The sequence below is a fragment of the Pseudoduganella sp. OTU4001 genome (genome assembly GCF_038440195.1).
Lineage (GTDB): Bacteria > Pseudomonadota > Gammaproteobacteria > Burkholderiales > Burkholderiaceae_D > Rugamonas.
In genome coordinates this window covers 56,946-140,405 of sequence record NZ_JASATG010000012.1, presented here as the reverse complement: position 1 = coordinate 140,405, position 83,460 = coordinate 56,946, and the positions used below count along the sequence as shown (strand labels likewise).

Here is an 83,460-nt window from a genome sequence, read left to right as displayed (position 1 = left end):
GCGGCGCGACCACCAGCGCGGCAATCACCAGCAAGGCCGCCAGCGGCAGCGACGGGCGTACCGACTGCAAGCCCGCCACGGCGAGCCCCCACGCCGCCAGCGCCAGCGTCATGGCGCCGGCCACATGCCAGCGGCCGGAAGCCCAGGCATAGGTCAGGCTGAAGACAATAATCGCCAGCACCGCCATCAGCGTGCCTTCGGCAGCGGTGGCGGCGAAAGCGGCGCCCTGCTCCAGCGATATCGCCAGCAGGATCGGCCCGGCCACGACCGGGAAGGCCGACAGCCAGCCCGCAACCGCAGGCCCCCAGCGGCGGCCTGCCAGCGTCACGCCATAAATCAGGGAAGGAACGAGGAAAAGTTTGAGTGCGAGGACGGAATTCATGGGGCGCGAGTCTACCACGCCCCTGCGCAACGCTTAGGAAGAAGACAACACAAACTGGTTCCCGTCCGGATCCTTCATGATCGCAAACTCGCCCCAGGGCTGCTTCTGCGGCTCGGACACAAACTCCACGCCGCGCCCCTTGAGCTGGCGGTAGGTCGCCTGCACGTCATCGCAGGCCAGCGAGCCGTTGAAGAAGCCGCCGATGCGGTCCTCCTGCCCATCCGGCGTGAACAGCACAAAGCGCGTATCGGAGGAACCGACACGCATCTCGATCCAGCGCTGCTTGTCGTCGAAGGGCTGGTCGGTGATGACGCGGAAGCCCAGCTTCTCGGTATAAAAAGCCAGGGCCGCATCCTGGTCGCGGGTTGGAATACTGACAAATTTGATGTGGGTGATCATGGCAAAGCTCCGTCAAAAGTGATGCCCGGATTGTGGCACGCCGTAGCGCCCTGCTACACTCTCTATGACTATACTCTTTATGACAATATGGACTTCGACCCGTATTTTGTGGACGTCCTGATGCCCGACCTAGTCGGCCACGAACGATCGCCGGCCGCCTACATCGTCTACCTTTACCTGTGGCGCAGCGCCGGCAAGCGCCCGCTGCAGGCCAGCTATGCCACCATCGCGCTCGAAACAGGCTTGTCAAAAATTACAGCCCAACGCGCCATCGCCCTGCTGCTGCGGCGCCACTTACTGAGCGTGGAACGCGCCTCCGCCACGGCGGTGCCGAAATACACCGTGCAGCGCCCCTGGCTGGGCCGCCTGCCGCGTGCCTGAACGCTTTGTAACAGGCAGGTAACAGTGCGTTGACAGGGGCCGCGCAATTCCGCACCATCGTCGTTTCCATTGACTCCACGAAGCCAGTGCAATGATTGCAACTACCCTTCCCAAGCTCACTTCCCTGCTGATCCTGAGCGTCAGCGCCAGCCTGGCCCAGGCGGCCGCGGTTGAACCGGCCAAGCACGCCATCACCCACGAAGACGTGTGGCTGATGAAGCGCGTCGGCGCGCCGCAGCCAAGTCCGGACGGCAAGTGGGCCGTATTCTCGGTGACCGACCCTGCCTATGACAGCAAGGAGCAATGGTCCGATATCTGGATCAAGTCCCTGGCCGACGACAGCGCCCCGCGCCGCCTGACTTTCAGCAAGGGCGGCGAATCGGCCCACGCCTGGTCGCCGGACAGCCGCTTCCTGCTGTTCGTGGCCAAGCGTGAAGGCGACGACGCGCCGCAGATCTATCGCCTGGACGTGGCCAACGGCGGCGAGGCGCAGCGCATGACCAGCCTGACGCTGGGCGCACGCGTGCCGAAGTGGAGCCCGGACGGCAAGCAGATCCTGTTCGTCAGCGAAATCTACCCAGGCAACACCGACGAGGAAGGCGTAAAGAAAGCCGCCAAGGAACGCAAGGACCGCAAGTACAGCGCGCGCGCCTACGAGTCCTTCCCACCGCGCTTCTTCGACAAATGGCTGGACGACAAAAAGGTGCGCCTGTTCGTGATGGACGCGCAGCCTGAGGCCAAGCCGCGCGACATCCTGGCCGGCAGCAAGCTGGCCGAGCTGCCTGGCTTTGGCGGCAGCCAGGGCGACGAAGGCCAATCGCTGAACGCCGTCTGGACGCCGGATGGCAAGGGCGTGGTATTCGCCGTATCGACCAACCGCCACGAAGCCGCGCGCGCATCGACCTTCACCCAGATCTACAGCGTGCCGGCCAGCGGCGGCGAACCGGCCCAGCTGACCCGGGACGTACGCAGCTACCACGACCTGCGCTTTGCGCCGGACGGCAAGACCCTGTTCGCACTGACCGAAGAGGAAGCGCCGAACAAGGTGTACGACGTGACCCGCGTCGCCAGCTTTGCCTGGCCGTTCACCAGCGCACAACCCAAGATCCTGACCCAGGACCTGGACCGCTCGATCTCGCGCATCGCCACCCCAGCCGACGGCAAGCGCGTGTTCTATTCCTTCGAGCACGCAGGCCTGGAGAAGATCTACTCGATGAACTACGCCGGCGGCGACAAGCGCGAAGAGCCTTCGCTGCCGAACGGCTCCATCAATTCGCTGAACTCCGGCGGCAAGGCGCTGGTAGGCGTGTGGGAATCGGCCATCAATCCGCCGGAGATCTATTCCTTCAACGGCACACCGAAGCGGCTGACCAGCTTCAACGTCGACAAGGCCGCCGCCATCGACTGGCAGGCGCCTGAGCACTTCTGGTACAAGACCCCGGACGGCCGCCAGATCCACAATATGATCGTCAAGCCGGCCGGCTTCGACCCGAACAAGAAGTATCCGCTGTTCGCGGTGATCCACGGCGGCGCAGCCAATATGTGGCGCGACCAGTTCGTACTGCGCTGGAACTACCACCTTCTCGCCAAGCCTGGCTACGTGGTGCTGCTGACCGACTACAAAGGCTCCACCGGCTACGGCGAAGAATTCGCCCGCTCGATCCAGCACGACCCGCTGAAAGGCCCAGGCGATGAAATCAACTGGGCGGTGGATGAAGCGATCAAAAAGTACCCATTCATCGACGGCAGCAAACTGGCAGCAGGCGGCGCCAGCTACGGCGGCCACCTGGCCAACTGGCTGCAGGCCACCACCACCCGCTACAAGGCCATCGTGTCGCACGCCGGCGAGATGGACCTGGTCATGCAGTGGGGTACCAGCGACAGCATCTACGGCCGTGAAGTGAACGGCGGCGGCCCGGTGTGGAGCGACTTGCCGGTATGGCGCGAGCAAAGCCCGATCATGCAAGGCGGGAACCACGCCAAAGGCACCGGCTTCAAGACGCCGATCCTGATTACCGTGGGCGAGCTGGATTACCGTGTGCCGGTCAACAACGCATTGATGAACTTCGCGGCCCAGCAGCGTTTGAATACGCCAAGCAAACTGGTAGTATTCCCGGACGAAAACCACTGGGTACTGAAAGGTGAGAACAGCCGCTACTTCTACAACGAGGTGCATGGCTGGCTCGCCAAATACCTCAAATAAAAGGAGATGATCTAGATGACGCTTGCAAACTGGTGCATCGCAGCAGCCTGCATTCTGCCAATGGCGGTAGCACTGATGCCGAAAGTGGCTTCGTTCAAGGGCAAAGACCACTACGACAATGCCAGCCCGCGCGAATGGGCTGGCCGCCAGGCTGGCTGGGCCAAGCGCGCAATCGCCGCTCACCAGAACGGCTTTGAAGCACTGCCGCTGTTCATTGCAGCCGTCATCCTCGCGCAGCAGGCGCACGCGAACCAGGACCGTATCGACATTCTTGCGATGGTGTTTGTCCTGATTCGCGTGATCTACAGCGCGATCTACATCAGCAACCTGGCCACGCTGCGCACGCTGGTGTGGTTCGCCGGCATCGGCGTCAGCCTGGCCATCCTCTCCATGGCTTAATTACTGCCTTCCAGGCAGGCCTGGCAAGCGGCATCGGTGTAGCGTTTCTGGCACCAGCGCTTGCCCGGTTCCTTCTTCTCGATTTCCCTGAACCCGCCGCACGTTGCCGGCGACAGCGCCGCAATCGCCGGCTGCTGGAACTTCACGCCGTCCTTGTCGGTCATCGTCATGCGCGAGCCGTTTGCGTCGGCGCGTAAGTCGAGCATGCTGTCCTTGGTGATCAGCGACATCGCGCTGGTCTGGCTCGCGTCCGGGCCTGCCACCAGGATGGCTGCCATGCGGTACTTGGAATCGAGCGTGATCATGGCGTTGCTTTCCGTGTCGGTGGTGACGTAGCCGCCGCGCTCAATGCCTTCCGAATCGTAAATGATCATGCCGGCAGCCTTGTCGCCGCGCTTGGAGACGCGGCCGCCCGCCATGACGGCATCCGGCACGTCGCCGCCGATACGCGCGCGCACCGTGCCCTTGGCATCGACCACGACCACTTCCCTGGCCTTGATGCTGTTGAAGACCGCGTCCTTCACTGCCACGCCGGCCACCGCCACGCCGCCCACCAGGGCCAGCACGCTGAATAGCCATGCCGCGTTCTGGCGCGTGATGCGTTTGCGCAGGCTCGCGTTTTCCTGTTCAAGCGTTGCCAGGCGTTCTTCGATCGACTTCGTCACTGCTGCCCTCCTCCTTAGTTAGTAGAAGGGCAAGCATACCACTCAGGCCGCGCTGGCGGCTGCCGGCGCCGCTGCGGCGGCCGGGCGCAGGCGGATCGCCAGCACCATCAACGCCGCCACCAGGCAGGCGGCGCCTGCCGCGAACAGGGCCGGGTTATACGTCAGCAGCAGCGTGCGCACCTGGCCGGCGCCGAAGGCCGCGACTGCGGCGCCCAGCTGGTGTGCCGCGAACACCCAGCCGAATACCATGCCGGCTTTCTCCTTGCCGAAGGTGGTGGCGGCCAGGCGCACGGTCGGCGGCACGGTGGCGATCCAGTCCAGGCCATAAAACATCGCGAAGACGGACAGGCCATACAGCGTGAATTCGGAATACGGAAGCCACAGCAGCGACAGGCCGCGCAGGCTGTAGTACCAGAACAGCAGTTTGCGGTTGTCATAACGGTCCGACAGCCAGCCGGACAGGATAGTGCCAACCAGGTCGAAGGCCCCCATCATCGCCAGCACCGACGCCGCCGGCACCGGGCCGAGGCCCGCATCGCCGCACAGGGAAATGAAGTGGGTCTGGATCAGGCCATTCGTACTCAGGCCGCAGATGAAGAAGCTGCCCGCCAACAGCCAGAACACAGGGCTGCCGGATGCCTCGCGCAGCACCCGGAACGGCGTCGCGAAGCCAAGCTTTGTCGCCGGCTGCGCCGCAGCGGTGGCGGCCTGCGCGGCGTCGGACGCCCCGAACGGCGCGAGCCCCACATCCGCCGGCCGGTTGCGCATCAGCGCGAACACGGCCACCGCGACCAGCGCGCAAGCGACCAGCACCGGCAGCACCGCCATGCGCCAACCGAAGTTCTCAACCAGCCAGGCGCCAACCGGCAGAAAGATCAACTGCCCCGTTGCCGAACTCGCAGTGAGCACGCCCACCACCAGCCCTCTACGGGTTTCAAACCACCGCGTGGAAACCACCGCGCTAAGCACCAGCGCCGTCATGCCCGAGCCAACGCCCAGCATCACACCCCACAGCAGCACCAGCTGCCAGAACTGCGTCATCCCCAGCGCCAGCAGCGAGCCGGCGGTGATCAGCCCCAGCGCCGTCACCATCACATTGCGCAAGCCGAAGCGCTCCATCAGGATCGCCGCAAAAGGCCCCATCAGCCCGAACAAAGCAAAGCGCACCGCCAGCGCGGACGAAATCTGGTCGACGCCCCAGCCGAACTCTTTGGAGAGCGGCTGCAGCAGCGCCCCCGGCAAACCGAGGGCCGCCGACGACGTCAGCGCCGTGAGGAAGGTCAAGGCAACGATGACCCACGCGTAGTGGATGCCGCGGCGTTGCAACCGCTGGGAGAAAGTGTCGGCTATCATGTAAGCCAATATAAATGATGATCATCATAAAAGCAAGAAAAAGAAAAGCCGGCACAAAGGCCGGCCCTCCATCGGCGCCAAAGCGCCGCTTATTTCTTGATCTGGATAGAAGATTTCACTTCCTGCACGCCCTCCACCTTGCGTGCCAGTTCGACAGCCTTGTCAGCCTCCGCCTTCGAAGGCACAAAGCCGCTCAGCATCACGATGCCCTTCTGGGTTTCCACGTGGACGTCCATCGCCTTGACCAGCGGATCGGCCGCCATTTCAGCCTTCACCTTGGTGGTGATCATGGTGTCCGACATAGCGGTGCGGGTATCGGAAGTCTTGTCGCGCGCTGTATCGGCCAGGTCCCGGCCAGCTTCGCGCGTATTCTGCGCAGCATTGGCGGTGGCGTCGCGCGTATTCTGCGCTGCTGCAGCCACGGTGCCGGTCGCGGTGGTGCCGCGATTCGCCAGCGCGGTCTTATGCGCCGACTTGGCGTCGCTCTTGCAGGCCGACTTGGCGGAACCACTCATATCGTCGCAACGTTCTTTGGCCAGGTCGTACTCGGCATCGGCCAGCTTGCGGCGCGCTTTATCAACATCCTTAGCCGTGTTCTGGTGCATTGTGGTCGCATCCAAAATAGCGCGCGCTTCCGCTACCTTGGCTTCTTCCTTGCAGACGTCCTCGGCGTTGCCCTTCAAGCTCTTGCAAGCATCTTTCGCCGCTTTGTAGTCCGATTCAGCTTTGTCTTTCGCAGCCTTATAGGCGTCATTATCGGCGGCAGCAAATGCCATCGACGAACTGAACAGGGCAGCCAGCGAAATACACAGGATTTTCTTCATGGTTAGTCCCCTTTAGGATGGTTGGCATTGGCGATTAAACGCCCTGCCGGGACTAACTTCTGTGCGCGACCGAACACAGTCGGGCTATTGATCGTCTTTCCGCAAGCCCTTGCCCCACAGCAGGTGCGCCTGCTCGAAGGGGTTATGTTCGCTATCGAACACAGCGCCATTGCTGGCCAGTTGCAGCCAGGCACGCGTGTTGTGCGAACCGTGCGCCACCGGCTGGCGCACTTGCATCAGCCAGGCGTGCACCTGGCCGTATTGCGCCGCGTTGGCACGCTGGGTCCAGGCCAGCGCCACCAGGTCGGAGAAAGCTTCCTCGCGGCGCGTATCGCGCATCTGCTTCGACAATTCCTGCAACTCCGGACTGGCCAGCTGCTCTTGCGGGGCATCGACAAAGCCCGCCGGCAAGGCATGCCAGCTGCCCTGCGCCTGGCGCCAGCAGTGGCCGACCTCGTGCGCGGTCATCGCCTCGATCAGGACTTTCTGTTGCGCGGCCGGTACGCCGGCCAGCACCTCTTCCGCCTGCGGATTGCCGCGCATGGAAAATACCAGCTTGCAACGGCCATCGGCAAAGCCCATGGCCAGCGGCACGTCATTCGGACCGGCCTGCGGCTGGACCACAATATCGATCGGGAGTTTGAGTTCCTGCTTGGCGTATGCCAGCACGGGAGAGCCGGCCTGCAGCCAGCGGGTTTCGGTTTCGGTCAGCTGTGCGGCGCCTGCCGAGGCGGCTACAAAGGACAGCAGGAAAGGCAGGCTCAGCTTCATGACGAACTCCGGTAACGAGCTTCAACTATACATGCCTTACGGCAAGCTGTTACCGGAGTTTCGCGGCTGTTACAAAATATTGGCTGAGCTAGTTTTCAACTTTATTTTGCCAGCAAGGAGTTGGCAGTCGGGAAAGAAGGGCGGATGTCGTTCGGTACTTTCTTCATCTTGTCCAAGGCCTTCTGCACGTCAGGGCGGATGACGACGTACTTCGCCATCATGTCCTTGGCGCGCGCGTAGTCGCCGGTCGCTTCAATGGTGAGGAACTCGCGGTCCAGATCCATCACCGCCTGTTTGATCTTCTTGAAATCCACCGAGAAGGTGCCGTCGCCGTGCGACACGAAACCGCCTTTATCCAGCAGGTAGTTGACCTGGATCGCCATGCCGCGCGCGTGCGAATCGGTCAGGCCGAAGTGCAGCGTACGGAAGGCCGATGCCAGGAAGGTGGTGTGCAGCTTGCGCTCCGCCGCCTCGCCCTGGCCCAGGGTGTCTTTCAGCTGGCCCTTCTCCATCATATACATCAGCGCCCACAGGCCGGTCACGTCGGCCTTGGCTTCTTCGATAGTGGAATAGGCTTCCTTCAATTCCTGGCGCGGGGTGGACTCGCCCTTCACCGTGTGCGGACCGAGGCCGTGCGTGATCTCGTGCGCCAGGATGTGGGTGAAGAAGGAGTTGAAGTCCAGGTCCTTCTGGTCGGCCGGGCGCAGCACCAGCTTGGCGATCGGCGTCAGCGTGGCCTTGAACTTTTCTTCCTGCACGTTCTTCAGCATCACGCGCTTGGAGCCGCGCTGGCTGATGATGCGCTCATCGTTCGGCAAGTTGTAGGCAGCGGTTTGCACGCCCATATTGCCGTCGCCCGCGCCGTATACCTGGTTCACCACCACCATCGGCGCCACCGCGCCCACCTTCGGGTTGCGGTACTGCGCGTCGAGCGGCAGGTTGTCTTCCAGCTCCTGCATATGCTTGGCGAAGAAATCCAGCTTGCGGGTTTCCTTCTCGTCGCGGATGTTGACGTAAGCTTCAAAGGCGGCTTTGTAGCCAAACAGTTCGTCGTTATAGGTTTCGTACGGGCCGATGGTGATATCGACCGGCGAGTCCAGGTCCATCCAGGCGAAATCGGACGGCAGGTAATCGTTGGACAGGAAAGCGTCCGCGCGCAGGTCGAGGAACTTCTTCAGCGAAGCGTTGCTGGTGGCGGCAGCGGCCTCCTTCAGCAGCTTGGACAGCTTCTCCAGCTCCGGCTTGTATTCATCCGAGTATTTGACGATCTTGAACTTGCCATCGTCGCCCTTGCGGATGGTGGTGAAGAACCACTGCGCTTCCTGCTTCTGCGCCGCTGGCAGGCTGTTGATCCACGCCTCCAGCTGCTCCTTGGTCGCACCTTCCGGATAGAAGTTCGACGCCGCCGGCTTGTGGTCCGGCACCTTGATGCCCGCCACTTCAGCCGGCAGGAAGGACTTGTGCTCGTCGAGGATCGACCAAGGGCCCTTATTGAGCCAGAAGTATTCAGCGCGCGCCTTGCCCAGTGGCGACTGGTCCTTCAGCAGCGCGGCATGCAGCGCCTCATTGCCGGACCAGCGCTGGCGCAGCTGCAAGGTGTCGACGATCTTCGCCGCTTCGATCAGCTTCTTGATGGCGAGGCGGTCGCCGGCCGACAACTTGGACGTATCGGCTTTCAGCTGCACCGGCGCGTAACGCTTGGTCATTTTTTGCAGCTCGGCGACATCGGCCGGAGCGGCGCAGGCGGTGGCGCTTGCGATGGCAAGCACCAGCGGGGTCAGGAAGTTCTTCATGTGGCCTTTTCTCTACAGTTAAAAGGAAGGCCACATTGTATGCCTGCGCTTACCAGACGCGGTAAGTTTTTCCGCTTTCCGCACCTTCCACGCAACGGCTGTAGGCACGCGCCACACGCGCCGACGACACCGGCTCGAAGCCATGGAACAGCGCCTCGAACCTGGCCGCCGACTCCTCCAGCAGCGAAGGATTGACGACGTTGATGCGCAGGCCGCGCGGCAGTTCGATGGCAGCACCGCGTGCGAAGCCCTCGATGCCGTTGTTGACGGTGACCGTGTTGGCGCAGCCGCGCAACGGGTTGTGCGCATCCACGCCGCTGGTCAGCGTGATCGAACCACCATCGCTCAGGACGTGCTGCGCCACCAGCGCCACGTTCACCTGCCCCATCAGCTTCGAATCAAGGCCGATGCGGAACTGCTCCTCAGTCATTTCCTTGAGCGGGCCGACGTGGAGCGCGCCGCATGCCACCACCACATCGTCCACCCTGCCCGTCTCGTCGAACAGCGCACGCAGCGAGGCAATGTCTTCAATCGCCACGCGGAAGTCGCCGCTGCTGCGCCCCGCCGTCAGCACGCGATGCCGCGCGCCCAGCTCTTTCGCCACGGCGGCGCCGATGGTACCGGTGCCGCCGATTACCAGGACCGTCCGCATTACCACACGCGGTAGGTCTTGCCGTTTTCCGCACCTTCCACACTGCGGCTGTAGGCCAGCGCGGCGCGTTTAACGGGCACGGTTTCCATGCCGTAGAAGTATGGGCCGTAGACATCCACCGATTCGTCAACCAGGGTCGGGCTGATGGCATTGATACGCAGACCGCGCGGCAGCTCGATGGCCGCGCCGAGTACGAAACCCTCCACCGCAGCATTGACAGTGCTGGCGTTGGCGCCAAAACGGATTGGATTCTCCGACAAGCTGCCGCTGGTCAGCGTGATCGAGCCGCCATCGTTCAAATGCTTTTGCGCCGCCAGCGCCACGTTCACCTGGCCCATCAACTTGGAATCCAGGCCGGACTTGAACTGCTCCGCAGTCATTTCCCCCAGCGGACCGAAATGCACATCACCCGCAGCGACCACCACGCCGTCCACCTTGCCAACTTGCTGGAACAAGGCCTCGACCGAAGCCGGGTCCTCGATCTTCACCTGGAACTGGCCGCTGCTGCGGCCGACGGTAATGACTTCATGACGCAAGCCCAATTGCTCCACGATGGCCTTGCCGATGGTGCCGGATGCGCCGATAACGATGATCTTTTTCATGTTGAATCTCCTGTTGGGTTTCGAAGTGAAGCCAGTATGCGCTCCGTCGCCACAGGAATAAATGAGCTATTATTTAATTAATTACAAACTCAAACTTAGCAATGGACAAGCTACGCAGCATGGAAGTGTTTGTGGCCGCCGTCGATACCGGCAGCTTCACCGCAGCCGCCGAACGCTTCGGCATCTCCGCCGTCATGGTCGGCAAGCACGTACGCGAACTGGAGCAGCGGCTCGGCGCCGCCCTGCTCACCCGCACCACGCGGCGGCAATCGCTAACGGAAATCGGCCGCCAATACGCCGACCAATGCCGCGCCATCCTGGCGCAGATCGAAGCCGCCGAACGCGGCGCCGAATCCCTGCGCGCCGCACCGCGCGGCGTGCTGAAGGTGACTTGCGCCGTATCGTTCGGCATGGAGTGGCTAAGCCCACTGATCCCCGACTACCTGAACACGCACCCCGAAGTCAGCGTGGACCTGCACCTGAACGACCGCATGGTCGACATCGTGGAAGAAGGATTCGACGTCGGCATCCGCATCGGCGCCCTGGAAGATTCGACGCTGGTAGCGCGGCCCCTGCGGCCCTATGGCGTCGTGATTTGCGGCTCGCCCGGCTACCTGGCCCGGCGCGGCACACCGCGCGTACCCGCCGACCTCGCGCAACACGAATGCCTGGAATTCACCGGCTGGGTCCCGCAAGCGCGCTGGCGCCTGAACGGCGAAAAGGATGCCCGCCACGTACCCCTGAGCCGCATGCGCGCCAACAACAGCTACGCCCTGAAACAAGCCGCCCTGAAAGGTTTCGGCCTGATCATGCAAGCTGAGACGGTCCTGAAAGAAGACATCGCCGCCGGCCGTCTGATCCGCGTGCTGGACGACTACCTCCCCACCCCACGCCCCATGCACCTGCTCTACCCCCGCAACCGCCAGCCCACACCCAAGCTGACCAGCTTCCTCGACTTCATGCTGCAAAACTTCGCCCCCACCCACAGCTGACCCCGTGTCCCACCCTGGGGTCACACCCCAAGTGGGACACAAGCCCATCTGTTTGATACAGATCATCAGCCGAGTCATTCCGGCATGCTAAGTTTTCAGCATGAGCCGAGCCCCTCGAATTCTTTTTCCCGGTGCGATTTACCACGTTACAGCCCGTGGGAATAGACGCGCCGCAATTTTCCTCGACCACCGCGATCACATGATCTGGCTCGATAAGCTGGCCAAGGCAGCGGAAAAGCACAATCTCAGGATTCATGCGTATTGCTTGATGCCGAACCATTACCACCTGTTGGTGGAAACCCCTTTGGCGAATCTACCTGATGGCATGCATACGGTGAATGCTGACTACTGTCAGCACTTCAACAACCGGCATGGATTAACGGGGCATGTCATACAAGGGCGATTCCATGCGGGGATGGTCGAGAAGAACAGCCAGCTGTTGGCCGTGGCGCGTTATATCAGTCTTAATCCGGTACGGGCCAAACTTGTCGCTGATGCTGCCGATTGGCAGTGGAGCAGCCACCGGCACTACCTTGAGCCGGAGTTTGCACCTGATTGGCTTGAGACGGAATGGCTACTTTCCCACTTCGGAAATGGTTCGCTTGAAGAAAAGGTTGCGGCCTACCGGAAATTCGTCAACGCGGGAGTTGGAATGCCAGATCCGCTAGCCTTGCATAAGGAATGGCCAGATGCCAAGCGCGAACAGGCACAGTCGCTTTACACCTATTCGACAAACTACGCAGATCGCAACGAGGCCATGTCGCGTGCGTATCAAACGAATACATACACCCGGCAGGAAATTGCCGATCATTTCGGTGTATCGATTAAGACCGTATCCCGCGCAATCCGCGACTTCCCGGATGAGAATGCTTGAGCCCGTGTCCCACTTGGGGTGTGACCCCATGGTGGGACACGGGCTGAGCCGTGGACTTACTGGGCTTGCCAGCCGCCGCCGAGGGCGCGGGCGACGCTGACTGTTGCCAGCAGGCGCTGGGTGTTGATTTGGGCGGCGGCACGGTCGGCGGCCAGGGCGCTGCGCTGGGCGTCCGTCACATCGAGGTAGGTGCTGATGCCGCGCTCGTAGCGGGCGCGGGCGACGTCGTAGGCGCGGGTGGCGGCCTGGCGGGAGGTCAGTTGCACCTTGCTTTGCTGCGTGCGCTGCTGGACGTCGGACAGGGCGTCTTCCACTTCGCGCAGTGCGGTCAGCAGGCGGCCTTCGTGGTTGGCGACGGCTTCTTCGTAGCGGGCTTTGGCGGCAGTCAGGTTGGACTGGTTGCGGCCACCGTCAAAGATTGGCAGCGACAGGGCCAGCGGGCCGAAACTGAATACGCGCGAGCCGCCTTTGCTGATGTCGCCCAGGCTTTCGGAGGCGTAGCCGAAATTGCCGGTCAGGCTGACCGATGGGTAGAAAGCGCCTTCCGCCACGCCGACGTTGGCATTGCTTGCGCGAAGCGTGGCGACGCTGGCTGCCAGGTCGGGACGGTGCGACAGCAACTGTGCAGGCAGGCCAGCCGGAATCACCGGCGGCGCCGGCAGTTCCGCGACACCGGCAGCAGGCAATTGCATGCTCGAAGGCGAGGCACCGACCAGAACCGCCAACGCGTGTTCCAGCGTATTGCGCTGGCGTTGCACTTCTTCCAGGTCGGCTTCGGCATTGGCGCGTTCGATGCGGGCGCGCGAGGTGTCCAGCTCATTCGACAAGCCGGCGTTGAAGCGGGCGTTCACCAGTTCTTCGGTTTCCTTGCGGGTCGCCAGGGCGCCGCGCAGGATTGCCATCTCGGCATCCAGCCCGCGCAGCTGCCAGTAGGTTGTGGCGATCTGCGAAGACAACAGCAGCAGCACGCCGTCGCGGTCATGACGCGCAGCCAGTGCTTGCGCATCGGCCGATTCAACAGCACGGCGCACGCGGCCGAACAGGTCCAGCTCGTACGAGAAGCCCGCCGCGACCGAGTAGTTATTACCGTGGATGGAGCGGTGACCCAGCGCGATACCCTGCGATGTATTGGCCGAAGTGCGCGAGTTCGACACACCGGTACTGACCGTCACGTTAGGCAGCTGGTTGGCACGCACCAGACCCAGTTGCGCTTCGGCCTGGAACAGGCGCTGCGCCGCCGCCTTCACGGTCGGGCTGTCGCGCAAGGCCTGGTGCTCAAGCCGGTTCAGCGTGTCATCGCCGAACACGGTCCACCACTGCGCTGGCAGTTGCGCTTCAGCGCTCGCGGCGCCGGGGGCGGCGTGGCGGAAGGCTTGCTCCTTCGCCTCGGCCGGCGCTTTGAAGTCGCTGCCCACGGTGCCGCAACCAGCCAGTACGGCCGCTGCGCTTACTGCCATTGCAATCATCTTGATGTTCATATTCGTTCTCTCTTTCAGTGCGCACCAGCGCCGCCGCCCGAAGGCGATTTCACTTTGTCGGACAGCCACAGAATCAGGATGCAGGACAGCAGGATGCCGCCCACAATCAGGAAGCCGTCGTTGTAAGCCATCACATACGATTCGCGCCGCACGATGCTGTCCACCGCTTTCAGCGCCTTGTCCGATGCGGTGAGCGGGTCGAAGCCCTTGCTGATAAAGTTCTGCGTCATCTGGTCCAGCCGCAGCTGGGTCGCGGCGGAGAAGCTGTTCACCGCTTCGCCCAGGCGGGCCGAGTGATAGTGTTCACGCTGCGTCAGCTGGGTCGCCAGCAGGGCGATGCCGATCGAGCCGCCCAGGTTGCGGATCATGTTGAACAGGCTGGAAGCGGAAGGCGTATCCTTCGGCGCAATGCCGTTCATGGCGAAGTTCGACAGCGTCAGCATCACAAACGGCTGGCCCATTGCGCGCACCACCTGCGACAGCAGCAGCTGGTCGTAGCCGGTGGTCGCATCCATATAACCGTTCATGATGCAGGACACGCCAAACAAGCCCAGGCCGATCGAGCACAGGATGCGGTTATCGATCTTCATCGACAGCTTGGCCGCAAACGGCATGATGAACAGCTGCGGCAGGCCAGCCCACATGATCACTTCACCAATCTGCATCGGCGAATAGCCGGCGATCTGGCCCAGGTACAGCGGCAGCAAGAAGGACGAGCCGTACAGGCCCATGCCCATCACCGCTGCCAGCGCGGAAGCGACCAGGAAATTACGCTGCGCAAACAATCCCAGGTTGACGAAAGGCTGCGGGCGCATCGCGCTTGTCACCACCCATCCCAGCAAACCCACCAGCGCCAAACCGGCGAAGGCGATGATGAAGCCGGACTCGAACCAGTCCTTGCTATTGCCCTCTTCCAGGAAAATGGTCAGGCAGCCCAGGCCCAGCGCCATGAAAGCGATGCCCAGCCAGTCGGCGTTCAGCAGTTCCTTCAGCTTGCGCTCATCCGGATCGAGGCCGTACGCCACGCCGGCAATCAGCAGCAGGCCCGGCACCCAGTTGATATAGAAGATCGACGGCCAGCCATACAGCTCGCTCAGGTAGCCGCCCAGGGTCGGGCCCATGGATGGCGCCAGTGTCGCAGTCAGGCCGAAGATCGCCATGCCGATCGCGCGCTTGGAGGCAGGCAGCTTGGCCATCACCAGCGTCATCGCCATCGGGATCAGCGCGCCGCCGGTAAAGCCCTGCATCATGCGGAACAGGATCATGCTTTCCAGGTTCCAGGCCGCGCCGCACAAGGTGGAGAACAGCAGGAACAGGCCGGTGGTACCCATCATGTAGCCGCGCATGCCGAAGGTGCGCGTCAGCAGCGCCGTCAGCGGGATTACGATGATCTCGGCCACCAGGTAGGCGGTCGAAATCCAGGAGCCCTCTTCCTGCGTGGCGTTCAGCGCGCCGAGGATGTCGCGCAGCGAGGAGTTGGTGATCTGGATGTCCAGCACCGCCATGAAGGCGCCCAGCATGCCCGCCGCCACTGCGATCCAGGTGCGGCCGGATACCGGACCTTCCGGCACCATCATCGGGGCGCTCATTTTGCTTTGGCGGAGATGCTGACTTCAGCGATAGCAGACATGCCCGGCACCAGGCGGCCGTCCAGGGCCTTCAAGTCTTCCGGCTTGAAGGTGATCTTGACCGGCACGCGCTGCACGATCTTGGTGAAGTTGCCGGTGGCGTTATCGGCCGGCAGCAGCGCGAACTGCGCGCCGGAGGCTGGCGAGAAGGAGTCCACGCGGCCTACCAGTTCCTTGCCCGGCAGCGCATCGATGGTCAGGTTCACTTCCTGGCCCACGCGCATATCGGCGAGCTGGGTTTCCTTGAAGTTGGCGGTGACCCAGACGTTTTCCTGCACCAGCGCCACCAGCTGCTGGCCGGGCTGCACGCGCTGGCCTACTTCCAGATTGCGCTTGCCGACGCGGCCATCGACCGGCGCGACGATGCGGTTATATGCGACTTGCTGCTGCGCGTCCTTCAACTGCACCTGCAGCACCTTGACTTGCGCCTTCAGCACTTCACGCGAGGCGGTTGCTGCGCCGATCTGCGCCTTGGCGGCGACGGCGCTGTCCTTGCGCGCGGCCACATCGGCGGTGGCGCTGGCGCGGGCCGCGTTGGCGGCATCCAGTTCGGCTTTCGATACGGCCTTCATCTGGCTGGTGTACAGCTGGCCGTAACGCTCCGCATCCTGCGACGCGCGCACCAGGTTGGCCTGCGATTGCGCCACTTGCGCAGCGGCGGCGCTGGCCTGGGCGTTGACTTGCGCGACTTGCGCGTCGGCCTGCAGGATCTGCTGCTGCACGCTGGCGATCTGCGCCTGGATCTGCTCCACCTTCACCTGCTGGTCGAAGGGGTCCAATTCGGCGATCACGTCACCCGCCTTCACCAGCTGGTTATCGTCCACCAGAACCTTGGTCACCACGCCGGCAATGCGCGCCGACACCGGATGCACGTGGCCGGCCACATAGGCATTCTCGGTTTCCACGTAGTGATGGCTGCGGTACCACATGCGGCCGCCGGCGGCCAGGGCGGCCAGGGCAATCAGGCCGGCGATCACCAGCACACGACGGTTAGGGGGCGTGGCGGCCGGTGCAGCTTCTGGCACGGCGCTGAGCACTTTTTGTTCGGCTTGGTTGTGCTGGGACATGGAGGTAACTCCCTAGAAATGAAATGAGTTCATTGCATTATTCTTCAACTACTGAACAAAGTCAAGAAATGAAACGATTGCATTTCATTTTGAATTGGAATAAAGTGACCGTATCTGATAGCCTTCGGGCATTACGTACGGTTTTCAATCATGTCTGTCGAACAACTCCCTGAGCCAGTCAAAGCCGGCCGCCCCAAGGCCGCCGAGGCCGAAGCGCGCCTGAATGACCTGATGGATACGGCCGGCCGCCTGATCCTGGAAAAGGGTTACAGCAAGGTCAGCCTGGAAGCCATCGCCCGCGAAGCACGGGTGGCCGTGCGCACCATCTACGTGAAATTCGGCGGCAAGGCCGGCCTGCTCAAGGCCATCCTGCTGCGCTACCGCGCCAACACCTTCGACCCGCTCACGCTGGACGCGCCGAACCGCCCTATCCGCGACACCCTGCTGGAATTCGGCCTGCGCTTCCACAGCATGGTCAGCACGCCTGCTGCCACCGCCCTGTACCAGATCGTGGTGGCCGAAGCCCACGCCAACCCGGACCTGGCGGAAGCCTTCTGGGATGCCGGCCCGCGCCAGACGCGCGAGCAACTGGCGCGCTACTTCGCGCGCCCTGAAATCAGCGCGCAATTCGAGACCGACGCGCCGCCGGACCGGCTGGCGATCTACTTCACCAACTGCCTGATGGGCGACCAGCTGCGCCGCTTCCTGTTTGAATCGCGCTGCGGCGTCGCCACCACTCCGCAAGAGATCGAGCAAGGCATTGACCTGTTCCTGCGCGGCGTCATGAAGCGCTAAGCGTGCGCGGCAGCGTATGTGCGGCAGCGCACCGAGTGCCGCTGGCTAGCTGCCGGATACTGACCTCCTCAGAACCAAAATGAATGTGGGAGGACGTATGAGCAAGGTCGATCGGCTCGAATGGAGCAGGAAAATCGCCACGATCAACGAGCGCATTAAGGGATTCCAGGAAAACCCCAATCCGGAACACCTGGAAGCCGCGATCAATGAACTCAAGGCCTATGCGGAAGCCGCCAGCAGCGGCGGGATCGAGATCCCGGAGCGCTTCATAGCGAGCTAACAACAACAAACCGGGCCGCCAGCCCGGTTTTTTATTGCGGCAAAGCGCCGCATATGTCACGATGCCCACCCCTAATTACATTTTTTGGTAGTAGAACATGAGCGACCAACAGCAAAACCAGCAGCAAGAAGACGACAAGAAGTTCTTCGAATACACCGACACCTTCATCGACCTGGCCAACAAGCACGAATCGAGCAACCAAGGCGCCCCGCAACTGGTCGGCGCCAGCCTGATGTTCGCCGCCGCCCGCTACAACGCCTTCCTGGTCGCCCGCACCCACGAAGAGAAAGCCGGCTTCGAGTCCAAGAAAGAAGAAGCAATCGCCTACTTCAGCGAACAGTTCACCAAAATGCTGACCGACAACTGGGCCGACTACTGCAACTACTTCGACCAGTACCGTAACAACCAGAAATAATTGTCCGCTTTGGGGTCAGGAACGAATTAGGACATTTTTTTCCTGGTCCCAAGTAGTGAGTCTGATTTAGATCAATTCGCAGCATTATCACGGTGCTATCGTCGCTCAATGAGCCGACCACTACGCACCCAATTCCCAGGCGCCCTGTACCACGTCACTGCACGCGGCAATCGCAAGGCACTGATATTCCTCGACGATTTGGATTACCTCAACTGGCTCAGCCTGATGGCGCGCGCGGCTGAGCGATTCGGATTCATCTGTCATGCTTATTGCCAGATGCCGAACCATTTCCACCTCTTGCTGCAAACCCCTGTCACCAACTTGTCGGAACTAATGCACTTCCTCAATTGCGTATATTCGCTGCAGTTCAACGTTCGGCATGGCTTGACGGGGCATGTGTTCCAAGGGCGCTTTCACTCCGTTTTGCTGGAGCGGGATGAACATTTTCTAGAACTGACGCGTTACATCACACTGAACCCAGTGCGTGCGGGACTGGTAGAGAGCGCAGCCGAATGGCGATGGAGTAATTACCGCGCGACGGCGGGACTTGTGGCGCCACCAGAATGGCTGGAAACGGAAACCACGCTTGATCGCTTCCAAGGAGCGACAGGCGAAGAACGAATCTCCCGCTACCGCGACTTTGTAGCGGCTGGGGTTGGCGTGCCGGATCCGCTGACGCCACCGTCACTGCCTTCGACATGGGGCAAACAAGCCACGCAAGCTGCGATCGCAGAAGCGCTGCGCGCGGGCCACTACAGCCCCGCGCAAATTGCCGAGCATTTCAAAGTGTCGACCAGGACCGTACAAAGAATTCGCGCAGCCGAAGCTGCGCGATAATCAAACGAAATTTTTGTCCACTTTTGTTCCTGACCCCAGGATGGACAAAAGTTGCTTTAGCGTTTGCGTGGGGGCGGGAGGTCGGTGCAGACGCCTTCGTAGGCTTCGGCGGCCATGCCGATCGATTCGCCCAGCGTTGGGTGCGGGTGGATCGTCTTGCCGATGTCGATGCCGTCGGCGCCCATTTCGATTGCCAAGGCGATCTCGCCAATCATGTCGCCGGCGTGGGTGCCGACGATCGTGCCGCCGATAATGCGGTGGGTCTCTGCGTCGAACAGCAGCTTGGTGAAGCCTTCGTCACGGCCGTTCGCAACGGCGCGTCCGCTGGCGGCCCATGGGAAGTGGCCTTTCTCGACCTTGATGCCCTTGGCTTTCGCTTCGTCTTCGGTGATGCCGGCCCATGCCACTTCCGGATCGGTGTAGGCAACCGATGGAATGATCTTGGCGTCGAAGTGGGCTTTCTCGCCATGGGCTGCTTCGGCGGCTACGTGCGCTTCGTGCACGGCTTTGTGCGCGAGCATCGGTTGGCCGACGATGTCGCCGATGGCGAAGATGTGCGGGACATTCGTGCGCATCTGGCTGTCGACATTGATGAAGCCGCGGTCGGTGACGATCACGCCAGCTTTGTCGGCGGCGAGCTTCTTGCCGTTCGGGCTGCGGCCGACTGCTACCAGGACCATGTCGTAGATCTGTGGCTCTGGTGCGGTGGCGCCGGCTTCGGCGGCTTCGAAGGTGACCTTGATCCCTTCCGGCAGCGCTTCCACGCCGACGGTCTTGGTCTTGGTCATGATGCGGTCGAAGCGCTTTTCGTTGTACTTCTGCCAGACCTTGACGGCTTCGCGGTCGGCGCCTTGCATCAGGCCGTCCATCATTTCGACCACGTCGATGCGTGCGCCGAAAGTGCTGTACACGGTGGCCATTTCCAGGCCGATGATGCCGCCGCCGATCACCAGCATCTTCTTCGGCATGAAGCGCAGTTCGAGCGCGCCGGTCGAGTCGACGATGCGGTTGTCTTCAGGGACGAATGGCAGCTTCACCACGCTGGAACCAGCGGCGATGATGGCTTGCTTGAACTGGACTACTTTCTTGCTGCCGTCTGCTGCGGTGACTTCGATGTGGTTCGGGCTGAGGAACTGGCCTACACCCTGCACTACATTCACCTTGCGCATCTTGGCCATGCCGGACAGGCCGGTGGTCATCTTCTTGATGACGCCTTCCTTGTAGCTGCTCACCTGGTCGATGTCGATCGTCGGCTTGGCGAAGGTGACGCCGTTCTTGGCCATGTGGCTGGTCTCGTCCACCACAGCTGCCAGGTGCAGCAGGGCTTTCGATGGGATGCAGCCGACGTTCAGGCAGACGCCGCCGAGGGTCGAGTATTTCTCGATCAGGACGGTGTTCATGCCCAGGTCTGCGGAGCGGAACGCGGCGGAGTAGCCGCCAGGACCGCCACCCAGGACCATCATGTCGCAGGTGATGTCGACCTGGCCGGCGTAGCCGCCGGCAGCCGGCGCGACCGCTGGAGCGGCCGGCGCAGCGGCGGGCGCTGGGGCGGCAGCCGGTGCGGCTGCGGCAGGTGCCGGGGCAGCAGCGCCAGCGCCCTCTTCCAGCATCAGCAGCGCGGAGCCTTCATTGACCTTGTCGCCGACCTTGATCTTGAGTTCCTTGATCACGCCCGCGTGGGTCGATGGAATTTCCATCGAGGCTTTGTCGGATTCGACGGTGGCCAGCGACTGGTCGACCTTGACGGTGTCGCCAATCTTGACCAGCAGTTCGATCACTTCAACATCCTTGAAGTCGCCGATGTTCGGTACTTTAACTTCGATCATCGCGGCCTCCTTACAGCAGGATCTTGCGCATATCGGCCAGCACTTCGGCCAGGTATGCAGCGAAGCGTGCGCCGGACGCGCCGTCGACCACGCGGTGGTCGTAGGACAGCGACAGCGGCAGCATCAGGCGCGGCACGAACTGCTTGCCGTCCCATACTGGCTTCATGGAGGACTTGGACAGGCCGAGGATCGCCACTTCCGGTGCGTTCACGATCGGGGTGAAGGCAGTACCGCCAATGCCACCCAGCGAGGAGATGGTGAAGCAGGCGCCCTGCATGTCGGTAGGCTTCAGCTTGCCTTCGCGTGCGGCCAGGGACAGTTCGCCCATTTCCTTGGCGATCTGGGTCACGGACTTCTGGTCGGCGTTCTTCACAACCGGCACCACCAGGCCTTGCGGGGTGTCGGCGGCGAAGCCGATGTTGTAGTACTTCTTCAGGATCAGGTTCTCGCCCTTCTCGTCCAGCGACGAATTGAAGGTCGGGAACTTCTTCAGCGCGGTCACGGAGGCCTTGATCACGAACGCCAGCATGGTGAGCTTGACGGCGTCCTTGTTCTTGGCGTTGGCGTTGTTGCTGTCGACGCGGAACTGCTCCAGGTCGGTGATGTCGGCATCTTCGAACTGCGTGACGTGCGGGATCATCACCCAGTTGCGGTGCAGGTTCGGGCCGGAGATCTTCTTGATGCGCGGCAGCGGGGACAGTTCGGTTTCGCCGAACTTGCTGAAGTCCAGCGATGGCCATGGCAGCAGGTTCAGGCCTGCACCGCCGCCAGCGGCTGCTGGTGCGGCGTTCGGCGCGGCTGCGGCGCCGGACATGATGCCCTTCACGTAGTTCTGCACGTCCAGCTGGGTCACGCGGCCTTTCGGGCCGGTGCCGCCGACGCGGGTCACATCCACGCCGAGTTCGCGGGCGAACTTGCGGACGGATGGGGAGGCGTGGGCCAGCTTGCCGTTCACGGCAGGGGCAGCTGGCGCGGACGATGCTGCAGGCGCTGCGGCAGCAGCACTTGCGACCGGCGCGGCAACAGGCGCTGCGGCCGGGGCGGCTGGAGCGGCGCTCGCCGCATGCGGCTCGCCGCCGCCGACGGCGTCGACGATCAGCACCAGCGAGCCTTCAGCGACCTTGTCGCCGACCTTGACCTTCAGTTCTTTCACCACGCCGGCGTGCGACGATGGGATTTCCATGGAGGCTTTGTCGGATTCGACGGTGATCAGGGACTGATCCTTGGCGACGGTGTCGCCAACCTTGACCAGCAGCTCGATCACTTCCACTTCCTTGAAATCGCCGATGTCCGGCACTTTTACTTCGACCGGGCCGGCGGAGGCTGCGGCCGGCGCAGGCGCGGCGGCAGCGGCTGGCGCGGCGGCGGCCGGAGCGGCTGCAGGAGCAGCGGCGGCCGGGGCGGCAGCGGGCGCGGAGGCGGCAGCGCCGTCGGCTTCAACGATCAGCAGCAGCGAACCCTCAGCGACCTTGTCGCCGACCTTCACTTTGATTTCCTTGATGACGCCAGCCTGCGACGATGGAATCTCCATCGACGCCTTGTCCGATTCAACGGTCACCAGCGACTGGTCGACCTTGATCGTGTCGCCCACCTTGACCATCAGCTCGATGACTTCAACTTCCTTGAAGTCGCCGATATCCGGGACTTTCACTTCAACCATGCTCATAGTGTTTGCTCCGTCTTCTAATTATTGGGTCACCGGATTTGGCTTGTTCGGGTCGATGCCGTACTTCTTGATGGCGTCTTCCACCACCGACATTGCGATCTTGCCTTCGTCCGCCAGGGAACGCAGGGCAGCCACGGTGATGTAGTAGCGGTTCACCTCGAAGAACTCACGCAGCTTGGCGCGGCTGTCGGAACGGCCGAAGCCGTCGGTGCCCAGCACCTTGTAGGTGCGGCCGGCTGGCATGTATGGACGGATCTGGTCGGCAAATGCACGCATGTAGTCGGTGGTTGCGATGATCGGGCCGGTGGTGTCCTTCAGCAGGCCGGTCACGTAAGGCACGCGCTGTTCCTTGGTCGGGTTGACCATGTTCCAGCGTTCGCAGTCGATACCGTCGCGCGCCACCAGGGTCAGCGAAGGAGCGGACCACACGTCGGCAGCGATGTTCCAGTCGTTCTTCAGCAGGTCTGCGGCGAAGATGGATTCGCGCAGGATGGTGCCCGAGCCGATCAGCTGCACGCGCTGTTTGGCGGCTTTATCGCCTTCCTGCAGCAGGTACATGCCCTTCAGGATGCCCTCTTCCTGGCCAGGTTTCAGGCCTGGGTGGGCATAGTTCTCGTTCATGATGGTGATGTAGTAGAACACGTCTTCCTGCTCACCCACCATGCGGCGCAGGCCGTCCTGCACGATCACAGCCAGTTCGTGGCTGAAGGTCGGGTCGTACGGTACGCAGTTCGGGATGGTTGCCGCGATCACGTGGCTGTGGCCATCTTCGTGCTGCAGGCCTTCGCCGTTCAGGGTGGTACGGCCGGCGGTGCCGCCCATCAGGAAGCCGCGTGCACGCATATCGCCCGCCGCCCATGCCAGGTCGCCAACGCGCTGCAGGCCGAACATCGAGTAGTAGGTGAAGAACGGGATCATCACGCGATTGTTGGTCGAGTACGAGGTCGCCGCAGCGATCCACGAGCTCATACCACCGGCTTCGTTGATACCCTCTTGCAGGATCTGGCCGGCCTTGTCTTCGCGGTAGTACATCACCTGGTCTTTGTCGACCGGCTCGTACAACTGGCCTTGCTGGTTGAAGATACCGATCTGACGGAACAGGCCTTCCATACCGAAGGTACGGGACTCGTCAACCAGGATTGGAACGATACGCTGGCCCAGCGACTGGTCGCGCAGCAGCGCGGTGATGATACGTACGAAGGCCTGGGTGGTCGAAATTTCGCGGCCTTCCGGGGTCGCGTCGGTCACGGCCTTGAAAGCGTCCAGGCCTGGCACTACCAGCTGTTCGTCGGCCTTCATGCGGCGCGATGGCAGGTAGCCGCCCAGTGCCTTGCGGCGCTCGTGCAGGTACTTGATTTCCGGCGCGTCATCGGATGGCTTGAAGAACGGGATGTCTTTCAGCTTGTCGTCCGGGATCGGGATGTTGAAGCGGTCGCGCATTTCGCGGATAGCCTCGTCGTCCAGCTTCTTGGTCTGGTGCGCGGTGTTGCGCGCTTCGCCGGACTTGCCCATGCCGAAGCCCTTGACGGTCTTCACCAGCAGCACGGTTGGCTTGCCGACGGATTCGTTGGCCTGCTTGAATGCGGCGTAGATCTTGTGCGGATCATGGCCGCCGCGGGTCAGGCGCCAGATGTCGTCGTCCGACATATTGGCCACCATTTCCAGCAGCTTTGGATGCTTGCCGAAGAAGTGCTTACGTACGTAGGCGCCGTCTTTGGCCTTGTAGTTCTGGTACTCGCCGTCCACGGTTTCCATCATTACGCGCTGCAGGATGCCGTCCTTGTCCTGTGCCAGCAGGTTGTCCCAACCCGGGCCCCAGATGACCTTGATGACGTTCCAGCCGGCGCCGCGGAAGTCCGCTTCCAGCTCTTGAATGATCTTGCCGTTGCCGCGCACCGGACCGTCCAGGCGCTGCAGGTTACAGTTGACGACGATGTTCAGGTTGTCCAGCTGTTCGCGGGCAGCCATGCCGATCGCGCCCATCGATTCCGGTTCGTCCATCTCGCCGTCGCCGCAGAAGGCCCAGACCTTACGGCCTTCGGTGTTGGCGATGCCGCGTGCGTGCAGGTACTTCAGGAAGCGTGCCTGGTAGATCGCCATCAGCGGGCCCAGGCCCATCGACACGGTCGGGAACTGCCAGAAGTCCGGCATCAGTTTCGGGTGCGGGTAGGAGGACAGGCCCTTGCCGTCCACTTCGCGGCGGAAGTTCAGCAGCTGTTCTTCGGTCAGGCGGCCTTCCAGGAAGGCGCGCGCGTAGACGCCAGGGGACGAGTGGCCCTGGATGTACAGCAGGTCGCCGCCGTGGGTTTCGCTCTCGGCTTTCCAGAAGTGGTTGAAGCCGATGCCCAGCATGTTCGCCAGCGAGGCGAAGGAGGACAGGTGGCCGCCCAGGTCGCCGTCGGCGCGGTTGGCCTTCACGACCATCGCCATGGCGTTCCAGCGCATCCACGAGCGCAGGCGCTCTTCGTATTCCAGGTTGCCCGGGCAGTGCACTTCCTTGTGCGCAGGAATGGTGTTGACGTAGGCGGTGTTGGCGGAGAACGGGATATCGGCGCCACGACGACGGGCCAGGTCAACCAGGCGCTCCATCAGGTAGTGGGCACGTTCAGGGCCTTCGGCCTCCAGGACGGCTTCCAGCGCCTCCAGCCATTCTTTGGTTTCCTGTGCATCAGGATCGTTGGCGGTTTGTGCCGTGACCTGGTCAAGTTGAGCTGACATGTAACTAGTCTCCTATCTGTTGAAGGCGCCCCACCCTTTTATGTCTCCGGACGGTGCAGGTGATGATTTACTAATACTTTGGCTAATTCTGAAGGATTCTATCAGCGAATTCTTTGTTTTTCAAATTGCGGAAAAACATTCCATATTATGAAATTTGAAGAGGATTGACTCTAATCAACTGCACTGCTGGGCTTGGTTGACCCCCAAATCGAGCGGCCTACGCTCAAGGTTCGGAGGTGCCATCATGAAAATCACGAATTTGAATGTAGATCTACCAACTGAATTGGCTGATTTTTTGTTCGAGCAAGCTGCTCGCGAGCACATTTCACCCGGCAAATTGCTATCTCGGGCAATACGGCTTGAAGAGTTTGTTGTCAAACACGAAAGAGCGAATCACAAACTATTGATTGAAACTCCGGGCCCCAAGTTCCTGCTCGTCACAAAGCGCTAGCAAGCAAGATGACGCTCAGAAACCGCATCCGACACCGCTATTACGGGACTAAATCGCGCGACGGGGAGTAGCGGCTTACTTGGCGGGGCAGAAGCCGTGTCGCGGGTTGAAGGGGTCGAGCCAGAGGTCTTTGCGGGCCAGCATGGCCTGGTCGATGTCGGGATTCGGCAGCTCGATGCGGCGGCGGTTGCATAGTTTGGCGCGCTGCAGGAAAGTGCGGTGGTGTTCAAGCACGAAGCGCTCCAGCGTGCCGTCTTTCAGCAGCATTTCCATGCCGGTCTGAATGCGCTTATGCAGGCGCGGATTACGCGGCGAGACAAAAAACAGCGACGGAATATTATCGTGCAGGACGATGCTATCTTCGATCGCCAGATGCAGGAAAGCCGCGCGGCGCTGGTCGAACTCCTGGAAGATCTCATTGACCCCACGTGGGAAGTAGTCGAAACGCCCCGCCATCAGCATGTCGAACAGGCCGGCGTAATTGCTGCCAGTGACGTAGCGGAAGCCATTCCCCTGCAGCGAAGCGCGCGTGACCCAGGCCGTACCGACACCGGCCACTAACTCCTTCAGGCCATCCGGCAGCGCGAGCGACCGCATGCGCTTCTGCTTTCCGGCGTCGATCAGCGCGATGCGCCAGCTTTGCAAGCCCATATCTGTCGGCACCGGAACCGACAACAGCGACCTAAGCCACTTGGCATCGGCCGGATAGGCGGTGACGTTGACCAGCCTCCCTTCTTTCAGCGCCGCCAGCAGGCGTGGCCGCTCCATATGGGCGTCGGCATATTCGATCGAATAAGCACCGAAAGTTGGAACCGTGCGCTCCATCACTTTCATGAGCAGCGCCTTTGAGTACTCGCGGCGGAAGTCCGCCGGCGAAGCGGCGCGGTCGAAAATGACGGCGTCCACCGCCTGCGCATTGAACGCAAGGCACGCCAGCGCCAGCGTAGCCAGGCGCGCTATTGTCCCTTTTATAGTCATCCTCTTATCATAGCGCGATATGACCAACGATTACATTCATCCAAAAGAAGGTCTGGCAGGCCGTCTGCTCGCCAAACTTGCCAATTCCCGGCGCATCGCCGCCACCCGCCGCGCAATCCTTTCGCGCCTGCCGTTCATGACGTTGGAAAGCGATGTGCGCGATGTGGTTTACCTGACCTGGATGGTCGATGCGGCCACGGCGCAGGCCATGGTGCCGCCCGGCCTCAAGCTGTGGCAGCGCAACGGCCTGACGCCATTCAGCATACTGACCTACCGCCACGGCGGCTTTGGGCCTACCCTCGCCGGCCCGGCGCGCAAGCTGCTGCCTTCGCCCTTGCAAAGCAACTGGCGCCTCTACCTGGAAGAACCAGGCAAGGTCTATTTCGTACGTAACGTCATGGATAGCGCGCTGCACGCACTGGGGACTCGGATGTTCAGCGATATCCTGCCGACGCATTTGCCGGCGCGCTTCTCGCACGAGCATGACGGCGCCCGCTACACCACCATCATCGAGCCTGGCGCCGGCAGCGCACCGCAGCTAGCGGCAGAGGCCAGCGTCACGACGGAGCGCACGTTGCCGCCGGCGCTGGCGCAGGCTTTCGACAGCTGGGACGAGGCGGTCGCCTTCCTCGCCTGCCAGCATGAGGCCATGATCAAAATTCCGGCACTGGGCCGCATGGCGGTGTCGGAAATCAGCCTGCCGATTCCGCTCGATGAAGTCTTGCCTCTAGCACCAGGACGGGTCGACTGCCCGATGATCGGCCCGCGCGCCGGCTCACCGTTCTGCTTCGCCGTACCGAGCGTGCACTTCAAGGTGCTTTCCGAGCAGGTTGAAATACCCTTATAGCAACTTAGGTACAGACTATTTTCAATGGCAGCTTATGGCTATAAGAGACAGTGCATTCTGTCGGTTCACCATCGACTTTTTTCGATAGTGTGACCTGTCCACCTTTGCCATATGCGCATCGCAGCCAAACTTCGTCGCCATCAAACTTCCACCGCTCGAACTCCAGGCCTCTTTTTTTACTTATTTGAATCGGCACAAGTTCGATCATCAACTCCGGCGCGCCGCCGGTGAAGGCCGCTGAATGCAGCACTAACTTGCTTCGATTAAACAGGAGCCATCCCGGCAAAGTAGCTGCGCTTTGCATCGATCCAGCCTCAATCGAAGCGGGACAATAAAGTACTTGCTCCCTAGCTTCCAGCCCTTCTGACCACACCAACGAAGCGATGGCGAAAGCGACCGATTTTTTCATGACAGCTCACCTTTCAATTACCGAAAATGCATCGGCATTATTGCTAGGGTCTTTGTAACTACCGTCAGCATTCTTACCTTTCGATTTTATGAACCTTTGGCCAACTTCGATCTTATCTTTGCTCTTCCATTGATCGATGACATAGATTCCACCTAGTGCTTCCCGGACAAAAAATGCCGCGTGATTGCCATGCGGTCGGCTTAGGTATCGCCCATGGACAAAAGTTGCGATTGCTGTCCCCTCCTTTAACGTGCTGTTCCCAACAACTGCAGCGCCCTCTCTCCATCCAACCGTTGTTCCGACATTTACGTACTTCTTCACCAGTTCAACACAATGCCCGTTGCCGACGACCTTTTTTCCAGCCAGTTTGGTCGCCTCGCTGTAAACGTAAGCCATGAAATCCTCCATACAGAATAGTGTGGAGTTCACTATTGCATCAGCGTTGAAATGCCGTATTGATCGCCGACAAGGCTATCTCCCTTAGAGCTTCAAAAGCTCCTTGAGCATGCGGCGCGGGCTGGACATGAAGTCGTGCATGACCTGGTAATGCTCGGTGTCTTCGTATGCACGCTGCACGATGCCAGTCGGGGTGCAGACGTAGATCGAGGCTTCGGGATAGGCCATCAGGATCGGCGAGTGGGTAGCGATTACGAATTGCGAGCCAGCCTGCACCAGCTGGTCGAGGCGCCGCAAGGCGGCCAGCTGGCGTTGCGGCGAGAGCGCGGCCTCCGGTTCGTCAAGGATGTACAGGCCGTTACCGCCGAAGCGCTTTTCGAGCAGCGCCATGAAGGACTCGCCGTGCGATTGATCGTGCAAATAGCGCCCGCCGTAGGAATCGATGACGGGCGGACCGCCGGGACCCTGGTCAAGCTTTTCGATCTCGGTGGCGACATTGAAAAAGCTTTCGGCACGCAGGAAATAGCCGTCGCGCGGCTTGCGCACGCCGCGCGCCACCCGCAGGTATTCGTGCAGGCATGAATGCGACTCGCGCGTGCCGAAATTGAAACTCTTGCTGCCGCCTTCCGCATTAAACCCCAACGACACAGCCAGCGCCTCCAGCAAAGTCGACTTGCCCGAGCCGTTTTCGCCGACGATGAACGTCACCGCCGGGTCAAATTCCAGCTTGCCGAGATGGCGCACGGCGGGCAGGCAGAAGGGGTAGGCCGAGAAGTCAGGCGACTTGTCCAGGCGCAGCTGGATGTCGAGCAGATACTGGTAAGAGATCATTTGTTATCGATATTACAATCGCACGGACAGCGGGGCAAGCCGTCACCCTTTATAATGGCGACTTTCCATCCCACCAATCCAAGTAACCATGTCTGCACAACTGATCGACGGAGTAGCGCTCTCCCAAAAACTGCGCGCCGAAATCGCTTCCCGCGCCGCCGCACTGACCGCCAAGGGCAAACAGCCTGGCCTGGCTGTGATCCTGGTCGGCGACGACCCGGCCAGCCACGTCTACGTCCGCAACAAGGTCAAGGCCTGCGAAGATTCCGGCATCCGTTCCGTCAAAGAGCAATACCCGGCAGACATGACCGAAGCCGCCCTGCTGGAGCGCATCGCCACCCTGAATGCCGATCCATCGATCCACGGCATCCTGGTGCAAATGCCGCTGCCTAAGCATATCGACCCGCACAAGGTGATCGAAGCCATCGCCACTTCGAAAGACGTGGACGGCTACTCGGTACTGAGCGCCGGCGAACTGATGACCGGCCTGGAAGGCTTCCTGCCATGCACTCCGTACGGCTGCATGAAGCTGATTGAATCGACCGGCGTCAACCTGAAGGGCAAGCACGCTGTCGTGATCGGCCGTTCCAACACCGTCGGCAAGCCAATGGGCCTGCTGCTCTTGCAAGCCAATGCAACCGTCACCATCTGCCATAGCGGAACTGCGGACCTGGGCTACCACACCCGCCAGGCGGATATCGTGGTGGCTGCAACTGGCCGCCGCAATACCCTGACTGCTGATATGGTGAAGCCGGGCGCCATCGTAATCGACGTAGGTATCAACCGCGACGAAAACGGTAAGCTGTGCGGCGACGTGGACTTTGCGGGTATTAAGGAAGTGGCTTCGCATATTACCCCTGTGCCGGGTGGTGTGGGGCCGATGACCATTACCATGCTGTTGATGAACACTATTGAATCGGCGGAACGCGCTTAAAACCGGTAAACCTGGGTCTGACCCAAGGGTCAGACCCGATTGGCGGCCGTCGCGTAGCGGGTCTGACGGGGACGCCGAGTCCCTTGGGTCAGACCCAGATTTCAGGTTTGGAGAAAAAATGACCGACAACCCATTGCTGGACTTTAGCGGCTTGCCGCGCTTCGATGCGATCAAGCCGGAACACGTCACCCCTGCCATCGAGCAGCTGCTGGAGCAGAACCGCGCGGCGGTAGCCCAGCTGGAAGCCCCGGGGGGCGAGGTTAGCTGGGACAACTTCGTCACCCCGCTGGAAAACTCCACCGAGCTGCTGGGCCGGGCCTGGGGGATCGTCAGTCACCTGAACAACGTGGTGGATACGCCCGAGCTGCGCGCCACCTACAACGAGAACCTGCCGAAAGTGACCGAATTCTGGACCGCCCTGGCCCAGAACGAAGCACTGTTCGCCAAATACAAAGCCCTGCGCGCCAGCGCGGAATTCGCCACCCTGTCGCCGGCGCGCCAGCGCATCATCGACAACGCGATCCGCGACTTCCGCATGGGCGGCGCCGAACTACCGGCCGATAAGAAGGAACGCTTCGCCGCCATCCAGGAAGAACACGCCGCCACCAGCACCCGCTTCAGCGAGAACGTGCTGGACGCGACCAACGACTGGAAACTGCTGGTGGAAGACGAAGCCGAGCTGCGCGGCCTGCCGGACGATTCCAAGGCCGCCGCCAAGGCGCTGGCCGAGAAGGAAGGCAAGCAAGGCTGGATGTTCACCCTGCATTTCCCTTCCTACTACCCGATCCTGCAGTTCGCCGACAACCGCGCGCTGCGCGAAAAGGTCTACCGTGCCAACGCCACCAAGGCGTCGGAGCTGGGCGAAGCGTTCAGCAAGCGCGAAGACTGGGACAACACCGCCAACATCGCCACCCTGCTGAAACTGCGAGCCGAAGAAGCCAACCTGCTCGGCTACAAGAACTTCGCCGAAGTTTCGCTGGTGCCGAAAATGGCCAAGTCGCCGGAACAGGTCATCGAATTCCTGGAAGACCTGGCCAAGCGCGCCCGCCCGTTCGCGGAGAAGGACCTGGCCGAGCTGCAAGCCTATGCCAGCAAGGAACTGGGCATCAACGACCTGCAGTCATGGGACCTGCCTTACGCTTCCGAAAAGCTGCAGCAGCACCTGTATTCTTTCTCGGCGCAGGAAGTGAAGCAGTACTTCCCCGAGCACAAAGTTGTCGACGGCCTGTTCAAGCTGGTGCAAACCCTGTTCGGCGTGACCATCAAGCCAGATAGCGCGCCGGTATGGCACAAGGACGTGCGCTTCTACTGCATCGAGCGCGACGGCGTGCTGGTAGGCCAGTTCTACCTTGACCTGTACGCCCGCGAAGGCAAGAGCGGCGGCGCCTGGATGGACGATGCGCGCGGCCGCCGCCTGAAGAACGGCAAGTTGCAAACCCCGGTCGCCTACCTGACCTGCAACTTCACCGAACCGCTGGTGGTGGACGGCGTGCCGCAGCCATCGCTGTTCACCCACGATGAAGTGATCACCCTGTTCCACGAATTCGGCCACGGCCTGCACCACATGCTGACCCAGGTGGAAGAGCTGGCGGTATCCGGCATTTCCGGCGTGGAGTGGGATGCGGTGGAACTGCCGTCGCAATTCATGGAAAACTTCTGCTGGGAGTGGGATGTGCTAAGCCACATGAGCGCCCACGTGAAGAGCGGCCTGCCGCTGCCGCGCGCCCTGTACGACCGCATGCTGGCGGCCAAGAACTTCCAGTCCGGCCTGCAGACCCTGCGCCAGGTGGAATTCGCCCTGCTCGACATGCTGCTGCATTACGACTTCCAGCCGGGCGGCGCCAAAGCCGTGCAGGACGTGATCGACGAGGTGCGCCGCAAGTTCGCGGTCATCATCCCGCCCGCCTTCAACCGCTTCCAGCACTCGTTCGGCCATATTTTTGCCGGCGGCTACGCGGCAGGCTACTATAGCTATAAGTGGGCGGAAGTGCTGTCCGCCGACGCCTACGCGGCCTTCGAGGAAGCGGCGGCGCTGGGCGGCGGCAAGCTATCCACCGACACCGGCAAACGCTTCCAGCAGGAGATCCTGGCCGTCGGCGGCTCGCGCCCTGCCCTGGAATCGTTCACCGCCTTCCGCGGCCGTGAGCCGACTATCGACGCACTGCTGCGCCACAGCGGCATGGCGGCATAACAGAGCCGATTGGAGATACGATGAAACGCGCTGCCTTGCTTTTGCTGCTGCTGACTGCCAGCGCGGCGCACGCCCAGATGTACAAGTGGAAGGACGACAAAGGCGTCACCCACTTCACCGATACGCCGCCGCCCGCCTCCGCCAAGAAGGCGGAAGTGAAGAGCTACAGCGGCGGCGGCACCGGCAGCGTCGAGCTGCCGTCGGAGCTGGCCGAGATCGCGCGCGCCCGCCCGGTGGTGCTTTACACCACCGCCAGCTGCGCGCCCTGCGACCAGGCGCGCCAGCTGCTGCTCACGCGCGGCATCCCTTACCGTGAAAAGACCGTCGCCAGCCAGGAAGACCATGAGGCGCTGCGCAAGGCCGGCAGCAACGGCGAACTGCCGATGATGCTGGTGGGCCGCGCGCGCCAGGTCGGCTTTGAACCCGGAACCTGGGACAGCGCCCTGACCGACGCCGGCTACCCGACCGTGAAGGCGCTGCCAGCCGGCTATTCGAATCCGCCGCCAAGCCCGGCCGCCCCGCCGCGTCCACCTAGCGCCAGCGAAGCCGCGCGCGCCAAGGCGGAAGCCGCCAACGCCGCCGCCGAAGCGGAACGGGAACGCCGCGAGCGCGAGACGCCGCAAAACGCCCCATCGAATTTCCGTTTCTGAACATGACGCAAATTGACTTCCACAGCGGCGTGCCGGACAAGGTCGCCTACGCCTGCCGCCTGCTGCGCAAAGCCTGGGCCAGCACGCCACGCATCGTGGTCATGACCGAGGACGCCGCCCAGCTGGCGGAGCTGGACAGGGCCCTGTGGACCTTTTCCGCCACCGACTTCCTGCCGCATGCCCACGCCAACGATCCGCTGGCGCCCGATTGCGCCATCGTGTTGGCCGACAGCGACACTACTGAATTGCCGGAAGCGGGCCTGCTGGTCAACCTGGCGCGCCGCGCACCGGCGCAATTCGAAGCGTTTCCGCGTTTGATCGAAGTCATATCCACCGACGAGGAGGATGCGGCGGCGGGCCGCCTGCGTTATGCTGCTTACAAACGGCAGGATTTCCCGCTCAAACATCTGACCATAGGTAAGTAATGAACCAGGCTTTCGACGCCAGCATCCCAGTCCTGACTGAAGTCATGCGCGATGATGCGCCGGCACCAGTGCCCGCGCCTGTCCCCGCGCCGGCCGCAGCGCCCGCCAACGACGCGGACGCCCCTGCCCTGCCCGCGCTGGACGATGCCGGCGCCTGGGACGCCCTGGAACGCCGCCTGTCGGAGCGCGTATTGCACCAGCTGTCGAGCCGCGTCGACTTCGTACTGGAGCAGCGCATCAAAGACAGCATCCACGAAGTGCTGAACCACGCCCTGCATTCCCTGACCGTGGAAATCCGCGAAGGCCTGCACGACACCATTGGAAAGATCGTTTCGCGCGCCGTACAACAGGAAATCACCCATCTCCAGGCCAATTCCAGCCGCCGGAAATAATTCCCTCTTTGCCATTCGGGGTTTTTGCTGTATTTTCTGGCGTACGTGAATTACTGACTGGAGACCCCCGATGCAGTTCAAGAGCAAATTCATCCCTGTCGCCATCGCCCTGGCCTTCGCCGGCAGCGCCTACGCCCAGGACACCATCAAGATCGGCCACGTATCGCCGGTATCCGGTCCCAACTCCCACCTGGGCAAGGACATGGAAAACGGCGCCCGCATGGCCGTTGAGGACCTGGCAGCCAAGGGCATCAAAATCGGCGGCAAGCCAGTCAAATTCGTCGTCCAGTTCGAAGACGACGCCGGCGACCCTAAACAGGGCACTACCGCCGCGCAAAAGCTGGTGGACGCCAAGGTGCAGGGCGTGATCGGCCACCTGAATTCCGGCACCACCATCCCGGCCTCCAAGATCTACTTCGACGCCGGCATCCCGCAGATTTCGCCGGCCGCCACCTCGCCGGTGTACACCAAGCAGAAGTTCAACACCGCCTTCCGCGTGGTCGCCAACGACAATAAGCTGGGCGGCACCTTGGGCGCCTACGCCGTGCAGAAGCTGGGCGTGAAGAAGATCGCCGTGATCGACGACCGCACCGCCTACGGCCAGGGCGTGGCCGACGAATTCGTCAAGGGCGCCAAGAAAGCGCTGCCGGGCGTGCAAATCGTTGGCAAGGAATTCACCAACGCCAACGCCACCGACTTCAACGCCATCCTGACCAATATCAAGTCCAAGAACCCTGACCTGGTGTTCTTCGGCGGTATGGACTCGGTGGGCGGCCCTCTGCTGCGCCAGATGAAGGCGCTCGGCATCCAGGCCAAATTCATGGGCGGCGACGGCGTCTGCACGGACGCCCTGTACCGCCTGTCCGCCGGCGCTGCCGCCGACGGCGTGGTGACCTGCGCCGAAGCCGGCGGCGTGCCGGCCGAACTGCAGAAGAACATGGACGACTTCCGCGCCAAGTACAAGAAGAAGTACGGCCAGGAAGTGCAGCTGTACGCGCCGTACGTGTACGATGCCATCATGACCATGGCAGCCGCCATGCAGCAGGCCAATTCGGCCGAACCGGCCAAATACCTGCCGGTGCTGGCCAAGATCAAACACCAGGGCGTGACCGGCGCCATCGAGTTTGACCAGTACGGCGACATCAAGGACGGCGCGCTGACCCTGTTCACCTACAAGGGCGGCAACAAGACCAAGATGGAAGTAGTGAAGTAAGTACGAATACCGGGGGGAGCCCGTGGGCCGCCATCCAGCTTGGCGGCCCATTTTCGTTTCAGGAGAAAGTAGCAATGCAAACCAAAACCATCATCGCCGCCATCGCACTGGCCTTTGCTGGAGCCGCGAGCGCCCAGGAAGTGGTCAAGATCGGCTACGTCGGCCCGCTGTCCGGCCAGTCCGCCCACCTGGGCAAGGACAACCAAAGCGGCGTACGGCTGGCGGTGGAAGACTTGAATGCCAAGGGCTTCAAGATCAACGGCAAAGCGGTCAAGTTCGAGTTGATTTCGGAAGACGATGCCGGCGACCCTAAACAGGGCACCTCGGCCGCGCAGAAGCTGGTCGACGCCAAAGTGCAAGGCGTGATCGGCCACCAGAATTCCGGCACCACCATCCCGGCTTCGAAGATCTATTACGACGCCGGCATCCCGCAGATTTCCGCTTCGTCCACCAGCCCGGTGTACACCAACCAGGGCTTCAACACCACCTTCCGCGTGGTGGCGAACGACAATAAGCTGGGCAGCTCGCTGGGCAAGTACGCCACGCAGAAGCTGGGCGCCAAGCGCATCGCCGTGATCGATGACCGCACCGCTTACGGCCAGGGCGTGGCCGCCGAATTCCTGAAGGAAGCCAAGAAAGCCGCCGGCGTGCAGATCGTGGACAAGCAGTTCACCACCGACAAGGCCACCGACTTCAACGCCATCCTGACCGCGATCCGCGCCAAGAACCCGGACCTGGTGTTCTTCGGCGGCATGGACTCGGTGGGCGGCCCGCTGCTGCGCCAGATGAAGGCGCTGGGCCTGAAAGCCAAGCTGATGGGCGGCGACGGCATCTGCACCGAAGCGCTGCCTAAGCTGTCAGGCGGCGCCGACGATGTGGTGGTGTGCGCGGAGGCTGGCGGTGTAACCGTTGAGCAGGAGAAGAAGCTGGCGGAATTCGCCGGCCGCTTCAAGAAGCGCTACGGCTACGATGTGCAGATCTACGCGCCGTATGCCTACGACGCGACCATGGCGATTGCGCATGCCATGGCGGATGCCAAGTCGGCCGATCCGGCCAAGTACCTGCCCTTCCTGAAGAAGGTCAACCACGACGGCATCAGCGGCAAGATCGCCTTCGACGACAAGGGCGATATCAAGGATGGGGCGCTGACCTTGTTCGGCTACAAGGCCGACAAGAAGACGCGCCTGGAAGTCATCAAGTAATCAAAAAAAACCGGGCAATGCCCGGTTTTTTTTTACTTCTGGGACAGGACCCATTTCACCAGGGTCTTGGCTTCCGCCTCGCTCACCTGCGGGTTGGCTGGCATTGGGACTGCGCCCCACACGCCCGAACCGCCCTTGATCACTTTTGCCGCCAGCTTGGCTTCAGCGTCTTTCTGGCCAGCGTACTTGGCAGCGACATCCTTGAATGCCGGGCCAACCAGCTTGTTGGCAACAGCGTGGCAAGCCATGCAGTTCTTGGCTTTGGCCAGGTCAGCGTTAGCGAAAGCAGCCTGCGACGAGAAAGCCGCGGCAACCAGGAAACCAACCATCAGGGAACGTTTCATCTTTATCTCCAAGGAAAAAAACTGCCACAATTCTACCCCACAACGCACGCTACGTATTATGGGTTGACCGCTAGCTGGATATTGCTATGATGGAATACCAAGGAGTGTTCCATGCCTATTATTCTATTGATAATCGCCCTCGTGGCACTGAAGTACTTTGAAGTCTGGAAGTTTGCAGACATGTCCTGGTGGTGGATCGTCGGCGCCATGCTGGCCGGTTTTGTCTGGTTCGAATTCGTCGAACCCGCACTGGGCCTCGACAAGCGCAAGGCCCACAACGTCGACGAAGAACGCCGCAAGGAACGCGTCAAGAAGAGCTTCGAAGACCTCAAGAAGCGCAAGTAAAAGTCGGGGTCATGTCTGACATTCGGACACTCGTGTCCGAATGTCAGACATGACCCCGACTTTTCTTACCGCTTCAGCTGCGACAGGTCGCGCACTGCCCCGCGGTCGGCGGAGGTGGTCAGGGCGGCGTAGGCTTGCAGGGCTTGCGACACGTAGCGCTCGCGGTCCACCGGCTTCCAGGCATCGGCGCCACGCGCTTCCATGGCTGCGCGGCGTTCGGCCAGCGTATTCGGCGTCACGCGCAGGTTGATGGTGCGGGCCGGGATGTCGATGTCGATCATGTCGCCCTCTTCCACCAGGCCGATGGCGCCGCCTTCCGCCGCTTCCGGCGAGGCGTGGCCGATCACCAGGCCGGACGAACCGCCCGAGAAGCGGCCGTCGGTGAACAGCGCGCAAGCTTTTCCCAGGCCTTTTGATTTGATGTAGGAGGTCGGATACAGCATCTCCTGCATGCCCGGGCCGCCTTTCGGGCCTTCGTAGCGGATGATAACCACGTCGCCCTCATGCACGGTATCGCCGAGGATGCCTTCCACCGCCGCGTCCTGGCTCTCGAACACGCGCGCCTTGCCGCTGAACTTCAGGATCGATTCATCCACGCCGGCGGTCTTCACGATGCAGCCCTTCTCGGCGATGTTCCCGTACAGGACCGCCAGGCCGCCATCTTTCGAGTAGGCGTGCTCCAGGTCGCGGATGCAGCCTGCACTGCGGTCGATATCCGACAAGGCATAGCGTTCGGACTGCGAGAACGCGACCTGGGTCGGCACGCCGCCCGGTGCGGCGCGGAACAGCTGGTGCACAGCCGGGTCGTCGCTGCGCTTGATATCGTATTTTTCAATCGCCTCGCCCAGGGTGGCGGAGTGCACGGTGTGCTGGGTGGTGTCCAGCAGGCCGGCGCGCGCCAGTTCGCCGAGGATGGAGATGATGCCGCCGGCACGGTGCACGTCTTCGATGTGGAACTTGTCGGTCATCGGCGCGACCTTGCACAGGCATGGCACCTTGCGCGAGATACGGTCGATGTCGGCCATGGTGAACGGCACTTGCGCTTCGTGCGCGGCGGCCAGCAGGTGCAGCACGGTGTTGGTGGAGCCGCCCATCGACACGTCCAGCGCCATCGCGTTCTCGAACGCTTCCTTGGTGGCGATGGAGCGCGGCAGCACGCTGTAGTCGTCCTGCTCGTAATGGCGCTTGGTGATCTCAACGATCAGGCGGCCTGCGCGCAGGAACAGTTCCTTGCGGTCGCTGTGGGTGGCGACGATGGTGCCGTTGCCCGGCAGGGACAGGCCCAGCGCCTCGGTCAGGCAGTTCATGGAGTTGGCGGTGAACATGCCGGAGCAGGAGCCGCAAGTCGGACAGGCGGAGCGCTCGATCTCAGCCACGTCGGCGTCGGATACGGTGCTGTCGCCCGCCTTGATCATGGCGTCAACCAGGTCCAGCTTAATGATCTTCTCGCCGCCGTTGACGGCCTTGATCACCTTGCCCGCTTCCATTGGGCCGCCGGACACGAACACTGCCGGGATGTTCAGGCGCATCGCAGCCATCAGCATGCCGGGCGTGATCTTGTCGCAGTTGGAAATGCAGACCATGGCGTCGGCGCAGTGCGCGTTGACCATATATTCCACCGAGTCAGCGATCAGGTCACGCGATGGCAGGGAATACAGCATGCCGCCGTGGCCCATGGCGATGCCGTCATCGACGGCGATGGTGTTGAATTCTTTGGCGACGCCGCCGGAGGCTTCGATCTCGCGGGCGACCAGCTGGCCCAGGTCCTTCAGGTGCACGTGGCCCGGAACGAACTGGGTGAAGGAGTTGACCACGGCGATGATCGGCTTATTGAAATCGCCATCTTTCATGCCGGTGGCACGCCACAGGGCGCGCGCGCCTGCCATATTGCGGCCTTGGGTCGTGGTGTAGGAACGGTATTGCGGCATGGTGGGGTCTCCTCAGTAAGACCCTTAGGGTGCCTCGCGCACTGCGAGTTGTCAAATATATGATAATCGCTCCTGTGATATATTTTGCAAATGAATATCGAACTTCGCCAGCTGCGCTATTTCGCCACCGTCGCCGAGGAGCTGCATTTCGGCCGCGCCGCGCGGCGCCTGCATATGACCCAGCCGCCGCTGTCGCAAACCATCATGGCGCTGGAAGAGACGCTGGGCGCGCCCCTGTTTGAGCGCAACCGGCGCGGCGTGGCGCTGACCGCCGCCGGCGCCGCCCTGCTGCCCGAGGCGCAGCGCCTGCTGCAGCAGGCCGCCGGGCTGCCGGAACTGGTGCAGCGCGCCGCTACGGGCGCCAGCGGGCGGCTATCGCTGGCCTTCGTGTCCTCCGCTGACTACAGCGTGCTGCCGCCGTCCCTGCGCGCCTACCGCGCCGAGTACCCGCAAGTCGAGATCACGCTGAAAGAGGCCACTTCCGACCTGCAGCTGGACGACCTGCTGGAAGGGCGGGTCGATGCCGGCCTGCTGATCCCTCCCCTGCCCGACCGCGCGCGCCAGGAGCTCGACTACCTGCCGGTGCTGAGCGAACCGCTGGTGCTGGCCGCCCCGGCGGAGCTGCCGGCGCTCGCTGCGGCCCGCGCGCGCGGTGGCAAGGCTCCGGGTGCGGCCGACTTGCGCAAGCTGGCCGGCATCCCGCTAATCATTTTCCCGCGCCATATTTCGCCCGGTTTGTACGACGCCGTCCTGTCCGTGTTCCGCGAAGCCGGCATCACGCCGGAGGTGGGCCAGGAGGCGATCCAGATGCAAACCATCGTCAGTCTCGTATCGGCTGGCATGGGATTAGCACTTGTGCCACAATCCGTGTCGAATTTGCGCCGGCCGGGCGTGGAATACCTGCCCCTGGTCCAGAGCACGCCGCTGGTGGAAACCGGCCTGGCCTGGCGGCGCGATAATGCCTCGCCCGTGCTGCGCGGCTTCCTGGAACTCATGAAGAAGAGAATTTGAAATGCCCCTGATCCATCCGATGCCAGATCCGGTCGCCATCCACCTCGGCCCCGTCGCGATCCACTGGTATGGCCTGATGTATGTGCTGGCCTTCGCCATGTTCATCGCGCTGGGCCGCGTGCGCATCAAGCAGCAGCACATCGCCAAGCAAGGCTGGAAGAACGAGGACCTGGACGACATGCTGTTCTACGGCATGCTGGGCGTGATCCTGGGCGGGCGCCTGGGCGAAGTATTTTTCTACCAGCCGGAAATGCTGCTCACGCCCCTGCGCATCTTCAAAGTGTGGGAAGGCGGCATGAGCTTCCACGGCGGCTTCCTCGGCGTGCTGATAGCGATGGCGCTGTGGGCGCGCAAGCGCAAGCGCAACCTGCTGGACGTGTACGACTTCATCGCGCCGCTGGTACCGCTCGGCTACGCCGCCGGCCGCATGGGCAATTTCATCAACGCCGAACTGCCGGGCCGCGTGGTCAGCAACCCTGACCTGCCATGGGCCATGATTTACCCGAACCTGAACGACAACCTGGCGCGCCACCCTTCTTCCATCTACCAATTGATCGTGGACGGCCTGATCGTGTTCTGCATCCTGTGGCCATTCGCGCGCAAGGCCCGCCCGCGCCTGGCCGTCGGCGCACTGTACGTGCTACTGTATGGCTGCGCGCGGTTCTTCACCGAATACTTCCGCACGCCGGATTGGGAGATCACGGTGGCCGGCCTGCCGGTCACCTCTGGCCAGATGCTGTCGCTGCCGATGATCATTGGCGCTATCGCCATGCTGGTGTGGGCCTACCGCCAGCCAGCTGCGCGGACGGCCTGACATGCTGCCGACCGCAACGCCGGCGGGCGTACGTTTCGTATTCGATGCCGCGCCGGATGCGCGCACTGTGGCGCTGGCCGGCACCTTCAACAGCTGGGTAGGCGACGCCTGCATGATGGAGCGCGTCACGCCGACCCGCTGGCAAGTCACGCTGCCGATCGCCGCCGGCCGCCATCTCTACAAAATCGTTGTCGACGGCACCGAGTGGCTGCGCGATCCCGCCAACCCGTGGATCTCGGAGGACGGCCAGAATAACTCCTGCCTGACGGTGGACGAAACCGGCGCCGTGCTGCTGCGCCATCCCGGCCTGAGCGCTGCCACACCGGGTCCGCTGTACGCGCGGCCCGCACTCGCGAGCCCCGGGTGGCTGCACGACGCAGCGATCTACCAGCTGTCCGTAAAAGCCTTCGGCGGTGACTTCGATGGCGTGCGCGCCAAACTGGGCTATCTGTCCGAACTGGGCGTGAACACCCTGTGGATCATGCCGGTGCAACCGATCGGCATCAGCGGACGGCGCGGCACGCATGGCGACCCGTACGCGGTGCGCGACTTCCTCGCCATCGACCCGGCGCTGGGCGACGAGCAAGGCTTGCGCGCGCTGGTCGATGCGGCACACGCGCGCGGCATGCGCGTCTTGTTCGACTGGACGCTGAACCGCGCCAGCGTGGACAACCCACTGACGCAAACGCATCCGGAATGGTTCACGCGCCGCGCCGACGGCAGCATCTACTACGCGGTACCAAACCGCGACTATTTCGCCGGCTTCGACTTCAGCAACGCGGAATTGCGGCGCTACCTGATCGACGCCATGGCCGGCTGGATCGAACGCTTTGGCTTCGACGGCCTGCGCTTCGACGATTCGGATATCACGCCGCTCGACTTCCTCGAACAGATCCGCGCCGCGCTGCTGAAGGTGCAGCCGGAACTCGCCATCATCTCGCAGGCCTACGACGAATTCCACCACTTCGCCAGCTGCGACCTGACCTACGAAGGCGGCACGCGCGCCATCCTGCTGGCCATCGCGCGCGGCGAAGCCAGCGGCGCGGACCTGGCGCGCTACTGGAGCGAATCCACCTACAGCTTCCCGCGCGGCGCGCTGCGCCTGCGCTGGCTGGACGAAAAGGAGCAGCCGCGCGCCAGCAGCCTGCTGGGCGCGGCATTGCGCCCAGCGGCCGCCGTGCTGCTCGCGTTGGACGGTGTGCCGCACTTGATGATGGGGCAGGAATTCGGCGAGCCGAGCTGGCGCGACTGGACAGTGCTGTTCGACGACTACCGTATCGACTGGAGCGCCTTCGATGCCAGCATCTACGCGCACTACCAGCGCCTGCTGGCCCTGCGCCGCGAACACCCGGCGCTACGCCGTGGCGAAGTCGCCTTCCTCGACGGCCTGCCGCCGGGCGTGGTCGGCTTCACACGCAGCACGGCGCAGGAAAGCGTGCTGCTGCTGGCCAACCTGTCGTCCGGCGCGGCGACGCTGCCACCCAGCGTGTTCGCGCAGTACACCGCCGGCGCTGCCGCAGGATGGGACGCGGCCGCCGGCACGCTGGCCGCGCATGGCTGGATGATCTGCCTGCAGCACTAGCCGCGACGACCAGGTACTACACCAGCCCAAGCGCGCCCGCCAGCGCGCCAAACGCGATCAGCCAAACCGGATTGAGTTTGGTGGCATAGGCTGCCGCAGCAGCCGCCAGCGCCAGCAAGATGCCGCGCCAGCCGGCATCTGCCACGCTGAGGAAAGTCCACGCCGCACCGGCCAGCATGCCGGACGACAGCGGCGCCAGCGCATCCCGCAGCGCGCTGGTCCAGCGCCCCTGTCCAGCGCCATGGCGGTTGATCACGGAACCCAGCGCCAGCACCAGACAGGACGACGGCACAATCGCCGCCAACGTCACCACCACGGCGCCCAGCCAGCCCTTGAGCATCCAGCCGATCACCGTCACAAACAGCAGGTTCGGGCCCGGTGCCGCTTGCGCCAGCGCGTAGGCGGCCGCGAATTGCTGGTCGCTCAGCCAGTGGTTCTGTACCGAGACGTAGTGGTGGATATCCGGCGCCACCAACACCACGCCGCCGCCGATCGCCGTCAGCGACAGTACCGCCAGGTGCCATGCCAGCCCACCGAGATTTACGTCGCCGCTCATGGCTTCCTCAACACAAAGGCAAACAGCAGGAAGCCGATTGGCACCAGGATGCCGACCACCGCCAGCAGCCCAAGCTTGACCACACCCAGGCCTACAAAGGCGGCCGCCAGCAGCGCCAGTTGCGCACCCCGGCGCGCACCGCCGGCGGTACCGCGCAGCATGCCGACCGCCAGCTTGAGCGCGGTCGCCAGGATCAGCCCGGACGCTGCGGCCGCCATGCCACGCATGGCGCTGGCAAACATGGCATTGCTGGCCAATTCCTGGTACGCGGCGGCCAGCCCGATCACGATGAAGAAAGGCGCAAGCAGCAAGCCTCCCAGTGCTGAAAAGCCGCCTGCAGCGCCAGCGAAGCGCTGGCCTACCATCACCGACAGGTTGCAGATGGTGGGGCCCGGCAGCAATTGGGAGATGCTGAGCAGCTGCGAGAATTCGGCGGAGGTCAGCCATTGCGTGCGCTCCACCAGGTGGCGATAGGCGAACGGCAGCACGCCGCCAAAGCCTTGCAGCCCCATTTGCGAAAACACCTTGAACAGCGACCAGCAACCGATCTGCAAGCCCGCCTCCCCCGCCTTACGCGAACGCGTGGTACAACATATACCCCGCCAGCCCAAACAGCACCACGGCAAAGGTGCGCTTGAGCGCCGCCACATCCATTTTGTGCGCAGTGCGCGCGCCAAGCGGCGCCATGGCCACACTGGCCGCAACAATCACCGCCAGCGCAGGCAGGTAGATGAAGCCGAGCGAATATTGCGGCAAACCAGGCTCCGACCAGCCATAGTAAATATTCGACAGCGTGCCCGACAGCGCAATCGGAAAGCCCAAGGCCGCGCTGGTGGCCACCGCCTGGTGGATACGCACATTACACCAGGCCATGAACGGCACCGAGATGAAACCGCCGCCTGCCCCGACCAGCCCCGCCACCACGCCAATGACGCCACCGGCAGCGAACATGCCCGGCGTGCCTGGCAGCTCGCGTCCGGGCTTGGGCTTCTTGTTGAGGATCATTTGCGCAGCCGAGAAAGTCACGAAGGCGGCAAACAGCAGCGACAGCGCCGTGGTATTCATTTGCTTGCCGATCCACGGGCCAATCCAGGAGCCGACCAGAATGCCCGGCGCCAGCAGCGCCACGATACGCCACTGCACCGCGCCATGCTTATGGTGCGCCCGTACCGACGACAGCGAAGTAAACATGATGGTCGCCAGCGACGTGGCAATCGCCATATGCACCACCAGCTGCGGCGGGAAGCCCTTGGCGGTGAAGATCATGGTAATGAACGGCACCAGCACCATGCCGCCGCCAATCCCCAGCAGTCCCGCGGAAAACCCGCCGCCCGCCCCCATCAACAGCAAAATACCGATCAGGCTCCAATCCATCATTTCAGCAGCGCCAGCACGCTTTTCCACTGCGCCGGTGTCACCGGAGTGATCGACAGGCGGCTGCCCTTTTGCAGCACCACCATATCCTCCAGCTGCGGCAAGGTGCGCATTTCGGCCAGCGACAGCAGGCGCGTTTTGCGCACGCCCTTCACGTCGACGGAAATCCAGCGCGGCTGCTCCTGCGTGGCCTTGGCATCGTAATAATGGCTCTTGGGATCGAACTGGGTGGCATCCGGATACGGCCCGCTGACCACTTCCGCGATACCGGCGATGCCCGGTTCCGGGCAGGAGGAATGGTAGAACAGCACACCGTCGCCCGGTTTCATCGCGTCGCGCATGAAATTGCGGGCCTGGTAGTTACGCACACCGAACCAGGGCACCGTCTTGTCTTTTGCAGACATGACATCATCGATGCTCACTTCGTCGGGCTCAGACTTCATCAACCAATATTGCATGGCGCTCCTCTGGGCGTAAAAAAACGGTTGCGCACCGAAGTGCTGGCAACCGCTTTTGTATGGAATGAGGCCCCGCCTGTGCCGTTATGCCGGCATCCCGAACCTTACGGTTCAAGGTGGTTGCAGTTAGTTCAACTTCGGGTTCATCAGACTAGTGACGCTCACGCCCGTCGAACAAATTCCCGCAACCGATGCATGTAAATGGTTCAAGGAATATATGGCAAATCTCGAACACCGCAGGGTGACACGAAGTTTACTCCTCAAACGTTTTTGGCGAAAGGCCTTAAAGACAATTAAAAGAGATTTTCTTGCGGGGTCAGTGCGTTGTCGAGCACCTTGTGCATCACGCCCAGCTTCTCCTGCACTTCCAGCATGGACGGGCCGCCCGCGGTTTTCGACGCCAGGAACTCTGCCGCCATGCCCAGCGCCGCCATCACGGCGATGCGGTCGTTGCCTTTGACCTTGCCGGCGTCGCGGATCGCGCTCATCTTCTTATCCAGCAGGTTGGCAGCCTCGCGCAGGGCGCGTTCTTCATCAGGCTTGCACGCCAGCTTATAGGGCTGGCCCATGATGGTCACGTCGACATGGATCATTGGGCATCCTCAGGGGTGTCTGCTTCGGCGGCAGGGATTTTATCCAGCAGCGCCATGACGCGGGTCTGCGCTTCACCCAGACGGCGTTGGTATTCAAGGTTATCGGCCACCAGGCTGGCATTGGCCTGGCGCAACTGGGCGTTCTCGCGGCGCAAGGCATGCGCCATCTCCGCCAGCCGGTCGATTTTATCGGAAAGTTCTTGGAAGTCTGCGATCATCCCGCAACTATAGGGCCGCACGATTGCTCGGTCAACCTGATGTTGGACATGCATGCCATTCTAGCATGCATGTCCAACCTTATCCGCGCTTAGGCGGTGTGGCCGGTGAGCGCGTTGCCCACCAATTCAGCAAAGTTCTGCATGCGGTCGGCGGTCCAGACCGAGGCCATCTCGTACGGGCTGTCGCCGGTCTGCGCCCGTTCGAGCAACTGGGCCATCGTGAGCACGCCCACAGTGGCGCCGGTGGCGTCGAGGAGGTCGAGTTCCGCGATGTTGACCGACTGGTAGTTCTCCACCGTGAACTGGGCGTAGGACTTGCTGCCGTCCACGTAGTTCACCACCAGGTCGCTACCTTCGATGTTGACCTTCACGTTATCGGTCTTCATCGTCACGTTAAAGAGCTTGTTGGCGCTGAACTTGAGGATGTCGTTGCCGCCCGCCGTTTCGTGGATGGTGTCCTTGCCGTCGCCCATGGACATCACATAGATATCCTTGCCTGCCCCGCCGTGCAAGTGGTCGTTGCCCATGCCGGAGTAGAGGGTATCGTCGCCGGAACCAGCCCACAGGCGGTTGTTGCCCGCATATTTGTAACCCATGGTATAGGCGATGAAACCGGCAATGAACAAGTCCATGCCCTTGAACTGGTCGAGCTGGAGGTTGACGCCGAGCTGCTTGCCGAGCCAGTTGATGCCGGAGGCGCTGGCGCCGGATGCGGTGCTCATCGCCTCGCCGGTCCAGGTGACGGCGGTGTTGATGCCGCTGCCCACGTCAACGTCGGCGGCATAGCTTACGCCGGTGCCGATGCCGTTGATGGCCGTGGTCAGGCCGCTCTTGCCGCCTTCCAGCGCCGACTTGAGCGCGCCGGCGAAGTCGAAGTCCGCCATGTTCAGGCCCGACACGCCGTTGATGGCGCTGACGGCGCTGTTGCCGGCATTGGCCATGTCGTCAATCAGGTCGCTGGCGTTGACGGTGGCCTTGTCCAGCGCGGCCTTCATGTCGGACGACAGGCTGTTCCAGCCCTTCAGCAGTTCTTCGCCGAACGACTTGTTCAGGTACTTGGTCACGGCGTCGAAGCCGGCGCCCATATCGCTGATGCTGCCGCTGATGGCGTTGCTGTGGCTGACCAGCAGTTTGCTCAGCACACCCCAGCCCAGGCCCATCATGGTGTCGTTGCCGTTGCCGCCGCCGACGTAGGTGCCGGCGTTGGTGGCGAAGATGGTGTCGTTGCCGTCGCCGCCAACGATCACATTGCCCACCAGGTTCAGCTTGCCCAGGTCGCCCTTGGCCAGCGAGGCGTACTGCGACTTGATGAATTTGGCGTTCAGCGCCGCGCCCACCCAGTCACCGGCCGATTCATACTCGTTTTCCACCAGCGCTTCGGCTGCGTTGAAGACGGTGATTTCAGCCAGGCCGATGATCACGTCGTCGCCGGCGCCGCCGACAGCGATATTGTTCTGGCCCGAGGACACGATGACGTCGTTGCCCTCGCCGCCCATGCCGATGGTGGTGGTGCCGGCCAGGATCATGGTGTCGTTGCCGGCGCCGGCGTGCACGAAGTTCATGCCGGTGTCGATGCTGACCTTGGAGGAGCTGACGGTCTGCGACTTGTCCGAACCTTCCACCGCCTGCGTGGTCTGGCTGCTGTAGGACAGCTTGCTGCCCGAATTCAGCACCACCATCACGTCGTCGCCGGAATCGGCCATCAGCACGTTGTGGTCGCCGTACACCACGGCCACGTCGTTGCCCGCGCCGGTCCAGCCCACGTTCAGCTGGGTGCTGCCGGTGGTCTGGCTGGTGGTGGTCTGGTCGGAACCTTCCTTCTCGGTGGTGGTGTTCTTGGTGTTGGAACCGCCGTAGCTGATCATCACCGCCACGTCCTTGCCGCTGCCGCCGATTACCACGTTGTCCTTGCCGACCACGGTCATGACGTTGTTGCCGTCGCCGCCGACCAGGATATTGGCGTTGGCGTTGACCTTGGCGGCGCTGCCGAAGGCCAGCGCGGTCAGTACGTCGTTGCCGGAGCCGCCCTCAATGATATTGCCCTTGCCGATGGTAGTGACGACGTTGTTGCCCTCGCCCGCCACCACGGCGTTGTAAGTACCAACTGCCGTCACGACGTCATTGCCGGCGCCGGAAACGATACCGGTCTTGCTGCCCGCTACGCTGATCACGTCGTTGCTGGCGCCAGTAACCACCAGGTTGTTCTGGCCAGCCGCCGTGACCACGGTGGCAGCGCTGCCGCCTACCAGCACATTGTTCTTGCCGAAGGCGGTGATCACTTCCGTGCCGGACTGGCTGGTGGCCGCGCCGGACAGGCCAGCCTTGGCTACCAGGTCGGTCGCCGCCACGCCGGCAGCAATGGAGTCGACCAGGCCGACAGCGGTTGCCGCCACTTCCTTGTAGTCGCCGGTGACGACCAGGTTGTTGGCGCCGATGGCGGTCACTTTGTCCACGCCTGCGTCGCCCCACACGATATTGCGGGCGCCGAATACGGTGGCGACGTCGTTGCCGTTGCCGCTCCAGACCACGTTGTTGGCGCCGATCGCGGTGGTGATGTCGTTGCCGCCGCCGGTGTAGACCACATTGGTATTGCCGACCGCGGTCACCACGTCGTTGCCGTTGCCGCCAGCGACGTTGTTGCCGATGAACTTGGTGATCTGCGAGGTCACGCCGCCTGCGGCGTTACCCAGCTTGGCGCTGACATCGTTGATGCCTTCGCCCAGGCCGGTCACCACCACGTTGTTCTGGCCAGCAGCCGTCACCACGTTGTTGCCGGCCATATTGACCACCACGTTGTTGCCGCCCAGGGCGGTGGTGACGTTGTCGCCGCCGTTGGCCAGCACGATATTGTTGCCGCCCACGGCAGTCACGATATCCTTGCCGCCGCCGGTATAGACCACGTTGTTGCCGCCGGCTGCCACCACGATGTCGTTGCCCACACCGCTGTTGATGGCGGAAGTCAGCTTGCTGGTGACGTTGGATACGGCCTTGGCGGCATCCTTGGAAGGCATGACATTCGTCAGCACCGAGCCCAGGCCGCCTGCCGCCGCCTTGACCATGCCACCCAGCTCGGTCAGCACGACGTTGGTGCCGCCGGCCGCAATGGTGGTGTTGCCGCCCACGGTGCTGGCGATCAGGTTGCCCGCGCCCAGGCCCAGCAGGGTGTTGCCGCTGCCATTGGACAGGATCACATTGTTCACGCCCACGGCCGCCTGCATATTGCCGCCCTGGTTGCTGACCAACGCATTGGTGCTGCCCAGTGCGCCCACCTTGTTATTGGCGCCGCCGGTGTAGATGACGTTGACCGCGCCGCCTGCCACGATCTTGTTGCTGCCGCCACCGTCGACAATGACGTTGGCGCCGCCGCCGGCGATGATGGTGTCGTTGCCGTCGTTGGCGTTGATGCCGTTGCCGCCGCCCAGCGCCAGCACGCTGTCGCTGCCGTCAGCCGCGTTGACCACGTTCAGGCCGCCGATCGCGCTGATGTTGTCGTTGCCGGCGCCACTGTTGATGACGTTGGAACCGCCTTTGGCATCGATCTTGTCGGCGCCGCCCAGGGTGGTGATGACGTTGGAGGCGGCATTAGCGGTAATGACGTTGTTGCCGTGGCCAGCGTTGATTACGTTGGACGCGCCGTTGGCCGTGATGCGGTCGACGTGGTCGCCCGTATTCAGTACGTTGCTGGCGCCATTCAGGGTAACGGTGTTGGTGCCGTGGCCAGCGTTGATCTCGTTGGAAGCGCCGGCAGCGGTAATGGTGTCGTCATTGTCGCCGGTGGTGATCTTGTTGCGGCCACCCTCGGCATTGACGGTGTTGTTGCCATGGCCAGCATTGATCTGGTTGTTGGCCGCCTTGACGGTGATCTTGTCGGCGCCATAGTTGGTGTTGATGACGTTCGACACGCCATCGGCCACCACCACGTCGTCCCAGTTGCCGGTGTTGATGATGTTGGAAGCACCGCCTGCGGTAATGTTGTTGTTGCCATGGTCCGCACTGACGTTGTTGGCGCCACCGTTGACGACGATGGTGTCATGGCCGTCACCAACGGTCACCACCTTGTTGTTACCGCCGTTGGCGGTAATGTTGTTGTTGCCATTGCCAGCATAGATCTCGTTCCAGCCGCCGTTGGCCACGATACGGTCATCGTTGCCGCCAGTGGTGATCTTGTTGCGGCCGCCGTCGGCGTTGACGACGTTATTGCCTTCGCCTGCGTTGATCTGGTTATTGGCCGCCTTGACAGTGATCGTGTCGCTGCCGTAGTTGGTGTTGATGACGTTGTTTACGCCATCGGCGGTCACCACGTCGTCCCAGTTGCCGGTGTGGATGGTGTTCTGGGCGCCGCCAGCGACGATGGTGTTATTGCCATGATCCGCATTGACGTAGTTATTGCCGCCATAGACGGTGATCTTGTCATGGCCGTCACCGGTGGTGGTGACCTTGTTGTTGCCGCCGTTGGCCACCACGGTGTTGTTACCGCCGCGCAGTTCGATATCGTTCCAGCCGCCGTTGGCGGTCACGTTGTCGTTGCCGTTGCCGCCGTCGATTTCGTTGTAGGCCGAATTGACGGACAGGCTGTTGTTGCCCTCGCCCAGGTCGACGTCGGCCGCCGCGCCGGCTGCCACGGTGATATTGTCGTCGCCATTGCCGCCGGAGACCTTGTTGTAAATACCGACGTCGATGCGGATGGTGTCGTTGCCGTTGCCGCCATCGATCACGTTGTAGCCGCCGACTTTCACGGTCAGCGTGTCGTTGCCGTCGTCGCCATAGATATTGTTGTAGGCGCCCGCGTTGACGGTAATGTTGTCGTTGCCGCCGTCACCGTGGATGATGTTGGCGCCAAGCGAACTGGCTGTGTAATTATTATCGCCATTCCCCAGGCTCTTTTTTGTATAGCCCAGTTCCGCGATTTTCTTGGCCGCCGCCGCCATGTCGTTGCCGACCTGCTCGAAGGCGCTGCCAATATCTTTAAAGTCGTCGCCCATATCTTTCACGGCGTCGCCGACTTTATCCACCACCTTTTCGATGGGTTTCACGACGTTTTTCTTGAACCAGCTGCCGAAGCCCATGGTCATCTCCCGATTGTTGAAAAAGGATTACTACTCTTTCATTACACCAAGAGAAGATGACAAAAAGGCTTACAGTTTGATTACAATTCTGTAATCGAGCGCCGCATTGACGGCGCTTTTGTACTTCTGGAAAATGTCAAAGATGAAAGCCCTCCTCGTAGAAGATGAACAGCGGATTGCCAGTTTTGTGTGCAGCGGATTGCGCGAGCAAGGGTTTCTGGTCGACCATTGCGAAGATGGCAACCTCGGTTACGACTACGCCCTGTCCCGCCAATACGACATCATCCTGCTCGACATCATGGTGCCCGGCCGCGACGGCCTGGCCATCCTGAAAGGCCTGCGCCGCGAAGGGCGCGACACGCCCGTCATCCTGCTGACCGCGCGCAATGAGCTGGACGACCGCCTGCAAGGCCTGAACCTGGGCGCCGACGATTACCTGGCCAAGCCGTTTTATGTGGAAGAACTGATCGCCCGCATCCACGCCCTGCTGCGGCGCGTGAGCGGCGAGCGGCAGAACGTGCTGTCGGTAGGCCCGTTGAAACTGGATCGCCTGACCCGCGTGGCCGAACTGGATGGCCGCGAAGTCGAGCTGACCAGCCGCGAATTCAACCTGATGGAATACCTGATGCGCTCCCCGGGCCGGGTCTACACCCGCACCCAGATCCTGGAGCACGTGTGGGGCTACGATTTCGAGCCGCAGACCAATATGGTGGACGTCTGCATCCAGCGCGTGCGCAAGAAGCTCAACCTGCCCGACAGCATCGCCATCGAAGCGGTGCGCGGCGTCGGCTACCGCCTGCGCAAGCCGGACGGCGAGAACTGAGCGCCGCATGAGTTCCGAACGCCGCCCGGTTATCCGTTCATTCCGCCTGCGCATTGCGCTGATCACCACCGGCCTGGCGGTCAGCGTGGTGGCGGTGCTGTTCGTGGCCTCCGCGCTGACGGTGATGCACCGCCGCGCCAGCATCCTGGACCGCATGATGGTGGCGCACCTGGCCGGCCCCGGCTTCGGCGCCAACAGCACCACCGTGTGGCCCGCCATCGACGCCCACCTGAACGCCAGTTTCAGCGGCTTCGCACCGCTCGAAAGCAAGGAGGATTACGCCATCCTGCGCGCGGTCAACACCAAGGGCGGCACCGTCTACCAAAGCCGCAACTGGCCAGCCTCCCTGCTGGTGCCGGAGGCCGCCGACGGCGCCCTGCGCACCTATTACGGCGGCGGCACGCAATGGCGCATCGGCCAGACCCGGCGCGGCGACGTGCTGGTGCAGCTTGGCGTGAATACCACGCTTTCGGAAGCGCAGCTGAAGGCCACCATCGTCAAGTTCGGCGGCGCCGTGGTGATGCTGTGCCTGCTGGTGGGGCTGGTGGCCTGGTACCTGGCCGGCCGCGCCATGCGCCCGATTGAGCACCTCACCGGCGTGATGGAGCGCATCCGCGCCAGCGATATGCGGCAGCGCGTCTCGGCCGACGACGAAGCGCTGGAATTCGACCGCCTGGTCACCGTGTTCAACGACATGCTGGACCGCCTGGAGCGCAGCTTCCTGCAGGCGGTGCGCTTTTCCGGCGACGCCGCGCACGAACTGCGCACGCCGGTGGCGATCCTGCAAGGCGAGCTGGAACGCGCCTTTGAGCGCGCCGGCAACAACCCGGAAATGGAGCAGGCCCTGGCCGATATGCTGGACGAAGTGCGCCGCCTGGACAGCATCGTGCGCAAGCTGCTGATGCTGTCGCGCGCCGACGCCGGCCAGTTGCAGATCCCGCTGCAGCCGCTGGACTTGGTGCCCATGCTGCGCGAACTGGCCGACGATCTGGACATGATGGCGCCGGAACGCCCGCTGCAGCTGCAGCTGCCGCCTGCCATGCCGGCCCAGGGCGACGCCGACCTGCTGCGCCAGGTGCTGCAAAACCTGGTCAGCAACGCCGTCAAATACGGCATTCCCGAAGGCTGGATCGCGATCCAGGCGCGCCGCGCGGGCGCCGGCTGGCAGATCGACGTATCGAACGCCTCGGCCGGCATCGCCTTCGAGCACCGCGAGCGCCTGTTCGACCGCTTCTACCGCGCCGACGAGGCGCACAACCGCCGCGTGGCCGGCGTCGGCCTGGGCCTGGCCCTGGCGCGCGAGATCGCCCGCGCCCACGGCGGCGAGCTGCGGCTGGCGGAATGCACGCCTAGCCAGGTGACTTTCAGCCTATCCTTGCCTGCAATGCAATCTTGACAAAATGGCAGCTTGATCTGTCTCAAAAGAAAATGCCTTGAAAAGGCAAAGTGTCGTCCCTATAATTGTTGGCACTCGTTAGCAGAGAGTGCTAACAAAGATCAATAAACCGAGTTAAAGGAGTTTTGTATGAACCTTCGCCCTTTGCATGACCGCGTCATCGTCAAACGCCTGGACCAGGAAACCAAGACCGCGTCCGGCCTGATCATCCCTGATGCAGCCGCTGAAAAGCCAGACCAGGGTGAAGTGCTGGCAGTTGGCAACGGTAAAGTTGCTGACAACGGCACCGTGCGCGCTCTGGAAGTGAAAGTAGGCGACCGCGTTCTGTTCGGCAAATACGCCGGCCAAGCCGTCAAAGTCGACGGCCAGGAACTGCTGGTAATGCGCGAAGAAGACATCATGGCTGTGGTGCAGAAGTAATCTGCCAGCCCTTAATACAGAATTCAGGAGAGAACTAACATGGCAGCTAAAGAAGTCATTTTCGGCGATTCCGCCCGTTCCAAGATGGTCGAAGGCGTGAACATCCTCGCCAACGCAGTTAAAGTCACCCTGGGCCCGAAAGGCCGCAACGTGGTGCTGGAGCGCTCCTTCGGCGCCCCAACCGTCACCAAGGACGGCGTATCGGTCGCTAAAGAGATCGAACTGAAAGACAAGCTGATGAACATGGGCGCGCAGATGGTCAAGGAAGTCGCTTCCAAGACCTCCGACAACGCCGGTGACGGTACCACCACCGCAACCGTGCTGGCCCAGGCCATCGTCCGCGAAGGCATGAAGTACGTTGCCGCCGGCATGAACCCAATGGACCTGAAGCGCGGCATCGACAAGGCAGTTGCTGCCACCGTCGACCAGCTGAAGTCGATCTCCAAGCCATGCACCACCTCCAAGGAAATCGCCCAGGTTGGCGCGATCTCCGCCAACTCCGACGCTTCGATCGGCGAGCGCATCGCTGAAGCGATGGAAAAAGTGGGCAAGGAAGGCGTGATCACCGTGGAAGACGGCAAGTCCCTGCACGACGAGCTGGATATCGTGGAAGGCATGCAGTTCGACCGCGGCTACCTGTCCCCATACTTCATCAACAACCAGGAAAAGCAAGTTGCCGTGCTGGAGAACCCATTCGTTCTGCTGTGCGACAAGAAGATCTCCAACATCCGCGACCTGCTGCCAGTACTGGAGCAAGTAGCGAAAGCCGGCCGTCCACTGCTGATCATCGCTGAAGACATCGAAGGCGAAGCACTGGCGACCCTGGTGGTGAACAACATCCGCGGCATCCTGAAGACCTGCGCAGTGAAAGCCCCAGGCTTCGGCGACCGTCGCAAGGCCATGCTGGAAGACATCGCCATCCTGACCGGCGGCCAGGTGGTTGCAGAAGAAGTCGGCCTGACCCTGGAAAAAGCCACCCTGGCAGAACTGGGCCAAGCCAAGCGTATCGAAGTGGGCAAGGAAAACACCATCGTCATCGACGGCGCAGGCGAAGCTTCCGCAATCGAAGGCCGCGTGGCGCAGATCCGCACCCAGATCGAAGCTGCAACCTCCGACTACGACCGTGAAAAGCTGCAAGAGCGCGTGGCCAAGCTGGCCGGCGGCGTTGCCGTGATCAAGGTTGGCGCAGCCACCGAAGTCGAAATGAAAGAGAAGAAGGCACGCGTTGAAGACGCACTGCACGCAACCCGCGCAGCTGTGGAAGAAGGCATCGTGCCAGGCGGCGGCGTAGCCCTGCTGCGCGCCCGCGCTTCCCTGAACGTGAAAGGCGACAACGCCGACCAGGACGCAGGTATCAAGATCGTCCTGCGCGCCATGGAAGAGCCACTGCGCATGATCGTTACCAACGCCGGCGAAGAAGCATCGGTGGTGGTCAACGCCGTACAAGCCGGCACCGGCAACTACGGCTACAACGCAGCCAACGGCACCTACGGCGACATGGTTGAAATGGGCGTGCTGGACCCAGCCAAGGTAACCCGTTCCGCTCTGCAGAACGCGGCTTCCATCGCTGGCCTGATGCTGACCACCGACTGCATGGTTGCTGAAGTCGTAGAAGACAAGCCAGCCGGCGGCATGGGCGGTATGGGTGGCATGGGCGGCATGGGTGGCATGGACGGCATGATGTAATAGCCGCCAGCCTCACCGCTGACAAAAGAAAGCCTGCAAGGTTCGCCCTGCAGGCTTTTTTTATATACCATCGGCACATGACGACTGAGACCATCACCTGCCCTACCCACGGCGAATGCGGGTTCGCTTATGTTTGCAAGCATTTGATCGCCAACCCTGCCCAGCGCTGGCACTGCGGCTACCCCGAGGATGGCGATCCCTGGCGCGACGCATGGTGCGATGCGTGCAACGCTGCCTTCGAGCGCGAAGGCGAGTGGAACGAGCATAACGAAGGCGAAGCGGATATTGGCCTGCTTTGCGGCCATTGCTACGAGGACGGGATTGGGCGCAGCGTGACCAGGCTGGAAGGCGCAAAACTGGCCGAGTGGGACGAATTCGTCGGCGCCCACTGCACTACTCTGTCGGATAAGCAGGCCGCCATGTCGGAGCAGCTCGCGCTGAACGATTATCCGCGCTGGGACTACTACCAGGAGACCGCGCAACTGGTCTTCTCCGGCAGCGCACAGCGGCCCGACCTGGTGACGGACGTCGAGTTCGTCGGCACCATCTCCACATCCAGTGACACATGGATGTGGTCCTGGGCCAATTTCAGCCTGCTCGAACCGGTCCGCCGGCGCATCGACGCCGTACGCAGCCTTGGCGAAGAATGCGGCTATCCGCACCTCACCGTACCCAAGTGGACCGCCGATATGCACGACGGCTGGCACATGACCGCCATCGCCGCACACGCCCTTGGCGCCATCGGCGCCTATCGGGCGCCATCAGACAACGGCTTCATCTTTATGCTGATCATGTCCGCCCGGCACCGCGACTGAATAAATTTCCACATAGCATCAAAAGCCTGCAAATTGGCGTGATTTGCAGGCTTTTTTTCATTTACTGATGAATTTTCAAACAATTGTCGTGCTAGAATGTTAGTAGCTATAAAACAATACAAATTCCAATTTAACAATATGAAACGAATCCTCTCCGCTGTATTGCTGTTCGCGGCAAGCGCTGCCAATGCCGGCACGATCGAACTGGTCAAGAATGGCAGTTTCGAAAAAGACGTTATCGCTGCCAATTCCTGGAAAGTGCAATCCACCCTGGACGGCTGGGCGGTTGGCACAAACCAAGTGGAAATCCGCAATAACGTGGTGGGCGCTGCGCAAAACGGCAGCCAGTACCTTGAACTGGATGTCTACAACAATAGTTCGATCAGCCAGACCTTCGACACCGTCAACGGCGGCGAGTACAAGCTGTCCTTCTATTACGCGGCGCGTGAAAACACTTTGGCCACGACCAACGGCATCGACGTGTTCTGGAATGGCCTGCTGGTCAAGCATCTCGAGCAGGACAACCGTAGCTCGGTAACGAACTGGATCAAATACGACCTGTCGCTGTTCGCGGCCGGCAGCCAGTCCAAACTTGAATTCGTTGCAGCCGGCAATAGCGATAGCTACGGCGGCTCGCTGGACAACGTGTCGCTGACCACAAACGTGCCGGAGCCCGGCACCTTGATGTCCGTCGCGCTGGGCCTCGGCATGCTCGGCTTCACCTTGCGTCGCCGTCAGAAATAAGGCGCCTCCAACGCCGCACCAAGCCTGCAAGGTTCACGCCTTGCAGGCTTTTTTATTTCACGAGCTGTGCGATCACCACTTCGGCGGCGGCGGAGAGGGTACGCTCGCGCAGGGTGACGAGGCCCAGCTCGATGCCGGCTTCGGCCAGTGCGGGGATGGGGAGTTCGACCAGGGCGCCGCTTGCCAGCTCGGCTTCGACGGTCGAGCGGGTTGTCAGCAGCAGGCGGTCGCTTTGCAGGGCCAGGTGCTTGAGCAGGTCGACGTGGTCGCAGGCCAGCATTTGCGGGCGTTTGCCGTCCACTTCTTCAATCAATTCCAGTAACGCCGGCGGCATCGCGCTGGTGGGCGGCAGGTGGACTGAGACGAAGCCGTAGTGCTGCAGCTCGCGGCGGCCGGCCTTCTTTGCGCCGGCCAGCGGGTGCCCGGCGCGGCAGCACAGCAGGCCGGGGTGGATGCCGACGGGGTTGATGCGCAACTCGGCGTCGTGCTTCAGCAGGCGCACATCCGCCAGGAAGAATTCAATCCGTTCCGCCTTCAGGTGGCCCGCCAGCGCGGGGGCGTTCTGGATTTCCACGCGCAGGCGCAATTGCGGGTAGTCGCGCGTAATCGCCTGCAGGGCCGGTTCCAGTGCGCTGAACGCGGGGAACGGGCCGACGCCGAACGCGACTTCGCCGGCCACGCCGGTATGCAATTGCCGCATATCGTGCTGGAACACGCTCAGCGAGCGTTCGATGGCGCGGGCGCGTTCCACGAACTGGCGTCCGGCGGCGGTGGCGTGGACGCCGTCGCGGGTGCGGTCGAACAGGCTGACGCCCAGGTCGGCCTCCAGCGCCTGCACGCTACGCGACAGGGCCGGTTGCGTCAAATGCACGCGCTGGGCGGCTTTGACGAAGCTGCCCTCCTCAAACAGGGCGATGATATGGCGAAGTTTACGTAGATCCATGCATTTTCCGCATTGCTATTCATGAATATTATGCAGTTGCCTCATACGTGTCCAGCGCAAATAATCGGCGCATACGCATAAAGGAGACATCATGGATCACTGGAGCCGCCGCCATTTCCTGGCAAGCATGGGCGCCATGGGCGCCGCCACCCTGGCCGGCAACTGGATGAACCGGCCGCGCCGGCCGATGGTGCTGCGCAGCGCCGTGTCGGACCAGACCCGCCGCGAACGGCGCCTGAACATCCTGCTGATCGTCACCGACCAGGAACGCAGCCGGCCCGACCTGCCCAAGGCGCTGGACCTGCCGGCCCACGACTGGCTGGCCGAACACGGGACGAACTTCAGCCACTACCACGCCAACACCACGCCCTGCTCGCCTTCGCGCTCGAATATGTATTTCGGCCAGCACACGCAGCACACGCGCATGACGGCCAATATCGAGGCGCCGCCCACCTTCCCGCAGCTGGCGCAGGATCTGCCAAGCGTGGGCCACCTGCTGCGCGCGCAAGGCTATTACACTGCCTACAAGGGCAAGTGGCACCTGAGCCCCATGCGCCACGACCCGGGCCTGATCTACGGCCCTTATCCCGACACCAGCAATGACCTGGAGCCCTTCGGCTTCTCCGATTTCAATAGCGACGGCGACCCGCACGGTGCCACCTGGACCGGCTACCGCACCGACCGCCAGACCGCCAGCCGCGCCATCGAATGGCTCGGCACCAAAGGCCGCGACCTGCAAGGCAAGCAGCCCTGGTTCATGGCGGTCAACTTCGTCAATCCGCACGACGTGATGTACTACAGCCACGGCGCAGCGCAGGACGAATCGCGCCTGCTGCGCAGCGCCCTGTCGCCGCTATCCGGCCCGCCGCAAGGCGCCCCATACGACAAGCTGTGGGACGTGCCCCTGCCGGCCTCTTTCGAGCATGCCGCGCTGGCCGGCAAGCCATCGTCGCAGCGCGCCTACCAGTCGCTGTGCGACGCCTTGTACGGCCATATCGACCTGCAGGACCGGCACGCCTGGCACACCTACCAGAGCTACTACTTCAACTGCATCCGCGACGTGGACCAGCAGGCCATGTCCATCCTGACGGCGCTGCAAAAGTTCGGCCTGGACCGCGACACCATCGTGATCTACACCTCGGACCACGGCGAGATGGCCGGCGCGCAAGGCCTGCGCCAGAAAGGCCCGCATATGTACAAGGAAAACGTGCGCCTGCCATTCATCGTGGCCCACCCGGAAGCGCGCCACGGCCAGCATACCGCCGCCCTGGCATCGTGCATCGACCTGACGCCAACCCTGCTCGGCCTGGCCGGCGTGCAGCCGAAAGCCTGCGCCGAAGCCTATCCATTCCTGAAAGGCGTCGACGTTTCCGCCGCGGTGGCCGCGCCGGATACGCGCAGTGAGCGCGACAAGCGCGGCATCCTGTTCAACTATGGCGTGCCGCTGTATATCGACCCCGACTTCACACGCTCTTCGCTGCGCACCGACCATGTGATCGACCGCCTGACGCCGTTGCGCGTGGCGATGCAGGGTGGCAGGCTGCTCCCCAGCCTGGAGAACAAGACCCTGTTCCGCGGCATCCACGATGGCCGCTACAAATTCGCCCGCTACTTCCAGCCCAACCAGCACCACAAGCCGCGCGACTGGGAAACCCTGCTGCGCTATAACGAGCTGGAACTGTACGACACGCAGACCGACCCGGACGAACTGGTCAACCTGGCGGCGCGGCCGGAGCAGCACCGCAACCTGCTATTGGATCTTTCCAGCCGCACCAATACACTGATCGACACCGAGATCGGCGCCGACGACGGCAGCGAATTCCCCGGCCCGCGCGGCCTTTACGCACTCTGATGGAGACTTCATGCAATTAGAATCAAAACTGCCCTTCCTGCTGCGCGCAACCGGTCTCGCGACCGGCGGCGCCGCCATCGTGTTCCTGCTGCCGCAGCCGGTCCTCAACCTGCTCGGGTTGACCGTCACCGAAGCGGGCGGGCTGTTCTTTGTGCGCCATTGGGGCCTCCTGGTCGGCTGCATCGCCGGCCTGATGGTGTATGCCGCGCGCCAGCCGGCCCTGCAGCGGCCGATCATGCTGGTCGCGGCGCTGGAAAAACTGGCCCTGGTGCTGATGGTGGCAAACCTGCCGTCGCCAGGGCTGATGTGGGGCATTGCCGGCTTCGACGGCCTGTGCGTGCTGCTGTTCTGCGCCATCCTCCTGCGCCGTAAGTAGCCATTTGCGCCGATCTGGTAGTATGGCCGTTTTCAAACTGCCGGATCGTTGCGCCGCATGTCTTCCTCCCGTAAATCTGCCATTGCCGGCGCTGTCGCCGGCCTTCTCGTTGCCGGCTTCGGCGCCTGGTACGTAAGCACTCACCGTTCGGAAGCGGCGCCCGCGCCGGCGCCCGCACCGGCAATGGCCGTCGCCGCCACGCCGGCCGCCAAAGCAGCGGTCAGCCGCGACCAGGCGGTGGAAAAGCTGATGGCGTTGCCGGAACTGAAACGCTGGGCCGACAACATCGAAAAACGCAGCGGCGGCGTGCGTCACGGCGCGCTGATCGAAACCGATCCCGCCCCGCGCGACGTGAAAGGCCAGCCCTACTACCAGCTCAGCTTCGTGGAAAACGGCGACGACATGGCGCAGGCGCTGGCCAGCTTCCTGGTATCGCACGCCAGCGGCGACATCCTGGTGGAAGACGACACCAGCGGCGAACTGCTCCAGCTCGACCAATGGCGCAAAGGCCTGAAGGACTAAGCATGTACACCCTCTACTACGGCCGCGGCGCGGCAAGCCTGGCAATCCACGCGGCGCTGAAGGAAATCGGCGTGCCTTACGAGCTGGTGGCGGTGGACCTGGAAGCGGGCCAGCAGCGCAGCCCCGAGTACCTGCGCATCAACCCGCAAGGCAAAGTCCCTACCCTGATCATCGACGGCCGCGCTTTCCATGAATCGGCGGCCCTGATGCTGATGCTGGCCGAACGCCACCCGCAATCGAACCTGGCGCCAGCGGCCGGCTCGCTGGCCCGCGCGGAATGGTACGAACTGGCCGTGACCATGGCGAACAACCTGGGCGGCAACTTCCGCCTGTGGTTCTACCCTTCCGACATTGGCAGCAGCGAGGGCGACACGGCGGTCCGCAGCGCCATCCAGCAGCGCATCGAATCGATGTGGGCGACACTGGATGCGCGCCTGGCCGATAATGGCCCTTACCTGCTGGGCGAATCGTTCTCCGGCGTGGACCTGATGCTGACCATGTACATGCGCTGGTCGCGCAATATGCCGCGCCCGGCCACCGACTGGCCGGCCCTGAAGAAATATGCCGACATGATGCGCGCCCGCCCAAGCTGGCGCCATGTGACGGAAACAGAAGCACTCACTGGATGGTAAAAGATGTTCAAGAAGTTGTTTGCAGCACTCGGCGTCAAATCGAAAGTCCGCGCTGACGCCCCTTACGGCACCGCGGAACTGAACGCAGTCCACAATATGCTGTTCGCCGACGACGCGGGCAGCCTGTTCGGCGACGCCCCCGACCCGCGCGTGGTGCAAGGCATCGCGCAGGACGCCACGGAAGAAAGCCGCGTGCGCCTGCTGGCCGCGCAATGGCTGCGCGACCACGGCCACCAGCCCGCAGCGCCGGACATGCTGGGCGTAATCATCGAAGTCCCGCTAGATAAGGGCATGGATACCCTGGCCGCCTACGCCGACGGGCGCGTACGCTACATCGACCAGCACGGCCACACCGCGGTCTTCGAAGGCGCACCGTCCAACATCGCGGACCAGGCCAAAACCCTGGTCGCCACCGCCATCGCCGCCTGCGCCGTGGCGGGCCGCCAAAAGCCCGTCTACGCGCCAGCCGAAGGCCGCATGCGCATCACTTTCCTGGAGCAGAATGGCAACCGCATGATGGAAGGCCTCTTCACCAACATCATGCGCGACGAACTGGCCAAGCCGGTACTGGAGCAGGGCCGCGCCCTGCTCGACCTGGTGGCTAAGCCGGAGAGCGCGTAGCCAGCGGCGCGGATGCGCCCTGCACCCGCCCAACCCACCACACCGCAAAGAAGATCAGCGCCGAGGCGATCAGGCCGATGGTGTCATAGCCAAGCAGGCGCCCCGCCGCATCGGTATGCACCAGCATGCCGCCGGCAAAGGCGCCGGCGCCCGTCCCCACCTGCTGGATCGCCGCATTAGCGCTCAGGAAAGCACCGCGCCGCTGCGGCTCGGGAATGGTGGTCAGCAGCGCCTGCAGCGGCACAAAGCGGCCCGACATCGCCACCATGAAGAACGGGAAGAACAGCATCACCGCCAGCAGCGGAATTTGCGGCATATGCGTCATGAACAGCGTAGGCGCAATCGAGAACAGCGCCACCCAGCGGAACACCTGGTGCTTGCCGGCGCGGTCGGCCCAGCCGCCGATCAGGCGTGAACTGAACAAAGTGGCGATGCCGCCGCACAGGTAGACGTAGCTGATCTGCGCCGGCTGGATGCCCAGGTTCCCCACCAGCATCGGCGAGATAAACGGGATCACCATCATGCCGCTGACCGTCACCACAAAACTCAGGAGGAAGCCGCGCAGGTGCGCGCCGACCGTGAACAGGCCAAGCAACTCCGGCAGCACGCGCGCCAGCGGCACCGGCGCATTGGACAGGTGCGCGGTCATCGACGGCAGCGCACGCGCCGCCACGACCCATACCACCATCGACAGCACCACCAGCAGGTAGAACGGCGACTGCCAGCCGAAGTGCGCACCCAGCATGACGCCAATCGGCACGCCGGCAATCGCCGCCATGCTAAAGGAAGTCATCACGATGCCGGTGGCGGCGCCGCGCCGCTCTTGCGGAATCAGGTCGGCGATGATGGACATGCTGATCGCACCCAGCACGCCGCCGGTCATGCCGGCAAAGGCGCGCGACAGCACCAGCACATGGAAGTTAGGCGCCAGCGCGCAAGCCAGGTTGGAGAGGTTGAACAGCATGAACACCGTCAGCATCAGCTTCTTGCGATCGAAGCGGTCGGCGTAGGTGGCGGCCAGCAGGCCGGAAAGCCCGGCGCACCAGGCGTAGGCCGACACCGCGCCCGAGACCTGGGCGGCGCTGATCGAGAATGCGCGCATCAGCTGCGGCGCGAGCGGCATCATGACCATGAAGTCCATGATCACGGTGAACTGGATGAACGCCAGCAGCCATAGGACTGTGCGTTCGCGTTGGGGAGTCAGTGTCAGGGTCATCAGCTTAGATTGATAATGTCGTCGGTTGCGCGCTTCAGGATAGCGCGGATGGCGTCCACCTGCTCGCGCGTGGTGCGCGGGCCGCGGCCTCGGGAAATGACAGCTTCCTTCAGGGCGTGCATCAGGCTGCGCAAGTCGCCGCCCTCTTCAGCGCCGCCGCTGCAGGACAGGCGCGCCATATAGGCATCCACCATGGCGCGGTTCGCGTCGAGGAAGGCCAGGCCGTCCGCCAGCACGGAATACAGCTTTTTGTTGCCATCTTTAACGATATCCACGTGGCCCATATCGGCCAGCATGGACAACAGCGGGTAAATCGCGCCCGGGCTGGGCGAGTAGCTGCCGCCGGTCAGCGTTTCCAGCTCCTTGATGATTTCGTATCCGTGGCGCGGCTTGTCGGCGATCAGCTGCAGCACGACGTAGCGCATGGCGCCGGAATCGAACATCTTCGGCCCCCGTCCGCCGCCGCCGCGCTGGTGGTGATGGTGCTCGTGGTGCAGCCGGTGGTGGCCGCGGAAGAAATGGAACATGGCATACTCCGTAAGATATATCTCAATAAGATATATCGTAAACTATTCTGCGGAGTTTGCAAGCAAAAAAAACGGGCCTTGCGGCCCGTTCTCAGTTATCCAGGTGGGAGATTTGCAATCGCCTGCTCTCCTGCACCACACCATTGGCCTTGTGCTCCAGCACCAGTTCGGCGTTCTGCTCGTCCAGCGAGATACCGACCGACAGGATGTCGATCAGCAGCAGCTGCAGGATGCGCGAGATCATCGACAGGAAAGCGCTGCTGTCCTCCGAGTGGTCAACCGCCAGGCAGACCGAGGCCTTTTTCGCCAGCGGCGACTGGCTGCTGGTAATGGCGATGACGTCGGCGCCGGCACGGCGCGCCGCATCCACCGCTTCCAGCAGCTCCGGCAGCTTGCCGGAATTGGAAATGGCAATCACCACGTCGCCCGGCTTCAGCAGCTCGGCGGCCAGTGTGAACAGGTGCGAGTCGCCGTAAGCGGCGGTCGGGATGCGGAAGCGGAAGAACTTGTGCTGGCCATCCAGCGCCACCACGCGCGAGTTGCCCATGGCGTAGAACTCGACCTTCTTGGCGTGCGACAGCAGCTCAATGGCGCGATCCAGCGAATGCACGTCCATTTGGTCGCGGAACTTCAGGATCGCCGAGACGGTGTTGTCGATCACCTTCGCGCTCAGGTCGTGCGTGCTGTCGGACACGCGCACCTGGCTGTGGCGCACCGGAATAGCGCCGGTCAGGCTGGAAGCAAATTTCAGCTTGAAGTCGGCCAGTCCCTGGAAGCCCAGCGAACGGCAGAAACGGATCACGGTCGGCTGCGACACTTCCGCCAGGCGGGCGATATCGGCAATCGGCTCGTTCAACACGAGACGCGGCTGCTCGATCACCAGCTGCGCCACGCGCTGCTCGGCCGGCGTAAGCTCCGCCTTGAGCGACTGCACGCGCTCCATCAGCGTATTGGCGCCGGTGCGGCCGCGCAGGTGTTCGGACAGGATGGTCGCCACGCCGTAGAACGCCGGGTTCGGGGTGGTGATCACATAGGTCGGGATATCGGCCAGGTAGGACGAGAAACGGCCCTTCGCCTCAAAGCGGGTGCGGAACGGCGATTCGAGGAACCACTCACCCATGCGCGGCACGATGCCGCCGCCGATAAAGATGCCGCCGAAGGAGCCCAGCGTCACCGCCAGGTTGGCCGCCGCGCCGCCCAGCATGGCGCAGAAGCATTCCAGCACTTCGATGCACAGCGCGTTCTTGTCCTTCATCGCGCCGGCGATGATCTGCTGCGACGTCAGGTCGCGCACACTCAGGCCATTGCGGCGCGCCAGGGCGCGGTAGATGATCTCCATGCCCGGACCGGAGATCAGGCGCTCGTTCGATACGTGCGGCCAGGTCTGCCAGGCGTACTGCAGGATCGCGTATTCGCGTTCGTCGGCCGGCGCAAAATTGGTGTGGCCGCCTTCCGAACCAAGGGTGACGAAACCGTCGGTGGTCGGGATCACGCCGGAGCAGCCCAGGCCCGTGCCCGGGCCCAGCACGCCGATCACGGAATTCTGCGCCGGGGTGCCGCCGCCAACCTGCATCAGGTCATCCGCCTTGAAGCCGGGGATGGCCATCGCCAGCGCGGTAAAGTCGTTCACCACCAGCAGGGTATGCAGGCCCAGTTCGCGCCGCACTTCGTCGGTGGAGAACTGCCAGTCGCGGTTGGTCATGCGAATGAAATCGCCATGCACCGGGTTGGCCAGCGCCAGCGCGCCGTGATTGAGGCTGATATCGCCGTGGTCGGCCAGATAGCTGCGCAGCAGCGGGACAATGCCGGTGAAGTCGTCGCACTGCAGCACGCGTACCGCCTTGAACTCACCGGGAGCCGTCTGCAAGGCCAGGCGCGCATGGGTGGCGCCGATGTCCGCCAGCAGGCGTGGGCCATCCGCAAAAGCGGAGCGGTTTGCTTTTGGGTCTGCCTCTATCTGTTTCATTGTCTTTTTTAAGATTTAGATAACGCCTTAAAGGCGGGAGGATACCCTAAAACATTTATGCAGCATAGCCAAACCACGCGCCATAGCCTGGCAGCTGGACCTGCCCGTCGACCACCTCACCCGGCAAGCCAGGCTGTTCCAGCTTCTGCGCGCCCCTGGCCTGCGGCAGCGTGAAGTTGACCGGCGCCGCGCCCAGGTTGAACAGCGCGATCACGCTGCGCTCCCCCGGCAGGTCGCGCCGCAGCGCCAGCACCGGCTCCGGCGCGTCGTAAAACTCGATATCGCCGCGCGTCAGCTGCGGCATGGTCTTGCGCCAGGCGATCATGCGGCGCGCGAAATTCAGCGGCGAATTCGCATCTTCCTCCTGCACCGAAGCGGCGATGGCCTTGTGCTCCTCCGCCACCGGCAGCCACGGCGTGCCGCTGGTGAAGCCGCCATGCTCGCCATTGGTCCAGGCGATCGGCGTACGGCAGCCATCGCGGCCCTTGAATTCAGGCCAGAAGGTCTTGCCATACGGGTCCTGGATCAGTTCATACGGCACATCCGCCTCGCTGAAGGCCAGTTCGTCGCCCTGGTACAGGCAAGGCGTGCCTTTCAGCGACAGCTGCATGGCCAACACCAGCTTGGCGAACGCCGCCTGGTTGCTCATGCCGTTCCAGCGCGTCACCACGCGCACCGCATCGTGGTTGCCGACCGACCAGGAAGGCTGGCCGTCCTTGACGCGCGCCTTGAAGTCCTCGACCTGCTTGCGGATATGGCCCGCGCTGCTATCGGCGGTCAGCAGGTTGAAGCTGTAGGCCATGTGCAGCTTGTTGCCGCCTTCCGTGTACTGGGCCATCACGGCCAGCGAATCGTCCGCGCCCACTTCGCCGATGGCGACCGCGCCGTATTCGTCCAGCAGCACGCGCAGCTTCTCCAGGAAGGCCACGTTCTCCGGCTGGCTCTTGTCGTAGACGTGGGCCTGCATGCCGTACGGATTGGCGTCGCTGACGGTGGAGGTGTCGCGCACCAGGGCCGGCGGGTTGCTGCGCAGCTGGCGGTCGTGGAAGTGGAAATTGCAGGCATCCATGCGCACGCCGTCGACGCCGCGCTTGAGCCAGAAGCGCAGCGCGTCCAGGTGCGCCTGCTGCACTTCGGGGTTATGGAAGTTCAGGTCCGGCTGGCTGACCAGGAAGTTGTGCATGTAATACTGCTTGCGGCGCGAATCCCACTGCCACGACGAGCCGCCGAACACGGACAGCCAGTTGTTGGGCGGGTTCCCGTCCGGCAGCGGATCGGCCCAGATATACCAGTCGGATTTCGGATTATCGCGCGAGGAACGGCTCTCCTTGAACCACGGATGGTCTTCCGAGGTATGCGACATGACCTGGTCGATCATGATCTTCAGGCCCAGGCTGTGCGCCTTGGCGATCATCTTGTCGAAGTCCGCCAGGGTGCCGAACATCGGGTCGACGTCGCAGTAGTCGGCCACGTCGTAGCCGAAATCGCGCATCGGGGATTTGAAGAATGGCGAGATCCAGATGATGTCCACGCCCAGTTTGGCAATGTAGTCGAGGCGATCGGTGATGCCATTCAGGTCGCCGATGCCGTCACCGTTGGTGTCCAGGTAGCTGCGTGGATATACCTGATAAATGATTGCTTCTTTCCACCAAGGTGTGCTCATATGCTGAATCCCGAATAAAGATGACTATGTAGATAATATACATGATGAATGCGGGAAGTTCAATCACTATGAACTGTTTAAAATCAATGACTTACGATTTTCTACGTAGTCAAACTACAGATAAGGGAAACCAGTAGTTGCCAAGTGCAAGCCGTTCGCATAGCATCGCGCCCAATATTTAGAACTGGAGCCTTCATGTCGAAGCAAGAACTGGAACAGGGTAACGGGCCGATGCCCCGGCAAATCCCGTACATCATCACTAACGAAGCCTGCGAACGTTTCAGTTTTTACGGCATGCGCAACATCCTGGTGCCATTCCTGATCAGCACCTTGCTGCTGTTCATTCCGTCCGAACACCGCGCCAGCGAAGCAAAGCACGTCTTCCACACCTTCGTGATCGGCGTCTACTTCTTCCCGCTGCTGGGCGGCTGGCTGTCGGACCGCTACTTCGGCAAGTACAACACGGTCTTCTGGTTCTCGCTGATCTACTGCGCGGGACATGCCTGCCTGGCGCTGTTCGAGCACAATATCAACGGCTTCTATTTCGGCCTGTTCCTGATTGCCTTCGGCTCCGGCGGCATCAAACCGCTGGTAGTGTCCTTTGTCGGCGACCAGTTCGACCAGACCAACAAGAAGAAGGCCAAGGTGGTGTTCGACGCCTTCTACTGGTCGATCAACTTCGGCTCCTTCTTCGCATCGCTGCTGATGCCGATCTTCCTGCGCGACTACGGCGCCTCGGTGGCATTCGGCATTCCAGGCATCCTGATGTTCATCGCCACTATCGTGTTCTGGGCCGGCCGCAAGAAGTACGTGCACGTGCCGCCATCGGAACCGAACCAGGAATCATTCACCCGCGTCGCCAAGACCGCCCTGCTGGAGGCTGCGCCGGGCCAATCGCGCCCGGGCCTGACCATGGCGCTGGTCGGCGTGGCGGCAGGCGCGGTTTCGCTGGCCATGACCCCATCCTGGGGCTTTGTGATCGCCGCCTGTACCGCGCTGGTGCTGGTGATGGCGTTCGGCGGCATCGGCACCTCGATGCAGCTGGAGCGCGCCCGCGGCAAACATAGCGACGAGGCGGTGGACGGCGTGCGCGCCGTGCTGCGCATCTTTATCGTGTTTGCGATGGTGACCCCGTTCTGGTCCCTGTTCGACCAGAAGGCATCGACCTGGATCGTGCAGGCCAACGATATGGTGCACCCGACTTATGAAATCCTGGGCTGGTCGTTCTCCTTTGTGCCGGCGCAGATGCAGGCGCTGAACCCGCTGCTGGTGATGCTGCTGATCCCGTTCAATAACATCGCCCTGTTCCCGCTGCTGCGCAAGCTGGGCATCGAGCCGACCCCGCTGCGCCGCATGGGCACCGGCATTTTCGTGTCTGCGCTGGCCTGGGTGGTGATTGGCACGCTGCAGGTGGTGATGGATGGCGGCACGCCGGTATCGATGGCGTGGCAGATCCTGCCTTACGCCCTGCTGACGTTCGGCGAAGTGCTGGTCTCCGCCACCGGCCTGGAGTTCGCTTATTCGCAAGCGCCGTCCTCGATGAAGGGCGTGATCATGGCGCTGTGGTACCTGGCGGTCACGGTTGGCAACCTGTGGGTGCTGATCCTGAATGCCGGCGTGAAGAACGACGCCGTATCTGCCTACATCAAGACCACCGGCTTCTCGGTGATGGCGTTCCAGATGTACTTCTTCGCCGCCTTCGCCGCGCTGGTCGCAGGCTGCTTCGCCCTGTACGCCATGCGCTACAAGATGGTCGATTTCTACCGCAAGGGAGAACTCAAAGCCGCCTGAATTCGGTGCCAGGCCTGTCATTCAGACACTGATCGCGCACCTTTGATTTTTCTCAAGACGCCCCGCGCTTGGCTCAGCCGAGCAGCGGGGCGTTTTCGTTTGGCGAAATCCTTGAGCAATATCAAAGGTGCGCAACCGATGTCCGAATGACAGACCTGGCACCGACTTTTTCGTAGTAAAGCTACATAAATTACGGTAGGATTCCTGTAGCCCAGCTACCAATAATGGAGACAAACATGAGTACCCGCCGCACCACCCTTACCACTTCGCTTGCCATTGCCTTCGGGGCGGCCCTTCCCTCCACCGGGGCACTGGCGGCGGCATTGCAGCCGGCGCCGAAGCTGGCGGCTTGCGAGGGGCCGCATGAAACCGTGCTCGCGCAAGGCAAGGCCTACGACGCGCGTGCGCTGTGGCTGAATGGTGCGCTGGCGCGCTGGCCGGGCGTGAAGGCCGAGGGCAGCTTCAAGCTATACCACTCGCTGACGGCGGCGGTCGATGCGCAGCCAGGCGGCCGCGTGAGCGGCGCGGATGGCGTCATTCCGCTGGAGGCGAGCAGCGCCGCGCTGCCGGCCGATGCGGCGCCGCGCTTCAAATATGCGGGCGATGGCGTGACCCTGGCGCTGCCGGAGGCGATCCAGCGCAAACTGGGCGGCCTGCTGCGCCACCAGCTGTTGCTGGTACAGGAAAACGCGGACGGCACGGTGCGTGATGCGACCACGCTGCAAGTGCCGGGCGCGCTGGACGACATTTACTCGGGCGCCGAGCGCGCGGCGGATCTGGGCGCCACGCCCGGCAAAGCCGGCACCAGCTTCAAGCTGTGGGCGCCAACTGCGCAAGGCGTGTCGGTGTGCGTGTTCGACACCGGCAGCAGCAAGCCTAAGTCGATTACTGCCATGCGCGCCGATGCCAAGACCGGCATCTGGTCGGCCAAGCTGGGCACCAACCTGTCGGGCAGCTATTACAAGTACGTGGTGGACGTGGTTGCGCCGCGCGCGGGCCTGGTGCGCAACCTGGTCACCGATCCCTACTCCGTCAGCCTGACCGCCAATTCGGCGCGCAGCTACATCGCCGACCTGGCCGATCCGCGCCTGGCGCCACCGGGCTGGGGCAAGGACCAGCCGCCGGCAAACGTGAAGGCACAGACCGATATGTCGATCTACGAGCTGCACGTGCGCGACTTTTCGATCAACGACCTGTCGGTAAGTGCACCGAACCGCGGCAAGTACACGGCCTTCCGCGAAACCGGTTCGAACGGCATGAAGCACCTGGCCATGCTGGCCAAGGCTGGCATGACCGACGTGCACCTGCTGCCGGTGTATGACCTGGGCAGCATTCCGGAACAAGGCTGTGTGGCGCCCGTAGTGCACGGCGCGCCGGACAGCGACCAGCAGCAGAAGGTCATCAGCGATAACGCGCAAAAGGACTGCTACAACTGGGGCTACGATCCGTGGCACTTCAATGCGCCGGAAGGCAGCTACAGCACCGACGCTTCCGATGGCGCGCGCCGCATCATCGAACTGCGCGAAATGGTCATGGCGCTGCACAAGACCGGCCTGCGCGTGGGCACCGATGTGGTCTACAACCACACTTTCCGTGGCGGCCAGCATGAGCGTTCGGTGCTGGACCGGATCGTGCCGGGCTATTACCACCGCCTGAACCTGAAGGGCGATATCGAGCAGTCGACCTGCTGCTTCAATACGGCGACCGAGAACCGCATGATGGCGAAGCTGATGATCGATTCGGCGGAGCTGTGGACGAAGCATTACCACATCGATTCCTTCCGCTTCGACCTGATGGGCCACCAGCCGCGCGCGGCGATGGAGGCGCTGCAGGCGCGCGTGAACAAGGCCGCCGGCCGCCATGTCAACCTGATCGGCGAAGGCTGGAACTTCGGCGAGGTGGCGGATGGTGCGCGCTTCGTGCAGGCGTCGCAGCTGTCGCTGAACGGCAGCGGCATCGGTACCTTCAGCGACCGTGCACGCGATGCGGTGCGCGGTGGCGGCGCCGGCGATTCGGGGCAGCAGATGATTTCGCAGCAAGGCTATGTGAATGGCTTGGTGTACGACGCCAATGCGGCGGCGGGCCTGCGTCCGGTGCTGGATCTGATGAAGGCTGCGGACATGGTCAAGGTTGGCCTGGCGGGGTCGCTCCGTTCCTACCGCATGCAGACCCATACCGGCGAGGTCAAGGAGCTGCAGGCGATCGCTTACGGCGGCAACCAGCCTGCCGGTTATGCCAGCCAGCCGGGCGAGGCGGTGAACTATGTGGAGAACCACGATAACCAGACGCTGTACGACATCAATGTCTTCAAGCTGCCGGTGTCGACCACCAGTGCGGACCGGGCGCGCGTGCAGATGCTGGCGGCGGCGGTGAATGCCTTCTCGCAGGGGGTGGCTTATTACCATGCGGGCATGGAGATCCTGCGTTCGAAGTCGCTGGACCGGAACAGCTTTGAGTCGGGGGATTGGTTCAACCGGCTGGACTGGACTTACCAGGACAACTACTTTGGCGTGGGCCTGCCGCGTGCTGAGGATAATGGCAAGGACTATGCGCTGATCAAGCCTTTGCTGGCTAATCCGGCGTTGAAGCCAACGCCGGTGGATATTGCGTTTGCGCGGGATACGTTCAGGGATTTGCTGCGGATCCGTGCGAGCAGCACTTTGTTCCGCATGCGCTCGGTGGAGGATATCCAGCAGCGCTTGCAGTTCTTGAATACGGGGCCGCAGCAGGTGGCGACGGTGCTGGCCGCGCGTCTTGATGGCGCGGGTTATCCGGACGCCGGGTTCAAGACCGTGGCCTACTTTATCAACGTGGATAAGGTGGCACAGACTATCGTCGCACCGTCGGAGGCAGGGAAGGCTTATCGCCTGCATCCGGTGCATACGGCGGCGGGTGCGGGGGATAAGCGGGCTGCGGAGGCGCGGTTTGATGCTGGCTCCGGCAGCTTTACTATCCCCGCACGGACGGCAGTGGTGTTTGTCGAGTAAAACCGTACCTGACCCTGCGGGTCAGGCACTGATCTTCCGGTTTTACTGTGAGAGCAGGACCGTGGCGTGCTTGCCGTTGGTGCGCACCACCCCGCTCTTCACTTTGTATGAAGCGCCGGAATAAGCATCCTTCACTTTCGCGCCGTCAGCGAATACTCCGGCTACGGAAATATCCACCGCCTGCCCTGTCTTCACATCCAGCGCCACCACGACCTTGTCAGCACCGCGCACGCGGCTGAAAGTGTACGGCGCATCCGCCAATTTTTTATGCTCGCCGGCGCCAACCGCAGGATGCGCCTGGCGGAACTTGCCCAGCTTGGCCCAGTGCGCGCGCACCGCGCCCACCTTGTAGCCTTCACGCTGCGCATTTGACTTCAACTCATCCCAATTCATCAGGGAGCGCAGCTTGGCGTCGCCTGTCGCTTCGGCGATATCCAGCCGGCGCGCCGTCTCGTCGCCGTAATAAATCTGCGCCGCGCCCGGCGCCAGCAGCAGCTTGCTGGCCGATTCGAATGGCTTTTTGCGCGCGCCGTCGTAAGGGTTGCCGTCGTCGTGGGACGAGATGTAGTTCAGCACCGAGTAGCCCTTCAGCGGACCCGCCAGCTGCGCCGCATATTTGCTGAAGATGGACTCGTAGTCACCTTTCGCATCATGCACCAGGCCGAAGTTGATCAGGTTGTCGAAGCCGTTGGCGTAATAGTTCGCCTTCGAGCCGCCGCCCAGGTCGAATTCCAGGCCATGCGCAATGTTGTAGTTGTAAACCTCCGCCGTCATGAAGAAGCGGCCATCGCCCAGCACCTTCTTCGGATTGGCGCGCTTCCATTCTTCGTGCGCAGCCAGCGAAACTTTGCGCAGCTCCGCCCACACGCCAGGCTCGACGTGCTTCACCGTATCGCCGCGGAAGCCGTCGATGCCATACTTGCGCACCCAGTCGGCATGCCACTTCATCAGGTAATAGCGCGGTGCGCGCGGATAGCCGGTGCTGGCGAAGAAGTCGTCCAGCTCCTTTACTTCGCGCTCGTAGCGCCCCTCGGCTTTCCACTTGGCGGCCAGCGCTTCGGGCAATTCGACAGCGGCATCGCTGCCGGTGAGGAAGTCCGGCAGGTTCTTCACCAGCGTGCAGTTCACCGTGGTCGGCGCGTCCTTATATGTGCATTGAGGGCTGGTGCGCACCCAGCCTTCCGGCCAGACCGGATCGGCCTCGGTGACAGGGCCGGTATGGTTCATCACCACATCCAGCAGCACGCGGATGCCGCGCGCGTGGGCCGCGTCGACGAAATCACGGAAGTCCTTTTCGGTGCCCAGGTTGGCATCCATCGCCGTGAAATCGCGCGCCCAATAGCCATGGAAGCCGTACGATTTTCCGGTGCCCTCGTCCGTCCCCGCATGGATTTGCTCGATCGGCGGCGTGGTCCAGATCACGTCCACGCCCAGGTCGTCAAAATAACCCGACTTGATCTTTGCCGTCAGCCCTTTGAAGTCGCCGCCCATGAAACCCCGCAGCGGCGCGGCGTCGGCCTGGCGGCCGTAGGCCAGGTCGTTGGCCTTGTCGCCATTGGCGAAGCGGTCGGTCACCAGGAAGTAAACGGTCGCATTCTCCCAGAGGAAAGGCTTGGGCGGCGCGGCAAGTGCGCTGTGCGCGCCGGCGGCAAGCAACAAGGACAATGCGAGGGCTGAGAGTTTCATGCGGCTTTTTCCTTATGTGATAACGGTGGGGTTGGTGCGCCCGGTGTGCAGGACGATGCTGGCTACGCTGTCGGCGATGGCGATCAGGCCTGCCAGGGCTTGCTGGGTTGGTAAATGGTGCTGCGCGGGGTCGGCTTCGTAGCGTTCAAGGTAGACGCGCAGGGTGGCGCCTTCCGTGCCGGTGCCGGACAGGCGGTACACGATGCGCGAGCCGTCCGTCATCATGATGCGGATGCCCTGCTGGCTGGCGTGCGAGCTGTCCACCGGGTCGGTGTACTCGAAATCGTCGGCGGACTGCACTTCGTAATGGTTCATCTTCTGCCCAGCCATGTAGGCCAGCTTGATGCGCAAGTCCTGCATCAGCAGGCGCGCCGCGTCGGGCGAAATGGCTTCGTAGTCGTGGCGCGAGTAATAGTGGCGACCAAAGCGCTGCCAGTGGGCGGTGACGATGTCCTGCACCGAGCCGCCGCGCACCGCCAGCAGGTTGAGCCAGTACAGCACCGCCCACAGGCCATCCTTTTCGCGGATGTGGCGCGAGCCGGTGCCGTAGCTCTCCTCGCCGCATAGCGTGGCTTTGCCGGCGTCGAGCAAGGTGCCGAAGTATTTCCAGCCGGTCGGCGTTTCGTAGCACGGCACGCCCAGCGCCTCGGCCACGCGGTCGGCGGCGCGCGAGGTTGGCATCGAGCGGGCGATGCCGGCCAGGCCGCCGGCATAACCCGGCGCCACGGTGGCGTTGGCGGCCAGCACGGCCAGGCTGTCGGAAGGCGTGACAGGGAAGTTGCGGCCGACGATCATATTGCGGTCGGCATCGCCGTCGGATGCGGCGCCGAAGTCGGGCGCGCCGGGAGCCGCCATCAGTTCGATCAGCTGTTCGGCATTGACCGGGTTCGGATCGGGATGCAGTCCGCCAAAGTCTTCCAGCGGCACGCCGTTGATGACGGTGCCGGCCGGAGCGCCTAGCATGCCTTCCAGGATGGCGTGGGCATACGGCCCGCACACGGCGTGCATGGCGTCGAAACACATGCTGAAGCCGCCGGCAAACAGGCGGCGGATGGCGCCAAAGTCGAACAGCTGCGCCATCAGCTCGGCGTAGTCGGCCACCGGGTCGATCACCTCGACGCGCATGCCGTCGACGGTGTGCTCGCCGCGCGTGTCGATGTCGATATCCGGCGCATCGCTGATGCGGTATTCCGCCAGCGCCAGCGTGCGTTCATAGATTGCTTCGGTCAGCGCTTCCGGAGCGGGGCCGCCATTGGCTGCGTTGTACTTGATCCCGAAGTCGCCATCCGGGCCGCCGGGGTTATGGCTGGCCGACAGGATGATGCCGCCCATCGCGCCATGCTTGCGGATCACACAGCTGGCGGCAGGCGTGGACAAAATGCCGCCCTGCCCCAGCAGCACGCGCGCAAAGCCACGCGCGGCGGCCATTTTCAGCACCACCTGGATTGCGCTGCGGTTGTGGAAGCGGCCATCGCCGCCCAGTACCAGCGTCTTGCCGGTGGCGTCGCCCAGCATGTCGAACACGCTTTGTACGAAATTCTCAAGAAAGTGGGGCTGCTGGAAGGCTGTGACCTTCTTACGCAGCCCCGAAGTCCCCGGACGCTGTCCAGGGAAGGGAGTAGTTGCTACCGTCCGGATTGCCATGTTCGCACCTCCTGGTTGCTGCAACCGACAGTTTTACCGCAATTGGCGCGCCTTCAGGCGCGCGGATGGGATCAGGCGGCAGGCTTGGCCGTGTCGCTCACCAGCAGGGTGCTGATGCCGCCCAGCGCCATGGCGATACCGGCCAGCACCAAGACGTTGACCGCGTGGCCGTCGAACAGGTGCTTGATGACTGGGCCCAGCACCAGGTTGGCGACAATCTGCGGCAACACGATGAAGTAATTGAACACGCCCATGAAGTAGCCCATGCGGCGCGCCGGCAGCGAGCCAGCCAGGATCGCATAGGGCATGGTCAGGATACTTGCCCAGGCGATGCCAACGCCGATCATCGATACGATCAGCATTTCCTTGGAATGCGCAACGGCGATGCTGGCCAGGCCGGCGCCGCCGATCAGCAGGCAGACCATATGCACGAATTTGCGGCTGGTGAATTTCGCCAGCTTAGGCAGGAAAAACACGGCCAGCGCGGAAACGCCGCCATAGGTGGCGAACAGGATACCGGTCCAGTTGCCAGCTTCCTGGAAGGCGGCCGACTTGCCGTCGGTGGTGTTGAACACGCTTTCGGCGATTGCCGGGGTGGTAAACACCCACATCGCCAGCAACGCGAACCAGGTGAAGAACTGCACCAGCGCCAGCTGCACCATGGTCTTTGGCATGTGTACGAAGCCACCCAGCACTTCTTTCAGCGAATTCGCAAAGCCGCGGCGCTGGGCGCGCTCCATGCGGAACTTCTCGACGTCTTCCGGCGGCAGTTCGTCGGCGGTCAGCACGGTCCACAGCACGGCGAAGAAGTAGGCCGCGCCGCCTGCGTAGAAGGAGTAGCGCACCGAGTCAGGAATGGCGCCGTTGACGACTTCGTTGCTGACGTGGAGGACATCGGTAAAGATGATCGGCAGCAGCGAGGCGATCACCCCGCCCAGGCCGATGAAAAAGGTCTGCATCGCGAAACCGGCGGTTTGCTGCGACTCATCGAGTTTGTCACCGACGAAGGCGCGGAACGGTTCCATCGACACGTTGATCGAGGCATCCATCAGCCACAGTACCAGGATGGCCATCCACACGGCGGTGGAATTCGGCATCAGGAACAGCGAAATACTGGCCAGCAGCGCGCCAATGAAGAAGAATGGACGGCGACGGCCCCACTTCGGATGCCAGGTGTTGTCGCTCAGGTAGCCGATAATCGGCTGCACCAGCAGACCGGTGGCCGGTGCGGCGAGCCAGAACAGGGGCAGTTCGTCGGGCGTAGCGCCCAACGTGGAGAAAATGCGGCTGGTGTTGGTGTTCTGCAGCGCGAAACCAAACTGGATGCCGAAGAAGCCGAAACTCATATTCCACAGCTGCCAGAATGACAGCCGCGGTTTGCTCGTGGTGGATTGCATCTAAAGTGTCCCCGTTTTTATCCGCGCATGCGTAAATTTGTAGCAAAATAACATGGCAACTACAGGCTGTCAATCGCATGACAGCCCGTAAACAGCCAGTTTTAGCGCATTTTTGTAGTCATGTTACAAAGCGACGCTCAATTTGGCGCGCAGTGCCGCGCGCGCTGGCAGCGCCAGTTCCAGGGTGCGGTTGCGGGCATCCCAGCGCGCTTGCAGCGCCTTGCCGTCCAGTTTTACGCTGCGCGGACGGCTCGCCACATTGTGCACCTTGACCGTGTAGGCGCGGGCCACCGGCTGCCAGGCCTTGCCTACTTCGGTCTCGATGCCGATCTCGAAGCCGGATGCCGAGGCGGCGCCGCTGAAGCGCGCCAGCTCGTATTTGCCCTGCTCGAAGGCGTTGGCGGTGGCGCCGTCGTCCTCATACAGCTTGCCGCTGGAGTGGGCCGCGCTGGCGTCGTAGTAGTAATGCAGGTCAACCTGTTTGGTGCTGTAGTCGCGCGTGGTCTGCACCACCTTCGCCATCGGCAGCAGGGCGCCGGCGCGCACAAAGACCGGGATGTGCTCCGGAACCACCTGCACCACCTCGTTGATGCCGCCCTTGTGCGCGGCATCGCTGTAGAAATCGAACCATACCTTCGACGAGGCCGGGAAATTCACTTCCTTGCGCTGTGCGCCAGGTTCGGTCACCGGGGCCACCAGGAAATCGCGGCCCCACAGGTAAGTGGACGCAACGCCGTTATCGCCGCCCTCGAACATAATCGGGCGCATCAGCGGCAGGCCGGTCTGGCTGTTGTCGAAAGCCGCGCTGTAGTTATATGGCAGCATGGCGTAGCGCAGGCGGATCGCTTCGCGCGCCAGCGACTTGGTGCGGTCGGCGCGGAAGACCGGCTCGGACGGCACCTCTTCCTGCGCGTGCGGGCGGAACACCGGCTGGAACACGCCGTACTGCAGCCAGCGCACATACAGCTCGTCGTCCAGCATCGGCGAAGCGAAGCCGCCCAGGTCGGAGTGCATATAGGCCAGGCCCTGCATGCCCATTTGCAGGGCGATTTCCATCTGCGACTTCAAACCGCCCCAGCTGCGCTGCACGTCGCCCGACCACGGGATCATGCCGAAGCGCTGCGAACCGGAATAGCCGGCGCGCATCAGGATGAACGGGCGCTCGTTCGGGAATTCCTTCTGGTAGCCCTCCGCGATCAGGCGCGCCCAATCGTGGCCGTAGATGTTGTGGACTTCGTCGGCGCCCAATTCACCCTTGCTGCCGTGGCGCAGCGAAGACGGGTGCACCTCCGGTTCGCCCAGGTCGCCCCACCAGCCGGCAACGCCCTGCCCTTTCAGGTCTTTATAGATATTCCAGAACCAGTCGCGTCCCTCGGCGCGGTACAAGTCGATCAAACCGGTATTACCGAAGTAGAAGTCGTAACGACCCGGCGCGCCGGTTGCATCGGTCGCCAGCGCTTTCCGGTCGACTGCTTCCTGCCAGCGGCTGGAGGTGGTCAGCACGAAAGGCTCGGTGATGATCACGGTCTTCACGCCCTTGGCTGCCAGGTCGGCCATCATGCCTTTCGGGTTGGGGAAGCTTTCCTTATCCCAGGCCAGGTTGCCCATGGTGCCTTTGACGGTCTTGCCGAACCAGTACAGGTCCAGTACCACGGCGTCCAGCGGGATTTTCTCGGCAATGAACTTGTCAGCAATGGCGCGGGTTTCGGCTTCCGTGTGGTAGCCGAAGCGGCTGGCGAAATTGCCGAAGGTCCAGCGCGGCGGCAGCGGCTGGCGGCCGGTCAGGCTGGTGTAGTTGGCCATCACGTCTTCCCACTGCTCGCCCGCGATCACCTGGTAGGTCTTGCGGCCGCTAATGGTTTCATAGGACAGCGTGCCATCCTTCTTGCTGTCGAAATCCAGGTAGCCGATTTGCGGGTTGTCGAAGTGGATGGCGTACTTCTTCGACGACAGCGCCATCGGGATGGTGAAATTCAGCAGCGAGGAACGCGCCTCGTACCCGTAATGGGCGCGGTTATACAGCTGGAAACGGTTGCCGCGCCGGTTCATGCCGACCGCACGGGCGCCTGCGCCGTACAGGGCCTCATCGCCGTCCAGCGCAAACTCCAGCGCCTCCATCTTGCCTTCGCGGCGGTAGCCGCGCTTCTCCGCCACCAGCGGCTGGCCCTTATACGCATAGCTGATGCGGAACGGGTTTTTCTCGACGCGCACGGTCAACCCCGGCGTGACGTATTCCAGCACCCCGCCCTCGTCGCGCAGCGTGGTTGCCACGGCGCCAGGCGCCAGCACCACGGCGTGCGAGGACGGATCCGCGCGTTCGCCGGCCGGAATGAATGTGGTTTCTACAACAGCCGCCGAATACGGCTTGATGATGTATTTGCCGTCATTTGTGCTGATTTCCAGCGCATTTGCGCTGCGTGCGGCAGAAATGAAGTGGCGGTCGGCGTTTTGGGCGAAAGCGGCCTGGCTGCACAGGGCCAGAACAGCGAGTTGTATAAGTTTCATGGGTGTTATATTAGCGGGCAGTTTTATTTGAGAGGAGATTGAATTGGTCAAAAAACAGATGGTCCTGGCCCTCGGCCTGGCACTGGCGGCGGGTTTTACCCACGCCGCACCCGCCCCAAAGAAGGGCAAAGGCACTCCGGCTGAAGCGAAGAAGTTCATCGCCCAGACCGAAGCAAAATTCGACACGCTTGGCAATATCGGCAGCCGCGCCGCCTGGGTGGCGCAAAACTTCATCACCGACGACACCGAAGCGCTGACCGCCTACTTCGGCGAGCTGCAGCTGGGCGCCTCCGGGGAAGCCGCTCTGGAGGCACGCCGCTTTAACGGCGTCAAACTGAGCGACGACGAAGCGCGCAAGATCAAGCTGCTGCAACTGACGCTGATGCTGCCGGATGCGAAGGAGCGCCAGGCGTACGCCGACGCCAACGCCAAGCTGAATGGCGCCTACGGCAAGGCCAAATACTGCCCGACCGACGGCCGCCAGTGCATGGCGCTGGGCGAACTGGAAAAGACCCTGGCGACCAGCCGCGATCCGAAGGCCCTGCTGGATGCGTGGAATGGCTGGCATATGCAGTCGCCTTCCTACAAGAAGCTGTACACCGAGTACGTTGACCTGTCCAACAAGGGTGCGCGTGAAATGGGCTATGCCGACACCGGCGCCCTGTGGCGCTCGGGCTACGACATGAAGCCGGAAGAATTCTCGGCCGAGATGGAGCGCATCTGGCAGCAGGTCAAGCCGCTGCACGAAGCGCTGCACACCTACGCGCGCTACAAGCTGCGCGAGGCCTACGGCCCGGACGTGGTGCCGCTGACCGGCCCGATCCCGGCCCACCTGTTCGGCAATATGTGGAGCCAGTCGTGGGACAACATCTACCCGCTGCTGATGCCTGCTACCGGCGCTTCCAAGTTCGACCTGACCAAGGTGCTGGAAGAGCGCAAGACCAGCGCCAAGGAAATGGTGCAATACGGCGAGCGTTTCTACACCTCGCTGGGCATGCCGAAGCTGCCGGAGACCTTCTATCAGCGTTCGCTGCTCGAGAAGCCGCGTGACCGCGACGTAGTGTGCCACGCTTCCGCATGGCAGCTGGACGGCAAGGACGACGTGCGCATCAAGATGTGCATCCGCCCGACCGAAGAGGAATTCGCCGTCATCCACCATGAGCTGGGCCACATCTACTACGACCTGGCGTACAAGAACCAGTCCAACCTGTTCCGCACCGGCGCCAACGACGGCTTCCACGAAGCGATCGGCGACACCATTGCGCTGTCCATCACCCCGGCCTACCTGAAGAAGGTCGGCCTGATGAACGAGGAACCGGACCCGAACGCCGCCATCGGCGAGCTGCTGAAGCGCGCGCTGGCCAAGGTAGCCTTCCTGCCGTTCGCCTACTCGGTCGACAAATGGCGCTGGGATGTTTATTCCGGCAAAACCAAGCCGGCCGACTACGACAAGAGCTGGTGGCAGCTGCGCGAGCAGTACATGGGCGTGAAGCGCCCGCTGCCGATGCTGGCTGACGGCTTCGACGCCGGCGCCAAGTACCACGTGGCCGCCGACGTGCCGTACGCACGCTACTTCCTGGCACACCTGCTGCAGTTCCAGTTCCACCGCGCCCTGTGCAAGGAAGCCGGCTACACCGGCCCGCTGCACCAGTGCTCGATCTACGGCAGCGAAAAAGCCGGCAAGAAGCTGTGGTCCATGCTGGAAATGGGTACTTCCAAGCCATGGCCGGAGGCGCTGAAAGCCGCCACCGGCGAGGAGCGCATCGACGGCCAGGCCCTGCTGGACTACTTCGCCCCGCTGAAGGTTTGGCTGGACGAACAAAACAAGCAGCTGGCCGCCAAGGCTAAGTAAGCAGATCGGGGGCCACGGCCCCCGATTTTTTTGCGGCGCTGCCTGCATTTAAGTCTCCATTTTGTTGGAGATATTCTACAGTTTTGTAGTCGAGTTACAAGTAAAAGCCTAAAATGGCAGTAGTCTGCTTACAACCCCTGAGGGCTTCATGAATTTGGTTAAAGATATCGTCATTGTGGGCGGCGGCACCGCCGGCTGGATGACTGCTGCCGCCATGTCGGCGCTGATCCCTGCCAACCACCGCATCCGCCTGGTGGAGTCGGACCTGATTTCCACCATCGGCGTCGGCGAAGCGACCATTCCCGTGATTCGCGGCTTCAACGACCTGATTGGCGTGGACGAGGATGAATTCATGCGCGAGACCCAGGCCACCTTCAAGCTGGGGATCGAATTCCGCAACTGGGGCAAGGTGGGCGACAACTACATCCACGGTTTCGGCACCGTGGGCCGCGACCAGCACCTGGCCAAGTTTTACCAGTATTGGCTGAAGATGTACCAGTCCGGCCAGGCCGACGAGCTGGAAAAATATTCGATCAACACCATGATGCCGCGCATGGGCAAATTCATGCGCGCCACGCGCGAACATGGCGATTCGCCGTTCGCCGACATCGCCCACGCCTTCCACTTCGACGCCGGCCTGTATGCGCGCTACCTGCGCGGCCGCGCCGAGCGCCAGGGCGTGGTACGCACCGAGGGCAAGATCGTGTCGGTCGCGCAGCGCGCCGACAACGGCTTCGTCGAGGCGGTCATTATGGAGTCTGGCGAGCGCATCGCGGGCGACCTGTTCATCGACTGCTCCGGCCTGCATGGCCTGCTGATCGAAGGCACCCTCAAGACCGGTTACGAGGACTGGAGCCACTGGCTGCCGTGCGACAGCGCGATTGCGGTGCCATGCGAGTCGTTCGGCCCGCTGGCGCCGGTGACCCGCTCCACCGCCCACACTGCCGGCTGGCAGTGGCGCATCCCGCTGCAGCACCGCATTGGCAACGGCCACGTCTTCTGCAGCAAATTCATGGACGCCGAAGAGGCCGAGCGCATCCTGCTGTCCAACCTGGACGGCAAGCAGCTGGCCGACCCGCGCCATATCAAATTCAAGACCGGCAAGCGCAAACAGGGCTGGAACAAGAACGTGGTGGCCATGGGCCTGGCTAGCGGCTTCATGGAACCGCTGGAATCGACCAGCATCCACATGATCCAGACCGCCATTACGCGCCTGCTGATGCTGTTCCCGCACCAGGGCTTCGACCAGGCCGACGTGGACTACTACAACGCCCAGTACACCCGCGAATACGAAACTATCCGCGACTTCCTGATCCTGCACTACAAGATCAACCAGCGCAGCGAACCTTTCTGGACCTACTGCCGTGAGATGGAAGTGCCAGCCTCCCTGCAGCGCAAGATCGACCTATACGAAAGCAACGGCCGCATCTTCCGCGACAACGAAGAACTGTTCGCCGAAACCAGCTGGCTGCAGGTCATGCACGGCCAAGGCCTGCGCCCGCGCGGCTACAACCCGCTGGTCGACCAGCAATCGCCGGAAGCCATCGCGGACCTGCTGCAAGGCGTGAAGGAAGTCGTACGCAACTGCGTGGAGGCAATGCCGACCCACGAGCAATACATCGCCGCCAACTGCAAGGCCGCGTTAATGTCTTAATTTGTCCACGCGAACGACATGACCGTCCAATGGCTCGATGCTAGTCTGTACTTGGGTCCAGCAAACTAGGCGCCACCCGCGCCAGGCTGGATCGATGGAAAGGAAAACACCATGGCCAAGTCCAGCGGCAAGACCTCGCATGCTCCCTCAACAAAACCGATGACGCCCGATCGTGCGTCGGCCATTCAGCGCGCAACTGCCAAGACACAGGGCCAAGTAACAAAGAACAGTTTCGCGGCTCGCGCAATGCGCGCCGCAGCAAAAAAACCGGGACACAGCTGATGCAGCGGCGCTTCAGCAATGCGATTAAGCTTAATTTGGCCACAGTGCGTTTTCTAGTGACCAAGTCAGGACTACCCCAGAAGTCCATACTTCCCTCACATAGCACCAAGACTTTGCAGCGTGTCCTTAACACCGGCTACGCATCCCCTGCAGTCGCGCACCAATTGGCCCAGAGACTCAATGTCACTTTGGATGATCTGCAGCGAGATACTCCCAGCGACAACTGGCCCGACGCCCTGCCGCAACTATGGCTTTACGAAGACCTGACACAAATAGATTCAACAGAAAGGTGGATTTCCTTCATTAGCAGCGGATTCAATGGCCTGGCATTGGACTCAAGCCCCATCTCGGCGATCAATCCCTTGACGCAAGCACTGGATAGAATCGGGCGCCGCAATCGTTCGGTGGTGTTGCGCCGCACCGCTCAAGATTTCCAACTGGAGATCAGGCAGTTCCACGAAGCCCCCAAGGAGGGGCCACCAAACTTTTTCTTCCCCATGGGCTGCCGCTTTTTCCCCGTTACACGCACGGGCGACTCCATTTCCCGTACCCCATTAACTTCGAAACAAATTGATTTCATGTGGGCCAGCCTCCATTCATGGGCGCTCAATAACACAGATCTGCTATCGGTGGATGGGGCATGCGAGGCGCAGCACCCTGACGACTACAAGGTTCTTGTCAGATTTTTCGAAGGCGAACCAGCTAAGCAGACTTTGATTGGCTCCCGCCTGTACAGGCATTTGAATGGCGATTTTCGTTGTGCCCTCATTGACTATATCGAATCGATGGACACGACGACCAGGATTTCTGCCCACTCCACGTTCGCAGGCACCGAAATCGAAGCAATGCCATCGTTACGCTACTTGAACGAGCCGGATTGGCAGCAACGCTATAAGACTGTACGAGTAAATCTGGTGCAAGAGGTTAGTCGAGGTGAACTGCACATTGCGCCGTGGCGGAGTGCGTTCCGACACACATTTACCACCGGCGTTACCAGCCGCAAATGGAAGGATTGCTGGCATCACGGTCATTCCTACCCCGGCCAGGATCTGGATTACGAATCGGTTCCTCCTTTGGCACCTGACCCCGCATTGGAGCACAATGGCGCGCTGAGAATCAAGTGTCCCACTCCAACGGATGCATGGCTCGCCTTATGGGAAACGACTGGCGTCGATGCTTGATAGGCGTATACTTAACCTAAACATCACGTTCGGTCGCATAAATGCCATCTGATGCCAAAAATCCGAAGTAT

At 62.4% G+C, this 83,460-nt stretch carries 76 protein-coding genes, 1 other RNA gene and 1 pseudogene (1 of these 78 cut by a window edge); 40 read left to right on the top strand and 38 right to left on the bottom strand.

The window, feature by feature from the left end:
• Both AAHE99_RS13595 and AAHE99_RS13590 read right to left on the bottom strand, forming a co-directional pair.
• Nucleotides 1-382, bottom strand: a pseudogene (locus AAHE99_RS13595) (hypothetical protein); the annotation flags it as partial.
• 33 nt (nucleotides 383-415) lie between these two features.
• Nucleotides 416-781, bottom strand: a complete 366-nt coding sequence (locus AAHE99_RS13590) for a VOC family protein (RefSeq protein ID WP_342117881.1) — start codon at nucleotides 779-781, stop codon at nucleotides 416-418.
• A 120-nt stretch (nucleotides 782-901) separates the two neighbouring features.
• Between AAHE99_RS13590 and AAHE99_RS13585 the strand changes: the two genes are divergently transcribed.
• The 3 genes from AAHE99_RS13585 (at nucleotide 902) to AAHE99_RS13575 (ending at nucleotide 3,764) form a co-directional block, all read left to right on the top strand.
• Nucleotides 902-1,162 (top strand): hypothetical protein, encoded by a 261-nt coding sequence (locus tag AAHE99_RS13585; protein ID WP_342117880.1) that lies wholly within the window; start codon nucleotides 902-904, stop codon nucleotides 1,160-1,162.
• Between the two features lie 91 nt (nucleotides 1,163-1,253).
• The gene (locus tag AAHE99_RS13580; protein ID WP_342117879.1) at nucleotides 1,254-3,365 is read left to right on the top strand and encodes a S9 family peptidase; all 2,112 of its coding nucleotides are present in this window, start codon (nucleotides 1,254-1,256) and stop codon (nucleotides 3,363-3,365) included.
• A gap of 15 nt (nucleotides 3,366-3,380) precedes the next feature.
• Entirely contained in the window at nucleotides 3,381-3,764 is a 384-nt protein-coding gene (locus AAHE99_RS13575; protein WP_342117878.1) for an MAPEG family protein, read from the top strand.
• Here AAHE99_RS13575 and AAHE99_RS13570 read toward each other — a convergent pair.
• From AAHE99_RS13570 to AAHE99_RS13540, 7 genes are all read right to left on the bottom strand, one after another.
• Nucleotides 3,761-4,429, bottom strand: a complete 669-nt coding sequence (locus AAHE99_RS13570) for a hypothetical protein (protein ID WP_342117877.1) — start codon at nucleotides 4,427-4,429, stop codon at nucleotides 3,761-3,763. The two genes, AAHE99_RS13575 and AAHE99_RS13570, sit on opposite strands and share 4 nt — an antisense overlap.
• 42 nt (nucleotides 4,430-4,471) lie before the next feature.
• Nucleotides 4,472-5,782 (bottom strand): MFS transporter, encoded by a 1,311-nt coding sequence (locus tag AAHE99_RS13565; RefSeq protein ID WP_342117876.1) that lies wholly within the window; start codon nucleotides 5,780-5,782, stop codon nucleotides 4,472-4,474.
• A gap of 89 nt (nucleotides 5,783-5,871) precedes the next feature.
• Nucleotides 5,872-6,606 carry a BON domain-containing protein gene (locus tag AAHE99_RS13560; RefSeq protein ID WP_342117875.1) on the bottom strand — a complete coding sequence of 245 codons (735 nt, stop codon included), beginning with the start codon at nucleotides 6,604-6,606 and terminating at the stop codon, nucleotides 5,872-5,874.
• 84 nt (nucleotides 6,607-6,690) lie between these two features.
• Nucleotides 6,691-7,377, bottom strand: coding sequence for a hypothetical protein (locus tag AAHE99_RS13555; RefSeq protein WP_342117874.1), 687 nt, complete (start codon nucleotides 7,375-7,377; stop codon nucleotides 6,691-6,693).
• Nucleotides 7,378-7,478: 101 nt separating this feature from the next.
• Nucleotides 7,479-9,170: a dipeptidyl-peptidase 3 family protein gene (locus AAHE99_RS13550; protein ID WP_342117873.1), complete on the bottom strand. Its 1,692-nt coding sequence runs from the start codon at nucleotides 9,168-9,170 to the stop codon at nucleotides 7,479-7,481.
• Between the two features lie 49 nt (nucleotides 9,171-9,219).
• Nucleotides 9,220-9,822 (bottom strand): short chain dehydrogenase, encoded by a 603-nt coding sequence (locus AAHE99_RS13545; RefSeq protein WP_342117872.1) that lies wholly within the window; start codon nucleotides 9,820-9,822, stop codon nucleotides 9,220-9,222.
• Nucleotides 9,822-10,424, bottom strand: a complete 603-nt coding sequence (locus tag AAHE99_RS13540) for a short chain dehydrogenase (protein ID WP_342117871.1) — start codon at nucleotides 10,422-10,424, stop codon at nucleotides 9,822-9,824. Before AAHE99_RS13540 ends, AAHE99_RS13545 begins: the two co-directional genes overlap by 1 nt.
• A 101-nt stretch (nucleotides 10,425-10,525) precedes the next feature.
• Here AAHE99_RS13540 and AAHE99_RS13535 point away from each other — a divergent pair, with 101 nt between their 5' ends.
• Nucleotides 10,526-11,416, top strand: coding sequence for a LysR family transcriptional regulator (locus AAHE99_RS13535; RefSeq protein ID WP_342117870.1), 891 nt, complete (start codon nucleotides 10,526-10,528; stop codon nucleotides 11,414-11,416).
• A 100-nt stretch (nucleotides 11,417-11,516) separates the two neighbouring features.
• A complete protein-coding gene (locus AAHE99_RS13530; protein WP_342117869.1) occupies nucleotides 11,517-12,290 on the top strand; it encodes an REP-associated tyrosine transposase in 774 nt (257 codons plus the stop codon).
• Nucleotides 12,291-12,346: 56 nt separating this feature from the next.
• On the opposite strand, the gene AAHE99_RS13525 is transcribed toward AAHE99_RS13530, so the two are convergent.
• The 3 genes from AAHE99_RS13525 to AAHE99_RS13515 are packed head-to-tail and all read right to left on the bottom strand — an operon-like array spanning nucleotide 12,347 to nucleotide 16,463.
• Nucleotides 12,347-13,768 (bottom strand): efflux transporter outer membrane subunit, encoded by a 1,422-nt coding sequence (locus tag AAHE99_RS13525; protein ID WP_342117868.1) that lies wholly within the window; start codon nucleotides 13,766-13,768, stop codon nucleotides 12,347-12,349.
• 14 nt (nucleotides 13,769-13,782) lie between these two features.
• Nucleotides 13,783-15,357 carry a DHA2 family efflux MFS transporter permease subunit gene (locus AAHE99_RS13520; protein WP_342117867.1) on the bottom strand — a complete coding sequence of 525 codons (1,575 nt, stop codon included), beginning with the start codon at nucleotides 15,355-15,357 and terminating at the stop codon, nucleotides 13,783-13,785.
• On the bottom strand, nucleotides 15,354-16,463 hold the full coding sequence (locus tag AAHE99_RS13515; RefSeq protein ID WP_342117866.1) for an HlyD family secretion protein: 1,110 nt from the start codon (nucleotides 16,461-16,463) through the stop codon (nucleotides 15,354-15,356). Before AAHE99_RS13515 ends, AAHE99_RS13520 begins: the two co-directional genes overlap by 4 nt.
• Before the next feature lie 150 nt (nucleotides 16,464-16,613).
• On the opposite strand from AAHE99_RS13515, the gene AAHE99_RS13510 reads away from it, so the two are divergent.
• The 4 genes from AAHE99_RS13510 to AAHE99_RS13495 all read left to right on the top strand — a co-directional run bounded on the left by AAHE99_RS13510 (nucleotide 16,614) and on the right by AAHE99_RS13495 (nucleotide 18,790).
• Nucleotides 16,614-17,258, top strand: a complete 645-nt coding sequence (locus AAHE99_RS13510) for a TetR/AcrR family transcriptional regulator (RefSeq protein ID WP_342117865.1) — start codon at nucleotides 16,614-16,616, stop codon at nucleotides 17,256-17,258.
• 97 nt (nucleotides 17,259-17,355) lie between these two features.
• The gene (locus AAHE99_RS13505) at nucleotides 17,356-17,538 is read left to right on the top strand and encodes a hypothetical protein (protein WP_342117864.1); all 183 of its coding nucleotides are present in this window, start codon (nucleotides 17,356-17,358) and stop codon (nucleotides 17,536-17,538) included.
• A gap of 97 nt (nucleotides 17,539-17,635) precedes the next feature.
• Entirely contained in the window at nucleotides 17,636-17,953 is a 318-nt protein-coding gene (locus tag AAHE99_RS13500; protein ID WP_342117863.1) for a DUF3144 domain-containing protein, read from the top strand.
• A 108-nt stretch (nucleotides 17,954-18,061) separates the two neighbouring features.
• Nucleotides 18,062-18,790, top strand: a complete 729-nt coding sequence (locus AAHE99_RS13495; RefSeq protein WP_342117862.1) for a transposase — start codon at nucleotides 18,062-18,064, stop codon at nucleotides 18,788-18,790.
• A 56-nt stretch (nucleotides 18,791-18,846) separates the two neighbouring features.
• On the opposite strand, the gene lpdA is transcribed toward AAHE99_RS13495, so the two are convergent.
• From lpdA to aceE, 3 genes are read right to left on the bottom strand one after another with little or no spacing between them, the layout of a single operon-like run.
• Nucleotides 18,847-20,616 (bottom strand): dihydrolipoyl dehydrogenase, encoded by a 1,770-nt coding sequence (gene lpdA, locus AAHE99_RS13490; RefSeq protein WP_342117861.1) that lies wholly within the window; start codon nucleotides 20,614-20,616, stop codon nucleotides 18,847-18,849.
• Nucleotides 20,617-20,626: 10 nt separating this feature from the next.
• Entirely contained in the window at nucleotides 20,627-22,282 is a 1,656-nt protein-coding gene (gene aceF / locus AAHE99_RS13485; protein ID WP_342117860.1) for a dihydrolipoyllysine-residue acetyltransferase, read from the bottom strand.
• A gap of 21 nt (nucleotides 22,283-22,303) precedes the next feature.
• The gene (gene aceE / locus AAHE99_RS13480) at nucleotides 22,304-25,000 is read right to left on the bottom strand and encodes a pyruvate dehydrogenase (acetyl-transferring), homodimeric type (RefSeq protein ID WP_342117859.1); all 2,697 of its coding nucleotides are present in this window, start codon (nucleotides 24,998-25,000) and stop codon (nucleotides 22,304-22,306) included.
• A 244-nt stretch (nucleotides 25,001-25,244) separates the two neighbouring features.
• On the opposite strand from aceE, the gene AAHE99_RS13475 reads away from it, so the two are divergent.
• On the top strand, nucleotides 25,245-25,451 hold the full coding sequence (locus tag AAHE99_RS13475; protein ID WP_342117858.1) for a hypothetical protein: 207 nt from the start codon (nucleotides 25,245-25,247) through the stop codon (nucleotides 25,449-25,451).
• 75 nt (nucleotides 25,452-25,526) lie between these two features.
• Here AAHE99_RS13475 and AAHE99_RS13470 read toward each other — a convergent pair whose 3' ends face one another.
• Nucleotides 25,527-26,429 carry a hypothetical protein gene (locus AAHE99_RS13470; RefSeq protein WP_342117857.1) on the bottom strand — a complete coding sequence of 301 codons (903 nt, stop codon included), beginning with the start codon at nucleotides 26,427-26,429 and terminating at the stop codon, nucleotides 25,527-25,529.
• 19 nt (nucleotides 26,430-26,448) lie between these two features.
• Here AAHE99_RS13470 and AAHE99_RS13465 point away from each other — a divergent pair, with 19 nt between their 5' ends.
• Nucleotides 26,449-27,276, top strand: coding sequence for a DUF2071 domain-containing protein (locus AAHE99_RS13465; RefSeq protein ID WP_342117856.1), 828 nt, complete (start codon nucleotides 26,449-26,451; stop codon nucleotides 27,274-27,276).
• Between the two features lie 4 nt (nucleotides 27,277-27,280).
• Here AAHE99_RS13465 and AAHE99_RS13460 read toward each other — a convergent pair whose 3' ends face one another.
• From AAHE99_RS13460 to AAHE99_RS13450, 3 genes are all read right to left on the bottom strand, one after another.
• On the bottom strand, nucleotides 27,281-27,685 hold the full coding sequence (locus tag AAHE99_RS13460) for an STY0301 family protein (RefSeq protein ID WP_342117855.1): 405 nt from the start codon (nucleotides 27,683-27,685) through the stop codon (nucleotides 27,281-27,283).
• Between the two features lie 6 nt (nucleotides 27,686-27,691).
• Nucleotides 27,692-28,081 (bottom strand): BPSL0067 family protein, encoded by a 390-nt coding sequence (locus tag AAHE99_RS13455; RefSeq protein ID WP_342117854.1) that lies wholly within the window; start codon nucleotides 28,079-28,081, stop codon nucleotides 27,692-27,694.
• 84 nt (nucleotides 28,082-28,165) lie between these two features.
• Nucleotides 28,166-28,912, bottom strand: coding sequence for an AAA family ATPase (locus tag AAHE99_RS13450; protein ID WP_342117853.1), 747 nt, complete (start codon nucleotides 28,910-28,912; stop codon nucleotides 28,166-28,168).
• 88 nt (nucleotides 28,913-29,000) lie between these two features.
• Here AAHE99_RS13450 and folD point away from each other — a divergent pair, with 88 nt between their 5' ends.
• From folD to AAHE99_RS13415, 7 genes are all read left to right on the top strand, one after another.
• Nucleotides 29,001-29,846 carry a bifunctional methylenetetrahydrofolate dehydrogenase/methenyltetrahydrofolate cyclohydrolase FolD gene (folD, locus tag AAHE99_RS13445; protein ID WP_342117852.1) on the top strand — a complete coding sequence of 282 codons (846 nt, stop codon included), beginning with the start codon at nucleotides 29,001-29,003 and terminating at the stop codon, nucleotides 29,844-29,846.
• Between the two features lie 118 nt (nucleotides 29,847-29,964).
• Entirely contained in the window at nucleotides 29,965-32,037 is a 2,073-nt protein-coding gene (locus AAHE99_RS13440; protein ID WP_342117851.1) for a M3 family metallopeptidase, read from the top strand.
• A 20-nt stretch (nucleotides 32,038-32,057) separates the two neighbouring features.
• A complete protein-coding gene (locus AAHE99_RS13435) occupies nucleotides 32,058-32,687 on the top strand; it encodes a glutaredoxin family protein (RefSeq protein WP_342117850.1) in 630 nt (209 codons plus the stop codon).
• A gap of 2 nt (nucleotides 32,688-32,689) precedes the next feature.
• The gene (locus AAHE99_RS13430) at nucleotides 32,690-33,112 is read left to right on the top strand and encodes a DNA polymerase III subunit chi (RefSeq protein ID WP_342117849.1); all 423 of its coding nucleotides are present in this window, start codon (nucleotides 32,690-32,692) and stop codon (nucleotides 33,110-33,112) included.
• Nucleotides 33,112-33,504 (top strand): hypothetical protein, encoded by a 393-nt coding sequence (locus AAHE99_RS13425; RefSeq protein WP_342117848.1) that lies wholly within the window; start codon nucleotides 33,112-33,114, stop codon nucleotides 33,502-33,504. The genes AAHE99_RS13430 and AAHE99_RS13425 overlap by 1 nt, the downstream gene beginning before the upstream one ends.
• Before the next feature lie 70 nt (nucleotides 33,505-33,574).
• Entirely contained in the window at nucleotides 33,575-34,717 is a 1,143-nt protein-coding gene (locus AAHE99_RS13420; protein ID WP_342117847.1) for a branched-chain amino acid ABC transporter substrate-binding protein, read from the top strand.
• A gap of 74 nt (nucleotides 34,718-34,791) precedes the next feature.
• A complete protein-coding gene (locus AAHE99_RS13415; protein WP_342117846.1) occupies nucleotides 34,792-35,919 on the top strand; it encodes a branched-chain amino acid ABC transporter substrate-binding protein in 1,128 nt (375 codons plus the stop codon).
• Nucleotides 35,920-35,951: 32 nt separating this feature from the next.
• On the opposite strand, the gene AAHE99_RS13410 is transcribed toward AAHE99_RS13415, so the two are convergent.
• Entirely contained in the window at nucleotides 35,952-36,263 is a 312-nt protein-coding gene (locus tag AAHE99_RS13410) for a c-type cytochrome (protein ID WP_342117845.1), read from the bottom strand.
• A gap of 111 nt (nucleotides 36,264-36,374) precedes the next feature.
• Between AAHE99_RS13410 and AAHE99_RS13405 the strand changes: the two genes are divergently transcribed.
• The gene (locus tag AAHE99_RS13405; protein WP_342117844.1) at nucleotides 36,375-36,608 is read left to right on the top strand and encodes a TIGR04438 family Trp-rich protein; all 234 of its coding nucleotides are present in this window, start codon (nucleotides 36,375-36,377) and stop codon (nucleotides 36,606-36,608) included.
• 65 nt (nucleotides 36,609-36,673) lie between these two features.
• Here the strand turns inward: AAHE99_RS13405 and ilvD are convergent, their stop codons facing one another.
• Nucleotides 36,674-38,536: a dihydroxy-acid dehydratase gene (gene ilvD, locus AAHE99_RS13400; protein ID WP_342117843.1), complete on the bottom strand. Its 1,863-nt coding sequence runs from the start codon at nucleotides 38,534-38,536 to the stop codon at nucleotides 36,674-36,676.
• Between the two features lie 90 nt (nucleotides 38,537-38,626).
• Between ilvD and AAHE99_RS13395 the strand changes: the two genes are divergently transcribed.
• From AAHE99_RS13395 to AAHE99_RS13385, 3 genes are read left to right on the top strand one after another with little or no spacing between them, the layout of a single operon-like run.
• Nucleotides 38,627-39,547, top strand: a complete 921-nt coding sequence (locus AAHE99_RS13395) for a LysR family transcriptional regulator (protein ID WP_342117842.1) — start codon at nucleotides 38,627-38,629, stop codon at nucleotides 39,545-39,547.
• A 1-nt stretch (nucleotide 39,548) separates the two neighbouring features.
• Nucleotides 39,549-40,361 carry a prolipoprotein diacylglyceryl transferase gene (gene lgt / locus AAHE99_RS13390; protein ID WP_342117841.1) on the top strand — a complete coding sequence of 271 codons (813 nt, stop codon included), beginning with the start codon at nucleotides 39,549-39,551 and terminating at the stop codon, nucleotides 40,359-40,361.
• Between the two features lies 1 nt (nucleotide 40,362).
• On the top strand, nucleotides 40,363-41,943 hold the full coding sequence (locus AAHE99_RS13385) for an alpha-amylase family glycosyl hydrolase (protein ID WP_342117840.1): 1,581 nt from the start codon (nucleotides 40,363-40,365) through the stop codon (nucleotides 41,941-41,943).
• 16 nt (nucleotides 41,944-41,959) lie between these two features.
• Here AAHE99_RS13385 and AAHE99_RS13380 read toward each other — a convergent pair whose 3' ends face one another.
• The 8 genes from AAHE99_RS13380 to AAHE99_RS13345 form a co-directional block, all read right to left on the bottom strand.
• Nucleotides 41,960-42,499, bottom strand: coding sequence for a chromate transporter (locus tag AAHE99_RS13380; RefSeq protein ID WP_342117839.1), 540 nt, complete (start codon nucleotides 42,497-42,499; stop codon nucleotides 41,960-41,962).
• Complete coding sequence (locus AAHE99_RS13375) at nucleotides 42,496-43,053, bottom strand: chromate transporter (RefSeq protein WP_342117838.1); 558 nt, start codon at nucleotides 43,051-43,053, stop codon at nucleotides 42,496-42,498. Before AAHE99_RS13375 ends, AAHE99_RS13380 begins: the two co-directional genes overlap by 4 nt.
• A gap of 16 nt (nucleotides 43,054-43,069) precedes the next feature.
• Entirely contained in the window at nucleotides 43,070-43,873 is an 804-nt protein-coding gene (locus AAHE99_RS13370) for a sulfite exporter TauE/SafE family protein (RefSeq protein ID WP_342117883.1), read from the bottom strand.
• On the bottom strand, nucleotides 43,873-44,331 hold the full coding sequence (locus tag AAHE99_RS13365; RefSeq protein WP_342117837.1) for an EVE domain-containing protein: 459 nt from the start codon (nucleotides 44,329-44,331) through the stop codon (nucleotides 43,873-43,875). The genes AAHE99_RS13370 and AAHE99_RS13365 overlap by 1 nt, the downstream gene beginning before the upstream one ends.
• Nucleotides 44,332-44,396: 65 nt before the next feature.
• A non-coding RNA gene (gene ssrS / locus AAHE99_RS13360) (6S RNA) lies at nucleotides 44,397-44,577 on the bottom strand.
• A 47-nt stretch (nucleotides 44,578-44,624) separates the two neighbouring features.
• Nucleotides 44,625-44,924 carry a cell division protein ZapA gene (locus AAHE99_RS13355; protein ID WP_342117836.1) on the bottom strand — a complete coding sequence of 100 codons (300 nt, stop codon included), beginning with the start codon at nucleotides 44,922-44,924 and terminating at the stop codon, nucleotides 44,625-44,627.
• A complete protein-coding gene (locus tag AAHE99_RS13350; protein ID WP_342117835.1) occupies nucleotides 44,921-45,142 on the bottom strand; it encodes a hypothetical protein in 222 nt (73 codons plus the stop codon). The genes AAHE99_RS13355 and AAHE99_RS13350 overlap by 4 nt, the downstream gene beginning before the upstream one ends.
• Before the next feature lie 89 nt (nucleotides 45,143-45,231).
• Complete coding sequence (locus AAHE99_RS13345) at nucleotides 45,232-50,208, bottom strand: serralysin-like metalloprotease (protein ID WP_342117834.1); 4,977 nt, start codon at nucleotides 50,206-50,208, stop codon at nucleotides 45,232-45,234.
• A 142-nt stretch (nucleotides 50,209-50,350) separates the two neighbouring features.
• On the opposite strand from AAHE99_RS13345, the gene AAHE99_RS13340 reads away from it, so the two are divergent.
• The 6 genes from AAHE99_RS13340 to AAHE99_RS13315 all read left to right on the top strand — a co-directional run bounded on the left by AAHE99_RS13340 (nucleotide 50,351) and on the right by AAHE99_RS13315 (nucleotide 56,092).
• Nucleotides 50,351-51,031, top strand: a complete 681-nt coding sequence (locus tag AAHE99_RS13340; RefSeq protein WP_342117833.1) for a response regulator transcription factor — start codon at nucleotides 50,351-50,353, stop codon at nucleotides 51,029-51,031.
• Between the two features lie 7 nt (nucleotides 51,032-51,038).
• A complete protein-coding gene (locus AAHE99_RS13335; RefSeq protein ID WP_342117832.1) occupies nucleotides 51,039-52,427 on the top strand; it encodes an ATP-binding protein in 1,389 nt (462 codons plus the stop codon).
• Between the two features lie 129 nt (nucleotides 52,428-52,556).
• Nucleotides 52,557-52,847 (top strand): co-chaperone GroES, encoded by a 291-nt coding sequence (groES, locus tag AAHE99_RS13330; protein ID WP_028101749.1) that lies wholly within the window; start codon nucleotides 52,557-52,559, stop codon nucleotides 52,845-52,847.
• 39 nt (nucleotides 52,848-52,886) lie between these two features.
• Nucleotides 52,887-54,533 carry a chaperonin GroEL gene (groL, locus tag AAHE99_RS13325; RefSeq protein ID WP_342117831.1) on the top strand — a complete coding sequence of 549 codons (1,647 nt, stop codon included), beginning with the start codon at nucleotides 52,887-52,889 and terminating at the stop codon, nucleotides 54,531-54,533.
• A 77-nt stretch (nucleotides 54,534-54,610) separates the two neighbouring features.
• Entirely contained in the window at nucleotides 54,611-55,348 is a 738-nt protein-coding gene (locus tag AAHE99_RS13320; RefSeq protein ID WP_342117830.1) for a DUF6882 domain-containing protein, read from the top strand.
• Nucleotides 55,349-55,486: 138 nt separating this feature from the next.
• Nucleotides 55,487-56,092: a DUF642 domain-containing protein gene (locus AAHE99_RS13315; protein ID WP_342117829.1), complete on the top strand. Its 606-nt coding sequence runs from the start codon at nucleotides 55,487-55,489 to the stop codon at nucleotides 56,090-56,092.
• Between the two features lie 52 nt (nucleotides 56,093-56,144).
• Here the strand turns inward: AAHE99_RS13315 and AAHE99_RS13310 are convergent, their stop codons facing one another.
• Nucleotides 56,145-57,035, bottom strand: a complete 891-nt coding sequence (locus AAHE99_RS13310; RefSeq protein WP_342117828.1) for a LysR family transcriptional regulator — start codon at nucleotides 57,033-57,035, stop codon at nucleotides 56,145-56,147.
• A gap of 91 nt (nucleotides 57,036-57,126) precedes the next feature.
• Between AAHE99_RS13310 and AAHE99_RS13305 the strand changes: the two genes are divergently transcribed.
• Genes AAHE99_RS13305 through AAHE99_RS13285 form a run of 5 tightly spaced genes read left to right on the top strand, consistent with a single transcriptional unit; the run spans nucleotide 57,127 to nucleotide 61,038 of the window.
• A complete protein-coding gene (locus AAHE99_RS13305) occupies nucleotides 57,127-58,887 on the top strand; it encodes a sulfatase-like hydrolase/transferase (protein WP_342117827.1) in 1,761 nt (586 codons plus the stop codon).
• A gap of 10 nt (nucleotides 58,888-58,897) precedes the next feature.
• Nucleotides 58,898-59,263, top strand: coding sequence for a hypothetical protein (locus tag AAHE99_RS13300; RefSeq protein WP_342117826.1), 366 nt, complete (start codon nucleotides 58,898-58,900; stop codon nucleotides 59,261-59,263).
• A 57-nt stretch (nucleotides 59,264-59,320) separates the two neighbouring features.
• Nucleotides 59,321-59,785, top strand: a complete 465-nt coding sequence (locus tag AAHE99_RS13295; protein WP_342117825.1) for a hypothetical protein — start codon at nucleotides 59,321-59,323, stop codon at nucleotides 59,783-59,785.
• 2 nt (nucleotides 59,786-59,787) lie between these two features.
• Complete coding sequence (locus tag AAHE99_RS13290) at nucleotides 59,788-60,417, top strand: glutathione S-transferase family protein (RefSeq protein ID WP_342117824.1); 630 nt, start codon at nucleotides 59,788-59,790, stop codon at nucleotides 60,415-60,417.
• Nucleotides 60,418-60,420: 3 nt separating this feature from the next.
• Entirely contained in the window at nucleotides 60,421-61,038 is a 618-nt protein-coding gene (locus tag AAHE99_RS13285; protein WP_342117823.1) for a hypothetical protein, read from the top strand.
• On the opposite strand, the gene AAHE99_RS13280 is transcribed toward AAHE99_RS13285, so the two are convergent.
• From AAHE99_RS13280 to AAHE99_RS13265, 4 genes are all read right to left on the bottom strand, one after another.
• Nucleotides 61,019-62,254, bottom strand: a complete 1,236-nt coding sequence (locus AAHE99_RS13280; protein WP_342117822.1) for an MFS transporter — start codon at nucleotides 62,252-62,254, stop codon at nucleotides 61,019-61,021. The two genes, AAHE99_RS13285 and AAHE99_RS13280, sit on opposite strands and share 20 nt — an antisense overlap.
• Entirely contained in the window at nucleotides 62,254-62,781 is a 528-nt protein-coding gene (locus tag AAHE99_RS13275; RefSeq protein WP_342117821.1) for a PadR family transcriptional regulator, read from the bottom strand. The genes AAHE99_RS13280 and AAHE99_RS13275 overlap by 1 nt, the downstream gene beginning before the upstream one ends.
• Nucleotides 62,782-62,872: 91 nt before the next feature.
• On the bottom strand, nucleotides 62,873-64,747 hold the full coding sequence (locus AAHE99_RS13270; protein WP_342117820.1) for a glucokinase: 1,875 nt from the start codon (nucleotides 64,745-64,747) through the stop codon (nucleotides 62,873-62,875).
• 55 nt (nucleotides 64,748-64,802) lie between these two features.
• The gene (locus tag AAHE99_RS13265) at nucleotides 64,803-66,410 is read right to left on the bottom strand and encodes an alpha-glucosidase (protein WP_342117819.1); all 1,608 of its coding nucleotides are present in this window, start codon (nucleotides 66,408-66,410) and stop codon (nucleotides 64,803-64,805) included.
• Between the two features lie 195 nt (nucleotides 66,411-66,605).
• On the opposite strand from AAHE99_RS13265, the gene AAHE99_RS13260 reads away from it, so the two are divergent.
• Nucleotides 66,606-68,201: a POT-type proton-dependent oligopeptide transporter gene (locus AAHE99_RS13260; protein WP_342117818.1), complete on the top strand. Its 1,596-nt coding sequence runs from the start codon at nucleotides 66,606-66,608 to the stop codon at nucleotides 68,199-68,201.
• A gap of 236 nt (nucleotides 68,202-68,437) precedes the next feature.
• Nucleotides 68,438-71,188: an alpha-1,6-glucosidase domain-containing protein gene (locus AAHE99_RS13255; protein ID WP_342117817.1), complete on the top strand. Its 2,751-nt coding sequence runs from the start codon at nucleotides 68,438-68,440 to the stop codon at nucleotides 71,186-71,188.
• Between the two features lie 42 nt (nucleotides 71,189-71,230).
• On the opposite strand, the gene AAHE99_RS13250 is transcribed toward AAHE99_RS13255, so the two are convergent.
• The 4 genes from AAHE99_RS13250 to AAHE99_RS13235 all read right to left on the bottom strand — a co-directional run bounded on the left by AAHE99_RS13250 (nucleotide 71,231) and on the right by AAHE99_RS13235 (nucleotide 78,420).
• Nucleotides 71,231-72,874 carry an alpha-amylase family glycosyl hydrolase gene (locus tag AAHE99_RS13250; protein WP_342117816.1) on the bottom strand — a complete coding sequence of 548 codons (1,644 nt, stop codon included), beginning with the start codon at nucleotides 72,872-72,874 and terminating at the stop codon, nucleotides 71,231-71,233.
• A gap of 12 nt (nucleotides 72,875-72,886) precedes the next feature.
• Nucleotides 72,887-74,518: an alpha-D-glucose phosphate-specific phosphoglucomutase gene (locus tag AAHE99_RS13245; protein WP_342117815.1), complete on the bottom strand. Its 1,632-nt coding sequence runs from the start codon at nucleotides 74,516-74,518 to the stop codon at nucleotides 72,887-72,889.
• Nucleotides 74,519-74,589: 71 nt separating this feature from the next.
• Nucleotides 74,590-75,915, bottom strand: coding sequence for an MFS transporter (locus AAHE99_RS13240; protein ID WP_342117814.1), 1,326 nt, complete (start codon nucleotides 75,913-75,915; stop codon nucleotides 74,590-74,592).
• Between the two features lie 123 nt (nucleotides 75,916-76,038).
• Nucleotides 76,039-78,420: a glycoside hydrolase family 31 protein gene (locus AAHE99_RS13235; RefSeq protein WP_342117813.1), complete on the bottom strand. Its 2,382-nt coding sequence runs from the start codon at nucleotides 78,418-78,420 to the stop codon at nucleotides 76,039-76,041.
• A 43-nt stretch (nucleotides 78,421-78,463) separates the two neighbouring features.
• Here AAHE99_RS13235 and AAHE99_RS13230 point away from each other — a divergent pair, with 43 nt between their 5' ends.
• The 5 genes from AAHE99_RS13230 to AAHE99_RS13210 all read left to right on the top strand — a co-directional run.
• On the top strand, nucleotides 78,464-80,272 hold the full coding sequence (locus AAHE99_RS13230) for a M2 family metallopeptidase (RefSeq protein WP_342117812.1): 1,809 nt from the start codon (nucleotides 78,464-78,466) through the stop codon (nucleotides 80,270-80,272).
• Between the two features lie 148 nt (nucleotides 80,273-80,420).
• Nucleotides 80,421-81,926 carry a tryptophan halogenase family protein gene (locus tag AAHE99_RS13225; protein ID WP_342117811.1) on the top strand — a complete coding sequence of 502 codons (1,506 nt, stop codon included), beginning with the start codon at nucleotides 80,421-80,423 and terminating at the stop codon, nucleotides 81,924-81,926.
• Nucleotides 81,927-82,037: 111 nt separating this feature from the next.
• Entirely contained in the window at nucleotides 82,038-82,208 is a 171-nt protein-coding gene (locus tag AAHE99_RS13220) for a hypothetical protein (RefSeq protein ID WP_342117810.1), read from the top strand.
• Complete coding sequence (locus AAHE99_RS13215; RefSeq protein ID WP_342117809.1) at nucleotides 82,208-83,389, top strand: hypothetical protein; 1,182 nt, start codon at nucleotides 82,208-82,210, stop codon at nucleotides 83,387-83,389. The genes AAHE99_RS13220 and AAHE99_RS13215 overlap by 1 nt, the downstream gene beginning before the upstream one ends.
• 41 nt (nucleotides 83,390-83,430) lie before the next feature.
• Nucleotides 83,431-83,460, top strand: partial view of a hypothetical protein gene (locus tag AAHE99_RS13210; RefSeq protein WP_342117808.1) — the start only. The gene runs 231 nt beyond the window's last position; 30 of the gene's 261 nt are visible here — the first part of the coding sequence; it begins with the start codon at nucleotides 83,431-83,433; the stop codon falls past the right edge of the window.

Coding starts and splice junctions, on each gene's coding strand:
- AAHE99_RS13270 (WP_342117820.1), bottom strand. CDS start 64,747: ATGAAACAGATAGAGGCAGACCCAAAAGCAAACCGCTCCGCTTTTGCG.
- lpdA (WP_342117861.1), bottom strand. CDS start 20,616: ATGATCGAAGTTAAAGTACCGAACATCGGCGACTTCAAGGATGTTGAA.
- groES (WP_028101749.1), top strand. CDS start 52,557: ATGAACCTTCGCCCTTTGCATGACCGCGTCATCGTCAAACGCCTGGAC.
- groL (WP_342117831.1), top strand. CDS start 52,887: ATGGCAGCTAAAGAAGTCATTTTCGGCGATTCCGCCCGTTCCAAGATG.
- AAHE99_RS13395 (WP_342117842.1), top strand. CDS start 38,627: ATGAATATCGAACTTCGCCAGCTGCGCTATTTCGCCACCGTCGCCGAG.
- AAHE99_RS13255 (WP_342117817.1), top strand. CDS start 68,438: ATGAGTACCCGCCGCACCACCCTTACCACTTCGCTTGCCATTGCCTTC.
- AAHE99_RS13355 (WP_342117836.1), bottom strand. CDS start 44,924: ATGATCCATGTCGACGTGACCATCATGGGCCAGCCCTATAAGCTGGCG.
- AAHE99_RS13240 (WP_342117814.1), bottom strand. CDS start 75,915: ATGCAATCCACCACGAGCAAACCGCGGCTGTCATTCTGGCAGCTGTGG.
- AAHE99_RS13455 (WP_342117854.1), bottom strand. CDS start 28,081: ATGGCTTACGTTTACAGCGAGGCGACCAAACTGGCTGGAAAAAAGGTC.
- ilvD (WP_342117843.1), bottom strand. CDS start 38,536: ATGCCGCAATACCGTTCCTACACCACGACCCAAGGCCGCAATATGGCA.
- AAHE99_RS13575 (WP_342117878.1), top strand. CDS start 3,381: ATGACGCTTGCAAACTGGTGCATCGCAGCAGCCTGCATTCTGCCAATG.
- AAHE99_RS13340 (WP_342117833.1), top strand. CDS start 50,351: ATGAAAGCCCTCCTCGTAGAAGATGAACAGCGGATTGCCAGTTTTGTG.
- AAHE99_RS13430 (WP_342117849.1), top strand. CDS start 32,690: ATGACGCAAATTGACTTCCACAGCGGCGTGCCGGACAAGGTCGCCTAC.
- AAHE99_RS13335 (WP_342117832.1), top strand. CDS start 51,039: ATGAGTTCCGAACGCCGCCCGGTTATCCGTTCATTCCGCCTGCGCATT.
- AAHE99_RS13265 (WP_342117819.1), bottom strand. CDS start 66,410: ATGAGCACACCTTGGTGGAAAGAAGCAATCATTTATCAGGTATATCCA.
- AAHE99_RS13585 (WP_342117880.1), top strand. CDS start 902: ATGCCCGACCTAGTCGGCCACGAACGATCGCCGGCCGCCTACATCGTC.
- AAHE99_RS13465 (WP_342117856.1), top strand. CDS start 26,449: ATGACCAACGATTACATTCATCCAAAAGAAGGTCTGGCAGGCCGTCTG.
- AAHE99_RS13320 (WP_342117830.1), top strand. CDS start 54,611: ATGACGACTGAGACCATCACCTGCCCTACCCACGGCGAATGCGGGTTC.
- AAHE99_RS13405 (WP_342117844.1), top strand. CDS start 36,375: ATGCCTATTATTCTATTGATAATCGCCCTCGTGGCACTGAAGTACTTT.
- AAHE99_RS13515 (WP_342117866.1), bottom strand. CDS start 16,463: ATGTCCCAGCACAACCAAGCCGAACAAAAAGTGCTCAGCGCCGTGCCA.
- AAHE99_RS13495 (WP_342117862.1), top strand. CDS start 18,062: ATGAGCCGACCACTACGCACCCAATTCCCAGGCGCCCTGTACCACGTC.
- AAHE99_RS13235 (WP_342117813.1), bottom strand. CDS start 78,420: ATGAAACTTATACAACTCGCTGTTCTGGCCCTGTGCAGCCAGGCCGCT.
- AAHE99_RS13450 (WP_342117853.1), bottom strand. CDS start 28,912: ATGATCTCTTACCAGTATCTGCTCGACATCCAGCTGCGCCTGGACAAG.
- AAHE99_RS13470 (WP_342117857.1), bottom strand. CDS start 26,429: ATGACTATAAAAGGGACAATAGCGCGCCTGGCTACGCTGGCGCTGGCG.
- AAHE99_RS13245 (WP_342117815.1), bottom strand. CDS start 74,518: ATGGCAATCCGGACGGTAGCAACTACTCCCTTCCCTGGACAGCGTCCG.
- AAHE99_RS13540 (WP_342117871.1), bottom strand. CDS start 10,424: ATGAAAAAGATCATCGTTATCGGCGCATCCGGCACCATCGGCAAGGCC.
- AAHE99_RS13315 (WP_342117829.1), top strand. CDS start 55,487: ATGAAACGAATCCTCTCCGCTGTATTGCTGTTCGCGGCAAGCGCTGCC.
- AAHE99_RS13565 (WP_342117876.1), bottom strand. CDS start 5,782: ATGATAGCCGACACTTTCTCCCAGCGGTTGCAACGCCGCGGCATCCAC.
- AAHE99_RS13215 (WP_342117809.1), top strand. CDS start 82,208: ATGCAGCGGCGCTTCAGCAATGCGATTAAGCTTAATTTGGCCACAGTG.
- AAHE99_RS13510 (WP_342117865.1), top strand. CDS start 16,614: ATGTCTGTCGAACAACTCCCTGAGCCAGTCAAAGCCGGCCGCCCCAAG.
- folD (WP_342117852.1), top strand. CDS start 29,001: ATGTCTGCACAACTGATCGACGGAGTAGCGCTCTCCCAAAAACTGCGC.
- AAHE99_RS13380 (WP_342117839.1), bottom strand. CDS start 42,499: ATGAGCGGCGACGTAAATCTCGGTGGGCTGGCATGGCACCTGGCGGTA.
- AAHE99_RS13300 (WP_342117826.1), top strand. CDS start 58,898: ATGCAATTAGAATCAAAACTGCCCTTCCTGCTGCGCGCAACCGGTCTC.
- AAHE99_RS13545 (WP_342117872.1), bottom strand. CDS start 9,822: ATGCGGACGGTCCTGGTAATCGGCGGCACCGGTACCATCGGCGCCGCC.
- AAHE99_RS13225 (WP_342117811.1), top strand. CDS start 80,421: ATGAATTTGGTTAAAGATATCGTCATTGTGGGCGGCGGCACCGCCGGC.
- AAHE99_RS13365 (WP_342117837.1), bottom strand. CDS start 44,331: ATGCAATATTGGTTGATGAAGTCTGAGCCCGACGAAGTGAGCATCGAT.
- AAHE99_RS13250 (WP_342117816.1), bottom strand. CDS start 72,874: ATGAAACTCTCAGCCCTCGCATTGTCCTTGTTGCTTGCCGCCGGCGCG.
- AAHE99_RS13275 (WP_342117821.1), bottom strand. CDS start 62,781: ATGTTCCATTTCTTCCGCGGCCACCACCGGCTGCACCACGAGCACCAT.
- AAHE99_RS13310 (WP_342117828.1), bottom strand. CDS start 57,035: ATGGATCTACGTAAACTTCGCCATATCATCGCCCTGTTTGAGGAGGGC.
- AAHE99_RS13525 (WP_342117868.1), bottom strand. CDS start 13,768: ATGAACATCAAGATGATTGCAATGGCAGTAAGCGCAGCGGCCGTACTG.
- AAHE99_RS13295 (WP_342117825.1), top strand. CDS start 59,321: ATGTCTTCCTCCCGTAAATCTGCCATTGCCGGCGCTGTCGCCGGCCTT.
- AAHE99_RS13410 (WP_342117845.1), bottom strand. CDS start 36,263: ATGAAACGTTCCCTGATGGTTGGTTTCCTGGTTGCCGCGGCTTTCTCG.
- AAHE99_RS13220 (WP_342117810.1), top strand. CDS start 82,038: ATGGCCAAGTCCAGCGGCAAGACCTCGCATGCTCCCTCAACAAAACCG.
- AAHE99_RS13415 (WP_342117846.1), top strand. CDS start 34,792: ATGCAAACCAAAACCATCATCGCCGCCATCGCACTGGCCTTTGCTGGA.
- AAHE99_RS13440 (WP_342117851.1), top strand. CDS start 29,965: ATGACCGACAACCCATTGCTGGACTTTAGCGGCTTGCCGCGCTTCGAT.
- AAHE99_RS13385 (WP_342117840.1), top strand. CDS start 40,363: ATGCTGCCGACCGCAACGCCGGCGGGCGTACGTTTCGTATTCGATGCC.
- AAHE99_RS13370 (WP_342117883.1), bottom strand. CDS start 43,873: ATGGATTGGAGCCTGATCGGTATTTTGCTGTTGATGGGGGCGGGCGGC.
- AAHE99_RS13350 (WP_342117835.1), bottom strand. CDS start 45,142: ATGATCGCAGACTTCCAAGAACTTTCCGATAAAATCGACCGGCTGGCG.
- AAHE99_RS13500 (WP_342117863.1), top strand. CDS start 17,636: ATGAGCGACCAACAGCAAAACCAGCAGCAAGAAGACGACAAGAAGTTC.
- AAHE99_RS13345 (WP_342117834.1), bottom strand. CDS start 50,208: ATGGGCTTCGGCAGCTGGTTCAAGAAAAACGTCGTGAAACCCATCGAA.
- AAHE99_RS13530 (WP_342117869.1), top strand. CDS start 11,517: ATGAGCCGAGCCCCTCGAATTCTTTTTCCCGGTGCGATTTACCACGTT.
- AAHE99_RS13425 (WP_342117848.1), top strand. CDS start 33,112: ATGAACCAGGCTTTCGACGCCAGCATCCCAGTCCTGACTGAAGTCATG.
- AAHE99_RS13505 (WP_342117864.1), top strand. CDS start 17,356: ATGAGCAAGGTCGATCGGCTCGAATGGAGCAGGAAAATCGCCACGATC.
- AAHE99_RS13285 (WP_342117823.1), top strand. CDS start 60,421: ATGTTCAAGAAGTTGTTTGCAGCACTCGGCGTCAAATCGAAAGTCCGC.
- AAHE99_RS13420 (WP_342117847.1), top strand. CDS start 33,575: ATGCAGTTCAAGAGCAAATTCATCCCTGTCGCCATCGCCCTGGCCTTC.
- AAHE99_RS13475 (WP_342117858.1), top strand. CDS start 25,245: ATGAAAATCACGAATTTGAATGTAGATCTACCAACTGAATTGGCTGAT.
- AAHE99_RS13435 (WP_342117850.1), top strand. CDS start 32,058: ATGAAACGCGCTGCCTTGCTTTTGCTGCTGCTGACTGCCAGCGCGGCG.
- AAHE99_RS13460 (WP_342117855.1), bottom strand. CDS start 27,685: ATGAAAAAATCGGTCGCTTTCGCCATCGCTTCGTTGGTGTGGTCAGAA.
- AAHE99_RS13550 (WP_342117873.1), bottom strand. CDS start 9,170: ATGAAGAACTTCCTGACCCCGCTGGTGCTTGCCATCGCAAGCGCCACC.
- AAHE99_RS13260 (WP_342117818.1), top strand. CDS start 66,606: ATGTCGAAGCAAGAACTGGAACAGGGTAACGGGCCGATGCCCCGGCAA.
- AAHE99_RS13520 (WP_342117867.1), bottom strand. CDS start 15,357: ATGAGCGCCCCGATGATGGTGCCGGAAGGTCCGGTATCCGGCCGCACC.
- AAHE99_RS13535 (WP_342117870.1), top strand. CDS start 10,526: ATGGACAAGCTACGCAGCATGGAAGTGTTTGTGGCCGCCGTCGATACC.
- AAHE99_RS13580 (WP_342117879.1), top strand. CDS start 1,254: ATGATTGCAACTACCCTTCCCAAGCTCACTTCCCTGCTGATCCTGAGC.
- lgt (WP_342117841.1), top strand. CDS start 39,549: ATGCCCCTGATCCATCCGATGCCAGATCCGGTCGCCATCCACCTCGGC.
- aceE (WP_342117859.1), bottom strand. CDS start 25,000: ATGTCAGCTCAACTTGACCAGGTCACGGCACAAACCGCCAACGATCCT.
- AAHE99_RS13305 (WP_342117827.1), top strand. CDS start 57,127: ATGGATCACTGGAGCCGCCGCCATTTCCTGGCAAGCATGGGCGCCATG.
- aceF (WP_342117860.1), bottom strand. CDS start 22,282: ATGAGCATGGTTGAAGTGAAAGTCCCGGATATCGGCGACTTCAAGGAA.
- AAHE99_RS13290 (WP_342117824.1), top strand. CDS start 59,788: ATGTACACCCTCTACTACGGCCGCGGCGCGGCAAGCCTGGCAATCCAC.
- AAHE99_RS13555 (WP_342117874.1), bottom strand. CDS start 7,377: ATGAAGCTGAGCCTGCCTTTCCTGCTGTCCTTTGTAGCCGCCTCGGCA.
- AAHE99_RS13560 (WP_342117875.1), bottom strand. CDS start 6,606: ATGAAGAAAATCCTGTGTATTTCGCTGGCTGCCCTGTTCAGTTCGTCG.
- AAHE99_RS13590 (WP_342117881.1), bottom strand. CDS start 781: ATGATCACCCACATCAAATTTGTCAGTATTCCAACCCGCGACCAGGAT.
- AAHE99_RS13280 (WP_342117822.1), bottom strand. CDS start 62,254: ATGACCCTGACACTGACTCCCCAACGCGAACGCACAGTCCTATGGCTG.